At 67.7% G+C, this 111,263-nt stretch carries 118 protein-coding genes and 8 pseudogenes (1 of these 126 running past the window's edge); 73 read left to right on the top strand and 53 right to left on the bottom strand.

The features are described from left to right. On the top strand, nt 1-396 hold the 3' portion of the coding sequence (locus tag DTA22_RS00625) for an SAM-dependent methyltransferase (protein ID WP_174233725.1). It extends 231 nt beyond the left edge of the window; 396 of the gene's 627 nt are visible here — the last part of the coding sequence; the start codon falls outside the window, past its left edge; it ends in the stop codon at nt 394-396. Nucleotides 397-409: 13 nt separating this feature from the next. On the opposite strand, the gene phoU is transcribed toward DTA22_RS00625, so the two are convergent. Continuing rightward, complete coding sequence (gene phoU, locus DTA22_RS00620) at nt 410-1,057, bottom strand: phosphate signaling complex protein PhoU (RefSeq protein WP_037232212.1); 648 nt, start codon at nt 1,055-1,057, stop codon at nt 410-412. A gap of 39 nt (nt 1,058-1,096) precedes the next feature. Next, nucleotides 1,097-1,366, bottom strand: a complete 270-nt coding sequence (locus tag DTA22_RS00615; RefSeq protein WP_037232213.1) for a DUF4235 domain-containing protein — start codon at nt 1,364-1,366, stop codon at nt 1,097-1,099. A 131-nt stretch (nt 1,367-1,497) separates the two neighbouring features. Between DTA22_RS00615 and DTA22_RS00610 the strand changes: the two genes are divergently transcribed. After that, nucleotides 1,498-2,820 carry an NAD(P)/FAD-dependent oxidoreductase gene (locus DTA22_RS00610; RefSeq protein ID WP_112298192.1) on the top strand — a complete coding sequence of 441 codons (1,323 nt, stop codon included), beginning with the start codon at nt 1,498-1,500 and terminating at the stop codon, nt 2,818-2,820. A gap of 126 nt (nt 2,821-2,946) precedes the next feature. Here the strand turns inward: DTA22_RS00610 and DTA22_RS00605 are convergent. After that, a pseudogene (locus tag DTA22_RS00605) lies at nt 2,947-3,635 on the bottom strand (HAD family hydrolase). A 111-nt stretch (nt 3,636-3,746) separates the two neighbouring features. On the opposite strand from DTA22_RS00605, the gene DTA22_RS00600 reads away from it, so the two are divergent. Then, nucleotides 3,747-4,190, top strand: a complete 444-nt coding sequence (locus DTA22_RS00600; protein ID WP_037232215.1) for an SRPBCC family protein — start codon at nt 3,747-3,749, stop codon at nt 4,188-4,190. Between the two features lie 4 nt (nt 4,191-4,194). Beyond that, a complete protein-coding gene (locus DTA22_RS00595) occupies nt 4,195-5,817 on the top strand; it encodes a phytoene desaturase family protein (protein WP_112298191.1) in 1,623 nt (540 codons plus the stop codon). Here DTA22_RS00595 and DTA22_RS00590 read toward each other — a convergent pair. Continuing rightward, nucleotides 5,814-6,224 carry an NYN domain-containing protein gene (locus tag DTA22_RS00590; protein ID WP_112298190.1) on the bottom strand — a complete coding sequence of 137 codons (411 nt, stop codon included), beginning with the start codon at nt 6,222-6,224 and terminating at the stop codon, nt 5,814-5,816. The genes DTA22_RS00595 and DTA22_RS00590 overlap by 4 nt on opposite strands. A 78-nt stretch (nt 6,225-6,302) precedes the next feature. Between DTA22_RS00590 and DTA22_RS00585 the strand changes: the two genes are divergently transcribed. Both DTA22_RS00585 and DTA22_RS00580 read left to right on the top strand, forming a co-directional pair. Continuing rightward, the gene (locus DTA22_RS00585) at nt 6,303-7,286 is read left to right on the top strand and encodes a magnesium transporter CorA family protein (protein WP_112298189.1); all 984 of its coding nucleotides are present in this window, start codon (nt 6,303-6,305) and stop codon (nt 7,284-7,286) included. Between the two features lie 817 nt (nt 7,287-8,103). Continuing rightward, nucleotides 8,104-8,325, top strand: a complete 222-nt coding sequence (locus DTA22_RS00580) for a hypothetical protein (RefSeq protein ID WP_037232219.1) — start codon at nt 8,104-8,106, stop codon at nt 8,323-8,325. A 506-nt stretch (nt 8,326-8,831) separates the two neighbouring features. Here the strand turns inward: DTA22_RS00580 and DTA22_RS00570 are convergent. Both DTA22_RS00570 and DTA22_RS00565 read right to left on the bottom strand, forming a co-directional pair. Further along, a complete protein-coding gene (locus DTA22_RS00570; RefSeq protein WP_245973263.1) occupies nt 8,832-9,275 on the bottom strand; it encodes an STAS domain-containing protein in 444 nt (147 codons plus the stop codon). Between the two features lie 256 nt (nt 9,276-9,531). Further along, nucleotides 9,532-10,257: a GAF and ANTAR domain-containing protein gene (locus DTA22_RS00565; protein WP_112298827.1), complete on the bottom strand. Its 726-nt coding sequence runs from the start codon at nt 10,255-10,257 to the stop codon at nt 9,532-9,534. A 189-nt stretch (nt 10,258-10,446) separates the two neighbouring features. Between DTA22_RS00565 and DTA22_RS00560 the strand changes: the two are divergent. Together DTA22_RS00560 and DTA22_RS00555 are read left to right on the top strand one after the other, a co-directional pair. After that, a pseudogene (locus DTA22_RS00560) lies at nt 10,447-11,491 on the top strand (HNH endonuclease). Nucleotides 11,492-11,605: 114 nt separating this feature from the next. Continuing rightward, nucleotides 11,606-13,321 carry a cutinase family protein gene (locus DTA22_RS00555; protein ID WP_112298186.1) on the top strand — a complete coding sequence of 572 codons (1,716 nt, stop codon included), beginning with the start codon at nt 11,606-11,608 and terminating at the stop codon, nt 13,319-13,321. Nucleotides 13,322-13,328: 7 nt separating this feature from the next. Here DTA22_RS00555 and DTA22_RS00550 read toward each other — a convergent pair whose 3' ends face one another. From DTA22_RS00550 to DTA22_RS00515, 9 genes are all read right to left on the bottom strand, one after another. Then, complete coding sequence (locus DTA22_RS00550; protein WP_112298185.1) at nt 13,329-13,910, bottom strand: DinB family protein; 582 nt, start codon at nt 13,908-13,910, stop codon at nt 13,329-13,331. Beyond that, on the bottom strand, nt 13,907-14,230 hold the full coding sequence (locus DTA22_RS00545) for a hypothetical protein (protein WP_037232223.1): 324 nt from the start codon (nt 14,228-14,230) through the stop codon (nt 13,907-13,909). Before DTA22_RS00545 ends, DTA22_RS00550 begins: the two co-directional genes overlap by 4 nt. 34 nt (nt 14,231-14,264) lie before the next feature. Next, complete coding sequence (locus tag DTA22_RS36160) at nt 14,265-14,417, bottom strand: hypothetical protein (RefSeq protein WP_174233724.1); 153 nt, start codon at nt 14,415-14,417, stop codon at nt 14,265-14,267. Nucleotides 14,418-14,431: 14 nt separating this feature from the next. Continuing rightward, nucleotides 14,432-14,674, bottom strand: coding sequence for a DUF3618 domain-containing protein (locus tag DTA22_RS00540; RefSeq protein ID WP_037232224.1), 243 nt, complete (start codon nt 14,672-14,674; stop codon nt 14,432-14,434). After that, the gene (locus DTA22_RS00535; RefSeq protein WP_037232225.1) at nt 14,671-15,114 is read right to left on the bottom strand and encodes a phage holin family protein; all 444 of its coding nucleotides are present in this window, start codon (nt 15,112-15,114) and stop codon (nt 14,671-14,673) included. Before DTA22_RS00535 ends, DTA22_RS00540 begins: the two co-directional genes overlap by 4 nt. A 76-nt stretch (nt 15,115-15,190) precedes the next feature. Beyond that, the gene (locus DTA22_RS00530; protein ID WP_112298184.1) at nt 15,191-15,736 is read right to left on the bottom strand and encodes a DUF6328 family protein; all 546 of its coding nucleotides are present in this window, start codon (nt 15,734-15,736) and stop codon (nt 15,191-15,193) included. Between the two features lie 118 nt (nt 15,737-15,854). Then, a complete protein-coding gene (locus tag DTA22_RS00525; protein WP_037232227.1) occupies nt 15,855-16,133 on the bottom strand; it encodes a GlsB/YeaQ/YmgE family stress response membrane protein in 279 nt (92 codons plus the stop codon). Nucleotides 16,134-16,233: 100 nt separating this feature from the next. Beyond that, a complete protein-coding gene (gene mbp1 / locus DTA22_RS00520; protein WP_005570747.1) occupies nt 16,234-16,470 on the bottom strand; it encodes a microaggregate-binding protein 1 in 237 nt (78 codons plus the stop codon). A gap of 41 nt (nt 16,471-16,511) precedes the next feature. After that, nucleotides 16,512-17,051, bottom strand: coding sequence for a Dps family protein (locus tag DTA22_RS00515; RefSeq protein WP_037232228.1), 540 nt, complete (start codon nt 17,049-17,051; stop codon nt 16,512-16,514). A gap of 481 nt (nt 17,052-17,532) precedes the next feature. Here DTA22_RS00515 and DTA22_RS00510 point away from each other — a divergent pair, with 481 nt between their 5' ends. The 3 genes from DTA22_RS00510 (at nt 17,533) to DTA22_RS00500 (ending at nt 19,159) form a co-directional block, all read left to right on the top strand. Beyond that, entirely contained in the window at nt 17,533-17,784 is a 252-nt protein-coding gene (locus DTA22_RS00510) for a cold-shock protein (RefSeq protein WP_112298183.1), read from the top strand. A 146-nt stretch (nt 17,785-17,930) separates the two neighbouring features. Further along, a complete protein-coding gene (locus DTA22_RS00505) occupies nt 17,931-18,362 on the top strand; it encodes an ATP-binding protein (protein ID WP_112298182.1) in 432 nt (143 codons plus the stop codon). Continuing rightward, nucleotides 18,362-19,159, top strand: coding sequence for a SigB/SigF/SigG family RNA polymerase sigma factor (locus tag DTA22_RS00500; protein ID WP_112298181.1), 798 nt, complete (start codon nt 18,362-18,364; stop codon nt 19,157-19,159). Before DTA22_RS00505 ends, DTA22_RS00500 begins: the two co-directional genes overlap by 1 nt. A gap of 9 nt (nt 19,160-19,168) precedes the next feature. Here the strand turns inward: DTA22_RS00500 and DTA22_RS00495 are convergent, their stop codons facing one another. Further along, nucleotides 19,169-19,423: a hypothetical protein gene (locus DTA22_RS00495; RefSeq protein WP_005246238.1), complete on the bottom strand. Its 255-nt coding sequence runs from the start codon at nt 19,421-19,423 to the stop codon at nt 19,169-19,171. Between the two features lie 103 nt (nt 19,424-19,526). Between DTA22_RS00495 and DTA22_RS00490 the strand changes: the two genes are divergently transcribed. After that, on the top strand, nt 19,527-20,669 hold the full coding sequence (locus DTA22_RS00490) for an FUSC family protein (protein WP_112298180.1): 1,143 nt from the start codon (nt 19,527-19,529) through the stop codon (nt 20,667-20,669). A gap of 85 nt (nt 20,670-20,754) precedes the next feature. Next, nucleotides 20,755-21,525: a GAF and ANTAR domain-containing protein gene (locus DTA22_RS00485; RefSeq protein ID WP_112298179.1), complete on the top strand. Its 771-nt coding sequence runs from the start codon at nt 20,755-20,757 to the stop codon at nt 21,523-21,525. A 22-nt stretch (nt 21,526-21,547) separates the two neighbouring features. Here the strand turns inward: DTA22_RS00485 and DTA22_RS00480 are convergent, their stop codons facing one another. The 3 genes from DTA22_RS00480 to DTA22_RS00470 all read right to left on the bottom strand — a co-directional run bounded on the left by DTA22_RS00480 (nt 21,548) and on the right by DTA22_RS00470 (nt 24,023). Next, on the bottom strand, nt 21,548-22,987 hold the full coding sequence (locus DTA22_RS00480) for an alpha,alpha-trehalose-phosphate synthase (UDP-forming) (RefSeq protein ID WP_112298178.1): 1,440 nt from the start codon (nt 22,985-22,987) through the stop codon (nt 21,548-21,550). Beyond that, nucleotides 22,984-23,439 (bottom strand): STAS domain-containing protein, encoded by a 456-nt coding sequence (locus DTA22_RS00475; protein WP_112298177.1) that lies wholly within the window; start codon nt 23,437-23,439, stop codon nt 22,984-22,986. The genes DTA22_RS00480 and DTA22_RS00475 overlap by 4 nt, the downstream gene beginning before the upstream one ends. Before the next feature lie 368 nt (nt 23,440-23,807). Beyond that, nucleotides 23,808-24,023 carry a CDGSH iron-sulfur domain-containing protein gene (locus DTA22_RS00470; protein ID WP_112298176.1) on the bottom strand — a complete coding sequence of 72 codons (216 nt, stop codon included), beginning with the start codon at nt 24,021-24,023 and terminating at the stop codon, nt 23,808-23,810. 24 nt (nt 24,024-24,047) lie between these two features. Here DTA22_RS00470 and DTA22_RS00465 point away from each other — a divergent pair, with 24 nt between their 5' ends. After that, nucleotides 24,048-25,094: an iron-containing redox enzyme family protein gene (locus DTA22_RS00465; RefSeq protein ID WP_112298175.1), complete on the top strand. Its 1,047-nt coding sequence runs from the start codon at nt 24,048-24,050 to the stop codon at nt 25,092-25,094. Between the two features lie 3 nt (nt 25,095-25,097). Here the strand turns inward: DTA22_RS00465 and DTA22_RS00460 are convergent, their stop codons facing one another. From DTA22_RS00460 to DTA22_RS00450, 3 genes are all read right to left on the bottom strand, one after another. Then, nucleotides 25,098-26,483 carry a WS/DGAT/MGAT family O-acyltransferase gene (locus DTA22_RS00460; RefSeq protein WP_037232238.1) on the bottom strand — a complete coding sequence of 462 codons (1,386 nt, stop codon included), beginning with the start codon at nt 26,481-26,483 and terminating at the stop codon, nt 25,098-25,100. Nucleotides 26,484-26,603: 120 nt separating this feature from the next. Continuing rightward, nucleotides 26,604-27,770, bottom strand: coding sequence for an AI-2E family transporter (locus tag DTA22_RS00455; RefSeq protein WP_112298174.1), 1,167 nt, complete (start codon nt 27,768-27,770; stop codon nt 26,604-26,606). Beyond that, nucleotides 27,767-28,207, bottom strand: coding sequence for a DUF6292 family protein (locus tag DTA22_RS00450; RefSeq protein ID WP_112298826.1), 441 nt, complete (start codon nt 28,205-28,207; stop codon nt 27,767-27,769). Before DTA22_RS00450 ends, DTA22_RS00455 begins: the two co-directional genes overlap by 4 nt. A 121-nt stretch (nt 28,208-28,328) precedes the next feature. Between DTA22_RS00450 and DTA22_RS00445 the strand changes: the two genes are divergently transcribed. Together DTA22_RS00445 and DTA22_RS00440 are read left to right on the top strand one after the other, a co-directional pair. Continuing rightward, nucleotides 28,329-29,039, top strand: coding sequence for an enoyl-CoA hydratase/isomerase family protein (locus DTA22_RS00445; protein WP_112298173.1), 711 nt, complete (start codon nt 28,329-28,331; stop codon nt 29,037-29,039). Between the two features lie 107 nt (nt 29,040-29,146). After that, nucleotides 29,147-29,563 carry a cupredoxin domain-containing protein gene (locus tag DTA22_RS00440; protein WP_112298172.1) on the top strand — a complete coding sequence of 139 codons (417 nt, stop codon included), beginning with the start codon at nt 29,147-29,149 and terminating at the stop codon, nt 29,561-29,563. 5 nt (nt 29,564-29,568) lie between these two features. Here the strand turns inward: DTA22_RS00440 and DTA22_RS00435 are convergent, their stop codons facing one another. Genes DTA22_RS00435 through DTA22_RS00415 form a run of 5 tightly spaced genes read right to left on the bottom strand, consistent with a single transcriptional unit; the run spans nt 29,569 to nt 33,591 of the window. Then, nucleotides 29,569-30,021, bottom strand: coding sequence for a nitroreductase/quinone reductase family protein (locus tag DTA22_RS00435; RefSeq protein WP_037232241.1), 453 nt, complete (start codon nt 30,019-30,021; stop codon nt 29,569-29,571). An 8-nt stretch (nt 30,022-30,029) separates the two neighbouring features. After that, on the bottom strand, nt 30,030-30,434 hold the full coding sequence (locus DTA22_RS00430) for a Rid family detoxifying hydrolase (RefSeq protein ID WP_112298171.1): 405 nt from the start codon (nt 30,432-30,434) through the stop codon (nt 30,030-30,032). Nucleotides 30,435-30,441: 7 nt separating this feature from the next. Next, a complete protein-coding gene (locus DTA22_RS00425) occupies nt 30,442-31,686 on the bottom strand; it encodes a MalY/PatB family protein (RefSeq protein ID WP_112298170.1) in 1,245 nt (414 codons plus the stop codon). Then, the gene (locus DTA22_RS00420) at nt 31,683-32,156 is read right to left on the bottom strand and encodes a DinB family protein (RefSeq protein ID WP_112298169.1); all 474 of its coding nucleotides are present in this window, start codon (nt 32,154-32,156) and stop codon (nt 31,683-31,685) included. The genes DTA22_RS00425 and DTA22_RS00420 overlap by 4 nt, the downstream gene beginning before the upstream one ends. A 37-nt stretch (nt 32,157-32,193) precedes the next feature. Next, nucleotides 32,194-33,591 carry an MFS transporter gene (locus DTA22_RS00415; RefSeq protein WP_112298168.1) on the bottom strand — a complete coding sequence of 466 codons (1,398 nt, stop codon included), beginning with the start codon at nt 33,589-33,591 and terminating at the stop codon, nt 32,194-32,196. Between the two features lie 152 nt (nt 33,592-33,743). On the opposite strand from DTA22_RS00415, the gene DTA22_RS00410 reads away from it, so the two are divergent. Beyond that, entirely contained in the window at nt 33,744-34,304 is a 561-nt protein-coding gene (locus DTA22_RS00410; RefSeq protein ID WP_037232245.1) for a CGNR zinc finger domain-containing protein, read from the top strand. 6 nt (nt 34,305-34,310) lie between these two features. Here the strand turns inward: DTA22_RS00410 and DTA22_RS00405 are convergent, their stop codons facing one another. Then, nucleotides 34,311-35,183 (bottom strand): DUF4436 family protein, encoded by an 873-nt coding sequence (locus DTA22_RS00405; protein ID WP_112298167.1) that lies wholly within the window; start codon nt 35,181-35,183, stop codon nt 34,311-34,313. A gap of 13 nt (nt 35,184-35,196) precedes the next feature. Further along, on the bottom strand, nt 35,197-36,357 hold the full coding sequence (locus DTA22_RS00400) for a zinc-binding dehydrogenase (protein WP_112298166.1): 1,161 nt from the start codon (nt 36,355-36,357) through the stop codon (nt 35,197-35,199). Nucleotides 36,358-36,479: 122 nt separating this feature from the next. Here DTA22_RS00400 and DTA22_RS00395 point away from each other — a divergent pair, with 122 nt between their 5' ends. Beyond that, nucleotides 36,480-37,016 (top strand): carboxymuconolactone decarboxylase family protein, encoded by a 537-nt coding sequence (locus DTA22_RS00395; protein WP_037232248.1) that lies wholly within the window; start codon nt 36,480-36,482, stop codon nt 37,014-37,016. A 116-nt stretch (nt 37,017-37,132) separates the two neighbouring features. After that, nucleotides 37,133-37,420, top strand: a complete 288-nt coding sequence (locus DTA22_RS00390; RefSeq protein ID WP_255309417.1) for an SDR family oxidoreductase — start codon at nt 37,133-37,135, stop codon at nt 37,418-37,420. Here the strand turns inward: DTA22_RS00390 and DTA22_RS00385 are convergent, their stop codons facing one another. After that, entirely contained in the window at nt 37,421-37,852 is a 432-nt protein-coding gene (locus tag DTA22_RS00385) for a hypothetical protein (RefSeq protein WP_112298165.1), read from the bottom strand. A gap of 115 nt (nt 37,853-37,967) precedes the next feature. On the opposite strand from DTA22_RS00385, the gene DTA22_RS35995 reads away from it, so the two are divergent. Beyond that, nucleotides 37,968-38,105, top strand: coding sequence for a hypothetical protein (locus tag DTA22_RS35995; protein ID WP_160118481.1), 138 nt, complete (start codon nt 37,968-37,970; stop codon nt 38,103-38,105). Nucleotides 38,106-38,113: 8 nt separating this feature from the next. On the opposite strand, the gene DTA22_RS00380 is transcribed toward DTA22_RS35995, so the two are convergent. Continuing rightward, nucleotides 38,114-39,625 (bottom strand): MFS transporter, encoded by a 1,512-nt coding sequence (locus DTA22_RS00380; RefSeq protein WP_112298825.1) that lies wholly within the window; start codon nt 39,623-39,625, stop codon nt 38,114-38,116. A 252-nt stretch (nt 39,626-39,877) separates the two neighbouring features. Here DTA22_RS00380 and DTA22_RS00375 point away from each other — a divergent pair, with 252 nt between their 5' ends. Further along, nucleotides 39,878-40,585: a hypothetical protein gene (locus tag DTA22_RS00375; protein ID WP_112298164.1), complete on the top strand. Its 708-nt coding sequence runs from the start codon at nt 39,878-39,880 to the stop codon at nt 40,583-40,585. On the opposite strand, the gene DTA22_RS00370 is transcribed toward DTA22_RS00375, so the two are convergent. Beyond that, nucleotides 40,545-41,393: an alpha/beta fold hydrolase gene (locus tag DTA22_RS00370; protein WP_112298163.1), complete on the bottom strand. Its 849-nt coding sequence runs from the start codon at nt 41,391-41,393 to the stop codon at nt 40,545-40,547. The genes DTA22_RS00375 and DTA22_RS00370 overlap by 41 nt on opposite strands. Nucleotides 41,394-41,551: 158 nt before the next feature. On the opposite strand from DTA22_RS00370, the gene DTA22_RS00365 reads away from it, so the two are divergent. Further along, nucleotides 41,552-42,298, top strand: coding sequence for a response regulator transcription factor (locus tag DTA22_RS00365; RefSeq protein ID WP_112298162.1), 747 nt, complete (start codon nt 41,552-41,554; stop codon nt 42,296-42,298). Here DTA22_RS00365 and DTA22_RS00360 read toward each other — a convergent pair. Beyond that, entirely contained in the window at nt 42,274-43,239 is a 966-nt protein-coding gene (locus tag DTA22_RS00360) for an alpha/beta fold hydrolase (protein WP_112298161.1), read from the bottom strand. The genes DTA22_RS00365 and DTA22_RS00360 overlap by 25 nt on opposite strands. A gap of 53 nt (nt 43,240-43,292) precedes the next feature. Here DTA22_RS00360 and DTA22_RS00355 point away from each other — a divergent pair, with 53 nt between their 5' ends. From DTA22_RS00355 to DTA22_RS00335, 4 genes are all read left to right on the top strand, one after another. Next, nucleotides 43,293-43,832, top strand: a complete 540-nt coding sequence (locus DTA22_RS00355; RefSeq protein WP_112298160.1) for a TetR/AcrR family transcriptional regulator — start codon at nt 43,293-43,295, stop codon at nt 43,830-43,832. A 253-nt stretch (nt 43,833-44,085) separates the two neighbouring features. After that, nucleotides 44,086-45,582: a DUF4389 domain-containing protein gene (locus DTA22_RS00345; protein WP_037232268.1), complete on the top strand. Its 1,497-nt coding sequence runs from the start codon at nt 44,086-44,088 to the stop codon at nt 45,580-45,582. Beyond that, on the top strand, nt 45,579-46,121 hold the full coding sequence (locus tag DTA22_RS00340) for a flavodoxin domain-containing protein (RefSeq protein WP_112298158.1): 543 nt from the start codon (nt 45,579-45,581) through the stop codon (nt 46,119-46,121). Before DTA22_RS00345 ends, DTA22_RS00340 begins: the two co-directional genes overlap by 4 nt. Nucleotides 46,122-46,195: 74 nt before the next feature. After that, nucleotides 46,196-46,438 (top strand): PLDc N-terminal domain-containing protein, encoded by a 243-nt coding sequence (locus tag DTA22_RS00335; RefSeq protein WP_112298824.1) that lies wholly within the window; start codon nt 46,196-46,198, stop codon nt 46,436-46,438. Between the two features lie 15 nt (nt 46,439-46,453). Here the strand turns inward: DTA22_RS00335 and DTA22_RS00330 are convergent, their stop codons facing one another. Then, nucleotides 46,454-47,461 (bottom strand): potassium channel family protein, encoded by a 1,008-nt coding sequence (locus tag DTA22_RS00330; RefSeq protein ID WP_037232292.1) that lies wholly within the window; start codon nt 47,459-47,461, stop codon nt 46,454-46,456. A gap of 149 nt (nt 47,462-47,610) precedes the next feature. After that, a pseudogene (locus DTA22_RS36540) lies at nt 47,611-47,691 on the bottom strand (CBS domain-containing protein); the annotation flags it as partial. A 177-nt stretch (nt 47,692-47,868) separates the two neighbouring features. Between DTA22_RS36540 and DTA22_RS00320 the strand changes: the two are divergent. Then, nucleotides 47,869-48,972, top strand: a complete 1,104-nt coding sequence (locus DTA22_RS00320; RefSeq protein WP_112298823.1) for a 3-oxoacyl-ACP synthase III family protein — start codon at nt 47,869-47,871, stop codon at nt 48,970-48,972. Next, nucleotides 48,956-49,831: a 3-oxoacyl-ACP synthase III family protein gene (locus DTA22_RS00315; protein WP_112298157.1), complete on the top strand. Its 876-nt coding sequence runs from the start codon at nt 48,956-48,958 to the stop codon at nt 49,829-49,831. The genes DTA22_RS00320 and DTA22_RS00315 overlap by 17 nt, the downstream gene beginning before the upstream one ends. A gap of 508 nt (nt 49,832-50,339) precedes the next feature. Here the strand turns inward: DTA22_RS00315 and DTA22_RS00305 are convergent. The 5 genes from DTA22_RS00305 to DTA22_RS00285 form a co-directional block, all read right to left on the bottom strand. Next, on the bottom strand, nt 50,340-50,507 hold the full coding sequence (locus DTA22_RS00305) for a hypothetical protein (protein ID WP_245973265.1): 168 nt from the start codon (nt 50,505-50,507) through the stop codon (nt 50,340-50,342). Nucleotides 50,508-50,582: 75 nt separating this feature from the next. Beyond that, on the bottom strand, nt 50,583-51,464 hold the full coding sequence (locus DTA22_RS00300; RefSeq protein WP_037232294.1) for a universal stress protein: 882 nt from the start codon (nt 51,462-51,464) through the stop codon (nt 50,583-50,585). Nucleotides 51,465-51,586: 122 nt separating this feature from the next. Further along, complete coding sequence (locus DTA22_RS00295) at nt 51,587-53,317, bottom strand: GAF domain-containing sensor histidine kinase (RefSeq protein WP_037232271.1); 1,731 nt, start codon at nt 53,315-53,317, stop codon at nt 51,587-51,589. Nucleotides 53,318-53,377: 60 nt separating this feature from the next. Beyond that, nucleotides 53,378-54,025 carry a response regulator transcription factor gene (locus tag DTA22_RS00290; RefSeq protein WP_112298156.1) on the bottom strand — a complete coding sequence of 216 codons (648 nt, stop codon included), beginning with the start codon at nt 54,023-54,025 and terminating at the stop codon, nt 53,378-53,380. 96 nt (nt 54,026-54,121) lie between these two features. Beyond that, the gene (locus tag DTA22_RS00285; protein ID WP_112298155.1) at nt 54,122-54,412 is read right to left on the bottom strand and encodes a hypothetical protein; all 291 of its coding nucleotides are present in this window, start codon (nt 54,410-54,412) and stop codon (nt 54,122-54,124) included. A gap of 334 nt (nt 54,413-54,746) precedes the next feature. On the opposite strand from DTA22_RS00285, the gene DTA22_RS00280 reads away from it, so the two are divergent. After that, on the top strand, nt 54,747-55,349 hold the full coding sequence (locus tag DTA22_RS00280; RefSeq protein WP_112298154.1) for an Rv1733c family protein: 603 nt from the start codon (nt 54,747-54,749) through the stop codon (nt 55,347-55,349). A 60-nt stretch (nt 55,350-55,409) separates the two neighbouring features. Here DTA22_RS00280 and otsB read toward each other — a convergent pair whose 3' ends face one another. Together otsB and DTA22_RS00270 are read right to left on the bottom strand one after the other, a co-directional pair. Then, nucleotides 55,410-59,051: a trehalose-phosphatase gene (otsB, locus tag DTA22_RS00275; protein WP_112298153.1), complete on the bottom strand. Its 3,642-nt coding sequence runs from the start codon at nt 59,049-59,051 to the stop codon at nt 55,410-55,412. A gap of 72 nt (nt 59,052-59,123) precedes the next feature. Further along, nucleotides 59,124-59,657, bottom strand: a complete 534-nt coding sequence (locus DTA22_RS00270; RefSeq protein WP_037232275.1) for a flavodoxin family protein — start codon at nt 59,655-59,657, stop codon at nt 59,124-59,126. Nucleotides 59,658-60,144: 487 nt separating this feature from the next. On the opposite strand from DTA22_RS00270, the gene DTA22_RS00265 reads away from it, so the two are divergent. The 7 genes and pseudogenes from DTA22_RS00265 to DTA22_RS00240 all read left to right on the top strand — a co-directional run. Continuing rightward, nucleotides 60,145-60,810, top strand: coding sequence for a universal stress protein (locus DTA22_RS00265; RefSeq protein WP_245973266.1), 666 nt, complete (start codon nt 60,145-60,147; stop codon nt 60,808-60,810). After that, complete coding sequence (locus DTA22_RS36530; protein WP_322789939.1) at nt 60,807-61,055, top strand: universal stress protein; 249 nt, start codon at nt 60,807-60,809, stop codon at nt 61,053-61,055. Before DTA22_RS00265 ends, DTA22_RS36530 begins: the two co-directional genes overlap by 4 nt. A gap of 129 nt (nt 61,056-61,184) precedes the next feature. Beyond that, nucleotides 61,185-61,439, top strand: coding sequence for an SHOCT domain-containing protein (locus DTA22_RS00260; protein WP_037232277.1), 255 nt, complete (start codon nt 61,185-61,187; stop codon nt 61,437-61,439). A gap of 209 nt (nt 61,440-61,648) precedes the next feature. Further along, nucleotides 61,649-63,070, top strand: coding sequence for a wax ester/triacylglycerol synthase domain-containing protein (locus DTA22_RS00255; RefSeq protein ID WP_112298152.1), 1,422 nt, complete (start codon nt 61,649-61,651; stop codon nt 63,068-63,070). Nucleotides 63,071-63,140: 70 nt separating this feature from the next. After that, complete coding sequence (locus DTA22_RS00250; protein ID WP_037232278.1) at nt 63,141-63,428, top strand: DUF1876 domain-containing protein; 288 nt, start codon at nt 63,141-63,143, stop codon at nt 63,426-63,428. Between the two features lie 143 nt (nt 63,429-63,571). Then, nucleotides 63,572-63,919, top strand: a pseudogene (locus DTA22_RS00245) (Ni/Fe hydrogenase subunit alpha); the annotation flags it as partial. Nucleotides 63,920-63,968: 49 nt separating this feature from the next. After that, nucleotides 63,969-64,235: pseudogene (locus tag DTA22_RS00240) on the top strand (hypothetical protein); the annotation flags it as partial. Here the strand turns inward: DTA22_RS00240 and DTA22_RS00235 are convergent. Beyond that, the gene (locus tag DTA22_RS00235) at nt 64,172-65,185 is read right to left on the bottom strand and encodes an Acg family FMN-binding oxidoreductase (protein ID WP_037232281.1); all 1,014 of its coding nucleotides are present in this window, start codon (nt 65,183-65,185) and stop codon (nt 64,172-64,174) included. The pseudogene DTA22_RS00240 and the gene DTA22_RS00235 overlap by 64 nt on opposite strands. 146 nt (nt 65,186-65,331) lie before the next feature. Between DTA22_RS00235 and DTA22_RS00230 the strand changes: the two genes are divergently transcribed. The 11 genes and pseudogenes from DTA22_RS00230 (at nt 65,332) to nrdH (ending at nt 74,123) form a co-directional block, all read left to right on the top strand. Next, nucleotides 65,332-65,829, top strand: a complete 498-nt coding sequence (locus DTA22_RS00230; RefSeq protein WP_245973267.1) for an ATP-binding cassette domain-containing protein — start codon at nt 65,332-65,334, stop codon at nt 65,827-65,829. A gap of 115 nt (nt 65,830-65,944) precedes the next feature. Continuing rightward, nucleotides 65,945-66,883 carry a universal stress protein gene (locus DTA22_RS00225; RefSeq protein WP_112298151.1) on the top strand — a complete coding sequence of 313 codons (939 nt, stop codon included), beginning with the start codon at nt 65,945-65,947 and terminating at the stop codon, nt 66,881-66,883. Further along, nucleotides 66,870-67,022 carry a hypothetical protein gene (locus tag DTA22_RS36525; RefSeq protein WP_245973268.1) on the top strand — a complete coding sequence of 51 codons (153 nt, stop codon included), beginning with the start codon at nt 66,870-66,872 and terminating at the stop codon, nt 67,020-67,022. Before DTA22_RS00225 ends, DTA22_RS36525 begins: the two co-directional genes overlap by 14 nt. Before the next feature lie 35 nt (nt 67,023-67,057). Then, a pseudogene (locus DTA22_RS36520) lies at nt 67,058-67,222 on the top strand (MgtC/SapB family protein); the annotation flags it as partial. A 402-nt stretch (nt 67,223-67,624) separates the two neighbouring features. Continuing rightward, a complete protein-coding gene (locus DTA22_RS00215) occupies nt 67,625-68,647 on the top strand; it encodes an Acg family FMN-binding oxidoreductase (RefSeq protein ID WP_181910937.1) in 1,023 nt (340 codons plus the stop codon). Between the two features lie 110 nt (nt 68,648-68,757). Beyond that, nucleotides 68,758-68,877, top strand: a pseudogene (locus tag DTA22_RS36515) (universal stress protein); the annotation flags it as partial. Between the two features lie 19 nt (nt 68,878-68,896). After that, on the top strand, nt 68,897-69,262 hold the full coding sequence (locus DTA22_RS00210; RefSeq protein WP_255309357.1) for a universal stress protein: 366 nt from the start codon (nt 68,897-68,899) through the stop codon (nt 69,260-69,262). Between the two features lie 65 nt (nt 69,263-69,327). Next, nucleotides 69,328-69,927: an Rv1733c family protein gene (locus DTA22_RS00205; RefSeq protein WP_037232285.1), complete on the top strand. Its 600-nt coding sequence runs from the start codon at nt 69,328-69,330 to the stop codon at nt 69,925-69,927. 61 nt (nt 69,928-69,988) lie between these two features. Continuing rightward, nucleotides 69,989-71,416 (top strand): wax ester/triacylglycerol synthase family O-acyltransferase, encoded by a 1,428-nt coding sequence (locus DTA22_RS00200; protein ID WP_112298149.1) that lies wholly within the window; start codon nt 69,989-69,991, stop codon nt 71,414-71,416. Next, the gene (locus DTA22_RS00195) at nt 71,413-72,717 is read left to right on the top strand and encodes a wax ester/triacylglycerol synthase domain-containing protein (RefSeq protein ID WP_112298148.1); all 1,305 of its coding nucleotides are present in this window, start codon (nt 71,413-71,415) and stop codon (nt 72,715-72,717) included. The genes DTA22_RS00200 and DTA22_RS00195 overlap by 4 nt, the downstream gene beginning before the upstream one ends. A gap of 1,178 nt (nt 72,718-73,895) precedes the next feature. Next, a complete protein-coding gene (nrdH, locus tag DTA22_RS00190) occupies nt 73,896-74,123 on the top strand; it encodes a glutaredoxin-like protein NrdH (protein ID WP_112298822.1) in 228 nt (75 codons plus the stop codon). Nucleotides 74,124-74,150: 27 nt separating this feature from the next. On the opposite strand, the gene DTA22_RS00185 is transcribed toward nrdH, so the two are convergent. Continuing rightward, nucleotides 74,151-74,696, bottom strand: coding sequence for an Lrp/AsnC family transcriptional regulator (locus DTA22_RS00185; RefSeq protein WP_112298147.1), 546 nt, complete (start codon nt 74,694-74,696; stop codon nt 74,151-74,153). Between the two features lie 158 nt (nt 74,697-74,854). On the opposite strand from DTA22_RS00185, the gene DTA22_RS00180 reads away from it, so the two are divergent. Then, nucleotides 74,855-76,246 (top strand): NAD(P)/FAD-dependent oxidoreductase, encoded by a 1,392-nt coding sequence (locus DTA22_RS00180; protein ID WP_112298146.1) that lies wholly within the window; start codon nt 74,855-74,857, stop codon nt 76,244-76,246. A gap of 106 nt (nt 76,247-76,352) precedes the next feature. Further along, on the top strand, nt 76,353-77,084 hold the full coding sequence (locus tag DTA22_RS00175) for a hypothetical protein (RefSeq protein WP_245973508.1): 732 nt from the start codon (nt 76,353-76,355) through the stop codon (nt 77,082-77,084). Here DTA22_RS00175 and DTA22_RS00170 read toward each other — a convergent pair. The 3 genes from DTA22_RS00170 to DTA22_RS00160 all read right to left on the bottom strand — a co-directional run bounded on the left by DTA22_RS00170 (nt 76,979) and on the right by DTA22_RS00160 (nt 79,357). Beyond that, complete coding sequence (locus DTA22_RS00170) at nt 76,979-77,713, bottom strand: DUF899 family protein (protein ID WP_218027688.1); 735 nt, start codon at nt 77,711-77,713, stop codon at nt 76,979-76,981. The genes DTA22_RS00175 and DTA22_RS00170 overlap by 106 nt on opposite strands. A gap of 94 nt (nt 77,714-77,807) precedes the next feature. Continuing rightward, nucleotides 77,808-79,025 carry an RNA polymerase sigma factor gene (locus tag DTA22_RS00165; protein ID WP_112298145.1) on the bottom strand — a complete coding sequence of 406 codons (1,218 nt, stop codon included), beginning with the start codon at nt 79,023-79,025 and terminating at the stop codon, nt 77,808-77,810. Beyond that, complete coding sequence (locus tag DTA22_RS00160) at nt 79,022-79,357, bottom strand: YciI family protein (protein ID WP_112298820.1); 336 nt, start codon at nt 79,355-79,357, stop codon at nt 79,022-79,024. The genes DTA22_RS00165 and DTA22_RS00160 overlap by 4 nt, the downstream gene beginning before the upstream one ends. Nucleotides 79,358-79,514: 157 nt before the next feature. Between DTA22_RS00160 and DTA22_RS00155 the strand changes: the two genes are divergently transcribed. The 5 genes and pseudogenes from DTA22_RS00155 to DTA22_RS00135 all read left to right on the top strand — a co-directional run bounded on the left by DTA22_RS00155 (nt 79,515) and on the right by DTA22_RS00135 (nt 83,966). Continuing rightward, nucleotides 79,515-80,435 (top strand): metal ABC transporter substrate-binding protein, encoded by a 921-nt coding sequence (locus DTA22_RS00155; RefSeq protein ID WP_174233747.1) that lies wholly within the window; start codon nt 79,515-79,517, stop codon nt 80,433-80,435. Then, on the top strand, nt 80,432-81,169 hold the full coding sequence (locus DTA22_RS00150; protein WP_112298144.1) for a metal ABC transporter ATP-binding protein: 738 nt from the start codon (nt 80,432-80,434) through the stop codon (nt 81,167-81,169). Before DTA22_RS00155 ends, DTA22_RS00150 begins: the two co-directional genes overlap by 4 nt. Nucleotides 81,170-81,175: 6 nt before the next feature. Then, nucleotides 81,176-82,102 (top strand): metal ABC transporter permease, encoded by a 927-nt coding sequence (locus DTA22_RS00145; protein ID WP_112298143.1) that lies wholly within the window; start codon nt 81,176-81,178, stop codon nt 82,100-82,102. Between the two features lie 86 nt (nt 82,103-82,188). After that, nucleotides 82,189-83,398: pseudogene (locus DTA22_RS00140) on the top strand (Fic family protein). A 91-nt stretch (nt 83,399-83,489) separates the two neighbouring features. Next, nucleotides 83,490-83,966, top strand: coding sequence for a hypothetical protein (locus DTA22_RS00135; protein WP_112298142.1), 477 nt, complete (start codon nt 83,490-83,492; stop codon nt 83,964-83,966). 13 nt (nt 83,967-83,979) lie between these two features. Here DTA22_RS00135 and DTA22_RS00130 read toward each other — a convergent pair whose 3' ends face one another. From DTA22_RS00130 to DTA22_RS00120, 3 genes are all read right to left on the bottom strand, one after another. Further along, nucleotides 83,980-85,191: an RNA polymerase sigma factor gene (locus tag DTA22_RS00130; protein WP_037238950.1), complete on the bottom strand. Its 1,212-nt coding sequence runs from the start codon at nt 85,189-85,191 to the stop codon at nt 83,980-83,982. Between the two features lies 1 nt (nt 85,192). Then, nucleotides 85,193-85,552 carry a YciI family protein gene (locus DTA22_RS00125; RefSeq protein ID WP_037238947.1) on the bottom strand — a complete coding sequence of 120 codons (360 nt, stop codon included), beginning with the start codon at nt 85,550-85,552 and terminating at the stop codon, nt 85,193-85,195. A 119-nt stretch (nt 85,553-85,671) separates the two neighbouring features. Next, complete coding sequence (locus DTA22_RS00120; protein WP_037238945.1) at nt 85,672-86,226, bottom strand: helix-turn-helix domain-containing protein; 555 nt, start codon at nt 86,224-86,226, stop codon at nt 85,672-85,674. A gap of 86 nt (nt 86,227-86,312) precedes the next feature. Between DTA22_RS00120 and DTA22_RS00115 the strand changes: the two genes are divergently transcribed. From DTA22_RS00115 to DTA22_RS00090, 6 genes are all read left to right on the top strand, one after another. After that, a complete protein-coding gene (locus DTA22_RS00115; protein WP_112298141.1) occupies nt 86,313-86,987 on the top strand; it encodes an AzlC family ABC transporter permease in 675 nt (224 codons plus the stop codon). Continuing rightward, the gene (locus DTA22_RS00110) at nt 86,984-87,307 is read left to right on the top strand and encodes an AzlD domain-containing protein (protein WP_112298140.1); all 324 of its coding nucleotides are present in this window, start codon (nt 86,984-86,986) and stop codon (nt 87,305-87,307) included. The genes DTA22_RS00115 and DTA22_RS00110 overlap by 4 nt, the downstream gene beginning before the upstream one ends. Before the next feature lie 17 nt (nt 87,308-87,324). Beyond that, a complete protein-coding gene (locus DTA22_RS00105; protein ID WP_112298139.1) occupies nt 87,325-88,149 on the top strand; it encodes an MBL fold metallo-hydrolase in 825 nt (274 codons plus the stop codon). Nucleotides 88,150-88,209: 60 nt separating this feature from the next. Beyond that, nucleotides 88,210-89,010 (top strand): helix-turn-helix domain-containing protein, encoded by an 801-nt coding sequence (locus DTA22_RS00100; protein ID WP_112298138.1) that lies wholly within the window; start codon nt 88,210-88,212, stop codon nt 89,008-89,010. 13 nt (nt 89,011-89,023) lie between these two features. Beyond that, nucleotides 89,024-89,197: a hypothetical protein gene (locus DTA22_RS00095; protein WP_009480519.1), complete on the top strand. Its 174-nt coding sequence runs from the start codon at nt 89,024-89,026 to the stop codon at nt 89,195-89,197. A gap of 182 nt (nt 89,198-89,379) precedes the next feature. After that, a complete protein-coding gene (locus tag DTA22_RS00090) occupies nt 89,380-90,774 on the top strand; it encodes an NAD(P)/FAD-dependent oxidoreductase (RefSeq protein ID WP_037238933.1) in 1,395 nt (464 codons plus the stop codon). Nucleotides 90,775-90,854: 80 nt separating this feature from the next. On the opposite strand, the gene DTA22_RS00085 is transcribed toward DTA22_RS00090, so the two are convergent. Beyond that, the gene (locus tag DTA22_RS00085; RefSeq protein WP_112298819.1) at nt 90,855-91,316 is read right to left on the bottom strand and encodes a PaaI family thioesterase; all 462 of its coding nucleotides are present in this window, start codon (nt 91,314-91,316) and stop codon (nt 90,855-90,857) included. A gap of 250 nt (nt 91,317-91,566) precedes the next feature. After that, nucleotides 91,567-92,340, bottom strand: a complete 774-nt coding sequence (locus DTA22_RS00080) for a hypothetical protein (protein WP_037238930.1) — start codon at nt 92,338-92,340, stop codon at nt 91,567-91,569. Nucleotides 92,341-92,525: 185 nt separating this feature from the next. Between DTA22_RS00080 and DTA22_RS00075 the strand changes: the two genes are divergently transcribed. The 3 genes from DTA22_RS00075 to DTA22_RS00065 are packed head-to-tail and all read left to right on the top strand — an operon-like array spanning nt 92,526 to nt 95,928. After that, nucleotides 92,526-93,995, top strand: a complete 1,470-nt coding sequence (locus tag DTA22_RS00075) for a FecCD family ABC transporter permease (protein ID WP_112298137.1) — start codon at nt 92,526-92,528, stop codon at nt 93,993-93,995. Further along, complete coding sequence (locus tag DTA22_RS00070; RefSeq protein ID WP_037238928.1) at nt 93,992-95,098, top strand: FecCD family ABC transporter permease; 1,107 nt, start codon at nt 93,992-93,994, stop codon at nt 95,096-95,098. The genes DTA22_RS00075 and DTA22_RS00070 overlap by 4 nt, the downstream gene beginning before the upstream one ends. After that, nucleotides 95,095-95,928: an ABC transporter ATP-binding protein gene (locus tag DTA22_RS00065; protein ID WP_037238925.1), complete on the top strand. Its 834-nt coding sequence runs from the start codon at nt 95,095-95,097 to the stop codon at nt 95,926-95,928. The genes DTA22_RS00070 and DTA22_RS00065 overlap by 4 nt, the downstream gene beginning before the upstream one ends. Nucleotides 95,929-95,934: 6 nt before the next feature. Here DTA22_RS00065 and DTA22_RS00060 read toward each other — a convergent pair whose 3' ends face one another. Further along, nucleotides 95,935-98,523: a bifunctional lysylphosphatidylglycerol flippase/synthetase MprF gene (locus tag DTA22_RS00060; protein ID WP_112298136.1), complete on the bottom strand. Its 2,589-nt coding sequence runs from the start codon at nt 98,521-98,523 to the stop codon at nt 95,935-95,937. A 175-nt stretch (nt 98,524-98,698) separates the two neighbouring features. On the opposite strand from DTA22_RS00060, the gene DTA22_RS00055 reads away from it, so the two are divergent. The 10 genes from DTA22_RS00055 to DTA22_RS00005 all read left to right on the top strand — a co-directional run bounded on the left by DTA22_RS00055 (nt 98,699) and on the right by DTA22_RS00005 (nt 111,254). Then, nucleotides 98,699-99,112 (top strand): BlaI/MecI/CopY family transcriptional regulator, encoded by a 414-nt coding sequence (locus DTA22_RS00055; protein WP_005246077.1) that lies wholly within the window; start codon nt 98,699-98,701, stop codon nt 99,110-99,112. Between the two features lie 26 nt (nt 99,113-99,138). Then, nucleotides 99,139-100,092 (top strand): M56 family metallopeptidase, encoded by a 954-nt coding sequence (locus DTA22_RS00050; RefSeq protein WP_073366721.1) that lies wholly within the window; start codon nt 99,139-99,141, stop codon nt 100,090-100,092. Between the two features lie 225 nt (nt 100,093-100,317). Then, nucleotides 100,318-102,210 (top strand): DEAD/DEAH box helicase, encoded by a 1,893-nt coding sequence (locus tag DTA22_RS00045; RefSeq protein WP_112298135.1) that lies wholly within the window; start codon nt 100,318-100,320, stop codon nt 102,208-102,210. Between the two features lie 152 nt (nt 102,211-102,362). Then, nucleotides 102,363-103,814, top strand: coding sequence for an NADP-dependent phosphogluconate dehydrogenase (gndA, locus tag DTA22_RS00040; RefSeq protein WP_112298134.1), 1,452 nt, complete (start codon nt 102,363-102,365; stop codon nt 103,812-103,814). A gap of 95 nt (nt 103,815-103,909) precedes the next feature. After that, nucleotides 103,910-105,307, top strand: coding sequence for a DEAD/DEAH box helicase (locus tag DTA22_RS00035; protein ID WP_112298133.1), 1,398 nt, complete (start codon nt 103,910-103,912; stop codon nt 105,305-105,307). A gap of 5 nt (nt 105,308-105,312) precedes the next feature. Continuing rightward, nucleotides 105,313-106,191, top strand: a complete 879-nt coding sequence (locus DTA22_RS00030; protein ID WP_112298132.1) for a DMT family transporter — start codon at nt 105,313-105,315, stop codon at nt 106,189-106,191. A gap of 3 nt (nt 106,192-106,194) precedes the next feature. Continuing rightward, nucleotides 106,195-107,631, top strand: a complete 1,437-nt coding sequence (gene guaB1 / locus DTA22_RS00025) for a GMP reductase (RefSeq protein WP_112298131.1) — start codon at nt 106,195-106,197, stop codon at nt 107,629-107,631. A gap of 306 nt (nt 107,632-107,937) precedes the next feature. Further along, nucleotides 107,938-109,308 (top strand): hemolysin family protein, encoded by a 1,371-nt coding sequence (locus DTA22_RS00015; RefSeq protein ID WP_112298130.1) that lies wholly within the window; start codon nt 107,938-107,940, stop codon nt 109,306-109,308. Continuing rightward, nucleotides 109,301-110,389, top strand: coding sequence for a hemolysin family protein (locus DTA22_RS00010; RefSeq protein ID WP_037237718.1), 1,089 nt, complete (start codon nt 109,301-109,303; stop codon nt 110,387-110,389). Before DTA22_RS00015 ends, DTA22_RS00010 begins: the two co-directional genes overlap by 8 nt. A 4-nt stretch (nt 110,390-110,393) precedes the next feature. Then, nucleotides 110,394-111,254: a 3-methyladenine DNA glycosylase gene (locus DTA22_RS00005; RefSeq protein ID WP_112298129.1), complete on the top strand. Its 861-nt coding sequence runs from the start codon at nt 110,394-110,396 to the stop codon at nt 111,252-111,254. The last annotated feature ends 9 nt before the right edge of the window (nt 111,255-111,263 follow it).

Below are 111,263 nucleotides of genomic sequence, written 5' to 3'. Positions count from 1 at the left end.
GTTCCCCGTGCGCTGGAGACCGCACGGGATCGTCTGCGCCGCGAAGGAGTGGCCGACCGGGTGGAACTCGGCCGGGCATCGCTGCTCGATCCGTGGCCACCCGGCACCTTCGACCTCGTCGTGCTCAGTGAGGTGCTGTACTACCTGACGCCCACCGACCTCACCACGACGCTGGGACGTGCCGTCGACGCACTTGAAGAGGGCGGCACTCTCGTGGTGGTTCACTGGCAGCATCCGGTGCCGGAATATCCGCAGACCGGCCGCGCGGTGCACGACACGGTCGCCGCGACCGTCGGCCTCCACCGTGCCGGGTCGTATCAGGACGCGGACTTCCACCTCGACGTCTACACCCGGGGTCCGGTGCCCTCGGTGGCCGCGGCGGAAGGGTTGAGCTGACCGAGCGTCGCCCTCACTGTTCGGGCAGGCTGCCCGTCTCGAGGAAGATGACGCGCCTGCCGATCTCCACCGTGTGGTCGCAGAACCGCTCGTAGAAGCGGCCGAGCAGGGTGATGTCGACTGCCGACTGGACACCGTGCGGCCAGTCCTCGGCCTGGGTGATCGTGAACAGGCTCCGATGGAGATCGTCCATGGCCTCGTCCGCCGTCAGCAATCCGCGCGCACGCTCGGGATCGCGGTGTTGGAGCACCTGCTCGGTTTCCTTCGCCTGCGCCACGGCGACGGCGCCCATCTCGGTGAACACGTCCAGGACCTCGTCGGGGACGACGTGGTCGGGATGCCGCCGGCGGGCGATCTTCGCGATGTGCACCGCGAGACCGCCCATGCGGTGCAGATCCGCGGAGATGTGGAGGCCGCCGACCATGAATCGGAGATCGTGCGCGACCGGCGCCTGCAGCGCCAGCAGGGCGAAGGCACGCTTCTCCCAGTGCGCCGCGGCGTCGTCGAGCTCGCCGCTCACGTCCATGACGTGCTCGGCGAGCTCGAGGTCTGCCTGCAGCAGTGCGGCGCTCGCCTCCGACATCGCGGTAACGGACAGCCGGCACATCGAGGCGAGGTCGCCGGACAGGCTGTCGAGATTTTCTGCGAATCGAGTACGCATCGGCTCAGCCTAGGGGTGTTCTGTGACAACTGCCTCGATCTACCGGGGGTCGGCGTGGGCCAGCTTCCGGTACCCCTGCGCGCCCGCGCGATCCACCGCCGCCTTGACCAGGCCGAATACGGTGCCCTGCACGGCCGCCGCGATCAGCACCTCGCGGGTGCTGCGTGAGAGATCCTTGGGGTCGGGAGCCTCGGATTCGCCCGCGACACGCTTCCACACCTGACCGAAAACCGCACTGGCCGCGATTCCGCCGCCGACACTCGCGGCCAGCGCCAACGGTTTGTACATTGCCTTCGATACGGCACTCATGTTCCCGCCCTTCGCATTCGATCCCGTCGATCGCTCTCGGTACGGCGAGTACCCGTATTCTCCACCCTCACACGGCGATGCCGCGATGCCGGATTGTTTCGTTCGAGGCCGGGGTGGGGACAGTGTTCTGTATGACCAACGAATCAGCTGGAGAGCCAACTCGCATCGTCGTGGTGGGAAGCGGCTTCGCCGGATTCGAATGCGCGCGTGCTCTGGTGCGGCGCCTCCGGGGGTCCGATGCCCGCATCACCATGATCTCGCCGCACGACTACATGCTGTACACACCGCTCCTGCCCGAGGTGGCGGGCGGAATCCTGGACGCACGGTTCGTCACCGTTCCTCTGTCCGAGGCCCTGCCGAACGTCGAACTGGTGAAGGGCAGCGTCGATTCCGTCGACTTCGGAGCCCGCACCGTGCACGTGACCGACTGCGAGCAGGGCGTCGAGGACGTGGCCTGGGATCGGGTGGTGCTCACCCCCGGATCGGTGACCCGTCTGTTCGACATTCCCGGTCTCGCCGAGCACGCCCGAGGGCTCAAGACACCGGCCGAAGCGCTGTACTTTCGCGACCAGCTCCTCACCCAGATCGAACTCTCCGAGCGCGACACCGATCCCCGGGTCGCCGACGCCCGCCGGACGGTCGTCGTGGTGGGTGCGTCGTACGCGGGCACGGAACTCACCGCCCAACTGCGCGCCCTCGCCGACGAAGCGGCCGCGCGGCGAAACCTCGACCCTTCCGAGATCCGGTTCCTGCTGCTCGACGCGGCCGACAAGGTGATGCCGGAGGTGGGGGAGAAGCTGGGCAGCAAGGTGCTGGACGTACTGCGCGCCCGCGGCGTCGACGTGCGACTGGAAACCACCCTCACAGAACTCGGACCCGAACACGTCACGCTCGACGACGGCACCGTCGTCCCCACCCGGACCGTCGCCTGGGTGACGGGAGTGACCGCCAGCCCCCTCATCGACACGCTCGGGTTACCCACCGAGAAGGGACGGTTGACGGTGCGCCCCGACCTCTCGGTGGACGGGCATCCCGACGTCTTCGCGGGTGGCGACGCCGCGGCTGTTCCGGATCCGAAGAACAGGGGATCGATCACCCCGCCCACCGCCCAGCATGCCGTCCGGCAAGGGCAGGCGCTGGCCCGCAACGTGGCGGCAAGCCTGGGCGTCGGCGACCCGAAACCGTACAGCCATCGCGACAGGGGACTCGTCGTCGATCTCGGCCCGGGATTCGCCGTCGCGAACCCCCTCGGTATCCAGCTGTCGGGTTTCCTCGCGAAGGTGGTCACGCGCGCCTACCACCTGTATGCCATGCCGAACGCGGCCAATCGCTGGGCGGTCGCTCTCGCCTACCTCACCGATCTGCTGTTCCCCCGGCCCCTCGTGTCGATCGGGCTGGTCACCGATTCTGAGTCGCGATTCGCGGCAAGCGAGGGCGTACGAGCACAGCACTGAAACCATTCGTCTCGGTCTGCGACCGCAACGAAAGGAACCGATGAGGGCTGAGAGCAAAGAGGAATTCGTCGCACTTCGCCTCGACGAAGTGATCCACGAATGCGAGGCGGACGCGCCTGCCGGCGCCTAGGAGTCCAGCAGCCTCGCGAGCGGACTGGACTCGAGGTGGTCCAGTAGGTCCTGTGCGTCCTCGAATACCGCTCCGCGCCGGCCTCTGTCAATTCGGCGCGGGAAATTCCGCCGCTGAGGAGACCGACAAAGGTGACCCCGGCCCGGGACGCCGCTTTGCCGTCCCACACCGCGTCGCCCACCATCACCGCAGTGTCCGAGGACGTGGACGAGCGGTCCATCGCTGCGCGAACCACTCCGGGATCCGGCTTGGCGTGATCGACGTCCTCGGACGACGTGGTGTGCGCGATGTACGAGTCGACCGACAGGACCTCCCGCAGCACGTCCAGCTCTTCCTCGGGGGCGGAGGTGGCGAGGACGACCTGCACACCGCGCCCGTGCAGTTCCCGGATCAGCTCGCGTGCCCCGGCGAGCGGCCGCATGCTGTCGCGCACACCGAGGTAATAGGTCTTGTGGAGATCCTTGGCGCGGTCCCCGAGCGTGTCCGCGTCGTCGCCGAGGAGCGACTGCAGGAGAAGCGACGAATCCATTCCGATCGCGCGGTGCACCCGCCAGGCATCCACGTCGTGCCCGACCTCCCGGAACGCTCGCTGCCACGCCCGCACGTGCAGGTAGTTGGAATCGACGAGTGTGCCGTCGACGTCGAACAGTGCCGCTCGTACGGCGGACGGAGATTCCGAAGGCATACGCTCGAGCAAACCACAGGGCCCGGTCCGCGGCGACCATTGCGCGGCTCACGTTTTCGATGTGGTGAACGTGGGTAAGCGCGGAGAGTCCGCAGGTACTCGTTCGAGGGAGTGGTCGTCATCGAGGCACATCACGACACGTCGGCTTCAGCTTCGGACGTGTGGTCCGTTCTCGCCAACGGGTGGCTGTACCCGTCGTGGGTGGTCGGGGCGTCACGCATGCGTGCCGTCTCCGCCGACTGGCCCGCCGTCGGGAGCCGTCTGCACCATTCGGTCGGTGCCTGGCCCGCGTTGATCGACGACTCCACCGAGGTCCTCTTGGCCGAGGAGAACCGCGAACTGCGGCTGCTGGCCCAGGTGACGCCTACGAAGGCAGTTGTTCGTCTGCGACTGGAGCCGCGTGAATCCGGCTGCCACCTCCGAATGTCCGAGGCCGCGGCGTCCGTCCCGTTGAAGTGGGTTCCGCGGACGGCGCAAGACCTCGCGGTCCTCCCACGAAATTTGGAGTGCCTACGCCGGCTCTCATTCCTCGCCGAGCGAAGAACGAAACCCTGACGCCGTGACAGTGCGCACAGTCGACGCCGTCGTCATCGGGGCCGGGCCCAACGGTCTCGCCGCGACGGCCACCCTGGCGGCGGCCGGGTGGGACGTCGTCCTCCTCGAGCAGCAACCGGAACCGGGTGGTGCCGTCAGGTCGGCCGAACTCTTCCCGGGTTTCCGCACCGACCTGTTCAGTGCGTTCTATCCTCTGGCGGCGGTGTCGCCGGCGATCCGGCACCTCGACCTGGAGGGTGTGGGTCTGCGATGGAGTCAGGCGCCCGCAGCGGTCGGGCATCCCAGGCACCCGGACGACGACGATGCCCCGCTGATCCACCGGGATCCGGCCGACACCGCCGCCGACCTCGAGCGCAGGCAACCGGGGGACGGACAGGCGTGGCTCCGGCTCTTCGAGCAGTGGAAGGACGTCAAGGAACCGTTCCTCGACACCCTGTTCAGCCCGTTTCCCCCGGTCCGCGGACCGCGGCGACTGTTGTCGCAGCTCGGCACCGCGGAAGCCCTCCGGCTCGTGCGTTTCCTCATGCTGCCCGCACGCCGGATGACGCACGAGCTGTTCGACGGGGAATCCGCCCGGGTGCTGTTGCTGGGCAACGCAATGCACGCCGACACACCCGTCGATGCACCGGGCAGTGGAGTCATGGGATATCTCCTGACCATGCTCGCGCAGGACGACGGGTACGTCGTCCCGGTCGGCGGGGCCGGCGCCCTCTCCGCCGCGATGGCGGAACGAGGGAGACGGAACGGCGCAGAAATTCGTTGCGGCGAGGAGGTGACGTCGATCGAGGTAACCGGGGGAGTGGCGACAGAGGTGCGGACCGCGGGCGGCGACCGCTATCTCACAAGACGCGCGGTGCTGGCGGATGTCTCCGCGCCCGCACTGTACGGACGGTTGCTGGATGCCTCCGCGGTCCCGGCGGGCGTTCGAGCGGACTTGGAGAAGTTCGAATGGGATACCCCTGTCGTCAAGGTGAACTACGCGCTCGACCGCAAGATTCCATGGCGGTCGCGAAGCCTCGCATCCGCCGGAACCGTGCATCTGGGCGCCGACGACAATGGACTCGTCCGGTGGATGGCCGACCTGACGACAGGCGTGATCCTGACGCACCCGTTCCTGCTGTTCGGTCAGATGACGACGTCGGACCCCAGCCGTTCGCCCGAGGGAACCGAAAGCGCTTGGGCCTACACGCATCTTCCGCGGGGAATCACGGACGACGAGTCGGCGGAATTGCTGGCGCACCGCGTGGACGCGATGCTCGAATCGCACGCGCCGGGGTTCACCGAGCGGGTGGTGGGACGCAACGTGCAGCGTCCGGGCGACCTCGAGGCGAGCAACGCGAACCTGCACGGCGGCGCCGTCAACGGCGGCACCGCCCAGCTGTACCAACAGCTCGTCTTCCGCCCGACCCCGGGTTCGTCCGGGCCCGACACGTCGATCGACCGGCTGTACCTGGCTAGCTCGGCCACCCATCCGGGCGGCGGTGTCCACGGTATGTGTGGATACAACGCGGCCCGTGCCGCCTTGGCCGACCACGGGCGGTGGGGGTTGGTACGGAGGAAGGTCCGTGGCCGCATTCTCGACCTCGTGGTCACCCCCGACGGTAAGCGGTCTTCGCACCACCGCTAGGAGTCGATGCCGTCAAGGAGCCGGCGCGGACCTATGGTGTGCGCCCCGAGTGCCTCGACTCGGTCGCGCAGTCCCCGGTCCGCGGTGACGACGGTGATCGGCCGGTCGCCGTCCTCCTCGGCGGCTGCGGCCACCACCTCGACGATCGCGTCGTCGCCCGAACCCTTCGCCGATACGACGTGCAGGCCTCGGAATTCAGGGTTCGCCTCACCGGTGACCGCGGCTTTCGCCGCGCCCTCGAGTACGACCACCACCTCGGCGGCCTCGTCCGGTTGCTGTGCGAGGGCGCTGAGTTCGGCGAGCAATCGTCGCGCCGCGCCGGCGCGATCACGCCACCAACCGTCGGGTCGCGACCCCACGACGTTCGCAGCATCCACCACAACCAGCGCAGTCCTGTCGTCAGCCACGCACTCAGTCTCCTCTCCTCGCATCCGGGTGTGGGTGCTATGACAGAGGTGACGGTCCGTCGTGGCGAGGAGGCCGATATGGACGTCCGCTTCATCTCCGGTGACGGTGTGCGTTCGTGCGCGGTGACGGAACTGAGGGAGTTGCTGGACCGGCCCGACGGATTGGTCTGGGTGGATGTACCGACCTGGGACGACGAGGCGAACGACGCATTGACCACGGTTTTCGGATTTCATCCTCTCGCCGTGCGGGATTCGATGAACCGCAATCAGGTGCCGAAGGTGCACAGATATGTGGACCACTTCTTCGTGGTTCTGCACGCGCCGCAGTCGGGAGCACACGGGCACGTGCACTACGTCGAACTCGACCAGTTCATCGGCGCTCGGTACCTGGTGACGGTGCACGGCCCGGTGAATCCGGCGATCGATCCCTCGACTGCAATGGTCGAGGTGAATGCGGTGCTGGGCCGGCTGGAGTCGGGGAGGTTGCATCCTGCCACCGCGTTCGAGTTGTCGTTTGCGGTTCTCGCCGCGTTGACGGCGCGGATGCGGGCGTACACCGCCGAACTGACCAAGGACGTGTGGAAGCTCGAACAACAGGTCACCGGCGGGCATCTCGGTAACCCGGAAACCTTTCTCGACGAGATGTTCCGGGTCCGACACGGTCTGCTCACGGTCGGCACGATGGCCGCGTTGAGCCGAGAGGTCTACGGCCGGATGGTCACCATTGAGGCGTTCGGCACCGGGAAGGGGCAGGATCTCCTGCTCGACGCGGTCGATCAGTTCCAGCATCTGAACGTGATGGCCAAGGGCCAGAAGGACTACCTCCAGGGCACGATCGAGTTCTACCAGGCACGGACGAACACCAAGATGACCATCGCTGCCGAGCGACTCGCCGTGATCGCGGCCGTCACGTTGCCGATCACGGCCTTGTCTTCGATTATCGGCATGAATGTGATCGTGAACGAACGGACACAATGGCTCTCGGTCGCCGCGATCGTGCTCGTGATGCTCGCCATGTCCGGGGCACTGCTCGTCTGGGCTAAGCGCAAAGGCTGGTTCTGAAGCGGCGTGTAGTTGCGTTCCTCGGGGGAGTGGTGGGTTCGGAGGCAGGGCGCGCTTGTCGGGGGAGGACGCGGTGAGCAGTTCGTGGTGTCCCCACCGTGTGCACTTTCCACATGCTGATGCGGCAACGCCGCATCAGCATGTGGATGCCCGACCTCATGAAGTGACTCGGACCCGGACGGAACGCCATGATTATCCGGATCCGCGGTGGGTCACCGCGCCGGCCCGGGGGAGTGGGGCCACTCGGCAGCACCTCTCGACCGCATTCCACACGGTCCGAGTAGCCCGGACGCCGAGCCTCAGTCAGGCGTCGGGGTGGTGGGGGAGAGGGCGCCGCTGGGCCGGCCAAGCGGTCGAAGGGGAGTGGAGCATTCGCCCGAGATTCAACCGAGTAGGTGGCCGACCGCGAACGATCAAGAATCGCCCCAGCAGCCGATCACGCGCCCCGGATTCGTCGCGCTCGGCGATTTGAATCGGCCCGTGACGGAACCACACTATTTACCGAATATTGGTCCTTACGTATGCACCCGCCAATGAACATCACCTCCACACGACGTTCACCATCAGGACTACTCACCTCGAAATTCCGCATATAGACACCGGTCGGGGAGCCGATGATGTCTGGCGCTCGCCTCTCGACTGCGCAACGGAGTGTCGAGCCGTGCTGCGGTCACGGTATGGCGAACGGACGACCGTCGCAGAGAGCGCCTGCACGTGGGGGATGGCACCAACTGGCGCGAGGGCGCGTTGTGATGTACAACATACTCGTAAGTTTGTGACTCAGGTCACTCGGCTTCGACCCGGGGAACGCCAACACATGACCCGCACCACGGTGCACCAGGACGATCAGTGCACGATGTCGCCGCCCTCCGCCGAGGAGCCGCGTCGCCACACTTTGCGTCCGACCGTGTACATCGCCTCTGTCTCGGCTGCAACCGCGACCGCACCTGCCGTTGTCGTGACGGGATCCGTCCTCGTCGCGGTGGCCACATCCGTGTCAGTGCTCGCCGCCGTAGCACTCGCCGCGCTCCTGATCTGACCGTCCGCATCGCGGACGCACCCTTCGACCACCACGCGGCACAAGCCGGCGAAGAAGACAGAAAGCACTCCAATGAACACCTTCACCACGTCCACCTCTGCTCGCACTCGCGGCTTCGCCCCTTCCCGTGGCGCAATGAGCACGGTCGAGATCAAGAATCGCATCGAAGCAATGTTCCGCGAGGACGACGAGCGCGAGTCGAAGGCAGTCCGAGCGGAGTAGTTTCCGGCGAAAGATGTCGGCGCCCACCGGGCCGATCCCGTCGAACTCGCAGGCGGGCAAGTCGGCGCAGGTCACCGCCGTACTCGTCGTGGACTCGATCCGCGCGCTCAGCAGCAGTGACATCATCAGCAGTTGGAAAAGGCGCGTCGGGGGTGTCCTTCAAGGTCACGTGCGACTCGGCCGCGTATGTTGGACCGGCCTTGGCGAGAAGCGCACGCGCGGTGTCCCCGACGTCTGCTTCGGATGCCCCCGATTCGGCCGCTTCCCGGTCATGCCGATGCCGATCAGCTGTGCGCGATTTTCCCCACCCTGTCGAAGGCGTCGCGAACCGTGAGGCACGTGGGGATCACCGCGTCGAGTCCGATAGCCTCGACAGGCCGGAGCACCGCTCGATTACCCGCCAGAACCCATGTAATGTGTTGCCGCCTAGCAGATTCCGCAAACTCGGACAGTATCGACAATCCAGAGGTTCCCACGAAGTCGACAGCAGTCATGTCGACGATGATGCGTGAGGAGGAGCCCCCGTCGGTCAGGTGCGCGAGGGCCAGCGCGAAGGAAGGGGCGGCGAGCACATCGATGTCTCCGGAGATTCGTCCCACAGTGGCGTCGGCGTCCGGCGCGAATTCGACGGCCACCCGCAGTCCACGGTCGAGCGTGTCCTGCGTGCGGTGCCCGGTCGGCCGTGCGGTGAGGGGAGTGACGTGGAACGACGTGCGTGATGGTTTCATGACCCTCCGATCGCGTGCAATCTGTGAGTGTCCGCGCGCTGCGGGTGGAAAGGAACGCAGCGGCACCAAGGCCGCAGTGGGAGTGCACACAATATTTGCCCACCGCGCACTGCTGCGGCCTTCGGACAATCTGCGGCTGTGTTCTCAACCACGCGCGATCAACATTACGTCTACACCAGATGGGCATCAACCGATTGCCACCGCCGATCGAACGTAGTCAGGCGCGGATGAGGTCCTGCCCGTGCGCCGTGTCGCGTCAGTCGAATTTCGAATTGTGATGCGCGATGACTTCGCGTGCGACACCAGTGAGTTTGATGTTCATGTCCTGCGACGTCTTGCGCAGCAGATCGAAGGCCCTACCTTCGGAGATGTCGTGGAACGCCATCAACAGTCCGATCGCTTTTCCGATCTCGCGGTTGCTGGCCAAGCCCTCGCGCAGCGTCTGGGCTTCCTGATGTTCGTGGAGCGCTGTCAGCGTCACCGCCGCGAACGCCGTGATCAGAATTGCCTGATCGATCGATTTGTCGGTGAATTCTCCGGGGTTGTCCGAGAACAGATTGAGTGCGCCGACCTTGCGTCCGCGGATCATGAGCCGGAAGCCGGCAGCGCCCCGGACCGGGGTTTCGGCAATAGCCCGACGGGCAAGGCGTGGCCACTGTGTCGAATGGGCGAGCTCGGTCTCGACCTGCGGTGCGTCGTTCTCGATCGCATCGAGGCAGGGCCCTTCCTGCTCGGCTCGTTCGAGCGAGTCGACCTGGGCTGCGATGTCGTCGCTCGCGGCCACGGTGACGTGCCGATCGTTTTCCTTGAGCATGAGGCTGGCGTGGGCACACCCGGGGACCAGGGTGGCGGCAGCATCACAGATGGCCTGGTAGACCTGAGCGAAGTCGTCGCCGTTGTAGACCATCTCGGCCAGCTTCGCGAAGACGGCACTGGGTCCGTCGCCTCCGGTACGCGTCGTCTCCGAAGGATCATTCGGCATCATTCGCCTCCCGAGGTGCACCAACGCGGCGTGAACCGGCGTCGCAAATCTCGCGACGTCCGATCAATTCTGCCAGAACGGTAACGACCGCTGGTGAGCCGAGGGTCGCCGGCATCGAATGTGGGTCTTCTGTTCGGGTATTGCCACGGTTGCGGCAATGGCTACACTCGAACTTATATTCGAATGACCTTGGGGGAGGTTGTTGCGGCGGATCTGGCCGAGTTGCGTGTGTTCGCGGCACGGCTGCGAGAGGTTTCCGCCGACGGGAATGCGGCGAGTATCGTGCGGATCGGAGGGCTCGGGGTTGCCGCGATCCGAGTGAGGCCGCGGGATTGCGTCGCAGATTGCGTTGGCGCGCAGGGAATCCCCGAACCGCGGCGGGCGGCATCTCGGTCTCGCGCAGGCGACAGCGTTGGCGGTGGAACTCGACGCCGCGTCCGTGATGCGGCGGCATCGTAGGGCGGTGTCGGAGCGTGGGGTGACGACGCGCCCGGCGCCGGATTCGATGGCGTATCTGAGTGTGCTGATGCCGGTCGAGCAGGCGGTGTGCCTGCAGGACACGCTCGGCCGGGATGCGGACAGCCTGATCGCCACCGGCAACAGTGGTGGCCGCACCCGCAATCAGTTGATGGTGGACCTGTTGTTCGAGCGCGGCACCGGAGTATCAGTGGCGTCGGGTGTGCCCGTGGCGATGAACCTCGTGCTCTCGGACGAGACACTCCTGGCCGGTGGGCACGAGGCCGCGCAGCTGCAGGGGTTCGGACCGGTGCCGGCGGGGATCGTGCGGCGACTGGTAGCGGACGCGGTGGGGTCGGATGCCGAGGCCACCCTACGAAGGGTTTACGCCTGCCCTCGGTCGGGAGCCCTGACTGCGATGGAATCGCAGTCGCGCACATTCCCGAAAAGTCTCGCGACACTGATCGATCTGCGGGATCAGACGTGTAGATCTCCGTGGTGCGATGCGCCGATCCGCCATCATGACCACATCCGCTCACGCCGGAAGCGGGGGACAACCAGTGTGCACAACGGGTCCGGGCTGTGCGAGGCCTGCAACTACGCGAAGGAAGGCGACGGCTGGACCGCCCGCCCGGTACACAACCACGGCGGCACCCATCTCCTCGATCTCGGCACCCCGACGGGCCACCATTACCGATCGGCGACGCCACCGCTACCGGCCCCGGCACGGGAGTCGGAGGTCGAGAGCGTTCTGATCGCACAATTGCGTGCCTCCTGACGGTGTCTGCCGAGGCGGAGGTGTAACACCGTTGCTGCAATGTGCGACTTGTCTGTTAACGCGTTGACACCTACTCGGGTGTTCGACACGGGCTACGAGCGGATGGGGTAGACCATGGAACGTCGCGTTTCAGCACGCAAGGTCGCGCATCGACGAAGGGTTGTAGGCAGTCTGGTCGCGCCCGGCGCGCTGGGACTGGCGGCGCTACTGGTTACACCGTGGTCTAACCCGGGTTCACCGGCCACGACGGCGACAGCGTTGACGGCGGCCGCATCGGATGCGTGCTACGACATGGTCAGCATCGCCGTCGCAGGCCGCGGTGACACCCCACGCGAGGGAACCCGGATGCTCGTGGCGCCCGACGGCACGCGGCTTCCCGCGTCGTACTCCAGCGACTACAGCAGTCCCTGGATCGACGAGGTGGTGAATGCGCCGCAGCAATCCGTCGGCGGAGGGTCCTATGCCGCGGTCTACATCGAGTATCCGGCCAACATGAATTCGTACGAGGACGCCGTGAATGCCGGAGTCGACAACACCGAAACCGTCATGCGTTCGATTCACGCGTCGTGCCCGGACACGAAGTTCTCGATCGTCGGCTACAGCGAGGGCGCCGACGTGGCGCGGCGGGTTGCGATGGAGGTCGGAAACCAGGACGGCCAGGACGGCGCGTACGAGATTCTCGATCCCGCGTCCGTGGTCGGCGTCGTCATCCTGGCGGATGCCGGCCGCAACCTCGGGGGAGGACCATTTCCGGGCGCCGAGAACGAATTCCGCAATCCCGACGGCTTCGACCTTGCCTACCAGTCGGCGCAGTCGGGCACGTCCGGGCGGGGAGCATTGCCCGGCACGTCGGGCAGCTTCGGCGCACTGGACGGGAAGGTGGCCTCGTTCTGCTCGGAAGGCGACCTGACCTGCTCCGCACCCGAGAACATTGCGCTACTGCAGCTCGCGATCAACGTGGGACGGCAGTTGAACGTCGACTCGCTGCAGAAGGATGGACTGACCCCTGCGACGGGACAGGATCTCGCGGTGGTGCTCGGGCAGATCGCCCTCGCCGCATTCGCGGACATCCAGTCGCAAGACAATTGGATGCAGTCCGATGAGACGTTCCTCGACGTTCTGGTCAAGGTGTCGGATCCGGCGTACAAGCCCGATGCCGTTGCGGCGCAGTCTGACACGTCAGCTGGTCCGATCTCGTCGAATCAGGCGGTCGACCTGGTCTATCTGCCCGCGAAGGTGCGGAACGAGATCATCGGGTTCATCGCGGACAACCAGAACACGATCCAGGTGGCGATGAGCGACCCGTATCAGCAGACGCTGGGGGAGGGGACCGGCAATCACTTCGACTACTGGCGTGATGCGAACGCCGGCAGCGGAAAACCGCTGACCTCCGCCCAGTACGCTGCGGCCTGGTTGACGCACCTGGCGCAGGAAGCGGAGAAGGGCGAGGCGCGCGCGGCCGCAGCGGAACCGTCGACCGCGAAGCTCGCCGCCGCCTCGACGACGGAAACGGAAGCGACTCAGGTCGCTCCCACCACCACGGACAGCGCGAAGAAGGCTCAACTGGCGGGCAACACGGTCAGTGCGACCACGACAAGTTCGCCGGCACCCACGACGACGGTCGCGACGACTACCTCTTCACCGGAGCCCACGACAGCTGTGGAGGTGGCGGCGGAACCCACGACCCTGCCGTCGGCGCCGCAGGCCGTCTCGGAAGCATCGGTGGTGACCACCACCGCGGCGGAACCCTCTGCAACCACGGAATCGGAGTCGCCGACGACCACCACGCCGGTCGTCACCACGACGACGCCTCAGCCCGCGGCCGGGTGACGCCCGATCAGCCCTGGTCGGCTTCGCGTGCCGCACGCTCGAGGCGGGTCCGGTAGCTCTCCCACCACGTCCGGTCTTCTGCGGGCAAGTTGGTGTTGTCGGCCCGCAGTCCGACGGCCCCGTCCACGAGTTCGCGGACGATGTCCGCGTGCCCCGCGTGCCGATGGGTTTCGGCGAGCACGTGCACGAGAATCCGGTGCAGGGTGACGTCGCGGCGGTCACCGGGCCAGTGCGGTACCCGGCCGGGCGCGTCGAGCGGCAGCGCCCGGATGGTGTCGTCCGCGTGCGCCCACGCTGTGCGGTACTGCCCGACGATGTACTCGCGTGACTCGTCGGCGGTCGCCCACATGTCCACGTTGTCTTCGGCGTCGTCGGTCACCCACGGCGGGAATTCGACGGATCGGCCGAAGGTCGCTCCGAAGTAGCCGATCTCGACGCCCGTCAGATGTTTGACCAGCCCCAGCAGGTTCGTCCCCGTCGGAGTCATCGGTCGACGGATGTCGTATTCGGACAGCCCGTCAAGCTTCCACAGCAGAGCGTCGCGGGCGGCTTGGAGGTAGTGGTGGAGGTCCACCTTCGGATCCGTCAATGCCCTTCCTGATCGGTCAGTTCCTTGCCTTCGAGGGCCTTGACGCGCCGCCGTTCGAGGAGCACGAGAGCTGTGCCGAGGGCGAGGCACAGGACGCAGGCGATACCACCGATCAGCGCCCAGCCTTCGAATCCGTAGCCGGCCGCGACCAGCGTCAATCCAAGCACGGCGATTCCGGCGGCGATCAGGATGTATCCCGGCCAGTTCCGGCTGTCGGTGATCGCCTCACCGGCGTGATTGCGCATGGTGTGGGCGTCGTCCTGCGGGTGGTGCTCGGAGTCCAACTCGCGGCTGGGGCCATTGTCCGGCTGATACGTCACTGCATACTCCTGTGCTCGAGCGGTGATCCGAGTGTCATCTCTCGGTCTCGGTCTCGGTCTCGGCGGAGTCCTCCGCCAACTCGGGTGCGTTCTCTCTCGTGGCCATGCCGCCGTCCTTGCCGTGATCGGTGGGACCGGGACGGCCACCTTTGGGCTCGTCGGCGTCTCCGTGAGTGTCTTTGGTCATGATCGGTCTCTCCTTCAGTGGCTGCGCCGACGACGTTGTCGCACGACGAAGTAGGCGGCGACGAATGCGGAGACGAGTCCGGCGGCCACGGCACCGCGGGGTTGCTGCCGGACCTTGTCGAGTTCGTGGCGCGCGCCGGCTTTAGCGCGTGCGGGTACGTCGACTTTGCGCTGCAGCGCATCCACCGTGGATGCGAGTGCGGCACGCTGTTCGGCGACGGAAGGTTCCGGCTGTGGCTGTGGCTGTGGCTCGGTCATCGAAGCCCTTCCTTGACGGTGTCGACGTCGGCGCGAACACTGTTCGCCGTCCGCTCGGGTACGGGGGGCAGCGCGTTCTTGGCGCGGCGGGCTCCGGCCGCCGCCACGACACTGCCCACGGCGATCAGCACGGCGGCCACGATCAGTGCGGCCAGCCACGGATCCAGTGCCGTCGCCAGTCCCAGAATTGCAGTGGCGACGAGGGCCCCGAATCCGTACAGCATGAGCAGCACGCCCGCTCCGGAGACGCCTGCTCCGATCCCGAAGCGCGTTCCCCTGTCTTTCACTTCGGTGAGGGCGTGGGTCACCTCGGTCCGTACGAGTCCCGATACCTGATCGGTGAGTCGTTCGACGAGTTGGACAGTCGACAGCTCGTCGAGATCGTGTGCTGCGCCGGGCCGTTGGGCCGGCGGGGCATCGGCGCGATGGATATCGGTCATGTCCGTGCTCCTTCCTCGTCTGCGCTCCGCCTACCCGGGAGCGTTCCGGGCGAAACAGGATGCTCTGCCGTCCGGCTCATCGATCGGCGGATTTGCCGGCGGCGTCCCCTTTGTTGTGGGTCGAGCGATGTCGCGATTGCAGGATCGCAGCGAAGCCCCAGAGTCCACAGAACATCGCCAGGGCCACCGCGGCGGCGACAGCTCCGGCAGTGGGCGAGATGACGAAGCTGAAGATCAACGCCACCACACCGATCAGCGCCAGCGCGAGGGTGGCGATGCCGCATATCGCGAGTCGATGCGACGCGGAGACGAGATCCGGCAGCGCGTGCCGGCGGAAGAGCATGCGGTGCAGGCCGGCGGGGGCCACCAGGAGCATGGTCGACGTCACCGACAGCGCGACGGTCGCCAGGTAGATGGCAACCTCGCTGTCCGTGAGGTCCTCGAATCGTTGTTGGAACGGCAATGTCAACAGGAAGCCGGTGAGTAACTGCACGCCCGTCTGTACGACACGCAGTTCCTGGAGAAGGCCGTTCCAGTTCCGGTCGAGCCGTTGAGTCTCGGTCTCGTGCCGGGCGCGGAAGTTCCAGTTCGCATCGTCCCGAGCCGGTCCTCGAGTGTCCATCCCTCACGAGTACCCCATTGCCGGCCCGAGGGCACCATTTCGCGTGGAATACGGGGAGAGCGACGGAACCGGGCCTGCCCATCGTGGGATGGACAGGCCCGGCTCCGTGGTGCAGGGGTTAGCGTCGACCGGCCGTGCTTCGCCCGGTCACGAGCTTGACCAGGAACAGGAGTATCACCGCGCCGAGGAGGCAGGTGAAGAAGCTGAACCAGAGACCGCCGCCTTCGACGTCGGTGCCGAAGAGGCTGAGGATGAAGCCGCCCAGGAGGCCGCCGACGATTCCGACGACGATGTTGAGAATGATTCCCATCTGAGCGTCGGTCTTCATGATCTTGCTGCCGATCCATCCGGCGAGGCCGCCGATGATGATCCAGCCCAGAATTCCCAGTCCTAGCACGTATCAGTCCTTTCGAGGGAGAGTGGTTGCCGGCGATGGCCGATTCCACTCGGAGAAGAGACGCTCGGTGCGGGCCGGTCGTGATCCGGCCCGCACCGTCTCACTGTTCGGCGCGCTGGCGGGCTTCCTGCGCTTCGGCCTTGCCTCGGGCCTTCTCCGCTTCGGCTTCCTTTGCGGCGGCCTCGCGTTGAGCGGCGGCTTTGTCCTGCTGCGCCTTGCCCTCGCGGGTGAGATCGTCCTGACCGGACACCGCACCCGCGGCTTCCTTCGCTTTACCCTTGACGTCTTCGACGACGCCCTTGACGGCCTCTGCCGGACCGCTGTTGTTCTCAGCCATGTTCGTCACCTTTCGGTTGTGGACGGGAGATCGGACAGTGCTCACCGCGCTTGCGCGGCGGCCTGCTTCTCGGAGTGCGCGCCGTCGTTGGAGAGGCTGCCGCCGGAGTTCTCGAGGTGGGCGCGGACGAACCACTGGAACTTCTCGAGTTCGCCGGTCTGGCCGATGAGAAGGTCCTCGGTGATCGGGTCCAGGTCGCCCGTCTCGGAGATCGCCTTGCGGTTGTCCTCGACGACACCGCTGTAGACGAGGTCGAGGGCGCCGAGGTGCGCCTGCGCCGTGTCGCGCTTCACCGAGTAGTCGTCCCAGGTGCGGTCGCGGGCGATCGCGGCCGGGGTGCCGTCGGGCGACTTCCCCAGCGCGGCGATGCGTTCGGCGACGGCGTCCGCGTAGCCACGCACCAGCTCGACCTGCGGGTCGATCATCTCGTGCACGCCGATGAAATTCGGACCCACCACATTCCAGTGAATGTGCTTGAGCGTCAGATGCAGGTCGTTGTATGCGCTGAGCCGCTTCTGAAGTATGTCGGCGACTCGCGCTCCCTGATCGTCGGAAAGACCTGGCACGGTGAACTTCGACATTCTGGTCCTCTCTTTCGCTACTACCTGCCGACGGAACTTCGAGGCGGTAGGTGCCCGCCTCGGTTGCCGGGCGGAGACTGGGCGCCGGATGAACTCACCGCGTACCCGTGGTGAGAAGTCCCGAATCACCGGACCCTGCCTCGCCGCAACCTGCGTTCGTGTCGACCAACGTTCTTGACTTGATCGCTGAAGTTCCGACAACTCGACCGTACTACAAAATCTATGGCGAGCAAATCAGATCTTCTGCAAGCTCTGACGCGGATGCGCTGGGGTGGGCAGATCTCGATTGTGCAAACGCTCCGCCCGAATCGCCCCGCGCGCGAACGAGAGGCACTAGTTTCGGTCTGATTCGACCAGGGGGTCGACCGTGCGCACGCGGAGGAGGAGCAATGCTCAACGTGGCTCTACTTGTGATTCTGCTCGTCGCGAGCCTGTGGGGCGGCGCAGCCCTCCACAGCCTGGCCGATCGAAGGGCGGCACGATGAGCGCCGGGCACACGCTGCCGGCCCGGCAGTCGACGGCACTGCGCACGGGCACGGGCACGGTGCGATGGTTCAACGCCGAGCAGGGTTTCGGTTTCCTCGCCCCGGCGGACGGATCCGACGACATCTTCGTGCACGTCTCCGAAATCGCCGGAGACGGTCACCGCATTCTCGAGGAAGGGCAGTGCGTCAGCTTCGCCGTCTGCCGCACCGAGACCGGCAACCAGGCGCGCGACGTCCGGGTCGTCTGAGCCCACCGAATCGAGATCGTCGAACCCGCAAGTCGGGACGCATTCGGGCGCACGCACGCCTTTCGTTCGCCGCCGGGTTGAGGGTCGCGGCAGCTGGGTACGCTGCCGAGAGTCGCAGAAACCGACGACACAGACGTGGAGTGCAGATGGCCGAGGTCGACGAGGTTAGACGAATGAAAACGAGATCCGGTGTGCCCGTGGAGCTTCGTGTGGCGGCGGAGTTCGAACAGTTGCCTGTGGTGCGCGCCGTCGCGGAAACTCTCGCCGTTCTGGGAGACTTCACGCTCGACGACGTGGCCGATATCAAACTTGCCGTGGACGAGGTGTGTTCGGAACTGATCGCGGCGACGCCGGGAAGTGCCGAACTGACGTGTTCGTTCGCCGTCACGGAGACGGGGTTGCACGTGACGATCAGTGCCCCCCTCACCCGAGGCGGAGTGCCCAGCCGGGAGAGCTTCGGCTGGCACGTGCTCGAGACGTTGATGAATGGGGTTTCGGTATCGGAGGGACCCGTCGGCAACGGGTCCGTCGAACGGACCGTGGCGGTGGAACTGGTCAAATACCGGGGCACCATCTAGTGTCACCGGTTTCGGAACGCAGCGAACGGCACCGTCCCGGCAGAGACGACTACAAGGACGTAGCGCCCACGGTTGCGCGCCTGCGAGCCTTGGACGAGTCGTCGGGGGAGGCGTCCGCGCTGCGCGACGAAGTCATCACGCGTTGCCTTCCGCTCGCCGACCACATCGCCCGCCGATTCGGTGGGCGCGGCGAGGCGCACGAGGATCTGCTGCAGGTCGCCCGGCTCGGGCTGGTCAAGGCCGTCGACCGCTTCGATCCGGACCGCGGCTTCGACTTCGTGTCGTACGCGGTGCCCACGATCATGGGGGAGGTTCGTCGGTATTTCCGCGACACCGGCTGGTCGATGCGGGTGCCGCGGCGCATGCAGGAACTCCACGCATTGATCACCAAGGCCGTCGACGAGCTGTCGCAGGAACTGGGACGGTCGCCCTCGGCCAGTGAGATCGCCGCCGAACTCGAACTCGACGTCCGGGAAGTGTCCGAGGGCCTGCTCGCGAAGAACGCCTACCAAACCTTGTCGATGGATGCGGCCATGGGTGATGATCCCGACGACCTGCCACTCGCCGAGACTCTCGGCGAGGAGGATCCGGAGCTTGCGAACGTGGAAAGTCACGCCGCCGTGCGGCCGGCGCTGGAGAAACTTCCGCCGCTCGAACGCCGCGTGCTGATGTTGCGGTTCTTCGGATCGATGACCCAGACGGAAATCGCCCAGCGCGTGGGCGTCTCGCAGATGCAGGTCTCGCGGATTCTGGCGCGCACCCTCTCCGGACTGCGGGAGCAGCTGGGCGGCGGCTGATCCCCCGGTTCAGCCACCCAAACCGGAGACGGTCGATTCGAGCGACGCGGCGTGGAACTCGAGATCGCTCTGCGAGCAGTCGCGGTCTTTCGGGAGCTGCTCGCGCAATTCGTCCCGGGTCACGATGACCAGGGACTGATGCTCGTCGCCCAGTTCACCCGAATCGACGATGGTGGGGGCGCCGCTCTGCAGGATCAAGGCGGGGTCCGGCAGTGGCGAATCGAGGAGTGTCTGCAGGTGGGTTGCGGTCACGTGGGTGTTCATAGTGCCCGGCATACCCGGACGTGCCGGGTTCGAACCGCACCGGTTGACGGTGCGGTGAGCCGGGCACACGGCACTCGTCGCCGCACGAAGGGAGAGAGGACTGTTGCACGTCACCGCGCTCCGACGCCTGTGCTCGTGGGCGGGGGACGGTCAGCGAAACACGGTGGTGGTGCAGTCGGCGAAGGCTGCGACAGCTGCCGTACTCGCGTGGATTCTGGCCGAGCGCCTTCTCGGACTGCCGCAACCGTTCCTCGCGCCCTACGCGGCGGTGTTCATGATCGAGGTCACGGTGTCGCGAACACTGCGGGTGGCCGGCGAGCAACTCGCGGCGGTCTCGCTCGGGGTGATGCTGGCCGCGGTGGTCGGAATCCTGTTCGATTCGGTCACCGTCGGTGTCGGTGTGACGGTGCCGACAGGTCTCCTGCTCGGCCGTTGGCACCGATTCGGTTCCAGCGGGGTGTGGGTGGCGGTCACCGCGCTGCTGATGGTGACGTACGGCGATTCCGATCAGCCGGCGATGCTCGGCGACCGCATCCTGGCGATCGCCCTCGGTGCCGGAACCGGGGTGGCCGTGAACGCGTTGCTGTTGCCTCCGCTGTACCTGCGGCGGTCGGAGCGCGCGCTGACCGGGCTGGGGTCGACCGCCACTGCGCTGTTGTGCGACGTCGCCCGGGAATTGCGAGAACCGGGAACCGGTGGACAGCCCGGTCGTTGGGTCGAACGGTCGGCGGACGTGCGGGTACAACTGGACGACGCCGTGGACGCCGTGGCCTGGACGGAAGAGAGCGCGCGCGCCAACGTGCGACGTGCCGCCGGTCCGGTCGCTGCCGGAACGACATGGGGACGCGCGGTCGTGGCGCTGTCCGAGGGCTGGCCCCAGTGCACGGAGATCGTCCGCGCCACCTCGCTGGCGCTGGCACCGCAACCTCCGTTCGGCCCTCTCGAACCGGAGATCCGTGAGAGTGCGGCCGCATTCGTGGAGGCACTGGCAGACGTGGTCCGGGCCGAATTCGCCTTCGCCGACAGTCGCGACGCTCATGTCGCCGCCTGCCGGAGGGCGGAGGAACGGCTCCGCAACCTCGAGGATGCTGTGTCCTCCCACAGCGGTCTGACCCGGGGTTCGTCGATGAGCGCCGGAAGCATCCTCCGGCCGTCCGCGGCGGCGCTGAGTTTGCTGACCGGGGAATCTCCCGCCTCGCCGTCCGGGACGGGATCGGTGGACGAAGACGGTTCCGGGGTCGAGTAAAGTCTTCTCGACGGTAGAGACAACTGCTGCGTTCGTTCAGTGGGTGTCCTGTCGGTTACACCCGGAATTTGAGGTGTATCCGAGAATGGCCGAGACTGTGGGTGAGCGCCCTGGGTCGATGTCCCCCGATCTCGACAGCGCGACGATCGCGGCCCAATTGGGCTCCTTGGCAACCGCGTTGGACGAGTTCAATCGCAATTCCGGTTCGCAGGTGGAGATGAGCCTGCTGCTCCAGCGGGTCTGCGATCAGGTGGTGGACGCGATCGCCGACGCCGACATGGCCGGGATATCGCTGCTGCGCGACGGGCAGGTTGAGACCGTCGCGTACACGGACGAGGCGGTCCGTGAGATCGACATTCAGAACTTCCAGGCCATCGACGGCGACTACTTCGGTGTCGCCGGAACGCGGAAGGTCGTCAAGGCCCGGCTCGGGGAGGCCGCGGCCCGCTGGCCGTCGGTCGCGGACAATCTCGACCAGGCCGGTATGCGCAGCTTCCTGTCCGCGCCGCTCGCCGTCGACGAGGCCCTCGCCGGCACCCTCAACATCTACGGGCAGGGAGATCACGGTTTCAGCGAACTCGACGCCGTGGTGCTGCTCGTCTACACCACCGCGATCGAGGGTCTGCTGAGAAGCGCCCGTAGCGTGGAGTTGGCCAGGAACGAGGTCTCGGGTCTCACGCGGGCCATGAAGTCCCGTGCGGTCATCGAACAGGCCAAGGGGATCGTGATGGCACTGCGGGGCGTGCCCGCGGACCAGGCGTTCGAGATCCTCGTCGCGCAGTCGCAGCAGGAGCACATCAAGTTGGCGGAGGTGGCGCGCCGCATCGTCGAATCGGTGACGACGAATCCCGAGTGAACCCAGGTCCGGGACCGTGTGATCAGTCCACGACCGGAGACAGCGCGCCGAGGAAGGACTGCGCCCAGCGGTGCACGTCGTGGTCGAGCACCTGACGGTGCAGCCGCGACATGCGTCGCCGTCCCTGCTCCCGCTCCGGGTCGAGCGCGGCCATGATCGTGTTCTTCACTCCGTCGAGGTCGTGCGGGTTCACCAGGTAGGCGCCCCGGAGTTCGGCGGCGGCACCGGCGAACTCGCTGAGCACCAGCGCACCACCCAGATCCGCTCGGCAGGCGACGTATTCCTTCGCGACGAGGTTCATCCCGTCCCGCATCGGGGTGACCAGCATGACGTCGGCGGCCAGGAACAGCGCGATCAGCTCGCTGCGATCGACCGGCTGATAGAGGTAGTGCACGACCGGCCGGCCGATCTGACCGTGATCACCGTTGATGTGGCTGACCTGCTCCTCGATGGAACTGCGCATCTTCATGTAGTGCTCGACGCGTTCCCGGCTCGGGGTGGCGAGCTGCACCATCACGGTGTCGGACGGGTCCAGGCGGCCCTCGTCGAGGAGTTCGCCGAGCGCCGAGAGCCGCAGGTCGATGCCCTTCGTGTAGTCGAGTCGGTCGACTCCGAGGAGGATCTTCCGGGGGTTCCCGAGCTCGCGGCGGATCTCGGCGGCCCGTTCGACGATGGCGGGATCGGTGGCCTGTTCGACCAGTTGCCGCGAGTCGACGGAAATCGGAAACGCACCGACCCGCACGACCCGGTCGTCGAGTGTCACCCTGCCGAGCGCGCTGCGTACGCCGACGCCTGCGGTGGTGGTGTCGAGTCCCAGCAGCCTGCGCGCCAGGAACAGGAAATTGTTGGCGCCGCCGGGCAGGTGGAAGCCGATGAGGTCGGCGCCGAGCAGCCCCTCCACGATCTCCTTGCGCCACGGCAACTGCATGAACAGTTCCACGGGCGGGAAGGGGATGTGGAGGAAGAACCCGATGGTCAGGTCGGGGCGCATCTCCCGCAGCAGACGGGGCACCAGCTGCAGCTGATAGTCCTGCACCCACACGGTTGCGCCCTCGGCCGCGGTGCGCGCCGTCTCCTCGGCGAAGTGGCGATTCACGTCCAGGTACGAGTGCCACCAGTCCCGGTCGAAGACCGGTGCCACCAGCACGTCGTGGTACAGCGGCCACAGCGTCGCGTTCGAGAATCCTTCGTAGTACCGCGACACCTCGTCCGAGCTCAGCTCCACCGGGTACAGGTCGATGCCGCCGGAGACGATCGGTTCGACCTTCGCGTCGGGCACACCGGGCCAACCCACCCAGGAACCGCGCTCCCGGTCGTGAAGGATCGGCTCCAGGGCTGTGACGAGGCCCCCGGGGCTGCGCTTCCAGCGTGTCGTCCCGTCGTCGAGTGTCTCCATGTCCACGGGCAGCCGGTTGGCGACCACCACGAAGTCGGACGTGCCGTGCGGAACAATGTCCTTCACGCCGAGCGCCCACCCTGGTGAATTCCTTCGGCGACCAGCCGGAAGGCGTCCTCGAGGTCGGCACGGAAGGGGATCTGTGCAGCCATGTTCATTGCCGTCAACGGTCTGCGGAGAGCGTTGTTGCCGGTCACCGCCCACGGCACGGTGAGCCTGCGTGCGCGGGCGGCCATGGTGTCGAGTACCGGCAGGGCAGCCGCGCAGAAGAACTGCACGTCCGTCAGGTCGAGCACGAACGGAAGCCGCTCGTTGATCGCCTCGTCGAGGTGATTCCCGAAGGTGTGAAGTGTGGTGACGTCGATGTCACCGGAGATCCGGACGACGAGGATCCCGCCGACTCCGGGCGCACTGACGACGGAGAGCCGCCCGTGCTCGGGCTCGACGGCCCAGCTGAACAGCGTCGAATTGTCGGCTGGGTCGTAGCGTGTCGGCAGCGCACTGAGAACAGATTTCATGTCGTTTCCTCACGGTCGAGCGACGTAGGAGACAGGCACGAAAGAAGGCGCGTGAACCGTGCCCGTCCATTGCGGCTGGGGGCTCAACCGTGCAGGACTCTGACGTTACCCCATCGTGTCAACGGCGGTGGCGCGGTTTCTCGCCGCAAACCGCGGCCGAGACCATACTGTCGGCGTTTCCGGTTGCCCCACTGCGCTTCTCGCCGTCGCAACCGGCGGCACAGCGGGGGTCCGGCGTAGCTTCTCCGCGGATTGGGTAATCGGTAGGCATGGAAATCATTGCCATCGTGATCCTTGTCGGCGTCGTGACGTTCGTGATCGCGCGCCGCCGTGCGCAGAATCGGAAGTGGAACTGATGGGGGACGGTCCTACGGGCGCCGCCGCTTCTTGTGCGAAGAGTCGCAGAAGGGGGCGATGCTCGTCCGACCGCACCGGCACAGCGCCACGGTGGCCCGATCGTTGCCGATCGAGTTACCTTCGGAGTCGAGGATCCGCGCGGCACCACGCACCAGGAGTGGACCATCGGGGCAGACCGTGATCGTGACGTCGGATTCGTCGGCCCCGGCAATGGGAATGGAGTTCATATGACTACCTTGCACTCTCGGTCGATGTCGGACACGGTGGCGCAATCGGGAACGTCCATGCCCTTTCCGCAGCCGCGCGGTCCCGTCAGCGATCTCCTGTTCTCCATTCTGCGCGCAGAGGGCGCCGATGCCGAACCGTTCGTGGCGGCGGCATGCTCGCTCGCCTCGTCGGCGCGCGACAGTCCGCGGGCGTTCCTCTTCGACGAGGACGCGCAGATCTGCCTGACCGCTCTCTACGAACTGCACCTGCAGGGGATCAGCGGTGTCGGCGACGAGTGGGAGTGGAACAGTGACCTGATCGCCGCCCGGTCGGCGCTCGAGGTTCCGTTCGACGCCGCGATCCGTGACGTGGCGGACGCGCCGACCGGCGCCGACGACGTGGTGGCGGCGCTGTGGGCGATGACCGCCCCCAGCACGGCGCCGGGGTTGTCCGGTCACATGGCTCACGATGCGGATCTCATCCAGTTCCGTGAACTGCTGATCCACCGTTCCCTGAACCAGTTGCGTGAGGCCGACGTGCACACACTCGGCATTCCGCGGCTCGCGGGCGCTCCGAAAGCGGCGCTGGTGGAGGTGCAGTCCGACGAGTACGGCGGCGGCAGGCCCGAGCGGATGCATTCGGCGCTGTTCGCCACCACGATGCGCGAACTCGGGCTGTCCGACGACTACGCGCACTACATCGACGCGGTGCCCGCCGTGACGCTGGCGTCCCTGAACGCGCTGTCCCTGTTCGGTCTGCACCGCAGCCGCCTCGGCGCGCTGGTGGGGCACCTGTGCGCGGTGGAGACCACGTCCGCGTTGCCGAGCAAGAAATACGCCGCCGGATTGCGCCGACTCGGATTCGGGAAGGCGGCCACCCTGTTCTTCGACGAGCACGTGGAGGCCGACTCCGTGCACGAACAGATCGTCTGCCGCGACCTCGCCGGCGGACTGGTCGCGGCACGGCCCGCGGTGGCTGACGACATCCTGCTCGGGGCCGCGGCCTGCCTCGCGTTCGACGACCTCGTCGGCGACCACGTCGCACAATGCTGGGAGGAGAATCGCACGTCGCTGCGGCAGCCGGCCGGGTAGGGGTCAGGTGCCGGACGCGGCGACCGCGTTCTCGAGATCGCTGAGCGACGTCTCCAGATGCGTGATGATCCGCTGAAGATGCGGGACGGCCTGCCGATCGCCCACCACGCCGACGTCGAGCTGACCGGACCGGCTGGTGAGGGTGATGCTGAGCGCCTGCCCGCCGAGGACCGTCGGCGCCGGATACACGGCGTCGAGGCGGGCGCCGTTCCAGTACCGCGGCCTCGACGGGCCCGGCATGTACGAGATCATCACGTTGAACGGCGGGGGAGTGTCGTCGACGAACCGGCGGACCGGCTCGAGCAGGATCGGGCTGATCGCCAGCGCGCTCATCAGCTGGAACTGGGTGTGGCTCAACGCGCCGAACACACGGTTGGTGTGCTCGACCGATTCGCTGATGCGGGCGAGGCGTGCCGCCGGATCCGCTTCGTCGGTGGCCAGGCCGACGACCATCGCGCCGACGCCGTGATCGCGGCCACGCGGTCCGATCATCGTGCCGCCGAGGTCGAGGGGCACGGGCAGCATCGCCGTCAACGGCGCCTCGGGCAGCGCGTACTGCTCCAGGAGATACCGGCGCAGCGCCCCCGAACACATCGCGAGCACCACCGCGTTGATCGTGGTGCGGGCCGCGGTGGCCACCGACACCAGGCGCCGGATCGGCCACGACCGTGCCGCCAGCTTCCGGGCCCGGCCGACCGGAACGTTGAGCATCGTGGGCGGTGACTGCAGGGGAAGCGTCAGGTGCTGCTCGCGGACGCCGTCGTAGGCGACCTTCGCGAGCGCGGGCAACACCCCGACGATGCTGGTGGCGGCCCGCACCCCGGCCCGGACCACGGCGACGGGCAACACGGACTCCCGCCGCGACGTGCCGGTGACCCCGGGCGTCCACGGTGCGGGGCAGTCGCGGGCGTCGGGGTCGGTGGACAGGGCGTGGTGGAGGAGCCGCAGCCCGGCCGGTCCGTCCATCAGCGAGAGGTGAATCTTCGAGAACACCGCCGTCCGTCCGTCGGCGAGCCCCTCGATGACGTGCATCTCCCACATCGGATGCTGCGGATCGAGCGGCATGCCGTGCATCTGGGACACCAGCGACAGCAGGTCCTCCATGCGGCCCCGGCCCGGGACCGCCGTGTGCCGGACGTGGTAGCCGAGATCGATGCGGTCGTCGAACGACCACCAGGGGTAACTGGCGCCGCGAAGCGGGCGTACGGCGCGCCGGCGGAACGTGTCCGACGCACCCTCGTGCGAGATCAGCGCCTCGAACATGGCCCGGGCATGATCGGGCCCCGACTCGCGCGGCGGTTCGAACAGTTCGAGCGCACCCACGTGCATGGGATGCGACGGCGTCTCGAACAGCACGAACATCGCCTCGGTGGGACTCATCACCGACATCCAGCGCCTCTTTCTCATGCTCGGGACACGGCCCCGAGCATGCCCCGGCGCATCCCACGTCTCCAGGGTAAGCAGAACACGGAAACTTCTTCCGCAAGGCCGTTTTCGTGCCCCGTCTGCTCAGCCGCGGTCGAGCTGCGGAAACACCGTCTCGCGGGCGAGGAGCAGAACGGCGGCCGCGACGGGTATCGCGAGCAGCGCCCCGACGATCCCCAGCAGTGCGCCGCCGATGAGGACGGCGACGACGGTGACCATCGGGGGCACCTTGACGGTTCGGCCGATGATGCGGGGAACGAGCAGATAGTCCTCGACCAGGCGGAGGGCGATGAAGAAGACGATGGTCGCCAGTGACACGGGCAGGGACACGGTGAGGGCGACCAGTGCCACCACGACACCGGCGAGGGTGGATCCGACCACCGGAATCAGATCCAGCACGGCGACCAGGACGGCCAGCAGCAGCGGGTAGGGGACGTCGAAGGCCACCAGCCACACGAACGTGAGGACGGCGGTGATCAGCGAGATCAGGAGGTTCCCGAGCACGTATCCGCCGACCTTCGCGAAGATTTCGTCGCCGATCAGAATCGTGCGTGGTCGCCGCGAGTTCGGGGCCAGGCGATACAGGGACGACCGGATGTGCGCGAAGTCGGCCAGGAAGTACGCGGTGAGCACGACCACGATCACCGTGCCGCTGATGGCGCTGAACACGATCTTGCCCGCACCCACGAGCCCGCCGACGACCATCGGCGCGTTGCCCGCATCGAGTGCCCGGCGCAGTTCGTCCTGCAGATGGAAGCGGGTGCTGAGTTCCCCGAGAACCGGGTAGCGCTGCTCGAGGTGTCCCAGGTAGTCCGGGGCGTTGTGCACGAGTGCGCCGCCCTGCGTCACCATCGGTGGGATCGCCGCGGCCAGGAACCCGGCCAGCACGGCGAACGCGAGAACGAAAACCGTTGCGACGGCTGCCCATCGGGGGAATCCGTGCCGTACCAACCAGGACACGGCCGGTTCGAGGCCGATCGCGAGGAATGCGGCGACGACGATGAGGACCAGCACCCCGCGGGCCGCGAGAACGACCTCGATCAGGGCGTACGTGACGGCGACACCGGCGGCCCCGGCCATCCCGATGAAGAACGGGGACCGGCGATCGAACCGCGGTCCGGGCTTCCCGAGCGGATGCGCCGCCGTGCTGATCCGCGCCGCGCCCTCCTCCGCGGCGATGATCGGCTGCTCCTCCGCGGGGGAATGCGGTTGGGCCACGTTGTCGTCGTGACCCCCGGCGCCACTGGTCACGGCCGCCTGACGACTCTGTCCCGGCGCCCGCTGCCGGCGGTGTCCCGACCGATGCGGGGGCACCGATCCGCGGTGGTCGACGCGGCGACCGGCGCGCCCGGCAACGCCGGTGTCGAACGGCAATAGTCGTCGATCAGCTCCACCGCACGTTCCGCGCACACGGCGTGCGACGGCATCCGCCCGACACCGAGGCCGTCGATGACGATGACACTGCGGCGGCCCAGCCCTTCGACGCCGAGCGACCAGCCGAAGGTCCGGTTCCACGCCAGCACCGCGTTGCGCCCCGGCAGATAGTGCAACCGGAGCGGCAGGACGAGGACGGCTTCGATGCCGTCGGTGTCCCACCAGTCGATGGAATCGGCGTGAACGCTCCTGGCCACCGTGTGGATGTAGTCCCGAACGGTGCGGGTGTCGGCAATGCCTGTCCCACTCTTCATCGTCCACCGCCTCAGCTGTTTGACGATCGACATACCCGGCCCCACGACAGTTGAAACTTCACCCACCGACGTGGGTGTGCTCGAGGGGCGCGAGGTGCCCGTCTCCGGGTAGCCTCGCCGCATGCCTTACGTGGAACGCTCGGGAGATGTGTTCGTCCTGTACTTCGGCGAGGAGGGGGAACCCGACAGCGAGAACGCCTTCCACCCGGATTGGATCGACAACGTCGACGGCCTCCTCGATCAGATCGAGCGGCACGACGGACCCGCCGCACTGGTGACGACGGGACCGGGAAAGTTCTACTCCACCGGCCTCGACACCGCCTGGGTGGTCGCCAACACCGACAAGCTGAACTCCTACATCGACAGTGTGCAGGCCCTGTTCGCACGGATCCTCACCTTTCCCCTGCCCACCGTGGCCGCGCTGACCGGGCACACCTTCGGCGGCGGCGCCATCCTCGCGGCGGCCCACGATCACCGGGTGATGCGCGAGGACCGCGGCTACTTCTGCCTGCCGGGCATCACCATCGGGGCGAGTTACGCTCCGGGCAGCATCGCGCTGCTCGCGGCCCGCCTGCCCGCGCGGGCCGTGCACACCGCCCTGGTGACCGGCCGCCGGTACGGTGGCGTCGCGGCGAGCGAACTCGGGTTCGTCGACGAGGTCGCTCCCGAGCAGCAGGTGCTCGCCAGGGCCGTCGCACACGCGCAGGGACTCGTCGCGACGCGCGGACGCACGCTCGGTGAGATCAAGTCCTCCCTCTACGCGGACGCCGTCGCCTCTCTCCGCACCCCGGTGGCGAACCTCGAGTCGCAGGAAGCGCTGAACGGCGGCTGACGACTCGCCGGGCGCGGCGAGGGGTGTCTGCCGCGAAAACGGGTACTACTCCCGCGAGGAGCGGGGCGTCGGGCATCCGTTCCCACCGTCATCCGGAGGCGACCACCATGAAACGCGTTCTGACACTTGTCCTGCCGATCCTGCTGGCCGTCTTCGCGCTGGCCGCATGCGGAAGCGACGGTGACGACTCGTCCGGTTCGGCGGAATCGGAGCACGGCGACCATCCCATGTCCGGCATGCCGTCGATGTCCATGCCTGCGGGAGCGGGTCAACCGGGCGGGCAGGAGATCGTGATCTCCGATTTCAAGTACACCCTGCCCGGCACGTTCGCGCCGGGCGAAGAGGTCACCGTCCGCAACGACGACACCGCCGAACACACCGTGACCGCAGACACCGGCGACCTGTTCGACGTGGAGATCGAACCGGGTGCGACCGCGACGTTCACCGTCCCCGGCCAACCGGGCACCTTCGCGTTCCACTGCACCTATCACCCGAACATGGTGGGCACCCTCGAGGTTCGGTGACCCCGTCACTCGAGCGGTTCGATGCGGAAGACCTCGCACCGGTCCGCGGCGGCCGCGAACGCCTCCGGGGAGGAGTTCGCGACCGTCCCGGCCTTGAGGAACATGGTGACCCCGTGCGGCACCCGGGCCGGGAACTCGCGGAGGATCCGGCCCCGCTCCGACACCGGCAGGGCGACCAGTCGGACGCGCTCGCGACGACGCCCCCGAGCCAGCTCACCACGCCCGGCTGCCCGGGCGTTCTTCGCCCAATCCGATTCGGCGTATCCCGCGACGACGTATCGCCGGCCGTCCACCTCGTACGGTGAGACGGGGGTCGACCGGAGCGCACCCGTCTTCCGGCCAGGGACGGTGAGCGCCGGCATCGGCATCGGAACGCCCAGGCGATGCAGGCCCACGATCACCTTGTTGACGTGGGCGAGATACCAGGGCGGCAGCACTCGTCCGGTCCGGCGCACCATGTTCTCGACTATTTCGAACTCGGCGCTCTCGTGGCAACCACCTCGATCTCCACGAGGGCATCCGGGTGCGGGAGTGCGCGCACGGCGATGCAGGAGCGGGCGGGTTTGGTGCCGGTGAAGGTGTCGGCGTAGACGGCATTGACGGCGGCGACATCCTCCATCGACGTGAGGAAGATCGTCGCTTTGACGACGTGCTCGAGGGAACTGCCTGCCGCCGCGAGCACCGCGGCCACGTTCGCGAAGACCTGCCGTGTCTGGGCTCCGGGATCGTTCGGTCCGACGAGCACACCCGATTCGGCGATCAGGGGCAGCTGTCCGCTGCAGAACACCAGGTCGCCGATCTGGATGCCCTGGTTGTAGAGATGCGCCGCGGACGGCGCGTGGGTGGTGGCGATGGCGGTGGTCACGTGCATCGGTCCTTTACGTCAGAGTGCAGGGGTCGAGTTCGGTCAACGGCGCGGCGGGGTCCGTGTGCCCGCCGGTGAGCGCGACGGTGATGCCGGAGAGGACCCGGTCGAGCAGGGTCTCCGAGGTGGCGAAGTTGATTCGGATGAATCGGCCACCGGTCTTCCCGAAGGGTGTGCCGCCGTCGACGAGCACGCGGCCGGCGCGGCGGATGCGGTCGATCGGATCGTCCACCGGCAGGGCCGAGACGTTCACCCAGCTGAGGTACGTGGCCTCGGGCCGGTGGTGCCGGGCCTCGGGCAGCGCCCGGGTCAGGACGTCGTGGACCCGTGTGCGATTGCGGTCGAGGACGCGGATGAGGCTGTCCTGCCACGCCTGCCCGTGCTGCCATGCGGCGAGGGAGCCGACGACCCCGAGAACCGACACCGCGCCGTAGAGGTCGGGGGGTTCGTTGTCCCGGACCGCCAACAGGTCCGTGGGGCCGTAGTGCAGCACCGCGCAGCGCAGACCGGCAAGGTTGAAGGCCTTCCCGGCGGACGTGACCGTCACGGTCCGGGATGCGGCGTCGTCGCTGATCGACGCGAACGGGATGTGCCGGTGCGGTTCGTAGATCAATTCGGCGTGGATCTCGTCGCTGATCACCAGCAGGCCGTACCGTTCGGCGAGTTCGGCGATGCGCTCGAGTTCGCCGCGCGTGTGCACTCGGCCCGTCGGGTTGTGCGGATTGACGAGGACGAGCACCTTGGGACGATTCTGCGCGAGGGTCCGCTCGAACTCGTCGAAGTCGAGTACCCACCCGTTCTCGGTGTCGACGAAGGGGAATTCGACGGTGCGCCGCCCCATCGTTTCGATCGTCGCCAGGAACGGTGGGTAGTTCGGGGTCTGAATGACCACCGCATCCCCGGGGCGGGTGCCGAGGCGAAGGATCAGCTGCAGCGCCTGGATCAGATCGGTCTGCTCCCGCACGTCGGCGGGGTCGACCTGCCAGCCGTAGCGGTCGGACATCCGCCGGGCGAACTCGGCACGCAGGGGAGTGCCGCCCAACCAGTTCGGGTAGCCGAGGTCGCCGCGGTCGATGACGTCCTTCAGCGCGTCGCGGATCTCCGGGGCGACGGGAAAGTCCATGTCGGCGACCCACGACGGGAGTACCCCGGCCTCGACGGCGCGCGCCCATTTCACCCCGGTGCGCCGGGACAGCGCACCGAGGTCGAGGTCGTCGAATCCCGGGTACCGGGGGTGGGGTGTCGTCGAGGTGGTCACAGTGCTGCTTCCATCGGGATGGTCGACAGGGCGTCGCGGGAAACCTCGACCTGTCCGTGATGTTGGGCGAGCTCCTCGAGAACGTGGAGGAGAACCCCGTTCGGGGTCAGTTGGCGGCTCGGCCCCTCGTAGTCGGCCGGTGGGGTATTCGTCAGCGGCGCACCGGGGTCGAATCCGTCGAGGTCCTTCTGCAGCCTCGACCGCAGTGCGGCGACCGTGCGGGTGAGATCGGCGATGGTTCCCCGGGCGGTGAACTCCGACTCACGGTCACGGTTGCTCTCGCGGCCCCCGATCAGGTGTCCGATCCAGTAGTCGGCGACCTCGGTGCAGTGGTAGGTGATGGCCCAGGGGGAGTTCGCGCCGTCGAAGGGTGGTGCCTGATTGGCGCGCTCGTCGCCGAGTTCGCCGAGCACGGCGAGCATGCCGTCGAAGGCGCGGTCGAGGAAGTACAGGTATTCGTCGGTGTTCACGGGATTCGCTTTCGTCGTGGTGTACGTGCGGTGCGGGTCAGTGGATCTGTTCGAGGACAGCGTCTTTCGTCTCGGGAAGGCGGGTGAGCACGATCAGCGCACCGATCGCGAACAGGACCGCGCTGGTGGAGAAGACCAGTCCGGTGCCGCCGAACCCGAGCAGGAAGGGGACCGCGATGGGGCCGAAGACCGAACCCAGCCGGCCCAGGGCGGTGGCGGAGCCGACCCCCGCGCCGCGACTGCGGGTGGGGAACAGTTCCGGGGTGTAGGCGAAGATCGAGGAGAACATGCCGAAGAAGAAGAACTGCAGGAACGATCCGGCGAGGATCAGCTCGAACGTGCCCGAACTCTGGCCGTAGAAGAAGGCGGCGATGCCGGAGCCGATGGTGTAGCCGGCCAGGCAGTAGCGTCGTCCGAGCCGCTCGATCAGGTATGCGGCCGAGAGGAATCCGGGGATTCCCCACAGGGCCATGACCAGGACGAACCCGATGCTCTTGGCGACGTCGAGGCCGTTGTCGGTCAGGAGCTTGCCGATCCAGGTCGTCAGCCCGTAGTAGCCGGTCATCAGGCAAAACCACACCGCCCATACCGTCAGGGTGCGCGCTTTGTGCGCGGGAAGGAAGAGTGCGCGGAAGCCGCCCCGTTCGGTGTCCTCACCGTGCGTGCCGCGCACGGGCTCGGGTTCGGGCAGCGGCCGGCCGGTCGCCTCGCGGACGGCGCTTTCGATGGACGACAGGGTGCGTTCCGCTGCGGCCGTGTGCCCCCGGGAGACCTGCCACCGGGGTGACTCCGGCAGGTTGCGGCGAATGATCAGTGCGACCACGGCCAGGGCCGCCTGCATGAGAAAGAATCCGCGCCAACCGAAGGTGGACGCGACCAGGAGGTAAGAGACGGCGCCGGCCGTGATGAATCCGATCGGCCAGGCGCCTTCGAGCAGGGCGGCGTAGCGCCCGCGCTTCGACGAGGGCATGAATTCGGCGAGGATTGCCGCGGCCACCGGGAACTCCGCTCCCATACCGACGCCGAGCAGGAATCGGAAGGTGAGCAGGGCCTCGAAGTTCCACGACAGGGCGAGTCCGATGCTCGCCAGGCCCCAGGCGACGATGCTGTATTTGAAGACCCGTTGACGGCCGAATCGGTCGGCGATGGCCCCGGCTCCGATGGCGCCGAAGAACATTCCGGCGAAGCTTGCGCTGCCGAGTACTCCTGTCTGTGCTGCGGTGAGCGCGAAGTGGTGGCTGATCGGCGACAGTAGGAATGTCATGGCGCCCAGGTCGATCGAGTCGAAGAACCAGGCGGTGGCAATCACCAGGAAGAGGTTTCGCTGGACACGACACCAGGGCAGTCGTTCCATCCGGCCGGCGATGGTGGCGGTGGTCAGGGGCGGCGAGGCGGGCCCTCGTGTCGGCGCTGGGACGCGCGCGTCGTCGTACATGGAATCCGGGCTCCTTTGGTGAGAACGCTGTGTGAATGAGTCCCGTCGCTGCCACCGAGACGGACTGACGGTGGTGTCGTCACCACCCTAGGGGGTGACGGGAATCATGGAAGAAGTTTGAACTCGTTCGCGTCACCTGTCAAGATGGTGACGTGACCGAGTTCGTGTATGTGAGTGGACGGCATTGCCTGGACTTCGCCGGCACCATCCTGTGGCGCCGCACCCTGCGCACCGAGCTACTCGAGAATCCGGACGACCTGCGCCGGTGGGTGGCGGGGGCGAACCTCTGCGACGAGATGGACCCGCCGTCCGCCGACAGCGTCCACGACGCACGGCACCTCCGGGAGGCGATCTACAGCGCCGTCGGTGCCGCGCTGACCGGCAGCAGCCACCTCGCGACGGAAGCGGAGGTCAGCCTCCTCAACACCACCGCCGCGGGCCCGCTGCCCACCCTCACTCTCACCCGCGACGGCGACACCACCAGCACCGGCTCACCCGGCAACGCCCTGAGCCTCCTCGCCCGGGACACCATCGATCTGATCGGCTCCCCGGAGATGGCGAAGGTGAAGGAGTGCTCGAACCCGGACTGCACCCGGCTGTTCGTCGATCTCTCCCGCGGCTTCTCGCGCCGCTGGTGCGGAATGGCGGAGTGCGGCAACCGGATCAAAGCCGCAGACTACCGCCGCCGCAAGAAACTGCAGAGCATCGACTGATAGCAATCAGGGCCGGGTGGGCGCTGCGCTGTCCCGCCACCAGCAGAACACGAACAATGCCAGCGACGCGACGAGTGTGGAAACCACCCACACCGTGAGCGCGATGTCGACCCACGACCCGATCGGCGGGCTTCCCGGCAGGATTCCGCGCAACGGCACCACGGCGAAGAGCATCGCGGCCATCCAGCCCAGCATGTCGGTGTTGACGGCACGCTTGCGCCGGAACGTCTGCAGCGCGACGAACGCGGCGAGCCCCGCCAGGATCGTCATCATCAGCAGCAGGATTCCGGCGTAGATCAGGTTCCCGCCCGTGCGCGCGAACATCAGCGCGGCGCCGGTGCCGTTCCGGGAGAGGTCCGTGTCGACCGCCACCTCTTCGGCACGCGCCTTCCACCCGTCGACCCGGCCGTCCAGCAGCAGGGCAGTGGGCACCAGTTCACGGTCGGCGCCGAGGCCCTGATACGCCTCCACCACCATCGGGTTCACCTCGAACCGGTCGAACGGCCAGTACGCCGCGTTGCCGGTGGCGATGAACTCGGTGTCGAACGTCGTGGCCGCGGCGCCCGCACGGAACACGATCTCCTCGTGACTGGTGCTGGGGATGAGCAGCAGAGTGATGTCCCGGTTCAGCGTGTCACCGTTGGCGTGGAGCAAATCCTCACCGGCGGTGATCGTCACCTCGGCCTGCACCCGGTCGGTCGTCGGCTGCAGCGATTTCGCCGTCACGAGGACCACCACCTCGTCGCGGCCGATCTCGAACGGTGCGCCGTCGTCGCCGGTGCGACTGCTCAACCCGTACACGGTGAGCGACGCGGCGTAGATCAGCGCGAGGAGAAGCGCCGGCACTGCCCACTGGAGGCGCGGATGGTGGGATGTCATGGTCGTCGGCGAATCACAGCGAGGCGGTGGTGTTCTCGGGGTCGATCAGGATCTTCGCGTGCAGCTCGGGGCTACCGAGCGCGGCGAACGCCGATTCGACACCGGCCAGCCCGACCGTGCCGGTGATCAGCGGCGACGGATCGACCCTTCCGTCGGCGAGCATGTGGAGCGTGTCGCGGAACTCGCGGGGGTCGTAGGCGACGGCGAAGCGCAGGTCGATCTCCTTGTTGATCGCCAGTGCGGGCCGGAAGGCGTCGGTCTCCATGCAGACCCCGACCACGACGACACGTGACCGCAGCGGCGCCCCGGCCAGTATGCCGTCGATGACTCCGGGCATGCCGACACACTCGAAGACGACCGGCCCGGACGGTGTCGCCCCCACCGTGTCGGCGAGGGCGAAGGCATGCCACCACGGGAGCCTCGGGATGCGACGCAGCTTCTCCATGGTGTCCAGCCCGAGGGCGAGTACCTCCGTGATCGAGGTCGTCTCCCGTCGTCGCGGATACGACGTCCAGGGCGACGCCGCGGCAGGGTCGACCACGACGTCGGCACCGCAATGCCGGGCGAGCTCCCGCCGGCGGGTGGAGAAGTCGGCGGCCACCACGGTGCGGACACCGGACGCCTTCAGCATGCTGATCACCGCGAGACCGATCGGGCCGCATCCGATGACGATCGCGGTCCGGCGCTTGCCGACGTCCCCCTTCCGCACCGCGTGCCACGCCACCGCCATCGGCTCGGTCAGCGCGGCCCTCTCCGCCGACAGCCCGTTGGGCACCGGCAGGGTCATCGACTCCTGCACCACCACCTGCTCCGCGTAGCCGCCCGGCGCCGAGGCCGACAGCCCGGTCAGATGGATGTCCGACCCGGTGCGGACAATGGGTAACGCAACCACAGCGGTACCCACCGGCCACCGCTTCCGGCAGCCGGGCCCGTAGTCGGCAACGGTGCCACTGAACTCGTGCCCGAGCACGACTCGCTGGCGGGAACGCATGAAGCCGCGATAGCCGGTCTCGGCCGCCAGTTCCGCCATCTCGTCGGCGTGCACGCGGGCGTGCAGGTCCGAACCGCAGATCCCGCACCGGGACACATCGATCAGCACCTGACCCCTCGCCGGGATCGGAGCCGGGATGTCATCCACCTCCAGGCGAGTCTCGGTGCAGATGACAGCCTTCATGCCGGCTCCTCGGGGTGCGGTGGGCCTCTGCTCCGAACGTAGAACACTCCCGCCGCCGAGATACCACGATTGCGAATGGCCGCAGGGTTGTCCCGGCTCGGCGATGGGTGTAGACCGACAGCATGAGCGTCCTCGGTCAGATGGACTCGTTTCGTCGCGTCTTTCCCACCGCCCGCCGCAACCGGGCAGACCTGTTGCGCTGGTTGCGCCGCCGACCGCAGCTCCTCGCCGCCGTCGGGTTCCACGAGTTCGCGCTCGCGACCAGCGCCAGGGTCGACCCCCGCCTCAAAGCGCTCGGCGAGATCAAGGCGGCCGCTCTGACCAATTGCGAGTACTGCCTCGACATCGGGTCGGCGTTCAGCCGCGCCCTCGGTGTGAGTGACGCGCAGTTGCGCGCCCTCCCGACATTCCGTGAGAGCCCAGAATTCGACGACACCGAGAAGCTGGTGCTGGAGTTCGCCGAGGCCATCACCCGAACACCCGCCCACATCGACGAGGAACTGCGGCGCTCGCTGCTCGCCGAGTTCTCCGAGGCACAACTGACCGAACTCGCCGCGGCCATCGCCTGGGAGAACCACCGCGGACGTCTCAATCAGGCGCTCGGCGTCCGGCCGTCGGGGTTCTCCGACAGCGACTTCTGCGTCGTGCCCGAGCAGTAGCCCGCGATGAGTTCTCGGACGCGCGTGAGTCGATATCTGTGAGACGCCCTGGCGTCGGCCGTATCACCGACTGAGAGGTCCGCGCTCATGACAGCTCCGCTCGAAGGCAAGGTCGCATTCGTCACCGGCGCCGCACGTGGGCGCACTGGCTGGCGCCCTACGACATCCGGGTCAATTCGGTGCACCCTGCGGGTGCGAACACGCCGATGGTGATGAACGACGCCGTGGCCGCACTGTTCGCCGACGCCCCCGCGTCCAGTGGCGCGGACGTGGGCAACCTCCTGAACGTGGGTCTGATCGAGGCGGAAGACGTCAGCAACGCCATCGCCTGGCTGGTATCCGACCAGGCACGGTACGTCACCGGCATCGCGCTTCCCGTCGACGCCGGATTCACCGCCAGATAGTCAGCGGCAGCGGGAACGGGAACGGGACAACCCGTCGAGCACGAAACCCAGCCCGATGCCGAGCATCCACACGTCCTTCGCGACGGCGATGCCGTTCTCGCTCGGCCAGATGCTGCCGGGGTTACGCAGAGCGGGCGTCCGCGCGTACATGGCCACGAGGCCCCCGGAGAACCCGGTGAGCGCCGCCCCGGCCACGGCGGACGGCACGAACGGTGCGAGTAGCGCTGCGCCCGTGCCTATCTCGGCGACCGAGAGCAACTTGATGAATCGCTCCGGCGGAATCGCGTTCAGGAACGGGAACGCTCCCGCCGCCATACCGTGAACGCCCTGGGCGGTCTGCTCGTCCGCCGACCATTTCTGAATCCCCGTATGGAGGATGAACCCCCCGGTCGCGATGCGCGCGGGAAGGTCGCCGAGTGTGGTCAGTCGCATGGTGGTCTCCTGTTGTCCGGGTCGAACCAGAGAACTGTTCCCCCTCCTCAGCCTCCCACTCGGCCGACGGCCGGGAGTGGTTTCGATCGAGCGGGGGCGCCGAGCGAGCGGAGCGGTGGCCGACGACCCACGACGTCACGGCCCGCTGGTCGTCACCAAGCAGGAGATCCTGCAGTCGGTGTGGGGCCCCCTACGAGGGCGACGACCGTCGTCGCCGCGACCCACGGGCAGTCGCGGCGACGACGGTGCGTGACCGGCGGCTCAGTGGGCGAGGACGGCGGCCCCGTCCGTGTCGGCCGCGACCGCCGAACCGGGTGCGCTGAGCTGCGACATCCTGCGGGGCAACGCGAAGGCCACGACCGCGCCCAGCAGTGCCGAGACCGCGCCGATCACGAACGCGATCGTGATGCCGGTGTCCGTGTAGAAGACCGCACCCTGCATGACGGTAGCGATGTGCGAGTTCAACACGGAGAAGGCGATCACCGGGAGGATGGCGGGCAGGATGCTCTGGAACACCGCCACCATGCTCGCCGTCGTCGCCTGCAATTGCGGCGGCACCGCGGCGATGAGGAGGTTGGGGATGGAGGCGTACCCCATGCCCATTCCTACGCCGAGAAGTGCGGCGAAGCCGATCAGGAGCGCCTTGTCGTCGTGGATCATCGCCGTGAGCAGGCAGGCGGCGGCCATCACGAGCATGCCCACGACCATCAGGACCCGCGGGCGGACGTTCCGGGACACCAGTGTTCCGACGATCAGCCCGCCGATCACCACGGCGCCACCCAACGGTGCCTGGAAGATCGCGAATCCCTCTGCGCTGATACCGAATCCGTAGCCGAGCCCCAGTATCGCCGGGGTCATGCACATCATCGGGAGCATGATCGTGAACACCGAGGACGTGCCGTAGCAGAATCCTGCGCCGAGCGCCGTCAGGAACACCGGCCGCTTACCGAAGAACCGGATGTCGATCAGCGGGTCCGCGAGCAGCCGGGCGGACACGATCCACGCCACCAGCAGGGTCACACCGCCGGCGATGAATCCGATCGTCGACCCCGACGTCCAGCCCCACGAGGGCCCGAAGCTCACCCCGACGAGGATTCCCGCGAGTCCGGCGCCGAGGAGCGCCGCGCCGATCAGGTCGATGCGGGAACGCAGCCGCACGGTCGATTCGCCGGTGGTCGCCCGGATCAGGACACTGAGGATCACCAGACCGGCGAGGAAGAACCAGAAGATGCTCCGGAAGCCGAAATTGTCGATCAGCCAGCCGGTGAAGAAGGGTGCGGGGATCGCGATGAGTCCCATGCCGCTCGTGGCGATACTGACCGCCAGCGCCACCGTCCGGGCGGGAAAGACGTCGCGGATGAGCGAGTAGCTCAGGAACAGGCAGGGCACGAGCAGTCCGGTGAGTGCGCGGCCGGCGATCAGCACCGCGTACGTCGGTGCGATCGCCGAGATCAGCGACCCGAGCGCCGACAGGCCAACGGCCGTCAGCAGGAGCTTGCGTTTGCCGTGCGTGTCCGCGAGCTTGCCGATCAGCGGGCAGGTGATCGCTCCCACCAGCAGGAACGACGTCAGCAACCATGCACCCTGCGTCGTCTGGTAGTGGGTGACGATCTGCGGCAACGCGATCGAGATCATCATGTAGCTGACCGCGAGCATCTCCAGCAGCAACACGATCGAGGCGAGCGAGAAGATCAGGCGGGGTGTCCATCGCTCGGTAGTCGCGTCCTGCTGTCGCGAATGAGCCGATCCGCCGTGTGGCGCATGGGTGACCATCATCGGGTCCTTTCGAATACCTGCACGGGAACTCGTGGCGGTGCCGCGGCGCTGCGGCGGGCCCGAGCCGGGCGGTAGGGGTGGGTGGTCACATTCGGTGGTCGAAGTCTCGTGAATGTGTAATTGACATCACAGTTCTCGAGGATGCGGCACGCCATGCGGCGTTCCGCCCAGCGGGAAACCGACCGGCGGGTGTTCGCCGGTTGACGCGAATCGGTGATTCCCGATCGCTACTCGAGCGAGGATCGACACATGGCCGAAACGCAGCGCACGAGGGAGTTCCGCCGGCTGAGAACGCCCCGCTCGGCGGCCGTCGCAGGGATCGTCTTCGCGGTACTGTTCGCAACGAGCCTCGTTCTCCTGCGGACCGCGCTGCCGGCGGACCCGTTCGACGAAACTCCCTGGGTGGGGAGCGGAGAGACGCGAATCAAGACGGCCCTGCTGCTTGCTCCGTTCGCGGGGATTGCTTTCCTCTGGTTCATCGGCGTCATCCGCGACCGTCTCGGCGAACTCGAGGACCGATTCTTCGCGACAGTGTTCCTCGGCAGCGGATTGCTGTTTCTCGCTATGGGTTTCGTCTCGATGGGGGTGGCGGGCGGCGTACTCGCCATCGCCCGCCACTCGGGCAGCTCGGCGGACGAGATCGTCTACTTCGGCCGCGAGATCATGCTGCAGATCAACCACGTGTACGCGCTGCGCATGGCCGCGGTGTTCATGATCTCGCTGGGGACGATCTGGCTGCGGACCGGCCTGATGCCGCGATGGCTCGTCGTGACCACGTATCTGCTGGCCCTGGCTCTGCTGGTGATCGTCGACTTCAGCCTGTGGTCGACGTTGGCGTTCCCGGCCTGGGTGCTGCTGATCAGCGTCTACATCCTCGTCACCGGACGCCGCGCGAGCGCCGACGGGAACCGATCGCTCAGGTTCGCGCCGGCGTCGTGGAGACGAAGTCGTCGATGATGTCGACCACCGCGGCGGGATCCTCGAGGTGGGGATAGTGCCCGACACCGTCGAGGACGGCGAGTCGGCTCCCGGGAATCGCCTCGTGCGCCGCATATCCGTGCGCAACCGGGATGATGCCGTCGGAATCGCCCCAGATCAGTTGCGTCGGGAGACCCTCGTTCAGGTACAGCCGGCTCAGCGCGCTCACCGCCTGCCCCCGATGGTCGACGACCGCGCGGAGGGTCCGCAGAAACGCCTGCCGGGTGTCCGAATCCGACAGTGACGCGTAGGCGTTCCACATCTCGTCGCCACGTACCGACTGGATCCCGACCGCCGCGAGCCAGCCGCGGACCTTGTTGCCGGCGTCACGAACCGCGGCGGGCGCCACCAATGGCAGGAGGAACTCGGATCCGGGCGCCGCCAGCAACCGCAGGGTCCAGTTCACGTCCGGTCCGAGTCCGCCACTGCCGATGAGCACCAGTCGGTCACACAATTCGGGATGCTGATAGCTGAACTGCATCGCCACCCCGCCGCCGAGGGACTGACCGATCACGGTCACGCGTTCGATTCCCAGTTCGTGCAGTAGGTCGCGCAGCCACGCGGCGAACGCGCCCAGCGAGTAGTCGCCCCGAGGCTTGGCGGAATCACCGTGGCCGGGCAGATCCGGTGCCAGGACCCGGTACCGCTGCGCCAATTGCGGGAGAACCGCACGCCACGTCGCGGAACTTCCCGCCATCCCATGGACGAGCAGCAGAGTCTCTCCCTCACCGCTCATCCGGTATGCGACTGCGTCGCCGTGCAGTGCGAGGTGCTGGAGTTGGGACATACAACGACCTCCCGATCGGGTGATGCTGTGGTCTCCTCGGTAACGATAGGGGAGTTTCACTCGATATCGTCATCAACTGCGGCGTGGGAACTTGATCTCAGCCCCCGGTTGATCTAGCTGGCACACCAACGCGAGGCTCGAAAACAGGAGGAACCCGCATGAACTCTGTGTCGAGCCCGGCTATCGCTCGCCCGCGTGTCCTGCTGATCGACGCCGACGTGGAGAGATCCCTCGTCGATCGCCTCCGGGATGCGGGATTCTTCGTCACGAGGACGTACGCGGAACCGGTGCGGTCGCGGATCGAACCCCCCGACGTGGTGATCGTCGACGCGCGATCACCACACCTCGACGCCGGCACCACGGTGCGGGCGTTGAAAGCGATGCGATTCGCGCTCGCCGTCGTGGTGATCGGCACCTTCCGTTCCGGCAACCGTCGCAGCGACCTCCTCGAGGCCGGCGCCGACGACGTGATGGAGATGCCGGTCGGGGCGGACGAGCTCGTCGCCCGGCTCCGCGCGATCCTCCGTCGGGTGAAACCCGAGAGGCCCGCACAGGCACCCGCCGGCGCACCGGACGTCTGCCTGTGCGAGGTGCCCCACGAACCCGACCACGACGGGCTGCGCACCACGCTGACCCGGACGGAATACGTTCTCTTCACCGTGCTCGCGCAAAATGTCGGCAGAGTCGTCACCCGCCGCGACCTCATGCTCATGGTGTGGGGTGTGACGGTCGAATCGAAGACGAACGTCCTCAATGCCTATGTCTGCTCGCTGCGGCGGAAGCTGGTGGCCGTCGGATCGCCGTACGTCGTCCACACCGTGCGCGGCGTGGGATTCGCCCTCGGCGAGGTCGAACGTCCGGGAAGCATCGATCCGGTGCGTCAGGTGCCTGTCGCCGCGTCGTGACACGGACCCGGCGGCGCGAAGAATTCGAGGGCGCGTCTGAGCACTACATCCGGCGTCTCATCGACGAGGAAGTGTGCGGCGCCGTCGATGAACTCGACACCGAAGTCGTCGGTGTGCTCCTCGAATCCGCCGAGGAACTCCGGGCGCACGATGGGGTCTTCGGCGCCGATGAGCGCCCGGGTGGGGGTGCTGAGCCGGCTGTGCCTGTACGTGCCGGTCATGATCCGCGCGGCCTCACGCATGATGAAGCAGCGGTAGAGGGCGGATGCCGCGTCGGCGCGGGCCGGTTCGCGCATCCGTCCGGCGAACAGTTCGATGTCCTGCTCCGACCAGGCGTTCCGGTTCGTGGTGAAACCCCGCAGCAGGTGGTAGGTCAGCCGTTGACGTCCCCGGCCGAGCAGGCGTGGACCGACGAACGGTGCGGCGATCACGGGCTCGAACCAGCCGTGCCGGGCGATCGTCAGCAGCAGCCGTGGGTCGAACCGCACGAACGGGTGGGGGACACCGAGGCTCACGTACTTCCGGACACGGTGGGGCGCGCTCAGGCACAGCTCGTATCCGAGCAGTGCGCTCCAGTCGTGCGCGATCAGGCAGACCCGGTGGAGTTCGAGCGTGTCCAGCAGGGCCACGACGTCGGCGAGCAACTGCTCGCGGTCGTATCCCGTGGGTGGGGCGTCGGTCCAGCCGGCACCGCGCAGATCCGGGCAGATCACCCGGTAGTGCGCGGCCAGCCCCGGGAGTACCCCGCGCCACTCCCACCAGTGCTGGGGGAAGCCGTGGAGCAGCACCACCGGTTCGCCGTGACCGGCCTCGGCCACGTGCATGCGCAGGCCGGGGAGTCGGAGGTAGCGGTGCCGGACACCGTCCAACGCAGGAAAGGTGTTGTCCGGCTCGCCGTTCGGGCCGGAAAGTCCGTGGCTTTCGCGGGCCTCGTGTCTCATCACCTCACGCTACTACGATCATAGTGCAAAGTCACTATGTTTATAGTATCCGTGTGACGCCAACGAGAACGAGAGCGCTCGACGCAGCGATCGACCTGGTCGGAACTGAGGGTCTGCGATCGCTCACCCACGCCCGGGTCGACGAACGCGCCGACCTCCCGAAGGGAACCACGTCCAACTACTTCCGTACCCGGGCGGCGCTGCTCACCGGCACCCTCGACGCGATCGTGGAACGCGAGATGTCCGAAGTCGGCGTGCTGGCACCGACATCCGCAGACGACCTCGTCGACGCGCTCTGCCGTCTGATCGACTACACGACCGTCGCCAACCGAACCGTCACCGCCGCACGGCTGGTCCTGTTCCTGGAGGCCAGCCACGACCCCGCTCTCCGGGAGGCGCTGGCACGCGGACGCACAGCCATGGAGGCGTCGACCGTCTCGGCATTCCACCGGCTGGGAGCACGGGATCCGCAGACCGCCGCCACCGCAGTCATGGCCTGCGCAGAGGGGGTCATCCTGCATCGCATCGCCCGGCGGGACACCACGGATCCGCGGCCGACGTTCGACCTGGTGGTGCGGGCGGCGCTGAGCTGACGTCCCGCTCCCGCCACCGGTGATTCGTCTTCTCGGGGTCGGGTCGGCGGAAGCCGGTCGATCCCGCTGTGAGCCGTGCGACCGCGATGACCGACTCCTGCACGATCGGAGCCGGATCGAAAGCTCCACCAGTTAGTTTCGTTGCCACACCATCACGACGGGTCGAGGGAATGGTGACCAATGACTCTGACGCGCGCCTGGAGGGACGCCTCACACTGAGTCTTCGGGGACACCGGACCGGGAGGACGTGCCTGTGCGAACCGGCAGAGTAGCTGTTCTGGTCCTGGGATGTCTCAGTGCCCTGGCCGGGTTCGCTCTGCTCACTGCCTCGGCGTTTCTCGGGTGGGCCTACTTCATGCAACGCGACGGTGGGCACTTCACCTCGCCGCCTGAGCATTTCGAGACGAGTGAGAGTGCCCTGGTATCGGAGAAGGTCGATCTCTTCGAGGGCGCGGACTTGCCGAAAGGGTTCAGCACCGAGGACCTCGGCCGGGTGCTGCTGCGAGTCACCTCGACCGTTCCCGGCCAAGAGATCTTCATTGGGATAGGCCCTCGTGACGAGGTCGACAAGTACTTCACCGGCGTTGCTCGCACCGAGGTGACAGAGGTGCAGTTCGATCCGTTCCGACCGACCTATCGGCAGATTCCCGGCACACGACAGGCAGCATTGCCTGGGGCACAGTCGTTCTGGTCCGTCTCCTCCTCGGGTCCCGGCACGCAGGAGGTGCGCTGGGAACTGCAGCAGGGTGCGTGGACGGCTGTCGTGATGAATGCGGACGCGGCCCCCGGGGTGTCCGCCGACATTCAGGCCGGGGCGCGCCTCACTTTCGTCGGACCGCTCGCTCTGAGTGTCCTGATCGGCGCAGTCGTCTTTCTGATCATCGGAATCCCGTTGATCGTGGCAGGAGCAATCGGTCTGGGTCGGCACGGTCCGCCGCAACCGCATCCCGTCGCACGGGACGCAGCCGACGACACATTCGCCGGCGGCGTCACCCCGCCACAGGTTCCATGGACCGTCTATCCCACTCGTCTCGTGGGTGAACTCGACGAGCCACTGTCGCGATGGCTGTGGCTGGTGAAGTGGTTACTGGCGATCCCGCACTACTTAGTGCTCTTCTTCCTCGGGGTCGCGTTCGTCGTCACCACCCTGGTGTCCGGATTCGCGATCCTGTTCACGGCGCGGTATCCGCGGGCCCTCTTCGACTTCGGCGTCGGCGTTCTCCGGTGGGTGTGGCGAGTGCAGTTCTATACCTACTCGGCCCTGGCGACGGACCGCTACCCACCCTTCACCCTGAAACGTACCGACTATCCGGCGGACTTCGACGTCGACTACCCCGTGCGGCTGTCCCGCGGACTGGTCCTCGTGAAGTGGTGGCTGTTGGCGATCCCGCACTACCTGATCCTGGCGCTACTCGCGGGAGGGTGGTTCGGGAGCTGGCGTGCCGGAGCGTTCGCAACCGACGGTGCGCACTACGGGCGGCCGTGGCTCCTCGGTTCTCTGCTCGCTCTCGCGGTGACCTTCTCGGCAATTGCGCTTCTCGTCACCGGACGGTACCCACACGGTTTGTTCGACTTCGTGATGGGCATCAACCGTTGGGCGTTTCGCGTCGCGGCCTACGCGACCCTGATGCGAGACGAGTACCCACCGTTCCGCCTCGATCAGGGACCATTCGAGCCAGTTGAGCCCAGGCCTCACTCGGGCGGAGACGATTCCGGTGCCGACACCTCCTCGGAAAGGCCCCGCCCATGAAAGTACTGGTGGCGTTCGCGACAGCGAAGGGCTCGACCCGCGGGATAGCCGAGCGACTCGGGTCGTGTATCGAAGGTTTAGGGCAGGAAGTCGATGTGCGGGCGGCCACGGACGTGTCATACGTGCACTCCTACGACGTGATCGTTCTCGGTAGCGCGATCCATGACGGGCAGTGGCTCGCCGACGCCTCCGACGCGGTCGAGCGCCTGCGGTCCCAGTTCGAGGGGAAGCGAGTATGGGCGTTTTCGGTGTCGTCGGTGGGCGTCACCAGCACGACCCTGTCCAGGCGGCTGGCGCGTCTTCTGCGTCGCGTGACACCGGAGCCTCGAGCAGTGCAGTTGCTGCGGGATGCGGCCGATGTGCGCGACCACCGATTCTTCGCCGGGGCGATCGCCCCGGGTGATTGGCCAGGATTCGGGCTTGTCGTCTTCACGCTCATGGGTGGGCACTACGGCGACGCCCGGGACTGGTCGGACGTGTGCACGTGGGCAGGCACCATCGCCGCCGAATCGACTCGGGACACGGAAAGACGGACCTAGATCCAGTGGTCGGCGCCGCAGAGGCATTGCTCTCGCGGTGCCGGGCCGGTGGAGGTGAGATCGGAGGAGCATCGATGAGTCCGTGGAAGAGGCGTGTGAAGTGGTCGAGTCCGACAACGCCGCAGCGCGCCGCGCTGGTCGTGGCGGCGGCGGTGCAATTGGGGCTGGCCGCGGCGGCCTGGGCAGATCTGGCGAAGCGTGATCCCCGCGAGATCAGGGGGAGCAAAACGACATGGGCTGCCCTGATCGCGGTGAACTTCATCGGACCGATCGCGTATTTCCGGTGGGCTCGCCGTACCCCGGCGGAGGCACGATGAAGGGCCGGAAACCGTTCAGGGTGAGCCGATTCCCTCACTCTGCTTGACCTCGCGGCGAAGCGCATCGAGCTGCGGCGCGGTTCCGAGGGCAATGACAATGGTGCCCGGGTCCAGACGTCGCTCCGGCGGGGGATTGGCGACGAACTGCCCCGTCGGTGACCGCAACGCCATCAACAGCGAGCCGGTGGCCGCAGCGAGGTCCGCTTCCGCCAGCGTCCGCCCGGCCAGCGGCGAACCAGCCGGGACCTCGACCTCCTCGATCCGGTAGTCCAGTGTCTCGTCGTGCATCACGACGTCCAGGAACTCGGCGACGTGTGGCTGGAGCGCGAAGGCACCCATCCGGCGCCCCCCGATGAGCTGAGGGTTGACGACGCGGTTTGCTCCCGCCCGAATCAGCTTGGATGTCGAGCCGTCGTTGCGGGCGCGGGCGATGATGATCAGATCCGGCCGCAACGCGCGGCTCGAGAGGGTGACATAGACATTGTCCGCGTCGGTGTCGAGCGCCGTGATCAGAGCGTGGGCGCGGCCGATTCCCGCCGCTTCGAGAACCTGGTCGTCGGTGACATCCCCGACCACTGTCGGGACGTCGAGGCCGGCGAGACGCTGCGGATCCCGATCGACGACGACGACCGGCATCCCGAGCGTGGCCAGGTACTGCACTCCGGCCCGTCCGACCCGGCCGACACCACAGATGATCGCGTGCCCGGTCATCCGGCTGATGTGTCTGTCCATTCGCCGACGCTCCATGTGCTGACGTAGATGTCCCTCGATGAGTGCCTCGAGGATGACCCCGAAGGTATACAGCGCCGTACCGGCACCCGCCAAGATGAGAAGGATCGTGAACCATTGACCGACCGCATCGAATGGGTGAACCTCACGGAAACCTACCGTGCTGATCGTCGTCACGGTTTGGTACAGCGCATCCAGAATGCCGAAGCCCAGGACGACATACCCGAGCGTGCCTGCAACGACGACGAACCCGAAGGCCCCCAGTGCGCGGCCGATCCTCAGGAGGGGACTCATCACGGTCCGCACGGCCGGTTCGCCGTCCGGTGCCACCCGCAACCGGGGACCGTGCCGCACGGAGTCTGCACCGCACGGCGCCCCGGTCCCGGGCCCGGGACCGCCGAGGCGCCTCGTCTCGTCACCGGCGCACGATCAGCAGCGGGCAAGACCAACCGAAGGCATTCGTCCACCGAGGTGGATCGGTCCACCGTGGTGACCGGGCTGCTCATGACGTGTCGCGCCTGCATGACGACTCCTCTCCTCGTCCCTCAGCGTCGGCGTGCCACTGTCACAGGACAAGGGTCCTAGGACCTCACCTCGCCGCATTCCTCGGTGCTGGTCGAACGATCCCCCGGAAGGGCCCAAATGCTCTGGTGACGAGATCGCCGGTGCGCGATTGTGGAGTGAGCACGGAGGTGGAAGGAATGGTCAAACGTTGGCTGGTCATGGAGACCGAGAACGGCGACCTGCGAATGCCGTTCGCTACGCGTCTCGCCGGGGCCGGCCGGCATCTACCCGCGACACATCTCACGACCACGGACCTGATGTCGACCACCCGTCACTCGACTCACATCGACCTCGAGCGGCTCACCGGGATCCGCGAGCGCCGCGTGTCGGTGGGGGACGAGGACTCCTACACACTGGCGATCTCGGCGGCACTGGATTGCCTGGGACGGTCGAACCGGGACGCCGGTTCGATCGATGTGGTGGTCAGTTGCAGCATCACCAAGTTTCACGGCGGTCTCACCCAATGGCTGGAACCGACGATGAGTAGTGCGGTCGCCCAGGCGATCGGCGCGCAGGGGGCGATGACCTTCGATCTCTCGAACGCGTGCGCCGGCATGTTGACCGGTGTGACGGTGATGAACAACTGGGTCCGTCAGGGAATCGTCGAACGGGCACTTGTCGTCAGTGGTGAGTACATTTCGCAGCTCGGACAGAATGCCGCCCAGCACATCCGGAACATCATGAGCAAGGAGCTTGCGTGCCTCACGCTCGGCGACGCCGGGGCCGCGCTGCTCCTCGAACGTGCCCCTGCCGGATCGGCCGGGATCGGTTTGGCCGGATTCACCACCGTCGCCGACTACAGTCGGCTCTGTCTCGCGTACCCGAAGGGCGGCGACCCCGGCGCCCGGATGTTCACCAATTCGCGGGGGATCCAGCGGGCGGCGATCGCGGACACCCCGCTGTTGCTGCACGAGGTGCTCGACGCCGCCGGGATCTCCCTCCACGACATCGATCACGTGATCACACACCAAACCTCGGCGCGGGCGATCCGCAAAGGGATGGCCGAGGTGACCGCCACGCTGGGCGATTCTCCACGGCACGACGCGGTCATCACCGTCGACCGCTACGGAAATACGGCCTCGACGACCCACACCGTCGCGCTCGTCGAGGAACTCGAAGCAGGCCGCATCCGAGCGGGTGAGACCGTAGCGTTGATCGCCCTCGCATCGGGTTTGGAGATCGGCGTCGTTCTGTTGACTCTGGACGAGGAATTGGTGGCACGCTATGGGCACCATCATTGATCGGCTCGACGTCACACGAGGCGGCTGGCGTACCCGCCACAGTGCATTGCATCTCGCGGTGTCGGCCGCCCAGACCTGCCTCGAACGGGCCGGTCGGAACGCCGACGACCTGGACCTGCTCGTCAACGTCGGATTGTACCGCGACCGGAATCTGGGCGAGCCCGCCCTCGCGGCGCTCATCCAGGAAGATATCGGTGCCCACCCGGAGGACCCCCACGACGACACGCACGGGACCTTTTCCTTCGATGTCGCAAACGGATCCTGTGGGGCTCTCAACGGTCTGCAGATCGTCGACGGATTCCTGCGGTCGCACACGATCGACTGGGCGCTGGTGGTTGCCAGTGATGCCGATCCCGGACGTGGGATGAGCGAGCACTTTCCGTTTGCGCCGACGGGTGGAGCCATCCTCTGCCGCTGGACCGACGACGAATTCGGCCTGGGGCCCGTCCATTGGGTGAATCGCTCCGATTCCGGTGAAAGCTTCTGTGCCACAGTCGGGCTCGAGGATTCCCGGAACGTACTGCGGTTCCGGGAGTCGGATTCGATGGACGAGCGATTCGCGACCGCCGGAGCGCAGGCGGCACGGGAATGCCTGGAGGCATCCTCCCTCGACCTCGCCGATGTCGATTTGATCGTGGCCGCTCCCGCCCGGCGGAAGTTCCGCGCGACGCTCGCCGAGCACCTGGGCGTCCCCGTGCCGCGGATCGTGGTCGCGGATGACGAACGGATGCACACCGCGTCCCTCGTGGCGGCCCTTGACCGCCGGACGGGTGGTATCCCGGCCGGGAACCGAGTCCTGATCATCGCCGTGGGTGCAGGGGTCACCGCCGGTGCCGCCCTGTACACCGAACACCCCTGAGCCCGGGCAAAGGCATCGTCGGGTCAGCCGGCCGCGCCGTGCCGTGCCCGACACCCCGCATCGCCGCGTGGCTCGTGCAACGCGAGTTCGGCCTCGTGGACGGTCCGGTGAACCGGGTGCGGGCCCTGTCCTCGTAATCGCGGTCGACGACCCAGCCGTTGTCGCGGCCCACGTCCATGCCCGCGTACGAACTGAAGGCCACCGGCACCGTCCGGGGCATGTCACCTTCCCCGATCAGTTCGTCGTTCGCCCACAAGGACCCGTGACCACCGCTGTCCGGTTCGGGCTCGTCGGTCTCGAACAGCATTTTCCCGGTGACGTCACCGGTCGGAATCTTCTGCTCGGACGCCTGCCTGTACGTCTACACAGCGAGGAAGGAATACGTGTGGTGGAGTACGCCGGTGCCGTCTCCGAGTTCTCTCGGTCGTCGACATGAGAGTGCGTCACATCAGGACGGGCCGGGTCCGCGCCGAAGGTCCGTGCGCCCGCGCTGCGTCGTCGAGCCACGTCAGCAGCATCGTTCCGATTCCGTCTGGTCGGCCGGCCTCACGTAGTTCGCGACGCCGACCAGGATGCCGCCGATGAAGGCGCCCAGCACGTAACGCCCGGGGTCTTGCCGGCACAGCGACTCGGCCAGATCCTCGAGATGCTTCGGACGGGCCCCGGAGAACCTCATGGAGGCGTCGTGCGTGTCCATCCGCTGCCGGACGCGAACGTGATCGGCCGCCGTGTCCCTCCGGACAGTGGCGCCCTACCGAACGATGAGGAGCGGGCAGCGCACCGAGTGCATCAAGGCCCGGCTCGTGGATCCCAACAGCATGCTGGTGAATCCGCCGCGTCCGCGGCTACCCACGACGAGAAGTCGCGCGTTGTCGGCTTGTTCGCGCAGGTTGCGTACAGGTCGGTCCATCACGACCATCGTCCGAACCTTGACGTCGGGGAAATCCTCGGCCCGGCCGGCGAGACTCTCCGACAGGAGGGCTGTTTCCTGGGTGACGACCTGCTTCCAACCGGAGACGCTACCGCCCTCGTAGTGCACGGGGAGGTCGACGTCGGACCAGGCGTGAACGGCCACCAGTTCGCACTGCCGCAGGTCGGACTCCTCGAACGCCATCGAAATGGCGGGCTCGCTGTGCGCCGACCCGTCCACGCCGACGACGACGGGCCCCTCGAGCCGGGTGACCTCGGAATCGGGAAGCCCGTGGATGACCGCGACCGGGCACGGTGCGTGGGTGGCGACCGCGGCGCTGACCGATCCCAGGAAGCCGCGCTCGATGATTCCCTGCCGATTCGAGCCGACGACGACCATCGCTGCGGATTTCGACCTTTCGAGGAGTTCACCGGCCGGCGTTCCGGTACAGAGGGTGGTGTGGATGTCGAGGGAATGTCCAGGTACCGCTCGGGCAGCGATCTCCGCGGCGGCAGCCAGCCGGTTCTTGCCGTTGCGTTCCTCGTCGTCGAAGAAACTCTCCGGCATGCCGATCGGGACACCGTAGGCGCCGGGAACGAACGTGGTCGCGATCACCGACAGTGGGGAATTGCGCAACGCCGCCTCCTGCGCGGCCCACGCGACGGCCTGGAGGGACGACGGTGAACCGTCTGTTCCGACAACGATTGGGCGGCGGGCGGTCATGGTGTTCTCCTCCAAGAAGCGCGCGGCAGAAATTGCAGCTACCTCTCATCGTTATGGTGCGCCCGTCACCGGCGTAGGGGAGAAGGTCCCCACCTTCTGTGAGCGGGGGAGCCGATCCCGGTTCAGGGCAACGGCGCCGACCACCGGAGCGTGGTTCCGCCACCGGGGGTCGTGTCGATGGTGAAGTGCCCGTTGAATTCCCGAGCACGGACAGCCAGATTGTCCAGGCCACTCCGGGAGACGTCGTCCGGAATGCCGGTGCCGTTGTCCGCGACCTCGATGGTGAGATCGTCGTAGACGGAGATGCTGACCGTGACCGTGTCGGCTCGCGCGTGTCGGACGGCGTTGCTCAGCGCCTCACGCAGGACTGCCTCGGCGTGTTCGGCGAGCGCGGCGTCGATGACGGACAGTGGGCCAGACATGTGCACCGTCGTGCGTAACCCGGAATCCGCGGTGGTCTCGGCGACGATTTCGTGCAGCCGCCGTCGGAACTGGGTCATACCACCCGAACCGCCGTGAAGGTCGAAAATGGCGGTACGGATATCACGCACGATGTCGTGAAGGTCGTCGATCGATTGTTCGAGTCGTTCCTTGACGATCGGAGCCTTCGCCCTCTGCAAGGTGCTCTGCATTGACAGGCCGACCGCGAAGAGCCGCTGGATGACGTGGTCGTGGAGGTCCCGCGCGATCCGATCGCGATCGGACAGGACATCGAGCTCACGCATTCGGCGTTGACTGTTGGCGAGCTGCAGCGCGACGGCCGCCTGATCTGCGAACCCCGACATCAACGCCAATTGGTCGTCCGTGAACGGCGACGCTTCGACGTGACGGAGCGTCACCAGAACCCCTGCCACCGATTGCGCGGCGCGCAGGGGCAGCGCCAGCGCCGGGCCGAACCGGGTTCCGGTCTCGAACCCAGGATCGAAGGCCAGCGCGGTGACCCGAAGCGGTGTCCGCTCGCGGAATGCCTCACCGGAAGTGGATTTCTCGATCGGGATCGTCCGGCCGATGATGCGATCCGACACCGTGCCGGCCGACGCCGTGACGACGAGTTCGGTGACCTCGTCCGACGGGATGTCGGGATCGTCCGGCACCGCAAGGAAAGCACTGTCGGCGCCGGTGAGGGCAAGCGCGTCGTCGGCGATCACTTGCAGCACCTCTGCCGTCTCGCTGCCCGCGAGTAGTTCGGTCGCTATCTCACGTGTCGCCTCGAGCCAGGCTTGCCTCGCCCGGGACTCCTCGTACAGGCGGGCGTTCTCGATGGCGATCCCGGCGGCGGCCGCGAGTGCGCGGAGAAGAACCTCGTCGTCCTCGGTGAAGTGTGCACCGTTCGCTTTCTCGGTGAGATACAGATTCCCGAACACCTCGTCTCGGATCTGAATGGGCACTCCCAGAAAGGTTTTCATCGGCGGATGATTGGCCGGGAATCCCACCGAGGCTGAGTGATGTGACAGGTCCTCCAACCGGACCGGCTTTGGATTGGTGATGAGGAACCCGAGGACCCCGCGACCGCGGGGCAGGTCGCCGATACGCTCGCGTGCCTCCTCGTCGATGCCCTCGAAGACGAACTCACTCAAGCCCTCACCCTGGGCGAGCACCCCCAGCGCGCCGTAGCGGGCATCCACGAGATTGATCGCGGCATGGACGATGGTGCGAAGCGTGTCGTCGAGGTCGAGTCCCGACGTGACCGCGAGCATCGCCTCGAGCAGCCCGTCGACGTGATCTCGGGCATCGACGATCTGCGCGATGCGTTCCTGCACCTCGGTAAGGAGCTCACGGAGCCGCAGCTCGGACAGGCTACCGAGTAACGGACCCCGGTCGCGCTCATCCGGTTGACGGGTCACAAGACGCATTCTCCCACGTAGCGGCGTTGCTACATGACGGAACCGCTACTGGACTCAGGGCTTCGCCCGTCAGGTGTCGGACGGTCTCGACTGCATCTTCGTGGCGAGTACCGCCGCCTGGGTCCTGCGCTCCACCCCCAGTTTGGTCAGCAGCCTGGACACGTAATTCTTGACGGTTTTCTCGGCAAGGAACATCCGCGCAGCGATCTGACGGTTCGTCAACCCCTCCCCGAGCAGGGCGAGGAGTGTCCGTTCCTGATTGGTCAGATGCCCGAAGATTCCGTCCTTCTCACTGGCGTTCGCGCGGACCTTCACCATCAGAGCAGCGGCGGCGCGACTGTCGAGGAGCGACTTGCCGGCCCCGACGTCGTGGACCGCCTGGGTCAGTTCCATACCCCGGATATCCTTCACGACGTATCCACTGGCCCCGGCGAGAATCGCGTCGAGCATCGCCTGGTCGTCCGTGAACGAGGTCAGGATGAGGCAATGCAGTTCCGGCATCAGTGAGTGCAGTTCGCGGCACAGTTCGATTCCGTTGCCGTCGGGAAGTCGTACGTCGAGGACCGCGACGTCGGGTTTCAGGGCCGGCACTCGCGCCATCGCCTGCGAGTAGGAGGCGGCTTCACCGACGACGGTCAGATCGGGGTCGGCGGTGAGGAGATCGGCGATTCCGCGCCGGACGACCTCGTGGTCGTCCACGAGAAAGACGTTGATCATGCCGCAACCTCCAGTCGTGCTGTGTGATCGCTCCGGAGAATCACACTACGCCGGGAGCAGTAGTCGTCAGAAGCGTCGCCCGAGGAGCCCCAGTGGTCATCGAGCAGCTGGACGGACCGGGCGCGCCCCGTGCCGGCGTGGTCGGTGGGGCATCAACATCGCCACGGCCAGGCCGACGGTGGCGACGAGGGTCGCGGCCGCGCCGACTCCGACGAGTGGGGTTGCGAGCCAGGCGCCGAGCAGGACGACCAGGCCTGCGGTCACTGCTCCCGACAACAACGCCAGCACCAGCCCGACAGGGTGGAGGTACAGGAACTCACCGGGTTCGTCGTCGCGCCGGTGACGGTCGTCGCGCGGCCGCGACGCGGTGGAGTGACGTTCGAACATGAGGTCCTCGTTCCTTCGCCGACGGGTGGTTCCGATGATGTGCGTCGGCCTCTTCCACAACGGTGCGATAACGGCGCGCACGATTCCAGGGCCGAAAGTCACTCTTGTCGGGTTTTCCCGGGAGGACGCGAAGCATGTGCGACGTCCGGCGTGCAGCGAAGCTGCGCCTCGATTCAGGGCAGAGCGCGGAATGATACTGCAGGACAGGGTAACCCGACCTCCGATACGAAGCGGGCAGACGCTCCGGTCACCCCTGCCAATGACCTTGTGCCCTAGGCCGCCCACCTCGTGCGCGGAAGACTTGGAAACAGGAGTATGGTTCGAGGAGGCTGCGATGCCCACTGATCAGGCACTGCGCTGGTGGCGTCTGGCGCCCTGGAGCCGAAATCCGCTCATGCGGGCCACGGACCGTTGCGACTCCGTCGTCGCGGCCGTCCTGATCACAATCATCCTGATCGTGGTCCCATTCGCGGCGGCGTTCGGCACCGTGACGTACACCGGCCTGAACGAACGGTCGCGCGCCGAACTCCAGACCAGGCATGCACAGTCTGCCGTTCTCATCGATGATCCGCGACAAGTGGTGGTCGCCGACGCGCACACCCGCTCCCCGGAAACGCAGGGCCGTGCGACGGCTCAGTGGACTGCACCGGACGGCGCCCTGCGCTCGACCGCCGCGAAAACCGCACCCGGCACTCGCCGCGGCGACACCGTCACTGTGTGGGTGGACACGAACGGCAACGTGGTCGCCGAGCCCCGGTCGGGAGTGCAGAACGCGGTGATCGCCGTGAGTGCGGCACTGTCGGTCTGGGCGGGCGCGGCGGTCTGCTCCCTCCTGCTGTATGCGGGGGTGCGGTCGATGAACGGACGAAGCCGGATGCGCCAGTGGGATAAAGAATGGAACGATCTCGGCCGCACACCGGGATGGCCGGTCGGCTGACAGCACCGATGCGCTGGTCGTGGGACGGCGGCGCCGACGGTGTCCAGCACAGCCTGACTTCTAGCCCAGACTGACCGTGCACCCCGGCTCCAGTCGGACGACCTGGTCACGACACGAGATCTCGATCGCGCGTTGATTCCCGGCGCCGGCGCTGACCTGAACGCGTCGACCGCTGATCGTCAGCCACAACTGGTGCCCGCGATAGACGATCGGAAATTCGAGCGCACCGAGCGTTTTCGGCCATTCCGGGCCGAAAACGAGTCGATCACCGCGAGTTTCGAGTCCGGTGAAACAGCGCTGGAGTAAGTCGATACTTCCCGCCATGGCCGCCAAGTGGATCCCCTCGGAGGTCGTGCCCCCCTGGATGTCCGTGATGTCGGACGCAAGCACCTTTTCGAAGAATTCCATGGCCTTGTCACGATTGGCGCGGGCCAGCACCCAGGAATGCACGACCGCGCTGAGCGTCGAACCGTGAGAGGTCCGGGCGATGTAGTAGTCGATGGTGCGCGGTATCGCCTCCGGTTCGAGCTGATATCCGAGTCGCTCGAACAGATCTCGCAGTTCGTCGGCGGACAGCAGATAGAACAGCATCAGCACGTCGGCCTGTTTCGAGGCCCGGTACCGGTTGACGTCGTCTCCCTCCGCCTCGAGGATGCGGTCGAGCCGTTGAATGTCGACGTACCGCTCCCGGTAACCGGCCCAGTCCAGTTCCGCCAGCGCCTCGTAGCCCTCGAACTGACTGATGACCCGATCGTGGAACGGCACGAACATGCGGCGGCTCACGTCCGCCCACCGGGCCATCTCGTGGGCATCCAAGCTCAGAGAGTCGACGAGATCGGACCGGTCGGGGGCCGGTATCGCCTCGAGCGCCTCTCTCGCCCGGAGGATCACCCACACGGCCATGACGTTGGTATACGCGTTGTTGTCGACTCCCTCGTGCGGAGCCTCGGGGTAGCCGGAATGAAACTCGTCCGGTCCCATGACACCGCGGATCGTGTAGCGACCCCGGGGCCCTTCGTAGGAGGCGAGGCCGGCGAAGAAGCGGGCTATCTCCACCAGCATCTCGGCGCCGAAATCACTGAGAAACTCCAGGTCCCCGGTGACCTGGTAGTAGTGCCACACGTTGTAGGCGATCGCGATGCCGATGTGGTGTTGGCGCCAACTCGGGTCCGGGAGCCAGCGACCGGACCGCGGGTTGAGATGCACTTGCTGGCTTTCCTCCCGGCCGTCGCTGCCCGACTGCCACGGGAACATCGCGCCACGATAACCGGCCGCCCGCGCGGCCCGGCGGGCCTCCGGCAAGCGACGGTACCGGTAGCGCAGCAACGACCGGGTCAGAGTCGGCACCCGCAGGTTCAGGACCGGGAAGACGAACAACTCGTCCCAGAAGACGTGGCCCCGATAGGCCTCGCCGTGCAGACCCCGGGCCGGCACCCCGACGTCGAGGTCGGCGGTGTTCGGCGACACCGTCTGCAGGAGTTGCATCTGATGAAGCCGGGCGATGCGCAGGGCGTCCTGGTAATCGCCGAGGGTGATGCCGATACGGTCCCAGAGGTGCCCCCAGGCCAGCACGTGACCGTCCAGCACTTCCTCGAACCCGCCGATCGACGGCACCCAGCGTGCCGCTTCCGCGGCCGGCTCGGACAGCGCGTGATCGCGCCCCGTGAATACTGTCACCATCTTCTCGAACGTCACGGACTCACCCTCGGTGAGGTCGACCGTGATGTCATGGCCGATGCGGCCGTCGCGGTCGAGCAGACGGTAGGTGGACGTGCGGTGTCGGTCGCGGGGCGACAGCGTGGTTCGTGCCGCCATGGCCACTGGTATGCGCGATTGATTGGTCTGCATCGCCAGCAGGACAGAGTCTGCCGACAGCGCGCCTGAATGGAGTAGCACAAGATGATCGGCGGCGAGATCACGGTACCGCTCGACGAGGGTATTGCGGACCGAACCATCCAGGGCCGAACGCAATTCGAACGATCCCGACCAGTTCTCCGCGATGATCGTCGTCTGCAGCGCGCAGACGTGGGGGAGGTGCATGGCGACGAATCTCCGCTGGATGACCGACGTCGCTCGCCCGGCGTCGTCGCGGTACCGAAACCGGCGGGTGAGCACGGCGCGACGCAGATCGAGGTATTGGCGGTACTCGAGAAGGTCGACGGCGTCGACGTCGAACCACGGCCCACCCTCGATACGAAAGGTCGTCGTCAGCCAGTTCGGCGCATTCACCATGCTTTCGTTCACGATCTCCCTCCCGGCACGCTCATCGCGCAGGCGGTTGTACACGCCCGCGAGATACGTGCCCGGGTAGTGGACGGGGCCGGCGGTTGCTTCGGGTGCGCACCCGCGAGTCGCGAAGTAGCCGTTCCCCAGAGTGCAGATGGCCTCCCGTAACTTCTCGGTCGCGGGTTCGTAGCCGTCGAAGAACAGCATCCATGCATCGGCCGCGGATGCGGTTTCGGGGTCGCGGCCGAGAAGATCCGCCAGACGCTGCAGCAGTTCGCGGACCTGAACCGGACCGTTCACGGCGAAGCGTGCTGCCGACCGTCGATCCCCGACCTCACTGCTGCGGACGACGATCCCCACCCCGTTCGCCGTCACGGCGTCGAATGCGTCCTCATCGGTGAGGTCGTCGCCGACGTAGATCGGAAGTAGGGACTTCGCGTCGTGGATGTGCTCGAGGACCCAGTTCAGTGCGCGTCCCTTGTCCCAATCGACGTCGGGACGGAGTTCGACGACCTTGCGACCCCCGGTGACTCGCAGGCGGACCTCCCCGGAGGTGGCAACATCACGGACCGTGGCAACGACCTCGTCTATCCGGTCGACTGCAACGTTGCGATAGTGCACGGCGACGGTGTACTTCTTGGGCTCGATCAACACGCCCAGCACGTCACGGAGGCGGTCGGTGAGGGCGCGGGTGGCGTAATGCAGCGTTGGTACCGCGGCGAGAGCGTCAGGATTCTGGTAGTACTGCCCCTGCGGTCCGGCCAGTTCGAACCCGTGGCTGCCCGCATACCAGAGCTCCGCCATGCCGACCCGTGCCTGCACGTCCGCGAGGTCGCGTCCGCTGATCACCGCCACTGGGCACTCGCGTGTCAACCTCGCCAACTTGTCGGCCACACCGTCGACAAGGACGGCCGCCGACGGATCGGACACGATGTTCGCGAGTGTGCCGTCGAAGTCGAGAAACACTGCGGGCCTGCGGACCCGGAGGAGGGCGGTAACTTCGTGCCGAGACGTCAAAGCGTCCGGAATCTCGGACAGCCGGAGATCGCCTGCACGGAACTGGATCTCGGAGGGGTCGGCGACGACGATATCTGCTCCGCATCTTTCCAAGTCGGCCGCGCGGCGGTCGTGACCGACCCCGATGACGAGTGCGAAGCCGCCCCGCCTGGCCGCGGCTGCCGCTTCTGCGGAGGCCGTGACGACCACCGCACCGCCCGGACGTGCCCCGAGTCGGTCGGCGGCCTCGACCGGCGACGCGCCGTCGACGCGAACGGGAAACACGTCGGCGATTCTTGCGGCGTCGAGCACCGGTCGAACGTCGCGATCGGTCGAGAAGACCGCCGTCGCCACCCCGCGACTCTGCAACTGACGGACGAGTGCTCTCGTGGTGTCGGTCCGCGCGGACTCGGCCATCACGACGTCGAGGTCGAAGATCACCGCATCGTGCCGTCGCAGATCGATCGCAGATCGTGACATGGGCTCAGCTTCCGGGTGGCGAACGCGGTCGCAGTCACGAGCCGATAACGAGCCCGGGCGACGTGGGATGTGTTACGCGCGAGGGGAAGTGACCTGCTGGGCGAGTGCCCGACCCCACTGCTCGGCGCGGATCTCCTCACCTTCCTCGAGCCGCGATTCCTTGTCGACGAGGAAACTTTCCGACTCGGCTACGAGATCGAACCCGCGCCGGCGCAGCTTTCGGCAGATACCTTTCGATGCTCGGCCGGTCAGGAGGGCTGGGCCGTTGGCGCGAGTGTCGAACGCCACCGCCTTCCCGTGAGTCGGGGGGAGCCCGTCGAGCCACTCGCGGAGGCCTTCGCTTTCCGCGTCAGGTTCCAGTGCCACAGTGCTGTCCGGTTTGTGGGCTGTCACGGCTGCCCCGTGACGGGTCGACTCGCGACTCATCCCGTGGACATGCGTCGGACCGCCGACCATCACGAGATCGTAGCCGGACAGGTCTTCGTCACCGGCTCGGGCGACCGGGACCGCTGTGACGGTTCCCGCGGACTCGAGACCTCGGGCGATCGCCTCGGCCACGTGCCGGGTGTTTCCGAACATCGATTCGTAGACCACGAGTGTTCGCATGTCGACTCCTTCTATGGTTGGTGGGCTCGGCGCCGCGATCTGTGCCCGAGCATGTTCCGGCCGACGGTTCACGTCGATGGGTGTGCACCGAACATCACACGCGCCCACCAGTCGGCCAGCGGGCTCGGATCGGGCCAATCGACTCGGTCTTCCTCCGTGTCCGGCACGGGCGGCTGCGCCTGTCTCATCGCCGACCGATTTCCCTGTCGACGATGGTGGGGTGGGGGATTCATGGCGAACTCCGAGGTGTCGTGTCACTTCGGATTCAACCAACGATGTCGTCCACCGAGTAGGGTCTACCGTCACTTTCTGGGACTATGCCCCGTGCATAGGCGTCGGGCCCCGCCGCGTTGCAGCCAGATGACCTATGCCCCTACCGACGCCGTTGCCGTATCTGCGACCGTGACGGTGACCGGAGGTTGAGGCGTGTGAGCGTTCTCGCGCAGCATCGGTCCATCGTCGTCGGTGTCGGCGGTCGGAAAGAGCGATGCGAGCCGCGGTGTGGGCGCGGTCGCTCGGCGGAAGTCTGTGCCACTGCGACTGGCTCACGTCCTGCCGAGTCCGGGATACCACTACAGCGAAGCCGCTCTCCTCTTCCAGAACGAGTTCGCCGAGGAAGATCCTGGATCGGGCCGAACGACGCGTGAAGAGCGCCTTCCCCGACATCACCGTGTCGTGCAGCACCCATCCCGGCCCTGCGGGGCCGGCACTCGCAGGCTCGAGCGCGCACGCGGAGATAGTGGTGGTGGGATCCACCGGTGCGGGTGCACTGGAATCGCTCCTCACCGGCTCCACGGTCCTGCAGGTGGTCAACCGTGCGCACTGCCCGGTCACCGTGTTCCGATCGGAGGCCACGCCCTCGGTGCCCGACCACCGTCCTGTCGTCGTCGGCGTCGACGGGAGTGACCTGAGCTCACTCGCCATTCGCCACGGCTGTCGAGTTCGCAACGTTCTTCGAGGTCCCGCTCCTCGCGGTGCACGGCTGGGGTGCCGGGGACATTTCCGAGCGCCCTGCCGTCCGGACGATGGTGAACTGGGCCGTCGTCGAGGAAGAACACTCCGTTCTGATGGCGGAAAATCTCGTTGGCTGGCGCGAGAAGTGCCCGGATCTACACCTGACGACCGTCATCGAACAGGCCGGTCCGGCAGCTGATCCTCGAATACGCTTGCGACGCAGAACTCGTCGTCGTCGGCAGCCACGGCCACCACCGCCTGGCCGGAGCGTTTCTGGGATCGACCAGTCAGAATTTGCTCCATCACGTCGCCTGCCCGATCACGATCTGCCGCCGGGCGAGCGATTCCGCCTGCGCGCCCAGCTTGGTGCAGGTCTTCTATCTCTCGGCGGTCGCCCGATGCCACCACCATCGCTTGTATACAACACTGGATACGGTGCACTGATTCCTTCGGGGTAAACCACCGGAAACGGCCGAAAGACCCTGTGAACGACCCCTCGCACGGTTGGACACTGGTAATACGGCGGACCCACCGGGACACACCGCCGAAAGCACAGTAGGAGGCCGCCCCGTGATGTACGACGACGATTTCGGCGGTTGGGGGTATGCACTGATGTTCGCCGGTATGGCGCTGTTCTGGGGGCTGCTGATCGTGGGAATCATCCTGCTGGTCCGTTATATGAGTCACCCGTTCCCGGCACCGCCCGGTGGGGCGCCGCCGCTTCGCAGTGCCGAGGCGGTCCTTGCCGAGCGGTTCGCACGCGGAGAGATCGACGAGCAGGAATACCGGAGTCGCCTGACCATTCTGCGCGCCGGGACGACACCCTGACACGAGCGCACGGCGAAGGAGGTGACCGTGATGGATGTGATGCAGATGTTCCACATGTTCATGATGTGGCTGCACAGCATGGGTGTTCTGCCACCCATGCCCATGATGCCGATGTGAACCGTGGCCACCGGGAACCCCAGGGGACTGGGCCCCGGCGCACACCGAAGACCACCGACACAGACCGACCGCAGACCCGATCGACGAGCGAGTTGACCGACGTGAGCACGACGAATCAGCGCTACATGACCCAGACGGACTTCATGTCGTGGCGGATGGAGGAGGACCCGATCCTCCGGTCGACCATCGTGGCGGTTGCGCTGCTCGATCGTAGTCCGGATCAGAGCCGATTCGTCGACATGATGCGCAGGGCGGTCGACCTGGTTCCCCTCTTCCGGCGGACGGCGATCGAGGCTCCGGTGGGCTTGGCGCCGCCGAGGTGGGCGGACGATCCGGATTTCGATCTCAGTTGGCACCTGCGCCGCTACACCCTCCCCGAACCACGAACATGGGACGGGGTTCTCGACTTCGCCCGGACCGCCGAGATGACCGCCTTCGACAAGCGCCGTCCGCTCTGGGAGTTCACCGTTCTCGACGGACTCCCCGACGGCAAGTCGGCCCTCGTGATGAAGGTGCATCACTCTCTCACCGACGGTGTCAGTGGAATGCAGATTGCCCGGGAGATCGTGGATTTCACCCGCGATGACGGGCCTCGGCCGGACCGGACCGACCATCGGACGGCCGCGCCGGACGGTGAATCGCCCACTCCGCCGGGCCGCCTCTCCTGGTACCGGAACACGGCCACCGATGTGGCCCGCCGGGCATCGAACGCGCTGGGCCGCAACAGTGTTCGACTGGTCCGGACTCCGAGGGCCACCTGGCGCGAAGCAGCCGAACTAGCCGGCTCCACACTGCGCCTCACGCGTCCCGTGGTCTCCACACTGTCCCCGGTGATGACGAAACGCAGCACTCGGCGTCACTGTGCGGTGCTCGACGTGCCGGTGGACGCGCTCGCTCAAGCGGCCGCGGCGGGTGCCGGTTCGATCAACGACGCGTTTCTGGCTGCTGTCCTGCTGGGAATGGCGAAGTACCACCGACTGCACGGCGCCGAGATCAGCGAACTGCGGATGACGCTGCCGATCAGCCTGCGTGCCGAGACGGACCCGGTGGGAGGCAACCGCATCACCCTGGCACGTTTTGCACTACCCACCGACATCGACGATCCTGCCGCGTTGATGCGCCGGGTGCACGCCACAGTTCATGCCTGGCGCCACGAGCCCGCGATTCCGCTGTCACCGACGATCGCCGGCGCCTTGAACCTGCTTCCGGCGTCGACACTCGGAAACATGCTCAAACACGTCGACTTCGTCGCCTCGAACGTCGTCGGATCTCCGGTACCACTGTTCATCGCCGGGGCGGAGATTCTGCACTACTACGCGTTCAGTCCCACACTCGGATCGGCGTTCAACGTGACCTTGATGTCCTACACCACGCGATGCTGTGTCGGGCTCAACGCCGACACCGACGCCGTCCCGGATCTCGCGACCCTGACCGATTCGATAGCGGACGGGTTTCGCGTCGTCCTCGCGCTGTGCACGAAGACAACCGATACGAGGGTGGTCGTGGCCTCGTGATCGCGGCACACGCACGTACCCGACAACCACATCGTGGACACGACACCGTGTCCACACCGAACGGAGGCCGATGAACATGACCGAGAAGAACTGGTCCGTGGAGATCGTCATCGACGAACACGACGCCGACGAAGGCGGGTCCAGGACCCGGGCACAGGCCCGACTCCGAACCCGCGACACCCACACCCTCGTCGGGGTCGGGCTCGCCCGCCGGAATCCCGCCGACACCGAGATCCCCGAGATCGGGGACGAATTGGCCACCGCACGTGCGTTGGCCGACCTGGCCCACCAGTTGATCGAGCTCACCGCGGCCGATGTGGAAGCGGCCACGCACAGCCGCGTTCACCTCACCGAATAGCCTGACCGCCGGGTCGGCAAAGGAGTGAGCGCATGGATCGGCAACCGACCGTGCACACCGATGCGAGCGTCCTGGATCGCCGCGGCCTCGACCAACTGATCGAGGCCCTCCGCGCCCGCAGCTATTGCGTTGTCGGTCCCACCGTCGAGGAAGCGTCGCGGATCATCGACCGATACCTGCGGCCTGCGGAGCCGTTCACCGCCGGGCCACCGATACACACGGTCGGGCACGGGGTCAGCGAGGCACCCCGTGGACTGCTGTATCACCGATACGAGTTCGATCCCACCGGATCGATCCGCGCCGCCATCATCATTCCTCCGACCTCGCAGAATCAGGCTGCCATCGACCACGATCTACGGCGCGCGGTGGACGGGAATCTCATGCTGACCGATGATGATCTGACAACGCTGTGCGAACGAACCATCCGCAACTACTATCCGTACATCTCCTGCGCCACCCACTTTCTGACCCTCACGGTCGACCGCCGATGACCGTCGTGGTGATCGGGCTGGGAAACGATCTCCGCCTCGACCCGGCACCGTCTATCGGCTCACTCCGGGCGAACTCGGCGACGTTCGGGCGGGGACGTTCAGCACGCACGGAATCGCGCTCGACCACACCATTCGGCTCGGCGCCGCGCTCGATCGGCTGCCCCACAGAATGATCGTCCTGGCGGTGGAGGTCGCTGATCTGGGCGGTGGCCGCCGGCTTTCACCCGAGGTGCGCAGGTGTCGCCGGAAGCGTCAACGAGCGGAGTGGCGGCGGCCGATCGAGAAAACCGACTCGACAGGGCGTCGCGGAGTCTGACGTGGCGGAGACTTCTTCTCAGCAGTGCCCACCCGAATCAGAGCCTGCGGGAAGCCACCGTCGGGAAGCAGTTCCCGAATCATCTCCCGGCTCTGACGTAGTTCGGTCGTGTGCGTCAGCGGGCATGTCGCGAGACCGCTGACGGTCGCCTCCAACAGCACCGCGGACAAGGCCTCGCCGGCCCGGAGCCACGCATCACGGCCGTCGCTGTCGGTGCTCAGCACGAGAACCGTCGAGCGGTCGATCTCCGCGCTCGCGTTGTTGTCGCGGCCCGCGGGGAACCGGCGCCCGATGTCGACGCGGTCACGGTTCTCCGCGGTTGCGAGGGAATCCGCCGGTATTCCACCCTGAGGAATGGAATGACCGGCCCACCAGTGGAGCTCGGCCTGGTAGGCGGAGTCGTATTTCCGTGCGGCCGCGGTCAGCTCCGTCGCCTTCGCAAGAGTCGGACGAGCGTCCCTCCCCAGCAACGTCAGGTGGACATCCGTGCGGTGCGCCACGTCGGTCAATGCCGTGGGCAACGGGGTCTTCACGCTAATCGGGCCGAAGGGCCTGCGGTCGGAATATCGGTGACGGATCGCCGCAAGCAGATCGAAGTCGTGCGACTGGGGCCGCGCGTCGTGGCGGAACCGAATCGTCGCCAGATGCCCCGAGTGAGGACCCTCCGGGACGCGCCGGATGTCCACGGACCATTTGAGCCCGGTCAATGCCGTCTGGAGATGATTCAGCGCCGCACCACAACTGACGACCAACTGCCGGCCCGACGGGTCCGTCGAGGCCAGAAGCCTGCCGCGTTCCGTGTAGAGGTCGAGCTGCCCGTCGGCGTACGTCCACTGCCACGGCTGACTGTTGTGTACCGACGGTGCCCGGCAGGCGAGGTCCACGGCAATGCGGACGACGTTCTCGTCGGGAATGGTGGTGTCCACGATCGCCTCCTTGATGAATCGCACTCCACCCTGACCCGGGTCGGACAGTCGGTGCGTCCACCTCAGTGTTCGCCTTCCAGTGGCCTGAGGTAAGGGCCGATGGTCACTGCCGGATGATTCGGGCCGGAAGACCCTACTGACGGCAACTGCGCCGCTGTAAGCCTGAGAAGATGTCCAGCGACATCGCCATTCGCACGGTCGGCCTCACCACGCGGTTCGGCTTCATGCTCGCCCTGGGCACGGTGGACGTGAATATTGTCGAGGGTGAGGTCTTCGGTTATCTCGGCCCCAATGGCGCCGGAAAGTCGACCACGCTGCGTCTGCTCGTGGGCTTGCTGCGTCCGACTGCGGGATCGGCCCACGTGTTCGGCCTCGACGCATGGTCATCGGCGCCCGCGGTTCATCGTCTGATCGGCTATGTCCCCGGCGAATTGGCACTGTACGACCGCATGACCGGCCGCCAGCACATCACGTACTTCGGACACCTGCGTGGCAAGCCGGGCGACAAAGCGGCGACAGTTTTCGCCGATCGGCTCGACCTCGACCTCGACCGAACCGTCCGGACGATGTCGAATACTGACATATGTGCTCAACGGCCTCGGGCCTGTGGTGTCGTGGTTGGCGCCGTGGCAACGATATTCACCGTTCTATCAGTACGCCGAGCATGATCCGTTGCGCCATGGGTTCTCGTTCGCGGCAGCAGCCGTCTCCTCGCTCACAATTGCAGCGTTGCTCGGAGTCGCGCTCATCGGGGTTCGCTCAGCGCGACGTGGTGAGATAACCGTGACCGACGCGAGGACACCTTCTCTCGAGCCGGTTGTCGTCGGAGTCGACAGCTCGACGGCAGCGAGAGCTGCGGCGCGCCGGGCCGCCGCGGTCGCGGAGAAGCAGGGAACAACGTTGCACCTGGTTCACGCGCTCCCTCCACCCCCTGTCTCGTACGCAGAACCGCGTCCCCTGCCGTCGGAAGACGAGGACCGCATCGCCGCGGAAACGTTCCTGGCCGGTGCGTTGCGCGGCATCAGGGCCGACCGGCGTGCCCTCGCCGTGGAGTGTTCCTCACCGACCGGGTCGACGGCGGCCGACATCCTGTTGCCGTTGGCGGACTCAGCGTCGATGGTGGTGATCGGGTCGACGGCACGAGGCCCGGTGGAGGGGTATCTGAATGCGACGGCGCTGCGACTCGCCCATCACTCGCCGTGCCCGGTCGTGGTGTGGCGGGGAGCCGAACAACAAGCGATTCCCGACCGACGCGCGGTCGTCGTCGGTGTGGACGGCAGCCGGTGCAGTGTCGCCGCCGTGGCCGACGCCGTCCAATTCGCGGGGCGATTCGATGCGCCGCTGATCGCGGTGCATTCGTGGAGGTCGGATTTTCCACGTGATACCGAGAACGAAGCGGTCGAGGTCGGGGCCTGCCAACGGGAAGGGGCAGTGCTGGCGGAAAGTCTCGTCGGCTGGGTCGAGAGATATCCCGATGTGGTCGTGCGAAAGATTGTCGAGTCCGGTGGGGCAGGTGAGGTATTGCTCCGCTGGTGTGAGGACGCGCAACTTCTCGTCGTCGGAAGCCATGGGCACGGCGCGCTCGGCCGTGCGATCCTCGGGTCGACGAGCCAGCACATGCTTCACCGGGCCCGATGTCCGGTCATGATCAGCAAGGTTTACCGGGACACCGGTACGGTTCATGATCGCGCCACGGAGTTCGGCGACCGTGGACATCGCTGACTTCCACGCCTACGGCTACGCCGCCGCCCTGCTGATCGGGCTCGGGCTGGGAATCGAGCGGGAACACGCGGCTCGGAACCCCGACGGTGCGGACCCGGGTCGTGGGAGTTACCCCGCGCACGTACCTTTCCGCTCATAGCCCTCGCCGGCACCGCTGTAGTCACGGCGGCTTCCGTGGGGATCATCGTGCTCCAGTGCTCGCACGACCGATCGTCGGGCAGCCGCGTCCAGGGGACACAGCCGGCCCTGGGTTTACTCGACCGCCCGATCTCGGTTCCGGCAACACTCTCACTGGCAGGAATCCTGCTCGTCCTCCTCGTCATGACGAAGGGCGCCGCGGACAGCTTCGGAGGTGACGGTGTGGTCGCTGCATCGGCTGTCGGCGGATTGGGGGACGCCATTCCTCGTCGCTCGCCGCGGCGTCCGCGGCAGGTGCCGAGATCACCGTCGACACCGCGACTGTGGCGGCGGTTGTCGCCGTCGGAACGAACCTGCTCACCACACTGGTCCTCGCCGCCGTTGCCGGTTCGTTCCGGTTCGCTGCGACAGCCGCGACCGTGTGGGTCGTGCTCATCCAGTGATCAGCCGCAGATGCGCTGGTCGGACCATGCAGTCTCCGCCGGACGGTGTCGATGACCTACGGCCCTAGAGCGACCGAGCCACGAGCACAACACTGGAAGCCAGGACAAGCAGGAGACACACGATGACCGGCGGAGTACCCACCACACACACGGACACACTGTGAACACGCGCGAGCTGCCCGTGGTACCCGACCGACGTACCGTCGAATCAGCTGTGGCGCTGGCGTGCCGCGCGCCGTCGCTGCACAATAGCCAACCGTGGCGTTGGGTGATGGGCACTTCCCTCCGGTTGTACAGCGATCCCGACCGGCTGTTGCCCGCGACCGATGCCTTCGGTCGTCAGATGGTGATCTCCTGCGGTGCGGCCTTGAATCACCTCGAGCACGCATTCGCGGCGAATCGCTGGCGTCCTGTGATCGAGCGGCTGCCGCGTTCTTCCGACCGGCAACTTCTGTCGACGATCGGATTTGTCGCGGCACCGACACCGGCACCGACAGATTTCGTCGCCCGAATGGCGGCGGCGATCGAACGCAGGCGAACCGAACGACTGCCACTGGACGCACCGTCCGCGTGGAGGGACACACTCGAAGAGCTGGTGCGAATCACGGCGGGAACAGGCGTCGAACTCGAAGACCTCGGCGAGCGAAGCCGTCCCGCACTCGAGGGAGCATCACGCCGGATGACCGGATTACGGCACGACAACCCCACCTACCAAGCCGAACTGCGGTGGTGGTCGGGGCGCGGACTGTTCCCTGACGGAGTGCCGGAACAGGCGCGCCCGTCCGACTCGCAGCAGCACTCGGTGCACCTCTCACGTGAGTTTCCGCCCGGCCGCGCGAGCACACCCGACGGCAGCCCGTCGGAAGACCGCGCCGCGATCCTCCTGCTCTCCACATCCACGGATTCGAGACTTGATTGGCTACGGAGCGGCGAAGCACTCTCCGCGGTTCTGCTCGCCTGCACGGACCGCGGACTCGCCACCTGCCCCGTCACACATCTGACCGAACGCGCCGCGACACGGACAATGCTCCGAGAGCTGTCTTCCGGGGACGGGATGCCGCAGGTTCTGATCAGGGTGGGAGCGGGCACCGGGGTGGGGGAACCGTCGCCCACACCGAGACGCCCGTTGTCGGAAGTCCTGGTTCGAGAACGGCCGGCGCCGGGAAACCTGTCCGGTGAGTAGGGGAGGGCTGCCACCCCTGGCGATACGACGAGCGTCAACCCACCGCTGCGACGCAGATCGATGGCACGATTGCGGCTCGAGCAGCGAGCGGAATCGATGAGGAGGTCACCATGGTCGATCCGGGGATCGTTGTGGGAGTGGACGGATCCCGGTCGTCGCTGGATGCGGTGCGGTGGGCCGCACGTGAGGCTACAGTGCGCAGGGTGCCGCTACTGTTGTTGTCCTGCATCACGTACCGCGGTGCACAAGATGGGCCGCGACTCGCTGAAATCCTCCACGCCCGAGCCGAGCGGGACCTTCCCGAAGCTGTGGTCCGACCAGGACCTGTCGAAACTCCCCGTGGGTGTGGAGCAGACCATGGAGCGGTCGGTGCTCGAGGCCGGCGTCGCCGAATGGTGTGAACGGTTCCCCGACGTCCCCATGCGACAGACCCTCTTTCGGGACCGACCCGTTCGCCACCTCCTCGACATGGCCGACGAAGCCCAGATGATCGTCATCGGCAGCCGCGGCCGGGGCGGCTTCTCCTGGATGACGCTCGGCTCGACCAGCGCAGCCTTGGTGCACATAACTCCATGTCCCCTCCTGATCGCCGGACCGATCCGACCAGAGCGATGACCTTGGGCCCTACATCGGCACCTGTTCCCGCGCGACACTCGAAGGAGCAATCGCAGGAGGTCGCCATGATCGGGGAACAGCCACTGGTAGCGCGGATGTGGCGATTGGGGCCGTGGAGCGGGAACCGACTGATGCGGGGAAGCTGTCGCCTCGAATCCTCGGTCTTCCTCGTCGTCGTCGCGCTGGTGCTGATCTTGGTTCCGCTCGCCGCAGCCTTCGGAACTGCCACTCACACACGCCTCGACGACCGATCCCGCGCCGACCGCGAAAACCTGCATCAGATCGCGGCAGTGCTCCTCGAGGACGCAACTGTGAACCTGGCGGATACCACCCCCGCAACGGGTGCCACAGGGCAGGCACCGGCCCGGTGGGCAGTGGATGGGACCACACGCACCGGTCAGGTACTGACCACGCCGGAAGCGAAGGCGGGACAAACGATCAGCATTTGGATCGACCCGGCCGGCAAGATCGTCGATCCGCCGAAGACAGGCACCGAGAACGCATTCGAGGCCGTGGGCGCCGCACTCGCATTGTGGACAACGGGTGCGACGGTCTGTCTCACGATGTTGATCGGAATTCGCTGGGCAGGAACGAGATACCGGATGTCACAGTGGGACCGCGAGTGGAGGAACCTCGGAAAGGCCCCCGGGTGGCCGGTCAGCTGACGCCCATTGAAGTCGAACACAGGAAGACGACGCCGATTTCCGAATGGTGAGGCCAGAGCCAGTGGACGACAACTTGAGCTTCCTGGACGCGGGTTTTCTCGAGACGGAGGACTCCGACCCCCACGCAAGCCTGACGATCGGTGCTCTCGCCATCATGGAGGGCCCCGTTCCCGGGCAAGACGAATTTCGTGACACAGTCGCCGCACGTTTCGCGAAGCTCCCGCACGCCCGAGACAGGGTTCACACGGTCCCTTTCGACTTCAGCGCACCCTCATGGTCACCGGATCCGCATTTCGACCTCGGCCATCATCTGCGGAGGGTCGCCGTCCCGGAACCAGGGGAGGAGGAGTCCCTGTTCGGTTTCGTCGCCCGGGTCATGGCGCACCGACTCGACCGTGACCGCCCCCTGTGGGAATGCTGGGTCGTCGAAGGCCTCACCGACGACCGCTGGGCCATACTGACCAAGATTCATCACTGCATGGCGGACGGGATCACCGGAACCAAACTGTTCGAGGCCATGTGCGACGAAGTCGTGGCCGAAACGTCGAGGACCGCGGAGCCCGACACCGACGCCGAGCCGGTACCGACCGTCGGTACACGCCTCGAGAGCGTCGAGAGCCTGGTCCGCTCGACGATCGAGTTCCTGTCTCCGGTGCGGCAACTCCGGCTCGTCTCGGCGGCACTGGCAATTCCACGTCGGCTGACGGCCGCCGGTATCGGCGTCGCAACCGGCCTGACCCACCTGCTGTCCGAGATGCTGACCTCATCTACGGACACTTCGCTGATCGGACCGATCGGTCGCCAGCGCCGCTACTGCACCGCGCGAGTCAGGATGCATGACGTTCGCGAAATCTGCGCCACGTACCGGGTGACCGTGAACGACGTCGCACTCGCCGCGATCACCACCGGACTACGGCAGCTGCTCCTGAAACGGGGCGAGCGCCCCGAACCGCACACGGTCCGCACGCTCGTTCCCGTGTCCGTCCGCTCCGCAACCGAGGAACATGCAATCCACAATCAGGTCTCGCTCATGCTGCCCTTTCTGCCAGTCGACATCGAAGATCCGGTCGAGCAGTTGGTCGCCGTCCACGAACGGCTCACGACGCACAAGGAGAGCAAGGAAGCAGAAGGGGGCAAGGCGTTCACCGCGGTGGCCCAGTACGGGCCGTTCATGCCCATGGCCTGGGCTGTTCGACTCGCCACCCGGTTTCCTCAGCACAGTGTCGTCGCCGTCGCAACCAACGTCCCCGGACCGAAGGCCACACGACACGTGATGGGCCGCACGATTCTGGAGATCTTTCCGTACGTGCCGATCGCACTGCGGCTGCGGATCGGGATCGCGATCCTCAGCTACAGCGACCATCTCGCCTTCGGTCTCACCGGGGACTACGACACCACACCGGACCTCACCGACCTCTCCGACTCCATAGAACGTGGTGTCCTGACTCTCCTCGTCTCGTCGCGCGCGGCTGGCGCAGCCTCCGAATGATGGCCGACGACCGTCGCGAGCAACTCGGCTCGGGCGACCTGATCACGCTCGTCTCGGACGTCGGACCGGTACCCATGAACGTCGGCGCGATACTTTTCGTTGCCGGCGACGTGGATGCGGCGACCGTCGAGGCCACGTTCACACGACGGCTGACCAGCGTTCGGCGCCTGCAACAGCGCCTGGCCACGCCACGGCGGGACCTGGGACGGCCGTACTGGGTCGACGACTCCGATTTCGACGTCCGCGCCCATGTGGCCCGAGTACGGTGCCCGAGCCCGGGGGACCGTGACGCTGCGCTGGCAATCGCGGTGGACGCGGTGATCCGGCCGCTGCCCCGGTCACGACCATTGTGGCGGGCGGTCGTCGTCACCGGTCTCATCGACGATCACACCGGTCTGGTGCTGGTGCTGCATCACGTCGTGGCCGACGGGATCGGTGGCCTCGCCGTGCTCGCGCGCCTGGTCGACGGCGCGGACCCGGCTGGGCCGGCCGACGATACCGCGGCACCGCCTCGGGGCCGGTTCGTCGACCGCGTTTCCGAACGGTTCCGCACCCTGCGCCGACTTCCGCACAGGGTTGCTCGTATACGAGGCGGCTGGGCGGAACTCGGTCGTGGTCGCGGCGGGTGGGCACCGCGGTGTTCCCTGAACGCTGCCACCGGCCCCCGTCGCAAGGTAATGATCGTCGACGTCGGTCTCGACGGTGTCCGGGCGGCGGGGCGGAGGTCGGGTGCCACCGTCAACGATGTTCTGTTGGTCGCCGTCACTGGGGCATTGGCCGAACTCCTACGTGAGCGGAAGGAGTTTCCGCAGGAGCTGGTCGTGTCGGTGCCCGTCTCGGCCCGGAGTTCGGCAACGAGTGGGCACCTGGGGAACCAGGTCGGTGTAATGCCGGTACGTGTACCGCTGGTAGGAAGTTTCCAGGAACGGCTGACCACTGTTTCGGGCGTCACCCGCGTTCAGAAGATGCGAACCCGAGGTACGTCCTCGGCACTGATCGGACCACTTTTCCGGATCCTGGCCGCGCTACGGCTGTTTCGGTGGTTCGTCGACCGTCAGCGACTCGTCAACTCGTTCCTGACGAACCTCCCGGGTCCCCCTGGACAACTCGTCATCGCCGGGGCACCGATCACAGGCATCACCCCGATTACCGTCACCGCGGGGAACGTCGGCGTCGCGTTCGCCGCACTATCCTATGCGGGCACGCTGACAGTAACGATCATCGTCGACCCCGACGTCGTACCCGAGGTCCGCGAGCTCGCCGCGGCTCTGCACGAACAATTCCGGGCCGCCATCGAGTGAGTCCGCGACTCAGAGAGACTCGGCCTCGTCATGGATCAGGCGCAGTACCGGCCCGCCCATCGCCTTGACGAACGGGCCCACCACCGTCCAACACCCGCGGAGGCTCCGCCGTGCCTTGTCGTCCGTGCCGTGTACGCGTACCTCGGTGACCAGGACTGACGTGTGAGCGTCGTACGTGAGAACTTCCGAACGTGTTGTGAACGCCCTTCGATCGTGGCACGGGGCGCGTTATGCCGACCCAGCCACATTCAGAATGGAACCAAGCTGCCCCCATTACGTCACAGTGACGAAATAGCGTGGGGTGGACGGGAGGAGGGGACTCCCGCAACCGAACATTCATTCGGAAAGCCGGGCCACTCGGCGCCGTCGCCGAATTGGCCTTAGCGGCCCGGCACCGCACATCCGGCAGCGTGAATATTATTCAGCACGCCGACGAACGTACCGCGCCGCGACGGTTCGACGCCGACGCACCGAATCGGATATGCAGGCAATGGCGATGGACGGGCCGAGTAACCAGATCACCGCAGACTGTGGCCGTGGGTATAGAGGCAGGCCAAATCCGGGCCTCTGACCTGCGGCGATAAAACGCCACTTTTTGCCGATAATCGACATTATGTCAACTAGTGGTGTGCAGGGCGTGCCCCCGCTGCACCACCTGCCCCCTCCGCGCCCGACGACCCCGACCGGGCCGGCTGGGTCAGCGCGCCGAGTGCTAGGCGGGTCCGGACGCAGGGCACCTTTTCCGTGGACGCACGAGTTCTCGGCCTCTGGAACGCGTGCGGGAATCGGGAACGTGCGCGTCTGCCCCTGACGCTGGAATTGGGTACGAAGTCATGGATGCGTCCCGGCGTCCTGGCCGCGGCAGCCCGGAACGACCCAGCGCCCGCTCGCCGAGGTTGACGTTCGGACCGTTTCCCGACGCTTCTCCCCCGTGCCGACCGCCGAAATCGAGTCGACAATCCTTGAGTATCAACGGTACTCACCATTTACGGCAGCGTCGACGGCGCCAGTGACGGAGTCTTCCCTACACCGTCACTGGCGCCGAATGGCCACCATAACAGATAATCGAATGTATGTTCGATACGATTGGGAGACCGACCGCCGGCGCGCGAACCCAGGCGGGAGCGCATATGATTCCGGTCCCCCGCCGGCACATCACACACGGAGCGGAGCGCACCATGACCATCACGATCTACAGCAGGCCGGCCTGCGTGCAATGCACCGCCACCTACCGCGCCCTGGACAACGAGGGGCTCGACTACACGATCGTCGACATCACCCAGGACCCTGGTGCCCATGACTACGTGAGGGCTCTCGGCTACCTGCAGGCCCCGGTCGTCGTAGCCGGTGACGACCACTGGGCGGGTTTCCGACCCGACCGTATCAAGGCGCTCACTGCAGCCTGACAGGCGCCGGCCTCGGCGTGGAGGCCCTCAGCGGCCCGAAGATTGCTCGGTCCGGGGCGCTCGGTGTCGCGGGCGCACGTGCTCGAAGATCAGGATGGTCTCCGTCGAGGCGACCGCGGGATGCGCGCTGAGGTGGTCGAGGACGAAGCGCCTCAGCTCTTCGCTGCTGGCGGTGGCGACGTGGATGAGGTAGTCGTCGGCGCCGGCGATGAAGTACACGTTCAGCACCTCGTCGAGGGTGGCGAGTTGCTCGGCGAGCTGCCCGAGATGCTGTCGTGCATTGGCTTGCACTCGAACCGCGATCATTGCCTGCAGGTCCCTGCCGAGGGTGGCGGGATCGATGTCGGCATGGAAGCCGCGGATCACTCCGCGATCGATCAGGGAACGTACGCGGCCCAGGCAGGTCGAGGGGGCGATGCCCGCGAGGGCGGCGAGGGCGTTGTTCGGGGTACGTGCGTCCCGCGAGAGTTGGTCGAGGAGGATCCGGTCGATGTCATCGATCGGCGCCCCCGCCCGAACATCATTCGATCCAGAGCCTTCGGTGTACGGCGCGCCTGAAGCATTCTTCTTCACGGGCTCAGTCTAGAGAATTTTCTTTTCTTTCCTTGGCTTCCGTGCGCCGCTTGTTCACTATTGATGCCTGTCAGTCGAATTGCTGGTCGTGACCGCCGGACATCCATCTCCCCCGACACCGAGATCGTCGCCCCTGGGCGTGATCGGAAAGGCTCATCATGAGCAACCCCCAGTCCCCGCCCGCGCGTCACCGCGTCGTCGTCATCGGATCCGGCTTCGGTGGGCTGTTCGCGACCAAGGCCCTCCGACGCGCGGACGTGGACGTCACGGTGGTCGACCGCACCACCCATCACCTGTTCCAACCCCTCCTGTATCAGGTTGCCACCGGCATCCTCTCCGAAGGCGAGATCGCCCCGTCGACGCGGATGATCCTCAAGGACCAAGCCAACGCCGCCGTCCGGCTCGGCGACGTCACCACCATCGACCTGACCGAACGTACGGTGACGTCCGAACACCTCGGGCAGACCACCGTCACCGGGTACGACAGCCTCATCGTCTCCGCCGGGGCTCAGCAGTCCTACTTCGGCAACGACCATTTCGCCGAACACGCACCCGGCATGAAGACGATCGACGATGCCCTCGAACTCCGCGGCCGGATACTCGGCGCGTTCGAGCAGGCAGAGGTCACCACCGACGCGCGGGAGCGGGCACGCCTACTTACGTTCGTCGTGGTCGGTGCCGGCCCCACCGGCGTCGAGATGGCCGGCCAGATCGCCGAACTCGCGCACCGCACGCTCGTCGGGGCGTACTCCAACGTCGATCCCCGCGATGCACGGATCATCCTGCTCGACGCCGCCTCGGCGGTACTGCCACCGTTCGGAGACAACCTCGGTTCCGAGGCGGCGGAAACCCTCGAAAAGCTGGGCGTCGAGGTGCGGCTGGGTGCGTCGGTGACCGACGTCGACGCCGACGGACTGACCGTTCGTGATGCCGATGGCACCGAGCACCGCATCGAGTCCGTCTGCAAGGTCTGGTCCGCGGGAGTGGCAGCGAGTCCCCTCGGTCGCCAGCTCGCCGAACAGTCCGGTGCCGATATCGACCGCGCCGGCCGCGTCACCGTCGACGACGACCTCACCCTGCCGGGCAATCCGAATGTGTTCGTTGTCGGCGACATGATGTCGCGCGACCGTCTCCCCGGCGTCGCCCAGGTCGCGATCCAAGGGGGCCGCTACGCCGCGAAACAGATCGCCGCCGACGTCACCGCTGCAGCCACGGGACGCCCGGTTCCGGAACGGACCGCTTTCCGGTACCGCGACAAGGGCTCGATGGCAACCATTTGCCGATTCAACGCGGTCGCCAAGATCGGCGGCCTCGAGCTGACCGGGTTCCTCGCGTGGATCATGTGGCTGGCCGTGCACGTCGTCTATGTCGTCGGCTTCCGCAGCCGCCTCGCCACGCTGCTGTCGTGGGCCTGGACCTTCCTCGGTACCTGGCGCGGTCAACTGACGAACACCCACCAGCAGATCACCGCCCGTAACGCGATCGCGCAACTGCACTACCTCGAACGCCGCATCGAGGACACGGAAGCCGACGTCGCGCGGGCGAGCTGACGCAACACGGTCTGCTCGGTGAGCGACCGCTCCGACCGCGATTGCGGCCGGAGGACCTCTTTGGAAGCCTCGAAGCATGGGCGTCGACGGACCCGACCTGCCGTGCATGGTGCTGGCGAACGCCTGCGAGCTGTATCGAGACTCAGGCTTCATCGGGCAGCCGGCGGCCGCTGTCACCAGCCTGGCCTTCGTGATCGCCGGCCTCGCGGTCGTCGCACGTCGTCCGCACGGCGCGCCGACCGTGACCTACGGCCTGCTCGTCGTCGCGGTCGGCGCCGGGTCGCTCGTTGCGCACGGACCCAACCCGTCGGGGCAGGCCTACGCACACGACCTTCCGATCGCGACGCTGCTCGCCTACATCGCCGTCGACGCCGCTTCCGACCGGTTCGGCCGTCGGCTGTCGCCGGGCTGGTGGCTGGTCGTCCCGGTCGTGATGATTCCCGCTGTGGCGGCGGGCCCGACGACGTCCACGATCGCGCAGGCAATACTCGCCGCGGTCGCCGTGGGACTCGGTCTGGAACGCGCACGTGTCCGCCCGCAGCTGCGGCGCACGACCATCGTCGCGGTACTGCTTCTCGCGTCCGGCGCCCTGCTCGGCACCATCGGCGACCGGACGTCGATCTGCCGGCCGAGCAGTGTCCTGCAGGGCCACGCGCTGTGGCACGTTCTCGCCGCAGCTGGGTTGTGGCGGCTCGCGTCCACGCTTTCGGCGCCGGGGTGCCTCTCCGGGAATCACCCGAGGAGGTCGTCGGGGCGTCCGTCGGCCAGGCGGGACCACTGCGCGGTGGGCCGTCCATCGGTGCGCATGATGTCTCGCGTGCGGCGCTCCCAACGCTGAGGCCAACCGCGGGGCGAGTCCTCCCACGTCTCCTGACGGCCGTACGCGGTCATGTCGAGTAATCCGTACGTCGGAGCCATCGGTTCCAGGCCACGGCCACTGGTCCAGAATGTCTCGAACACCCTGTCCTCCTGTCGCAGATAGCAGACCAGCGGTGCCGGGGATCGTGGGCGATCGCCGAGCAGAGCATCCGCCGCATCCTGTGCGGAGTACCAGGGCACGTCCCAGCCCATGAAGTCGCGGTAGCGAAGGCTCACGTCGTACGGGCCCTGGCACAGCGTGGCGTACGTGACGTCGCGAGAGTGCAGGTACGACAGTTCACGCACCTGGCCGTTGAAGAACGTGCAGCCCTCACATTGTTCGGCCGCGGAGTGGCCGGTGTGCCACATGTGGAAGTACGCGATCAACTGACTGCGGCCCTCGAACACGTCGAGCAGCGAGACCGGCCCGTGCGGGCCGACGACGGTGATGGTGGGGTCTACCCCGACCATCGGCAGTCGTCGGCGGGCGGCAGCGATCGCGTCGCCTTCATGGGTGTGCGCCTTCTCCCGGACCCGTAGCGCATCCAGGTCGGCCTGGTATGTCGCGCGGTCGACGACGGACGGTGTCATTCCGGTATCGGTATTCACGAGACTCTCCATTTCATCGAGGTGGGCTTTCAACCAACCGACGAAGGACACCGTCCGGGATCGACAGCGACCGCGATACAGTCTCGCGATTTCCTCAGAGCTCACGCAGCCGGCCGGTCAGGTAGCGGCGCTCGGCCTCGGTCGGCGCCAGCCGCAGGGCTTGCTCGTACGCCGCCTTCGCCTCGGCGCCACGGCCGTCCCGGCGGAGCAGATCGGCCCGGGTCGCGGGCAGCAGGTGGTAGCGGTCGAGCCGGCCGGATGCCGCGATCTCGTCGACCAGCGCAAGTCCGGCCGGTATACCGTCGGCCATCGCGACCGCTACGGCGCGGTTGAGATCGACGACCGGGGACGGCGCAAGCCGCGTCAACTCGGTGTACAGGGCCGCAATCTGCGGCCAGTCCGTGCTCGCCGCGTCGGGCGCGGTGACATGGCATGCGGCGATTGCAGCCTGCACCTGGTAGCCACCGGTGCGCCCCAGAGCCAGCGCCTGGTCGAGCGTTGCCACTCCCTCGGCGATCAACGCCTGGTCCCACCGGGATCGGTCCTGGTTCTCCAGGGTGACGAACGCTCCGTCGTCGGTGCGCGTCGCGCGCCGGGATTCGTGCAGCAGCATCAGCGCGAGTAGGCCGCGTGGCTCGGGTTCCTGGGGCATCAGCCGGACCAGGAGCCGGGCCAGGCGGATGGCCTCGGCCGTCAGCGCCCGGCGGTCCTCCTCGTCGTAGCCCTGGTTGAAGATCAGGTAGAGCACCGCCAGGACGGCGGCCAGTCGCGGCGAGAGCAGCTCGACGGGCGGGACCCGGTACGGGATACCGGCCTCATGGATCTTGCGTTTGGCGCGGACCAGGCGCTGCGCCATCGTGGACTCGGCGGTCAGGAAGGCCCGGGCGATCTCCGCGGTGCTCAGACCGGCCAACGTACGCAGGGTGAGCGCAACCCGGGCCGGGAACGGCAGCGCCGGATGGCAGCAGGTGAAGATCAGCCGCAGCCGCTCGTCGGGGATCTCCTCGTGCGGTAGCTCGTCCGGGTCGCGGGCCAGCACGGCGAGCTGGCGCACCTTGCCCGCACCCGCAGCATCGCGGCGCAGCCGGTCGATCGCACGGTTGCGAGCGGTCGTGGTGAGCCAGGCACCGGGGCGGCGCGGAACACCATCGCGCGGCCAGCGCGTCAGCGCGTTGGCGAACGCGTCCTGCGCGCAGTCCTCGGCCAGATCCCAATCCCCCGTCATCCCGATCAGGGTCGCAACGACCTGCCCCCACTCGTCCCGGAACGCCGTGTCGACCGCCGCACGGACTCGGTCGTCGGACGCCGTCATTCCCAGACAGGGCGGACCTCGACGCCGCCCCACCGCGCGTAGGGATGGCCGGCCGCGATCTCGATCGCCTCATCCAGGTTCGCGCACTCGACCATCACGAATCCGCCGACGAAGTCCTTGGTCTCGGCGAACGGCCCATCCGAGACCAAAGTCTCACCGCCACGGACCCGGACCGTCGTGGCATCCACCACCGGCCGCAACCGCTGTCCGACGAGCAGACCGCCACGCCGTTGCACATCCTCCCACCACGCCTGATGTACCGGATCGGCCGCGAGCTCCTCGTTCGTCGGCGATACGGACTCGTCGTCGCAGATCAGCAGCACGTACTTCATACATGCGATTCTGCCCGAGTGCGTGGGGGTGTAGACGGAGTCCATCCGGATCGGTGGATCACAGTACGGGTCGTTGCGCGGAGCGCCACCGCACTTGTGGTTTCGGTAAGCCGAACATTATGATTCGACCGTGAAAACAACGGGCTTCAAGGTGGGTATGCTGCGACGGCCGACGACGGCCGCCGCAGCACTGACGGCGCTTGCCACGGCGCTGATGCTGTCCGGGTGCGCCGCGGGCGACGGGCCGGCGGACGACAAACCGGTGGTGTTGACGACGTTCACCGTTCTCGCCGATATTGCCGCGAACGTGGGAGGTGAGCACGTGACCGTCGAGTCGATCACCAAGGCGGGCGCGGAAATTCACGGATACGAGCCCACCCCGGGCGATATCAAGAAGGCGGCCCAGGCCGACCTGATCCTCGACAACGGGATGAACCTGGAGGCGTGGTTCGCCCAGTTCGTCGACGGCGTGGACGTCGAGCACGTGGTCGTCAGCGACGGCGTCGAACCGATCGCCATCGGCGAGGACGCCTACGCGGGCAAACCGAATCCGCACGCCTGGATGTCACCGCTGAACGTGCAGATCTACGTCGACAACATGGTCGCCGCGTTCAGTGAACTCGATTCCGCGCACGCGGCCGACTATCGCATCAACGGCGACGCGTACAAGGCGCAGCTGCAGAAGGTGCAGGACGAGCTGGTCGCCGAGCTCGGTGCACTGCCGGTCAACGAACGGGCGCTGGTCACGTGCGAGGGCGCGTTCTCGTATCTGGCCCGGGATGCCGGTCTGACCGAGAAGTACATCTGGCCGGTCAACGCCGAACAGCAGGCCACGCCCCAGCAGATCGCCTCGACGATCGAGTTCGTCGAGGACAACCGGGTTCCGGCGGTGTTCTGCGAATCCACGGTGTCGGATGCGCCGATGCAACGCGTCGTCGAAGCCACCGGCGCCGCGTTCGGTGGCACCCTCTACGTCGACTCCCTGTCCGAGGCGGACGGACCCGTGCCGACGTACCTGGATCTGATCCGGCACGACGCCGACACCCTCACCTCCGCACTGAACGGGCAGCAATCATGACCACCCAGCCGGCCGTCGAGGTGCGGGACGTCACCGTCCACTACGGCGATGTCCTTGCGCTCGACCAGGTTTCGCTCGCCCTGCAGCCCGGACGTGTCTGTGGCCTCGTCGGCATGAACGGTTCCGGAAAGTCCACCCTGTTCAAGTCGATCATGGGCACGGTCAAACCCGACTCCGGCACGGTCCGCATCAACGGCACGGCACCGGCCGCGGCGCGCAAGACCGGCGTGCTGGGATACGTTCCGCAGAGCGAGGACGTGGACTGGACGTTCCCGCTCTCGGTGCGTGACGTGGTGATGACCGGCCGCTACGGGCACATGGGGTTGACCCGGCGGCCCGGCAGAGCTGACCGCGAGGCCGTCGACCACGCCCTCGAACGCGTCGAACTCACCGAACTGGCGGACCGGCAGATCGGACAACTGTCCGGCGGCCAGAAGAAACGCACCTTCGTCGCCCGCGGAATCGCGCAGGGCGCCACCATCCTCCTCCTCGACGAACCGTTCGCCGGGGTCGACAAACGCTCCGAGGCCACCATCACCGCACTGCTGCGTGAACTCGCCGCCGCGGGTGCGGCGATCCTGGTCTCCACCCACGACCTGCACGCGCTGCCCACGCTGGCCGACGAGGCGATCCTGCTGATGCGTACCGTCCTCATGCACGGCGACCCGACGGTCGTGCTGCAACCGGAGAACCTGGCGGCCGCCTTCGGCCTCGACGTGATGACAAGGACCTGAGAATCAATGGACGTCATCGACTTCTTCGTCGACCCGCTGCGCTACGACTTCATGGTCCGCGCGCTGATCACCACCCTGATTGCCGCCGTGGTGTGCGCGGTGCTGTCGTGCTGGCTGGTTCTGATCGGCTGGTCACTGATGGGTGATGCGGTCTCGCACGCCGTCCTGCCCGGCGTCGTCCTGGCCTACATCGTCGGCGCCCCGTTCGCGATCGGCGCGGTGATCTTCGGATTCCTGGCCGTGGCACTGATCGGGGTGGTCCGCGACACCAGCCGCGTCAAGGAGGACGCCGCGATCGGCATCGTGTTCTCCACCCTGTTCGCGCTCGGGCTGGTGCTGGTCTCGGTCACCCCGAGCCAGACCGACCTCAACCACATCATCTTCGGCAACCTGCTGGGTGTGAGCCGGTCCGATCTCGTCCAGATCGCCATACTCGGGGCCGTCGTCTTCGTCGTCCTGATCGTCAAGCGCCGCGACTTCACCCTGTACGCCTTCGACCCCACCCACGCCCACGCGATCGGCCTGAATCCGCGCCTGCTCGGGGCGGCGCTCCTGGGGCTTTTGGCTCTGACGGCGGTGGTGGCCCTGCAGGCCGTCGGCGTCATCCTGGTCGTCGCGATGCTGATCATTCCCGGGGCCACCGCGTACCTGCTGACCGACAGCTTCCACCGGATGCTGGTCATCGCCCCGGCGGTCTCGGCGGCGTGCGCCGTCATCGGCCTGTACCTGAGCTATCACCTCGACACCGCGAGCGGTGGCATGGTGGTGCTGTCCCAGGGCGCGGCATTCGCACTGGTCTATCTGTTCGCACCCCAGCACGGAATCATCGGTCGCCGAATCACCGCCTCCCGGCGACGCCGGACACCACGTGACGACCGTGGGAACACCGAGAATCACGCCGAACGCGATTGGGCGCCGGAACCGAAGTCGTAGAACTGGCGCTCGATCGCGTGTGCACACCACGACTACCGGCGGTCCATACCATTGGATAACTTACTAACCAATGGTATGTTCGCTGGGTGGCATCGGTTGATGGCGGACTGTCGTGGCCTCCTGTCGCCTACGAGCAGCATCCCTGGATCGGCACGGCCGGCGACTACGGCTCTCGGCGCGAGCGGCGCCTCACTGCCGGCCCCTACCGCGCGGCAGTACCGGCGTTCATCGCAGACCAGTCCATCTCCCTGAGCAGCGAGTTGCAGTCACTGACGGAGGAAGCGGCGACCGAACTCACCCGTTTCGACGTCGAGGTCGGCCACATCACCGCCCCGTTCGCATCCATCCTGCTCCGCACCGAGAGTGCGTCGAGCTCGGAGATCGAGAACCTCAGCAGCGGGACACGGCAAATCGCGCTGGCCGAACTCGGCCGAACTCGGCGAGCACGCCTCCCGCAACGCCCGCCTGATCGTCGGGAACGTCCGCGCCATGCACGCCGCGTTGGAGTTGTCCGCCTCCATCGACGCCGACGCGATCCTGCAGATGCATCGCGCGCTGCTCGAACACGGCGATCCGAACATCGCCGGTCGATGGCGGCAGCAGCAGGTCTGGATCGGCGGCGGCAGCCTCGGACCCCACACCGCGCAATTCGTCCCCCCACACCATGACCGGGTTCCCGCACTGATCGACGACTTGATCGTCTTCGCCAACCGCGTCGATGTGCCCGTCATCGCGCAGATAGCGGTCGCGCACGCGCAGTTCGAAACCATCCACCCGTTCCCGGACGGCAACGGGCGCGTCGGACGCGCCCTGATCCAGGCGATGCTGCGTGGCGGACAGCTCACCCGCAGCGTTGCCGTTCCGGTGTCCGCGGGCCTCCTGCACGACACCGCAGAGTATTTCGACGCGCTCGGCGAGTACCGGTCCGGGAACGTCGAGCCGATCGTCCGGTCGATCGCGGAGGCGTCGTTCGGCGCGGTCGCCAACGGCCGCACCCTCGTTCACGACCTGGAAGCGGTTCGAGCCGACTGGCGCACCCGTGTGACGGCGCGGCGCGGCGCGGCAGTACACCGGCTGGTGGACCTGCTCCTTCGACGACCGGTCGTCGACAACAAGCTCGTCACATCCACTCTCGGGGTGACCGGCGCCAACGCGCAGATCGCGATCGACCGCCTGGTCGATGCCGGGATACTCACCCAGATCACCGACGGGCGACGGAACCGGATCTGGCAGGCCAAGGACGTGGTCCGGGTGCTGGACGAGTTCGCCGCCCGCGCCAAACGCCGCCGACACTGAATGCTCCGGTCCCCGCCGTTTATCTGCCCGCGCGGCGGGTATCAATACCGTGACGTCCGGAGTGAGACCGCCGAGAACGAAGGTTCCGCTGATGACACTCGTGCCCCGGGCCGCGGTCACGCTGATCGCCGCAGGCCCCCTCGCCCTGCTCCTGGTCGCACCCGCCGCCGCGGACCCACCCGACGTGACACTGACCGCCGCCGTGGCCGGGAGCGTCGTCACGACGACGATCACGAACGACACCGGTGCGGACATCGTGTGCGGACTCGGCGGACTGCACGCGGCCGACGACATCGTGAACCCCGAGTCGGTGGCGGTGTTCCACGAATCGAATGTGGTGATCGGGCCGGGACCGCGGGACTTCGTGTTCGACGCGGTGCCCGACGGCGACTATCTGATCCACTGGATCTGCAGTGAGAACGCGGGACCCGGTGACGAGGTGTGGGGTTCGGCGCCGCTCCCGGAGACCGCGTACGCGAAGCCCGCGACGGCGGAGCCCCTCCCCGTCACCGTGCGCACGGAAACGTGTTTCGGGTCGGTGTGCCTGCCGCCGGGGCTCGGTCTCTGACCGGCAGCCCGCGTCACCGGAGCGAATCGCGTTGCGCCCGAAGAAATTCCCGCTCGGCCGCGTTGCCGGTGCGGTCCCGTGCCGCGTCGTACGCGTGCGCCGCCTCGCCGGGACGTCCGAGGCGGCGGAGCAGATCGGCCCGCACCGCGTGGAACAGGTGGTACTTGTCGAGGTCGAGTCGGTCGACGAGTGCCAGCCCCTCCTCCGGTCCCCTGATCTCGGCGACGGCGACCGCCCGGTTCAACGCCACCACCGGACTCGGCGCCACCGACATCAACTGGTCGTACAGCTGCAGTATCTGCCACCAGTCGGTGTCGGCGGCCGTGTCCGCGTCGCTGTGGACGGCGTTGATCGCGGCCTGAATCTGATACTGCCCGGGCGTGTTCCGTCGCAGGCACTCCCGCACCAGCATGTGCCCCTCGGCGACGAGGTCCCGATCCCACCGCGTGCGGTCCTGATCGGGCAGGAGCACGAGCCGTCCGTCGCCGTCGGTGCGGGCACCTCTCCGCGACTCGATCAGCACCATCAACGCGAGCAGCCCGGTGACCTCCGGTTCGTCGGGCATGAGCGCGGCCAGGACCCGGCCGAGGCGAATGGCCTCGGCGCACAGGTCCGCCCGCGTCAGCCGATCCCCCGAACTGGCCGTATATCCCTCGTTGAAGATCAGATAGACCACGGCCAGGACGGCGCGGAGGCGGTCCGGCAGATCCGCCTCGTTCGGTACCCGGTACGGGATCCGGGCGTCCCGGATCTTCCCCTTGGCCCGGACGAGGCGCTGCGCCATGGTCGGCTCGGGCACCAGGAATGCGCGCGCGATCTCCGCGGTACCGAGCCCGCCCAGGAGGCGGAGGGTCAGCGCGACCTGGGCGGTCGGTGCCAGCGCCGGGTGGCAGCACGTGAAGATCAGGCGTAACCGGTCGTCGTGCACGACGCCCTCCTCCAGCGGTTCGTCGGGGGCGAGCACCAGGGCGGCCTGCGCGTGCCGGTCGTGGCGGGAGGCCTCGCGCCGGAGCCGATCGATCGTGCGGCGCCGGGCGGTGGTGATGATCCATCCGGCCGGGCTCGGCGGCAGCCCGGCCGAGGGCCACCGCCGCACCGCCTCGGTGAACGCGTCCTGGACGGCGTCCTCGGCGATGTCGATGTCGCCGAACACGCCGACCAGGACGGACACCGCGCGACCGTGTTCTTCACGGAACACGTGTTCGATGTCGGCGGACGAGATCACGTCAGTCGCCGGCTCCGCCGTGGTGGGCGAACGGCCGGACCTCGATCGGGAGGGTCGTCGCCCGGGTGAGCTTGCGACCCCAGACGAGGGCGGCGTCCAGATCGGGCGCCTCGACGATGGTGAATCCGCCGAGATGTTCCTTGCCTTCGGTGTACGGGCCGTCGGTGACCAGCACGTCACCGCCCTGGGCCCGCAGCACGGTCGCCGTGGTGGGGGCGCACAGTCCCCCGCTGAACACCCACGCGCCTGCCGACACCATCTCCTGGTTGAGGGTGTCGAGATCGTCGCCGATCTTCGCGAGGACGTCGGGTTCGGGAGCGGGGCCGTCGGGCTGGTACACGCTCAACAGGTATTGGGTCATCTCGGGTTCCTCCTCGGATCGGACAGCCGGCGCCTTCGGATGTGGCGGGCTCTCACCTCCTATACGAACGTCGCCCTTCCGAATCGACACTCTGCACGGAGAAAGTTCGCCGAATGTCCTCAGTTGTGCTCGGACACCAGGACGGCGCGGGTGCCCGACTCCAGCGCCTCGAACACATGTGCGACATCACCGGGGTAGGCGATGTAGTCGCCGGGTCCGAGTTCGATCGGGTCGCCTGCCACGCCGACGAGTGCGCGGCCGGCGCTGAGGATGACGTGTTCGACCACGCCGGGCATGTGCGGTTCGGACTCCCGGGCCGGGCCGGGTTCGACGGCGAGGCGATACAGGTCCCGGCGCGCGGACGGTGGGCAGGACGCGACGAGGGTGGCGCGGTAGTCGGATCGGTCGGAGATCAGTTCCGGTCCTTCGTCGGCCCGGATGACCTGGACGCGGGGCCGGGGCGGGTCCAGGAGTTGCGACATCTGCACGTCGAGTGCGACGCAGAGGGCCCACAGGGTTTCGACGCTCGGGTTGCCGCCCCCCGATTCCAGTTGGGACAGTGTGGATTTCGCGACCCCGGCGCGGCGGGCGACCTCGGTCAGGGACATGCCCGACCGTTCGCGTTCGCGCCGCAGCGAGGGTCCGATGTATCCGAGTGGGGACTGCCCTGCCATGGTGTGCCTTCCCGACGTCCCTGTTCATTATTTTGGGTGCTACGTTCGCCTTGACGAACACACGCCCTCTGTTCAGTATAGAAGTCATGCGTTCGATGAAGCGAACACTCGATTCGCGGGTCCTCCGGAACATCGCCCTGGTGTGCCTGGCCGACGGACTGGTCGGCATGTCGTACGGCGCCATCGCGGTCGGTTCCGGCCTGGACGCATGGTTGCCCGTCGCGCTGTCGGTGCTGGTCCTCGCCGGTTCGGCGGAGTTCCTGTTCGTCGGCATCGTCGCGGCAGGCGGCAGCCCGGTCGCGGCGACGATCGCCGGACTGCTGGTGAACGCACGTCACCTGCCGTTCGGTCTGGCGGTCGGTGACGCGCTGGGGCGTGGGCTGCGCCGCGTCGTCGGCAGTCACCTGATGAACGACGAGTCGGTGGTGTTCGCGCTCGGGGAGACGGACCCCGACCGCAGGCGCGCCGCGTACTGGGCGTGCGGTGTGGGGATCGCGGTGTGCTGGCCGCTCGGGGCCCTGCTCGGCGCGGTCGCGGGCACGGCGATCGGCGACCCCGCCGTGCTGGGGCTGGACGCCATGTTCCCCGCGGTGCTCCTGGCCCTGGTGCTGCCGGCGCTGCGCGATCGGGACGTGCGGGTGCCGACGCTGGTCGGCGGTGTGGTCGCCCTGGCCGCCACGCCCGTCCTGCCCGCCGGGCTTCCGGTGCTGGCGGCGCTGGTGGGGTTGCTCGCGGGTGTGCGGCGGAAGGTGCTGCGGTGACCGGGAACCTCGTGCTGATCGGGTCGGTCGGGGTTCTCGCGGCGGGGACGTTCGCGTTCCGATTCGCGGGCCCGGTGCTGCGACCGCGGATCGCCACCCGACCGTGGCTGGAGCGGGCCATGGCCACGGCCGCCGTGGTTCTGCTCACCGCGCTGGTGGGCACGACGGCGCTCACCGAAGGCCACGAACTCGCCGGAGTGGCGCGTCCCACCGGCGTCGTCGTCGCCGGCCTACTCGCCTGGCGGAAGGCGCCTTTCGTCGCCATCGTCCTGTCGGCGGCCGCCACGACTGCCGGATTGCGGCTCCTCGGCGTGCCGTGAGGATGCATGATCGAGGGGTGTTATTTCATCTCTGCGCCACGTGCGGCGTCGAACAGGACCCGAACACCCCACTCCCCGACGAGTGCGCGATCTGCGCGGACGAACGCCAGTACATTCCGCTGGGCGGTCAGGAGTGGACCACCGTGGAGAAGCTGGCCGGTGCGGGGTACCGCGCGGTCGAACACGAGGTCGAGCCGGGGTTGCACGGCCTGTACGTGGATCCGAAGACCGCGATCGGCCAGCAGTCCCTGGTGATCCGCACCCCCGCCGGGTCGCTGCTGTGGGATCCGATCGGGTTCGTCGACGACGCCGCCGTCGACGCCGTCGCCGCGCACGGCCCGGTCATCGCCGTCGCGGGCAGCCACCCGCACATGTTCGGCGTCCAGACGCAGTGGTCGAAGGCGTTCGGCGACGTGCCCATCCTGGTGGCCGACGCGGACCGCTCCTGGTTGGCGCGGTCCGACGGCCCGATCGTGTTCTGGTCCGGAACCCACGAGGTGACGCCGGGCCTGACCCTGCACCAGATCGGCGGGCACTTTCCGGGCAGCGCCGTCGCGCACTGGCGGGACGGCGCCGACGGCCGGGGTGTCCTCCTCACCGGGGACGGCGTCTTCCCCAACCCGGACCGGCGCACGGTGTCGTTCCTCCGGTCGTACCCCAACCGGCTGCCGCTGTCCGCGGCGGTGGTGCGGCGCATCGCGGACCAGCTGTCGCATCTCGAGTTCGACCGCATCATCGGCAACTTCGACAACGTGATCGACGGCGACGGCCGGGAGGCGCTCGAGTATTCGGCGACTCGGCACTGCGCGTGGGTGACCGGGGAGTTCGATCACCTCACGTGACGGCTGCGCCATGACGTCGGAGGTAATGGGGCGGCGATCCGCCCGACCTAGGCTGGCCGGATGACCACCCTCGACGATCGGCGCGCGTCGCATGTCGGCACCCACCTGCGGGCGTGGCGGGAACGCCGGCGGCTCAGTCAGCTGGAACTGGCGCACCGGGCGGACATCTCGGCGCGGCACGTCAGTTTCCTGGAGACCGGGCGGTCGAATCCCACGCGGGCGATGCTGCTGCGCCTCAGCGAGCATCTCGACATTCCCCTGCGCGAACGCAACGCACTGCTCCTCGCGGGTGGTTTCGCGCCCGCCTTCCCGGAGCATCACCTCTCGGATGTGCCGATGGCGTCGATCGCCGACGCCATCGGGAAGATCCTCACCGCGCATTCCCCGTCGCCGGCGGTGGTCGTCGACCGGCACTGGAACTTGGTGGACGCCAACGACGCGGTCGCGGTACTGACCGAGGGGTGCGCCGCGGAGCTGCTCGAGCCGCCCGTGAACGTCCTGCGGTTGAGCCTGCACCCGGATGGGATGGCGCCGCGCATCCTCGACCTGCCGCAGTGGCGGGGGCACCTCCTGCACCGCCTGCGCCATCAGATCGCGGTCACCGGCGACGAGGTACTGCGTGACCTGCTGGGCGAATTGGAGGGCTACCCCGGTGGCGCCGTCGACGCCGCCGAACTGCCGGGGTCGCTCGTCGTGCCGTTGCGGATCCGGCACCACGACACGGTGCTGGCGTTCGTCAGCACGACGACGATGTTCGGCACTCCCCTCGACGTGACGGTCGCGGAGCTGGCCATCGAATCGTTCTTCCCCGCCGACGCGGTGACAGCGGCTACCCTCCGCAGTAGCGTGAGCAGCGACTGAGGAGGTAGGTCTGATGGACTTGACAGCAATTGGTGTCGGTTTCGGCTACGTGGTCGTAGTCCTCACCATTCTTGTCGTCGTGGTCGGGGTGTCGGCACTGTTCGTGTTCTCGATCAAATCGGATTTCATTCCGCCGGAATCGCCGGGAACTCCCACCGGGCGGAAGCGAATCGGCAGGGCGGAATAGCCGCGTACGCACCGGAAGGCGGGCAGTTCCTCACGGAGGGACTGCCCGCCTTCGTGTATGGACGGGGCCTCCGGTTTCTGGATCGATTCCGCTGTGGAGCCGGGCGAAGCAACGCTTACTGAGACGCTCGGGGACAAGGCGACTACCGTGACAGGAGTCGTCTATTTTTCGAGGAGCACGGAATGAGTATCAAGTCGGTAGAGTCACGCCGCCATCGCGTCGTGGTCATTGGATCCGGCTTCGGTGGGTTGTTCGGCACACAGGCGCTGAAGAATGCCGATGTCGACATCACCATGATCGCCCGCACCACTCACCACCTGTTCCAGCCGTTGCTGTATCAGGTGGCGACCGGCATTCTCTCCGTCGGCGACATCGCGCCCGCCACCCGGCTGGTGCTGCGCAAGCAGAAGAACACCCAGGTGCTGCTCGGCGATGTCGACAAGATCGATCTCGAGGCGAAGACGATCACCTCCCGGTTCCTGGACCGGACCACCGTCACCCCCTACGACAGCCTGATCGTCGCGGCCGGCGCAGGCCAGTCGTACTTCGGCAACGATCATTTCTCCGAGTTCGCGCCGGGCATGAAGACCATCGACGACGCCCTCGAACTGCGCGGCCGCATCCTGGGCGCCTTCGAGCAGGCCGAATTGTCGAGCGATCCCGCCGAACGCGCGCGGCTGCTGACGTTCGTCGTCGTCGGTGCCGGTCCGACCGGTGTCGAGCTCGCCGGCCAGATCGCGGAACTGTCGCGGCGCACCCTGTCGGGGGCGTTCCGCAACATCGATCCCCGTGAGGCGCGCGTGATCCTGCTGGACGGTGCGGACGACGTGCTGCCCGTCTACGGCGGCAAGCTGAGCCGCAAGGCCCGCCAGCAGCTGGAGAAGCTCGGCATCGAGATCCAGTTGGGGGCGATGGTCGTCGACGTCGACGTGGACGGCCTCGTCGTCAAGGACAAGGACGGCACGCAGCGCCGGATCGAGTCGCAGTGCAAGGTGTGGTCGGCCGGTGTGCAGGCGAGCCCGTTGGGCAAGCAGATCGCCGACCAGTCGGATGCCGAGATCGACCGGGCGGGGCGCGTCCTGGTGAAGCCGGACCTGTCGGTGCCCGGCCACCCCGAGGTGTTCGTGATCGGCGACATGATGGCGCTCGACAAGCTGCCGGGTCTGGCGCAGGTCGCGATGCAGGGCGGCAAGTACGCGGCCAAGCAGATCAAGGCCGGCCTGAGCGGGCAGAAGCCGGAGGACCGGCCGCCGTTCAAGTACTTCGACAAGGGCAGCATGGCCACCATCTCGCGGTTCAGTGCGGTGGCGAAGGTCGGGAAGCTCGAGATCAGCGGGTTCATCGGCTGGGTGGCCTGGCTGGGGATTCACCTGATGTATCTGGTCGGGTTCCGCAGCCGGCTGTCGACGCTGCTGTCGTGGACGGTGACGTTCCTCGGTCGTGGGCGCGCGCAGATGGCGTCCACCGAGCAGTGGGTGTTCGCCCGCAACGCGATGGAGCAGCTGGAGCGACACGAGCGGGAGAAAGAGGCCGCCGAGAAGTCGTCCGGCGGCGCGCAGCGCAAGGCCGCGGGCTGACGCCGGCTCACACCTGACGTGAACAGAGCGGAGGGGACGGACCTGCCGGGTCCGTCCCCTCCGCCGTGCGCGGGGTGCGGTCAGTTGCCGAGGCGTCCGGTGTCGGTGATGTTCGCGAGCCGGACCTGCCCCTTGGAGACGAGCCGATCCTGTTCGTCGGTGATCCGGACCTCCCACAGCTGCTGGGTGCGTCCGCGGTGGACGGGGCTGGCTTCGGCGGTCAGCGTGCCCTCTCGCGTCGCGCGGAGGAAGTCGGTGTTGTTGTTGACGCCGACGACGTGTCCGCGCCCGCCGAGCCAGACCGTGCCCGCGGCGCTGGCCACCGATTCGATGACGGAGCAGTAGACGCCGCCGTGCTGGATTCCGGCCGGCTGCTGCAGGTCGGGGGTGACCGTCCACTGCGCGCGCACGCGGTCGGGTGCCAGTTCGGTGTATTCGAGTCCGATGAGGGCGTCGAAGCCCTTGCCCAACTGATCGGCCAAAGCGGCGGTGTCGATCCGCCCGTCACCGTTCGATGCCTGCTGTTCCCCGGAATCCACCATCACACTCTCCATCGGATCGCTGTGCGCTCTTGCGGCGCACCCGATCTCCTGCCTACACGACGGGGCGGGCGGCGGGCCATGCAGGTGGGGGAAACGGATCGGCGGGCCTCACACTGTGTCAGCGTGAGGCCCGCCGGGGGATGGACCTGGGAGTCACTGCAGCCCTCAGGACTCCGGCGCGGTCCGGTAGTTCGGTTCTCGGCGTTGGCATTTCTGCCTGGCGCCTGGGACGAGTATAGGCAAGGCTGCCCTAATTAAGCAAGCGCTTCCTCGCCTGCCCCGGTCGGCCGCAGTGCGGGCGCGTGATCCGGCTCTTCGAGCGGACCGGCACCCCGGCCGCCACGAACGCGTCCAGGATCCCCTGCCCGCGGCGCTGCGCGGCCGCCTCGCCGCCACCGGCGAGAATCGGGATGTACGTCGCGGCCCCGAGCACGGCCTCCCCCACGAGCCCCCAGAATCGGTTTGCGTCGATCGGCGTCAACCGGGCGATCGCGTCGAACACCGCATGCAGTGAGGTGAGGCTGCGGTGCACCGTCCAGAGCAGCAGCGCCCGCTCGCACGGCACGGTGACCGTCCGGGGCGCACCGGCGTAGGGGTCGTCCGGCAGCACGCGCATGGTGTCGTCGGCGACACCCGCCCAGTCGATCCCCTCGTCGCTGTCCATGTGGATCCACAGGTTTTCGAGCCCGGGGTCCCATGCGCGCCCCTCCAGGACGACGAGGGCGGTGACGCGCCCGACCACGGCGTGAATGAGCGCGGTGGCCACCTGCATTGCGGCGACGTCCGGGTCGGGAACGTCCTCGAGCGAGCGAGCCCACATCCGGGGCACCCGGTCGCCGTCGAGGTCGTCGGCGAGCGACCACCACCGGCGTTTACCCTCGTCTGCCATCGTCGCGACCGCATACATGCGCGGATATTCGGCGTTCAGCGCGCGAAGTCGTGTGCAGGACACGTCCAGTGCGGTCGCGGGGGCGGACAGGGTCGAAGTCACCGTGCACTCCAATCGGTCGGGATGGAACATCACCAAACATAGGTGAGCCTAACCAAATATCAAGACTTGACATCATGTGATGTGAGGCACCCCCGCCGATCGCGGCGCACGGGACGCCCCGCCGGATGTGGCATCAGAGATAGGGTTCCGTAACCTAAGTAGTTGAATTCAGTGCAGATCCGGTGCACAGGCACACACGTCAGGAGCTTCCCCCGCCAGTGACGACGACGCGACAGTTCGGCAGCGACATCCCGCACCTGCCGACCGACGAGCCCTACGGGAAGCGCGACGTCCCGCGCGGACCCGCCCCGCTGTACCTCCGGGCACTCGCGGGACTGCTCGACATCGGGATAGTGGCCATCCCCCTAATCCTCGGGTGGTACATCGTCGACTCCCTCCGCGACGACAACGGCGGCGGGCAGGCCGACCGGGTCGTCTTCGGCGGCGCCGCCGTCGCGATCGCCCTCGGACTCGCACTGTGGAACCGCGGATTCCGCGAGGGCAACACGGGGCAGAGTTCGGGCAAGGGCTGGGTCGGCCTCGTCACCCGCGACACCCACACCCACGACGCGATCGGCCCGAAACGGTCGCTGCGGCGGGTGTTCCGGCGTTCCGGAACCGAAGTCGTGCGGGAGAGCACCGCGTCCGACGAGGGGTTCACCGTCCGTGAGAAGGACGTGTCGGTCGCGGCGATCCGGCGTCGTCGGCTCGTCGGGCTGGGCGTCCTCGTGGTCCTCCTCGGGTTGGTGCTGCTCGCCAGCGTCGCGGTCGGGGCGCGGCCACTGTCGTTCGCGGAGATCTTCCACGCCCTGTTCGATGCGGACGGTTCGCAGACCGACATCATCGTGCGCACCCTCCGCGGCCCGCGCACCGCGCTCGGGCTCGTCGTCGGCATGGCGCTCGGTGTCGCGGGCGCCCTCATCCAGGGGCACACCCGCAACCCGCTCGCCGACGCCGGCCTCCTCGGTCTCAACGCGGGCGCCGCGTTCCTCGTGGTGCTGTCGATGTACCTGTTCGGGTTCAGCGCGCCCAGCGAATACCTGTGGTTCGCGTTCGCCGGGTCGTTCGCCGCGAGCGTGATCGTGTTCGGGCTGTCGTCCATCGGGAACGGGGCGGCGAGCCCGCTGAGCCTGGCCCTGGCCGGCGCCGCCGTCGCGTTCTTCCTGCAGGCGATGACCAACGCGATCATCATCGTCGACCAGTCCAGCCTCGACTCCTACCGGTTCTGGGTGGTCGGGTCGGTGGCCGGCCGCGGCTTCGACGTGCTGTGGCAGGTGCTGCCGTTCCTCATCATCGGTTTGATCCTCGCCCTCGTCAGCACACCGGGCCTGAACGTCCTCAGCCTCGGCGAGGACGTGGCGCGGTCGCTGGGCACCAACATCGCGGCCAGCCGCGCACTCGGCATCGTCGCCATCACCCTCCTCACCGGTGCGGCCACCGCGGCGTGCGGTCCGATCGCGTTCATCGGTCTCGTGGTCCCCCACGTCGCGCGGGCGATCACCGGCCCCGACTACCGGTGGCTCGTCCCCTACGCCGGCCTCCTCGGCGGCGTCATGCTCGTGACCGCCGACGTCATCGGACGCGTCGTGGTCCGGCCGGGTGAGTTGCAGGTGGGCATCGTGCTGGCCGTGTTCGGCGCACCGTTCTTCATCGCGTTGGTTCGGCGCAGAAAGTTGGCAAGCCTGTGAGCACTCGAGACGAAGTGCGCCCCGACCTCGGGGCGGCCCCGGCGTCCCGGGTCCCGGCACGCCCCGCGTTCCGGCTCGGACCGATCTCCCTGGTCCTGCGCCCCCTCGGCATCGCCGTCAACGTCGCGCTGCTCGTGGCGCTGTTCCTGGTGCTGTGCCTCAACATCGGTCGCGGCGACTACCCGCTGTCGATCCCCGAGGTCACGCGGGTGCTGTTCGGCGGCGGCACGAAGGCCCAGAACTTCATCGTCATGGATCTCCGCCTGCCGCGGTCGCTGACCGGTGTGTTCATCGGCATGGCCCTCGGCCTGGCCGGGGCCATCACCCAGTCGATCGCCCGCAACGCCCTGGCCAGCCCGGACATCCTCGGCATCACGTCCGGTGCCAGCGCCGCCGCGGTCGCGCTGATCGTCCTCGGTGGCGGCGGCAGCTTCGTCGGCCTCCTCGCCACCCTGGGGATCCCGCTGGCCGCCCTGTTCGGCGGATTGCTCACCGCGCTGGTCATCTACGTGCTCGCGTGGCGCGGCGGGGTGGAGGGCTACCGGCTGATCCTGATCGGCATCGGTATCAACGCCATGCTGATCGCGGTCACCGGCTGGCTGCTGATCTCGGCGGACATCAACGACGCGTCGCGGGCCCAGGTGTGGCTCAACGGCTCCCTCAACGGCGCCGCGTGGAGTCAGGTGTGGCCCGTCACGATCGCCGTCGTCCTCGTCGGCGGCTACGCGGTGATCTCGTCGTTCACGATGGGGGCGCTCCGCCTCGGCGACGACAACGCGGTGTCGCTGGGTGTGCGGCTGCAGTGGTCGCAGGCCCGGCTCCTGCTCATGTCCGTCGCGCTCGCCGGCATCGCGACCGCGGCAGCGGGTCCGGTCGGGTTCGTCGCCCTCGCCGCACCGCAGGTGGCGCTGCGGCTGGTCCGGTCCGCCGGCCCGCCGCTCATCGCGTCGGCCCTGACCGGCGCCGTGCTCGTGGTGGGCAGCGACGTCGTCGCCCGCACGATCCTGCCCGTCGAGCTGCCGGTGGGTATCGTGACCTCGGCGCTCGGAGGCCCATTCCTGCTGTATCTGCTGGTTCGCAACAATCGGAAGGTCTCGGCATGACCGTGCAGACTGACTCTCGACTGATCGCCGAAAACCTGAGCCTCGGGTACGGCGACCGGGTCATCGTCGACAACCTCGACCTCGAGGTGAGGACCGGGGTGATCACCACCGTCATCGGACCGAACGGCTGCGGCAAGTCCACCCTGCTGCGCGCGCTGGGGCGGCTGCTGAAGCCGCGCAGCGGTTCGGTGCTGCTCGACGGCAAGGCCATCGGATCGATGCGCACCAAGGACGTCGCCCGCACGCTGGGCATGCTCCCCCAGGCGCCGCTGGCCCCCGAGGGGCTCACGGTGGCCGACCTGGTGGCCCGCGGCAGGCACCCGCACCAGTCGTGGCTGCGGCAGTGGTCGTCCGACGACGAGGGCGAGGTCGCCGAGGCGCTCGCGCTGACCGGGGTGTCCGACCTCGCGGACCGCCCCGTCGACCAGTTGTCGGGCGGTCAGCGGCAGCGGGCCTGGATCTCGATGGCACTGGCGCAGGGAACCGACATCCTCCTGCTCGACGAACCCACCACCTACCTGGACCTGGCGCACTCGATCGAGGTGCTCGACCTGGTGGACCGGATGCACGAGGAGCTGGGCCGCACCGTGGTGATGGTGCTCCACGACCTGAACCTCGCGATCCGCTACAGCGATCAGCTGATCGTCATGCGGGACGGCGCGATCGTCGCGGCCGGGGCGCCGAAGGACATCATCTCCGCCGAACTCCTGCTCGAGGTGTTCGGTCTCGAGGCCGCGGTCATCGGCGACCCGGTGTCCGATCGCCCGCTGGTGGTGCCGATCGGCACCCGCCACGTGTACGGCGCGGTCGGCGGGCCGGAGACGAAGTAGCGGCCGTCAGCGTCGGCCGCCGATCATCGTCCGCACCAACCGGTAGCTCTGCCCCAGCGACACCGTCGGCAGGTACGCCCTGCCGACGGCGTTGCCGATGCTCGGCAGGGCGGCCGGGTCGGCGAACGTCATGTGCATGGCCACGTACCGGGGCTGGAACTTCGACTTGAACGCCAGCAGCGAACGGAACCCGTACACCGGTTCCAGGGTCCGGCCGAGCAGATCGAGGACGCTGTCCATCACCGCCGACAGGCTCGACGACTCCGACCGTTCCCGCTCGTCGGCGTCGCCGTCCGGTTGCTCGACCTTCGCGAGCGGGGCGCCGGACAGGCTCAGGAACTGCGCGCCCTCCTCTTCCAGTTTCAGCGCCGCGGACGCGATGAGGAATTCCATCGCCGGCCGGAACCCGTCCGAGCGCCGCCGCATGAAGTCGAGGGTCCAGCCGACCACCCGCCCGTCCTGGTACACCGGCAGCCAGGACGTGACGCCGTGGACGGTGCGGTCCTCGTCGACGGCGATCAGGCAGCGCACCTCCGGGTCGTCGACCTCGTCGAGTCCGCCGAGCGTGAACCCCATTTCCGGCATCCCCTTGTCGGCCACCCATTCCTCGGAGATCGCCGTGATCTGGTCGGTGATCGACCGCGGGGCGCTGGGGAAGCTGACCCATTCCGCGGTGATCCCCGACTTCTTCGCCTTGTTCAGGGCGGTCCGGACGTCCTGGAATCGCTTGCCGGTGAACGCGATCTGCCCCAGATCCAGCACCGTCTCCTCCGCGACCTGGATGCCGCTCCAGCCGAGGGCGTCCGTGACGGCGCGGACCTCCCCGGTCACCGAGTAGAAGCACGGGATCCACCCGTTGGCGGCGGCGAATTCGGCGAAGTGTTCGACGTTGTCCCGCAACCGGTCCGGCGGGCCGACCGGGTCGCCGGTGGTGAGGGCGACGCCGGCGAGGACCCGGTACGCGACGTAGCCGGTGCCGTCGGCGGAGAACCAGTAGTTGTTGCCGCGCCACGTCGTCATCCAGGACAGTGGGCTTCCGCTCCCCGACTTCAGCAGGGCGCGTGCACGTTCGGCGGACTCCGAGTCCGATCCGATGGCGGGACTGAGGAACGTCGCGGCGACCAGCGCGCACGCCGCCACCCAGAACACCACCCCCGTCCACTCGTACAGCAGGGTCGCGGGAATGCTCACCGGCAGCAGCCGGGGGTCGAGCCATTGCAGGTAAACGGGCGGGATGAGCCGCTCCGGGAAGTCGGCCAGCAGCGTCGTCACGCCGGGCCGGGGGTCGAACCCGTTCCGGGCCCACAGTCCGCCGAGGACGTAGAGGACGGCGAGCCCGGCGAGGACGGACACCAGGACGACGGCCAGCCGGCGGTAGGTGCCTGCCGGGGCGGAGACGTCGAAGAACCGCCGGGTGGCGAGCAGCACGATCAGGATCGCCAGCGGTGTCAGGAACGGCACCAGCGTCCGGTACAGGTTCGGGTCGGCGAGTCCGTAGAACAGCGAATCCTCGTCGAGGGAGTCGACGAACCGGACCGCGAAGTTCAGCAGCGACAGCACCAGCAGGATCACCTGCGCGATCACGGACGCGACCCACGCGAAGCGACGGCCCCGTCGGAGGCCGTCGCTGAGGGTGAGGAGGAACAGGGACGGCATCAGACTGAGCAGGGTCGGCCCGACCCCGGACAGGCGCAGTTCGAGCAGCCCGCGCCGGCATTCGGGGTCCGCCGCCGACACCTCGCACAGGTCGCGGACTTCGCCGGCCGTGTAGGGGATGCCGCGGAACAGGTCGCGGAGCACGGCGAGCGGTCCGACCGCCTCCGCGGACAGCGCCGCGATCATCGGGCCGATCGCGCTGGCCGCCACGATGATCGCGACCAGCACCCGGCCCTCACGCTGGGTGCCCGCGATCCGCTCGCCGCGGGCGGAGCGGCCGACGATCCAGCGGCCGATCACCAGCCCCACCACGGCCGCGGCGAGCCGCACCACGTCCTGCAGCGACCCACTGAACAGTGCCAGGGTGATCGTGAACACGAGGACACCGACGCGGATCCGCCGCCGCCACAGGGTGCCCATGTTCGAACTGGCCACCATCGCGGCACCGACGATCCACGTGCTCGGACCGACGGCCATGCCCACGTGCAGCCGGAAACCCCAGTTCGCGTCGACGACCTTCGCGACGGCGGCCACCGACAGTGCGAGCAGCCCGCCGAGCACCTGGGTGGCGACCGCGGCCAGCGCGAACCGCGCCGATCCCATGCGGCGTTCGAGCGGTGCGGCCGCCACGAGGACGAGGACGGTCGTCGACAGATAGGCCAGGACGTCGTCGCCCCACAGCCCGGCCGTGAACAGGGTCCACACCCACCCGTTCTGGAACGCCCGGATCCCGATCGCGACGTGCTGGGACAGGTCGTGGGAGGGGCCGCTGATCACACTGGACGTGGCGATCGCGAGGATCCAGATCACGACCAGCAGCGCGATGCTGATCGGTGCACCCCGCACCCCGCCCCAGACCCGTTCCGCTGCCCGCCCGGTCTGACCCTTGACCCTGGCCGCCGCACCGTGCCCGGTCGCCGCGCTGTCGTCGGTCTTCATCCGCCAGGTCCCCACTCTCCGCGATGTCGAGAACGAACGCTTGCCCGGCGGGTCGGCCGCTGCCAACCCGCCCGTAAACCACCCCTTCGGAGTATGGCCAATACCACACGCCATCACGCAGTTTTACTACTACCAGTAGTACGTATCTGCGTCGTCGTATCCGTAGAATCGGTTTATGGCTGGACTCGGCGAACTCGAACGCGCAGTGATGGATCACCTGTGGTCCACTTCGGAACCGCAGACGGTACGGCAGGTACACGAGGCACTGGCGGCACGCCGTGAACTCGCGTACACGACTGTCATGACAGTGCTCCAGCGGCTGGCGAAGAAGCACCTCGTCATTCAGCAGCGCGACGACCGCGCCCACCGGTACCTGCCGGTGCACCAGCGCGAGGAGCTCGTCGCGAGCCTCATGGTGGACGCACTGCAGCAGGCCGACAAGTCCGGAAGCCGCGCCGCCGCACTCGTGCACTTCGTCGGCCAGGTCGGCGCCGACGAGGCCGACGCGCTCCGCGAGGCCCTCGCCGCGCTCGAGGCCAAGGAGCGGTCCACCGGAGACAATCAGTCGGGAACCGTTCGCGCCGGCTGACGTTCGTCATGCATGATGAGTAGGACATGGACGCCACCACCGCGCTGGTATTCGGAGTACTCGCACTTCTTCTCGCAGGGCCTGTCCCTGCGCTGTTGAGTCGTGCCCGATGGCCGCATCGCGCCCCCCGAGCAGCACTCGTGCTGTGGCAGGCAATCGCCCTCGCCGCAGTTCTGTCCGCATTCAGTTCGGGCCTCGCGATCGCCAGCCAGCTCCTGGTCCCCGGACCGGACGGACGCCCCACCACGGCGCCGGTCGCCGAGATCGACGCCCTGGGCCTTCCCCTGTGGCTGCTGTACGTGGTGGTCTTCGCGCTCACCCTCCTCGTCGGCGCCAAACTGATCTTCGCGATCGTGCAGGTCGGGGTCCGCACCCGGCGCCGGCGCGCCCGGCACCGCATGCTGGTCGACCTCCTCGACCGCTGCGACTCGTCGTCGCCGCTCGCCCGCACCCCGGACCTGCGGGTCCTCGACGTCACCGAGCCCATCGCCTACTGCCTGCCCGGTCTGCGCCAGCGGGTGGTGCTGAGCCAGGGCACGTTCACCAACCTCGACGACGCGGAGATCACCGCGATCCTCACCCACGAGCGGTCCCACCTGCGGGCCCGGCACGACCTCGTCCTCGAGGCGTTCACCGCCGTCAACGCCGCCTTCCCCACCGTGGTGCGCAGCAAATCCGCGCTCGGGTCGGTGCAATTGCTGGTCGAGATGCTGGCCGACGACTCCGCCGTCCGCGCCACCGGGCCGACCGCACTGGCCCGCGCCCTCGTCGCCTGCTCGGGGTCGATCGCCCCGAAGGGCGCCATGGCCGCGGGTGGCCCCAGCACCCTGCTGCGGGTGCAACGGCTGGCCTCCTCGGAGGCGGGAACCCCGGTGGCTCTCGCCGCCTACGCCGCGTCGGTGGCCATCCTCGTGGTGCCGACCATCGCCGTCGCCGTCCCCTGGCTCACCGAACTGAGCCGGTTGTTCAGCGCCGTATAGTCGCCCAGCTCACAACCCGCCGGGTTCGATATCCGGGCGCCCCGTCGCGTACACTGGTCGACGGTCGCCACTGCGGCCCATCAACACTGAAACGGCACACAGCCCAATTCCCCGCACTTCCGCGAATGGATTGACCAGGTGACATGTGCCCTGGCTCGTCCCTTTGTGCGTGCTGCATGACAGCCCCCGCTCCGCGACGCGCCCTATGCCCGGAGAGGTACCTGCGTGACCAACGCTGTCCAGACGACGTCTGCCCCACTAGAGCAGACCGAGACCGTAACCCCTGATCAGAGCGCCACCGAGGCCGACACGGCCACCGTGACGTTCGCCGAGATCGGCCTGCCCGCACCCCTGGTGCAGGCCCTCGCCCGCAACTCCATCACCGTCCCCTCGCCGATCCAGGCGCTGGCCGTCCCCGATGCGCTGGCCGGCACCAACGTCCTCGGCCGCGCACAGACCGGATCGGGCAAGACCCTCGCATTCGGCCTGCCGATGCTCACCCGCCTGTCCCGGCACGAGGACCGGCCCGCACCCAAGCGTCCCCGCGCCCTGGTGCTCGTTCCCACCCGTGAACTCGCATTCCAGGTGGTCGACTCCCTCAACTCGTACGCCGGGGCCATGGGACTGACCGTCCGCCCCGCCGTCGGCGGCACCCCGTTCACCAAGCAGGTCGACCAGCTGCGCCGCGGCGTCGACATCCTCGTCGCCACCCCCGGCCGGCTGAACGACCACTTGCGTCAGGGCACCTGCATCCTCGACTCCATCGAGATCACCGCGCTCGACGAAGCCGATCAGATGGCCGACATGGGCTTCCTGCCCGAGGTCCGGGCCATCCTCGGGGAGACCCCGGCCGACGGCCAGCGTCTCCTGTTCTCGGCCACCCTGGACCGTGAGGTGCAGTCGCTGGTCCGCCAGTTCCTGCCCGACCACGTCCAGCACTCCACCGAGGACGGTCGGGCCAGCGTCGACACGATGGAGCACTACGTGCTGCTCGTCGACCGCGGCCAGAAGGACAACGTCCTCGCGGAAATCGGTGCCCGCGACGGCCGCACGATCATGTTCGCCCGCACCAAGCTCGGCTGCGAGGGCATCACCGACCGCCTCCGCGCGGTGGGGATCGCCGCCGAGGCGCTGCACGGCGGCAAGGCGCAGAACCAGCGCACCCGTGTCCTCGAACGGTTCAAGAACGGCCGCACCCCCGTGCTCGTCGCGACGGACGTCGCCGCCCGCGGCATCCACGTCGACGGCATCGACCTGGTCGTCCACGTCGACCCGCCCGCCGACCACAAGGACTACCTGCACCGTGCAGGCCGGACCGCCCGTGCAGGCGAGAAGGGCACCGTCGTCGCGATCGTGCTCCCCAACCAGAAGCGCACATTCCGCCGCCTGACCGGGATGGCGGGTGTCGACGCCACCGCCGTGCCCGTCACCCCCGGCTCGGAGAAGCTGGCCAGCATCACCGGCGCCAAGGCGCCCAGCGGAGAACCGGTGCGCGACACCTACTCCCGCGGTGAGCGTGGCGGCGACCGCAAGTTCGGTGACCGCGGCCCCCGCCGTGAAGGCGGATACGCAGGCCGCGACGGCGGCGGCTACCGCGGCAATCGCAGTGACCGTGGCGAGCGCAGCTTCGGCGACCGTCCGTCGGGCGGTCGCAGCTTCGAGGGCCGTGGCCCGCGCCGCGACCAGACCGACAACCGGTCCGGCGGCTACCGGGGCGACCGCCCGCAGCGCGACGGCGACAACCGCGGCGGGTACCGCGGTGACCGCGACAACCGGACGTTCACCGATCGGGCCCCGCGCCGCGACTTCGGTGACAGCGCACCCCGCCGCGAGTACGGCGGCGGCAACAGCGCCCCGCGCCGCGACTTCGGCGACCGCGGCGACAGCCACCGCGGCACCGGCGAGCGCAGCTTCGACCGCAGCGCACCGCGCCGCGACTTCGGCGACAACCGCGGTGCGGCAGGCGGGTTCCGCCGCGACGACCGCCGTGACGATCGCCGCCCCGCGGCCACGTCGGAGCGTCGCCCCGCGGCGACGACCGGTGGCGGGTTCCGCAGCCGCACGGAACGTCGCTCGTACGACGGCTTCGACGGCCCGCGGCGTGAGCGCCGCAGCTGATCGATCGCTGATCGGACAACCGAACATCGAACTGTGAGAGAAGGCCGGCCGTCGCGTGTGCGACGGCCGGCCTTCGTATGTTTGGCTTAGGCGGTCGAGGTTTTCGTAGCCGCCGATTTCACTACCGCCGAGCGAGAGGGAATGCTGTATCCATGACTATCGACAACACTGAGGGTGCCCGCGCCCAGATCGGCGTCACGGGACTGGCCGTCATGGGCTCTAACATCGCCCGCAACTTCGCCCGGCACGGTCACACGGTCGCGCTGCACAACCGCAGCATCGCCAAGACCGACGCCCTCATCGAGGAGCACGGCAGCGAGGGCGATTTCGTCCGCACCGAGACGATCGAGGAGTTCGTGGGCGCGCTGCAGAAGCCGCGCCGCGTGCTGATCATGGTCAAGGCCGGCGACCCCACCGACGCCGTCATCGAGGAACTCGCCGCGGCGATGGAGCCCGGTGACATCATCATCGACGGCGGCAACGCCCTGTACACGGACACGATCCGCCGCGAGGCCTCGCTCCGGGAGCGTGGCCTGCACTTCGTCGGCGCCGGCATCTCCGGCGGCGAGGAGGGCGCGCTCAACGGTCCGTCGATCATGCCGGGCGGCCCGAAGGAGTCCTACGCGGCCCTCGGACCGCTGCTCGAGTCGATCGCCGCGCAGGTCGACGGCACCCCCTGCTGCACGCACATCGGCCCCGACGGGTCCGGCCACTTCGTGAAGATGGTGCACAACGGCATCGAGTACGCGGACATGCAGCTCATCGGCGAGGCGTACAACCTGCTCGGGTCCGCCCTCGGCTACGACGCCGGCAAGATCGCCGACGTGTTCACCGAATGGAACGGCGGCGACCTCGAGAGCTACCTCGTCGAGATCACCGCGGAGGTGCTGCGGCAGACGGACGCCAAGACCGGTAAGCCGCTCGTCGACGTGATCGTCGACGCCGCCGAGCAGAAGGGCACCGGCCGCTGGACCGTCAAGTCGGCGCTCGACCTCGGTGTCCCCGTCACCGGAATCGCCGAGGCCGTGTTCGCCCGCGCCCTGTCCGGGTCCCGCGAGCAGCGCAAGGCCGCGGTCGGGCTGGCGTCCGGCGTCCTCGCCGACAAGCCCACCGATGCCGCCCAGTTCACCGAGGACATCCGGCAGGCCCTGTATGCGTCGAAGGTCGTGGCCTACGCGCAGGGATTCGACCAGATCGCGGCCGGCAGCGCCGAATACGACTGGGACCTGCACCCCGCCGACCTCGCGACCATCTGGCGTGGCGGCTGCATCATCCGCGCCCGGTTCCTCAACCGGATCAAGGACGCGTACGACGAGAACCCGAAGCTGCCGAGCCTCATCCTGGCCCCGTACTTCCGGGACGCCATCGAGACGGCCATCGACAGCTGGCGACGGGTGGTCTCCACCGCCACGCTGCTCGGGATCCCGGTGCCGGCGTTCGCGTCGTCGCTGTCCTACTACGACGCCCTGCGCGCGGAGCGGCTGCCCGCCGCCCTGACGCAGGGGCAGCGCGACTTCTTCGGCGCCCACACCTACGAGCGGGTCGACGCGGAGGGCAAGTTCCACACCCTCTGGAGCGGTGACCGCAGCGAAGTGCAGGCCTGAGCGTCGCCGACTGCCCGCCTCGGCCGTGACGTACCGCGTGTACGGCACGGCCGAGGCGTCGAAGGCCCCACCTCGGAGGCGGTAGCCTTCTCGATATGCCCGACGACGAGTTCTCCTCGCCCGCACCGGTGGGTGAGACGTTCCTCGCGCTCGGTCTCCCCGCGGTGATGACCCACGCCCTCGACCGCAGCGGCATCGGGGCGCCGTTCCCGATCCAGGCGGCCACCATCCCCGACGTCCTCGCGGGCCGCGACGTTCTGGGCCGCGCGCCGACCGGGTCCGGGAAGACCTTCGCGTTCGGACTGCCGATGCTCGTGCGGCTCAAGGGCGCCGCGAGCAGGCGGGGCTTCCCGCGCGGCATCGTCCTGGTGCCCACCCGGGAACTGGCATTGCAGATCGAGCGCGCGCTGGACGAGCCGGCCCTGTCCGTGGGGTTGCGGGTGGCGAACGTCGTCGGCGGGATTCCCATCAAACGTCAGGTCGAGATCCTGTCGCGGGGCGTCGACCTGCTGATCGCGACGCCCGGACGCCTCGCCGACCACATGGCGCAGGGATCGGTGTCGCTGGACGACGTGACCGTGCTGACGCTCGACGAGGCCGACCACATGGCCGACCTGGGGTTCATGCCGCAGGTCACGACGATCCTCGACAAGACCCCGGCGGACGGTCAGCGGCTGCTGTTCTCGGCGACCCTCGACGGGGAGGTCGACACCCTCGTCCGGCGGTACCTGCGAGACCCGGTGACCCACTCGACGGCGCCGGTCACCGCGTCGGTGAGCACCATGCGCCACCACCTGCTGTTCGTCGACCGGGTCGACAAGAGATCCGTTGTGGCACATATCGGTTCACGTGCGGGACGCACCCTCATGTTCGTGCGCACCAAGTACGGGGTGGACCGGCTCGCGCAGCAACTCCACGAGGCCGGTATCTCCGCGGGCGCCCTGCACGGCGGCAAGGCGCAGAACAACCGCACCCGCACCCTCGAATCGTTCGCCGACGGCACCACCCCGGTCCTGGTGGCCACCGACGTGGCGGCGCGGGGCATCCACGTCGACGACATCTCGCTCGTCGTCCACGTCGATCCCCCGGCCGACCCCAAGGACTACCTGCACCGCGCCGGCCGCACCGCCCGCGCCGGTGAGCCCGGTGTCGTGGTCACCCTCGTCACCGAGGACGAACGCGCCGAGGTGGAGAAGCTGACCCGCAAGGCCGGGATCGAGGTGGACGGCGTGCGGGTGCGGCCCGGCGACCCGGTGCTGGCCGAGATCACCGGCGCCCGCCGCCCCACCGGGAAGGCGGTCCCCGCGCCCGACACCCGGGCACCGGCGCAGGACACCCCGAAGAAGGGCAGGCAGGCGCACGACACCGGGGGTCGGCCGGCCCGCCGCGGCCGGCCCGGGGACGGCGGCGCACCGCGGGCGGGTGCCCGGCGCGGTCGGAAACCCGGACCTGCGTCAACTCCGCACGGACACCGCAACCGCGGGGCACACTGAGAGGCATGTCCCTGCCGTTCGCGTCGATCGTGTGCGCACTGATCGCGGCGTTGCTGTTCGCGTGCGCATCGGTCGCCCAGCAGAGCGCGGCGTCCGCGGTCCCCGAGGACGCCGCGCTGATGACCACCCTGCTGCGCAGTCCCCGCTGGTGGGCCGGCTTCGTCGGCGACGGCGGCGGGTACGCGATGCAGGCGGTGGCGTTGGCGCTCGGATCGGTGCTCGTGGTGCAACCGCTGCTGGTGACGGCGTTGCTGTTCGCGTTGCCGTTGTCGGCGAAGTTCTCCGGGTACCGGCTCAGCCGCACCACCTGGGCCCTCGCCGTCGCGCTGGCCGTCGCGCTCGCGATCTTCCTGGTGATCGGCGACCCCACCGAGGGCAACATCGACGCCCCGTTCCGGGAATGGGTGGTGCCGCTCGGCATCCTCCTCGCCGTGGTGGCGGTCGCCGCCGCCGCGGGGATGTCGAAGATCGACCCCGGATGGCGGGCGCTGCTGCTCGGCGGGGCGGGCGGCATCCTGTACGGGGTGGCGGTCGCGTTCACCAAATACGTCGTCGAACTCGTGCCCCGCGGGCTGTGGGCGGTGCTGAGCAGCTGGCAGGCGTGGGCGCTCGTCGCCGCCGGCCTGGTCGGGGTGTATCTGCAGCAGCGCGGCTTCCAGGTGGGTCCGCTGTCCGCGTCACTGCCCGCGCTGACCATCGCCGAACCACTCGCCGCCGTCTTCCTCGGCATGACCGTCCTCGACGAGCGGCTGCGGGTGTCGGGCCCCGGACTCGTCGTCGTCGGCTGCGCGGTCGCGGTGATGCTGGTGGCCACGATCGGACTGTCCAGGTCGCAGGCCCAGCGGACATCCGACACCACCGCAACTTCCCCGGTATCGTCCTGACATGTGCAGTTCCTCGACGGGCATCGCCCTCCCTATGACCTGACGTACGACGACGTGTTCCTAGTGCCGAACCGCACCGAGGTCACCTCGCGATTCGACGTCGACCTGGCCACCTCGGACGGGTCGGGCACCACCATTCCGATCGTCGTCGCCAACATGACGGCGGTCTCGGGACGCCGCATGGCGGAAACGGTCGCCCGCCGCGGCGGTCTGGTGGTGCTCCCCCAGGACCTTCCGGCGCCCGCCGTCGCGGAGACCGTGTCGTTCGTCAAGAGCAGGCACCTGGTCGCCGACACCCCGGTCACGCTGGGCCCCGACGCCGCCGTGTCCGACGCCCTGGCGCTGCTGCCGAAGCGGTCGCACGGCGCCGTGGTCGTCGTCGAGAACGACCGCCCCGTCGGTGTCGTCACCGAGGGCTCCTGCACCGACGTCGACCGGTTCGCGCGACTGCGCTCGGTGGCGCTCACCGACTTCGTCACCGCCCCCGTCTCCGCGTCGCCGCGGGAGGTGTTCGAACTCCTCGAGGGCAAGCACGACTCCCTCGCCGTGATCGTCCACCCCGACGGCACCCTCGCCGGTGTCCTCACCCGCACCGGCGCCATCCGGGACGGCATCTACCAGCCCGCCGTCGACGGCAACGGGAAGTTGCGGATCGCCGCGGCCGTCGGCGTCAACGGCGACGTCGCCGCGAAGGCCCGCGCCCTCGTGGACGCGGGGGCCGACCTGCTGGTCGTCGACACCGCGCACGGCCACCAGCAGAAGATGATCGACGTCCTCGGCGCACTGAAGAAGGCCGACCTCGGTGTCCCGCTGGTCGCCGGCAACGTGGTGTCCGCCGCCGGCACCCGGGACCTGATCGACGCGGGCGCCGACATCGTGAAGGTCGGCGTCGGACCGGGCGCGATGTGCACCACCCGGATGATGACCGGGGTGGGCAGGCCGCAGTTCTCGGCCGTCGAGGAGTGCGCCACGCAGGCCCGCGCGATGGGTGCGCACGTGTGGGCCGACGGAGGCGTCCGTCACCCCCGCGACGTCGCTCTGGCCCTCGCCGCGGGCGCGTCGAACGTGATGATCGGGTCGTGGTTCGCGGGCACCTACGAGTCGCCCGGCGACCTGCGCGTCGACCAGTCCGGCAATGCGTACAAGGAAAGCTTCGGGATGGCCTCCAAGCGTGCGGTCGCGGCGCGCACCGCCACGGACACCGCGTTCGACCGGGCCAGGAAAGGCCTGTTCGAGGAGGGTATTTCGAGTTCCCGGATGCGCCTGGACCCGGAACGTCCCGGCGTCGAGGACCTGATCGACCACATCTGCTCGGGTGTGCGCAGCACCTGCACCTACGCGGGCGCGCGGACCCTCGCGGAACTGCACGAGCGGGCCGTTCTCGGTGTGCAGTCCGCCGCCGGGTTCGCCGAGGGCCGCCCGCTGCCGGCCGGCTGGTGACGACCGCATCCTGATGCGCCGGTGGGTGTCCTGTTCCACGGAACCGGACATCCACCGGTATCATGGGTCGCTCAACCACACCAGTTCTCGGCGCCGGACCCGTCCGGGCCGTCGAGGCCGAACGAGAGGACTCCGGTGCCCGCGGCACCCACACACGAAGCAAGCGCCCCACCCGCCGTCTCCGGGAGTGCCGTCGCCTCCTGCTCCGTGGAATCGGACTCCGATTCCGCCGGTTCGGAGGGCTCCTCTAGCGAGCCGGGTGACAAACCCGGCGACCCCCGTTCCTCAGCTCGGCGGCGATGACACATGGACATCGCGCTCAGCATTCTCGCTCTGCTCGGCTTTCTCGCCCTGACCGCGGGTACCGCGTTGTTCGTGGCGGCCGAGTTCTCCCTCACCGCCCTCGAACGCAGCACCGTCGACTCGCACGCCCGCGACGGTGACCGCCGGGCCCGGCAGGTGCAGCACGCCCACCGCACGCTGTCCTTCCAGTTGTCCGGGGCGCAGCTCGGCATCACCATCACCACGCTGATCACCGGCTACCTGTCCGAGCCGGTCCTCGCCCGCTTCATCACCCCGGTGCTGTCCGCGATCGGGTTCAGTGAATCCGCTGCCGCGGCAACATCATTGGTGATCGCCCTCGTTCTCGCGACCTCGTTTTCGATGGTGTTCGGCGAACTCGTGCCGAAGAACCTCGCCATCGCCCACCCCCTGCCCACGGCCCGTGCGACGGCCGGCATGCAGGCCGCGTTCTCACTCATCTTCAAGTGGGCCATCAACGGGCTCAACGGAACCGCGAACTGGCTGGTGCGGCGCCTCGGCATCGAACCGGCCGAGGAACTGCGGTCGGCGCGGTCCCCGCAGGAGCTCGGTTCGCTCGTGCGGACGTCCGCGCAGCGCGGCGCCATCGACAAGGGCACGGCACTGCTGGTGAACCGCTCGTTGCGGTTCGGGGAACGCACCGCGGAGGAACTGATGACCCCCCGTGTGAAAATCGAGACCCTGTCCACCACGGACACGGTCGCCGACCTCATCGACACCGCCTCCCGCACCGGGTTCTCCCGCTTCCCCGTCGTCGACGGCGACCTGGACGACGCCGTCGGCATCGTCCACATCAAGCACGCGTTCGCGGTGCCCGCCCACCGCCGGCGCACCGCCCGCCTCAACTCGCTCGCCCAGAAAGTCCCCGTGGTGCCCTCCAGCCTGGACGGTGACGCCCTGATGGAGCGGATCCGGTCCGACGGCATGCAGGTCGCGTTCGTCGTCGACGAATACGGTGGCACCGCCGGGATGGTCACGATGGAGGACCTGATCGAGGAGATCGTCGGCGACGTCCGCGACGAGCACGACGAATCGGAGATCGACGTCCAGCGGGTCGGTGACGGCTGGTCCTGCTCCGGGCTCCTCCGCGTCGACGAGGTCTCCGACACCACCGGTTACACGGCACCCGAGGGCGAGTACGAAACCCTCGGCGGACTCGTCCTCACCGAGCTCGGCCGGATACCCGACGAGGGCGACGAGGTGGAACTCCCACTGCCCGAGGGCGCGCACGATCCCGGTGGCCGGTGGGTCGCCACCGTGACCCACATGGACGGCAGGCGCATCGACCGGGTGCTGCTCACCCCCAAGCCCGACGAGACCGGCGACACCGACACCGAGGAGGGCGACGATGAGTGACCTCTTCGGTGTGCTGCTCACGTTCGTGCTGCTGGGAGGCAACGCCTTCTTCGTCGGCGCCGAGTTCGCGCTGATCTCGGCCCGCCGCGACCGGCTCGAGGCCCTGGAGTCGCAGGGCAAGAAACGCGCCCGCACCGTGATCACGGCGGGCGAGAACCTGTCGCTGATGCTGGCGGCCGCGCAGCTCGGCATCACCATCTGCTCGATCCTGCTCGGCAAGGTCGCCGAACCCGCGATCGCGCATCTCCTCGAGGTCCCGCTCCACGCGGTCGGCCTGCCCGCCGGGCTGCTGCACCCGGTGGCGTTCACGATCTCGCTGGCGCTGGTCGTGGTGCTGCACATCCTGCTCGGTGAAATGGTGCCGAAGAACATCGCACTCGCGGGCCCGGAGCGGACGGCGATGCTGCTGGTCCCGGTGCACCTGCTGTTCATCAAGCTGGCGCGCCCGCTGATCTCCTTCTACAACCTGTGCGCCAACCTGACGCTGCGGTTGCTGCGGGTGGAGCCGAAGGACGAACTCGACGTCACCGTGTCGGCGGTGGAACTGTCCGAGATGATCGGCGAATCCCGTTCCGAGGGACTGATCGACGCGGAGGAGCACCGTCGGCTCACCCAGGCGCTGGAGACCACCGACCGCACCGTCAGCGAGGTGATGATCCCCCTCGACGAGGCCCGGACCATCCCGCTGTCGGAGGGAGGAACGCGGCTCGGCGCCATCGAGCAGGCCGTCGTCGAGACCGGGTACTCCCGCTACCCGGTGCGCGCCGAGGACGGCTCGCTCGTCGGGTACCTGCACCTCAAGGACGTGCTCGACGACATCCTCGACGAGGAGGCCGGACCCGACACCCTGATTCCGCGGTCGGACATCCGTCCGTTGCCGCGCATGTCGACCACCACCCCGCTCGCGGAGGCCCTGGCGAGTCTGCGGCGCGCCAGCTCCCACCTGGGGGCGGCGGCGGACCCGTCCGGGCAGATCGTCGGCATCGTCGCCCTCGAGGACCTCGTCGAGGAATACGTGGGCACCGTCCGCGACGGCACCCACCGCGTCAACGGCGTCAATCCGGGACAGCGAACGAGCTGATCGGATGGACGTTCTGGATGCGTCGGAGTGGATCCCTCGCCGCGACCGGCACCGGGCGAGGGTGTCCGCACTGATCGGACCGCACCTGGAGCGCCGGGAACGCGGCGAGACGCACCCGGTGATCGACTTCCTGTTCACCTACTACAGTTACCGGCCGAATCAGCTGCTGCGCTGGCACCCCGGGTGGGGAACGGTCCTCGCCGACGGGCAGGAGTACGCCCAACTCCGCGGGTATCACCGCACCGCCGCCGGCGTCACCGTCGACCCGGAGTTCCTGCAGCGCCGCTCGGACACGGTCGCCTTCACCGCACGACTGATGGAGGCGACCGCCGGGCGTCCCACCCACCTGTCCTGCTTCGGCCTGCACGAGTGGGCGATGGTCTACCGGTCCGACGAGGTGCGGCACGGCAGCGTCCCGCTGCGCCTCGGGCCGGGCGGCACCGACTCCGTCGTCGAGTCGCTGCACCTGCGGTGCACCCACTACGACGCGTTTCGGTTCTTCACCCCCGCCGCCGAACCGCGGAACAGTGAGCCGTTGACCCGGGCCGATCAGCTGGGGCGGGAGCAGCCCGGGTGCCTGCACGCGTCCATGGACTTGTACAAGTACTGCTTCAAGCTGGCGCCGATGATCGACTCGGACCTGACCGTCGACTGCTTCGAGCTGGCGCTCGCCGCACGGGAACTCGACATGCGGGCCAGCCCGTACGACCTCACCGCCTACGGGTACACCCCGATCCCGATCGAGACCCCACACGGCCGCGCCGAGTACGTCCGGGAGCAGTCGGCGCTGGCCGCCCGCGCCGCACCGCTTCGTGCCGCATTGCGTGACCGGTGCCGCCGGTTGCTCGCTACCGTGAGCCCATGACTCTCACGG

The organism is Rhodococcus wratislaviensis (genome assembly GCF_900455735.1).
Classification (GTDB): Bacteria; Actinomycetota; Actinomycetes; order Mycobacteriales; family Mycobacteriaceae; genus Rhodococcus_F; species Rhodococcus_F wratislaviensis.
This window is presented reverse-complemented; position numbering and strand designations above follow the sequence as displayed.

Coding starts and splice junctions, on each gene's coding strand:
- DTA22_RS00365 (WP_112298162.1), top strand. CDS start 41,552: ATGAACTCTGTGTCGAGCCCGGCTATCGCTCGCCCGCGTGTCCTGCTG.
- mbp1 (WP_005570747.1), bottom strand. CDS start 16,470: ATGGCTGAGAACAACAGCGGTCCGGCAGAGGCCGTCAAGGGCGTCGTC.
- DTA22_RS00280 (WP_112298154.1), top strand. CDS start 54,747: ATGCCCACTGATCAGGCACTGCGCTGGTGGCGTCTGGCGCCCTGGAGC.
- DTA22_RS00555 (WP_112298186.1), top strand. CDS start 11,606: ATGGAACGTCGCGTTTCAGCACGCAAGGTCGCGCATCGACGAAGGGTT.
- DTA22_RS00135 (WP_112298142.1), top strand. CDS start 83,490: ATGACACTCGTGCCCCGGGCCGCGGTCACGCTGATCGCCGCAGGCCCC.
- DTA22_RS00010 (WP_037237718.1), top strand. CDS start 109,301: ATGAGTGACCTCTTCGGTGTGCTGCTCACGTTCGTGCTGCTGGGAGGC.
- DTA22_RS00440 (WP_112298172.1), top strand. CDS start 29,147: ATGAAACGCGTTCTGACACTTGTCCTGCCGATCCTGCTGGCCGTCTTC.
- DTA22_RS00055 (WP_005246077.1), top strand. CDS start 98,699: ATGGCTGGACTCGGCGAACTCGAACGCGCAGTGATGGATCACCTGTGG.
- DTA22_RS00005 (WP_112298129.1), top strand. CDS start 110,394: ATGGACGTTCTGGATGCGTCGGAGTGGATCCCTCGCCGCGACCGGCAC.
- DTA22_RS00535 (WP_037232225.1), bottom strand. CDS start 15,114: ATGACCGATATCCATCGCGCCGATGCCCCGCCGGCCCAACGGCCCGGC.
- DTA22_RS00445 (WP_112298173.1), top strand. CDS start 28,329: ATGCCTTACGTGGAACGCTCGGGAGATGTGTTCGTCCTGTACTTCGGC.
- DTA22_RS00090 (WP_037238933.1), top strand. CDS start 89,380: ATGAGTATCAAGTCGGTAGAGTCACGCCGCCATCGCGTCGTGGTCATT.
- DTA22_RS00085 (WP_112298819.1), bottom strand. CDS start 91,316: ATGGTGGATTCCGGGGAACAGCAGGCATCGAACGGTGACGGGCGGATC.
- DTA22_RS00230 (WP_245973267.1), top strand. CDS start 65,332: ATGTCCAGCGACATCGCCATTCGCACGGTCGGCCTCACCACGCGGTTC.
- DTA22_RS00475 (WP_112298177.1), bottom strand. CDS start 23,439: ATGAAATCTGTTCTCAGTGCGCTGCCGACACGCTACGACCCAGCCGAC.
- DTA22_RS00050 (WP_073366721.1), top strand. CDS start 99,139: ATGGACGCCACCACCGCGCTGGTATTCGGAGTACTCGCACTTCTTCTC.
- DTA22_RS00580 (WP_037232219.1), top strand. CDS start 8,104: ATGACCCGCACCACGGTGCACCAGGACGATCAGTGCACGATGTCGCCG.
- DTA22_RS00290 (WP_112298156.1), bottom strand. CDS start 54,025: ATGATCAACGTCTTTCTCGTGGACGACCACGAGGTCGTCCGGCGCGGA.
- DTA22_RS00210 (WP_255309357.1), top strand. CDS start 68,897: ATGGGCCGCGACTCGCTGAAATCCTCCACGCCCGAGCCGAGCGGGACC.
- phoU (WP_037232212.1), bottom strand. CDS start 1,057: ATGCGTACTCGATTCGCAGAAAATCTCGACAGCCTGTCCGGCGACCTC.
- DTA22_RS00515 (WP_037232228.1), bottom strand. CDS start 17,051: ATGTCGAAGTTCACCGTGCCAGGTCTTTCCGACGATCAGGGAGCGCGA.
- DTA22_RS00460 (WP_037232238.1), bottom strand. CDS start 26,483: ATGTCGGTGATGAGTCCCACCGAGGCGATGTTCGTGCTGTTCGAGACG.
- DTA22_RS00165 (WP_112298145.1), bottom strand. CDS start 79,025: ATGACGGCGTCCGACGACCGAGTCCGTGCGGCGGTCGACACGGCGTTC.
- DTA22_RS00120 (WP_037238945.1), bottom strand. CDS start 86,226: ATGGCAGGGCAGTCCCCACTCGGATACATCGGACCCTCGCTGCGGCGC.
- DTA22_RS00570 (WP_245973263.1), bottom strand. CDS start 9,275: ATGAAACCATCACGCACGTCGTTCCACGTCACTCCCCTCACCGCACGG.
- DTA22_RS00015 (WP_112298130.1), top strand. CDS start 107,938: ATGGACATCGCGCTCAGCATTCTCGCTCTGCTCGGCTTTCTCGCCCTG.
- DTA22_RS00100 (WP_112298138.1), top strand. CDS start 88,210: ATGACCACCCTCGACGATCGGCGCGCGTCGCATGTCGGCACCCACCTG.
- DTA22_RS00330 (WP_037232292.1), bottom strand. CDS start 47,461: ATGAGTCCCCTCCTGAGGATCGGCCGCGCACTGGGGGCCTTCGGGTTC.
- DTA22_RS36160 (WP_174233724.1), bottom strand. CDS start 14,417: ATGACCAAAGACACTCACGGAGACGCCGACGAGCCCAAAGGTGGCCGT.
- DTA22_RS00160 (WP_112298820.1), bottom strand. CDS start 79,357: ATGAAGTACGTGCTGCTGATCTGCGACGACGAGTCCGTATCGCCGACG.
- DTA22_RS00030 (WP_112298132.1), top strand. CDS start 105,313: ATGTCCCTGCCGTTCGCGTCGATCGTGTGCGCACTGATCGCGGCGTTG.
- DTA22_RS00495 (WP_005246238.1), bottom strand. CDS start 19,423: ATGAACACCCACGTGACCGCAACCCACCTGCAGACACTCCTCGATTCG.
- DTA22_RS00395 (WP_037232248.1), top strand. CDS start 36,480: ATGAGCGTCCTCGGTCAGATGGACTCGTTTCGTCGCGTCTTTCCCACC.
- DTA22_RS00060 (WP_112298136.1), bottom strand. CDS start 98,523: ATGAAGACCGACGACAGCGCGGCGACCGGGCACGGTGCGGCGGCCAGG.
- DTA22_RS00300 (WP_037232294.1), bottom strand. CDS start 51,464: ATGACCGCCCGCCGCCCAATCGTTGTCGGAACAGACGGTTCACCGTCG.
- DTA22_RS00415 (WP_112298168.1), bottom strand. CDS start 33,591: ATGTACGACGACGCGCGCGTCCCAGCGCCGACACGAGGGCCCGCCTCG.
- DTA22_RS00375 (WP_112298164.1), top strand. CDS start 39,878: ATGGCCGAAACGCAGCGCACGAGGGAGTTCCGCCGGCTGAGAACGCCC.
- DTA22_RS00435 (WP_037232241.1), bottom strand. CDS start 30,021: ATGGTGCGCCGGACCGGACGAGTGCTGCCGCCCTGGTATCTCGCCCAC.
- nrdH (WP_112298822.1), top strand. CDS start 73,896: ATGACCATCACGATCTACAGCAGGCCGGCCTGCGTGCAATGCACCGCC.
- DTA22_RS00470 (WP_112298176.1), bottom strand. CDS start 24,023: ATGAACTCCATTCCCATTGCCGGGGCCGACGAATCCGACGTCACGATC.
- DTA22_RS00370 (WP_112298163.1), bottom strand. CDS start 41,393: ATGTCCCAACTCCAGCACCTCGCACTGCACGGCGACGCAGTCGCATAC.
- DTA22_RS00180 (WP_112298146.1), top strand. CDS start 74,855: ATGAGCAACCCCCAGTCCCCGCCCGCGCGTCACCGCGTCGTCGTCATC.
- DTA22_RS00505 (WP_112298182.1), top strand. CDS start 17,931: ATGGCCGAGGTCGACGAGGTTAGACGAATGAAAACGAGATCCGGTGTG.
- DTA22_RS00450 (WP_112298826.1), bottom strand. CDS start 28,207: ATGAAGAGTGGGACAGGCATTGCCGACACCCGCACCGTTCGGGACTAC.
- gndA (WP_112298134.1), top strand. CDS start 102,363: ATGACTATCGACAACACTGAGGGTGCCCGCGCCCAGATCGGCGTCACG.
- DTA22_RS00430 (WP_112298171.1), bottom strand. CDS start 30,434: ATGCACGTGACCACCGCCATCGCCACCACCCACGCGCCGTCCGCGGCG.
- DTA22_RS00485 (WP_112298179.1), top strand. CDS start 20,755: ATGGCCGAGACTGTGGGTGAGCGCCCTGGGTCGATGTCCCCCGATCTC.
- DTA22_RS00260 (WP_037232277.1), top strand. CDS start 61,185: ATGTACGACGACGATTTCGGCGGTTGGGGGTATGCACTGATGTTCGCC.
- DTA22_RS00315 (WP_112298157.1), top strand. CDS start 48,956: ATGGGCACCATCATTGATCGGCTCGACGTCACACGAGGCGGCTGGCGT.
- DTA22_RS00125 (WP_037238947.1), bottom strand. CDS start 85,552: ATGACCCAATACCTGTTGAGCGTGTACCAGCCCGACGGCCCCGCTCCC.
- DTA22_RS00565 (WP_112298827.1), bottom strand. CDS start 10,257: ATGCCGAATGATCCTTCGGAGACGACGCGTACCGGAGGCGACGGACCC.
- DTA22_RS00035 (WP_112298133.1), top strand. CDS start 103,910: ATGCCCGACGACGAGTTCTCCTCGCCCGCACCGGTGGGTGAGACGTTC.
- DTA22_RS00175 (WP_245973508.1), top strand. CDS start 76,353: ATGGTGCTGGCGAACGCCTGCGAGCTGTATCGAGACTCAGGCTTCATC.
- DTA22_RS00615 (WP_037232213.1), bottom strand. CDS start 1,366: ATGAGTGCCGTATCGAAGGCAATGTACAAACCGTTGGCGCTGGCCGCG.
- DTA22_RS00540 (WP_037232224.1), bottom strand. CDS start 14,674: ATGACCGAGCCACAGCCACAGCCACAGCCGGAACCTTCCGTCGCCGAA.
- DTA22_RS00405 (WP_112298167.1), bottom strand. CDS start 35,183: ATGACATCCCACCATCCGCGCCTCCAGTGGGCAGTGCCGGCGCTTCTC.
- DTA22_RS00145 (WP_112298143.1), top strand. CDS start 81,176: ATGGACGTCATCGACTTCTTCGTCGACCCGCTGCGCTACGACTTCATG.
- DTA22_RS00380 (WP_112298825.1), bottom strand. CDS start 39,625: ATGGTCACCCATGCGCCACACGGCGGATCGGCTCATTCGCGACAGCAG.
- DTA22_RS00305 (WP_245973265.1), bottom strand. CDS start 50,507: ATGAGGTTCTCCGGGGCCCGTCCGAAGCATCTCGAGGATCTGGCCGAG.
- DTA22_RS00335 (WP_112298824.1), top strand. CDS start 46,196: ATGAGTCCGTGGAAGAGGCGTGTGAAGTGGTCGAGTCCGACAACGCCG.
- DTA22_RS00295 (WP_037232271.1), bottom strand. CDS start 53,317: ATGCGTCTTGTGACCCGTCAACCGGATGAGCGCGACCGGGGTCCGTTA.
- DTA22_RS00155 (WP_174233747.1), top strand. CDS start 79,515: ATGCTGCGACGGCCGACGACGGCCGCCGCAGCACTGACGGCGCTTGCC.
- DTA22_RS00465 (WP_112298175.1), top strand. CDS start 24,048: ATGTCGGACACGGTGGCGCAATCGGGAACGTCCATGCCCTTTCCGCAG.
- DTA22_RS00400 (WP_112298166.1), bottom strand. CDS start 36,357: ATGAAGGCTGTCATCTGCACCGAGACTCGCCTGGAGGTGGATGACATC.
- DTA22_RS00340 (WP_112298158.1), top strand. CDS start 45,579: ATGAAAGTACTGGTGGCGTTCGCGACAGCGAAGGGCTCGACCCGCGGG.
- DTA22_RS00195 (WP_112298148.1), top strand. CDS start 71,413: ATGATGGCCGACGACCGTCGCGAGCAACTCGGCTCGGGCGACCTGATC.
- otsB (WP_112298153.1), bottom strand. CDS start 59,051: ATGTCACGATCTGCGATCGATCTGCGACGGCACGATGCGGTGATCTTC.
- DTA22_RS00270 (WP_037232275.1), bottom strand. CDS start 59,657: ATGCGAACACTCGTGGTCTACGAATCGATGTTCGGAAACACCCGGCAC.
- DTA22_RS00150 (WP_112298144.1), top strand. CDS start 80,432: ATGACCACCCAGCCGGCCGTCGAGGTGCGGGACGTCACCGTCCACTAC.
- DTA22_RS00265 (WP_245973266.1), top strand. CDS start 60,145: ATGCGAGCCGCGGTGTGGGCGCGGTCGCTCGGCGGAAGTCTGTGCCAC.
- DTA22_RS00510 (WP_112298183.1), top strand. CDS start 17,533: ATGAGCGCCGGGCACACGCTGCCGGCCCGGCAGTCGACGGCACTGCGC.
- DTA22_RS00205 (WP_037232285.1), top strand. CDS start 69,328: ATGATCGGGGAACAGCCACTGGTAGCGCGGATGTGGCGATTGGGGCCG.
- DTA22_RS00530 (WP_112298184.1), bottom strand. CDS start 15,736: ATGGACACTCGAGGACCGGCTCGGGACGATGCGAACTGGAACTTCCGC.
- DTA22_RS00320 (WP_112298823.1), top strand. CDS start 47,869: ATGGTCAAACGTTGGCTGGTCATGGAGACCGAGAACGGCGACCTGCGA.
- DTA22_RS00585 (WP_112298189.1), top strand. CDS start 6,303: ATGGACGTCCGCTTCATCTCCGGTGACGGTGTGCGTTCGTGCGCGGTG.
- DTA22_RS00385 (WP_112298165.1), bottom strand. CDS start 37,852: ATGCGACTGACCACACTCGGCGACCTTCCCGCGCGCATCGCGACCGGG.
- DTA22_RS00360 (WP_112298161.1), bottom strand. CDS start 43,239: ATGAGACACGAGGCCCGCGAAAGCCACGGACTTTCCGGCCCGAACGGC.
- DTA22_RS00285 (WP_112298155.1), bottom strand. CDS start 54,412: ATGTTCGAACGTCACTCCACCGCGTCGCGGCCGCGCGACGACCGTCAC.
- DTA22_RS00065 (WP_037238925.1), top strand. CDS start 95,095: ATGACCGTGCAGACTGACTCTCGACTGATCGCCGAAAACCTGAGCCTC.
- DTA22_RS00610 (WP_112298192.1), top strand. CDS start 1,498: ATGACCAACGAATCAGCTGGAGAGCCAACTCGCATCGTCGTGGTGGGA.
- DTA22_RS00250 (WP_037232278.1), top strand. CDS start 63,141: ATGAACATGACCGAGAAGAACTGGTCCGTGGAGATCGTCATCGACGAA.
- DTA22_RS00115 (WP_112298141.1), top strand. CDS start 86,313: ATGCGTTCGATGAAGCGAACACTCGATTCGCGGGTCCTCCGGAACATC.
- DTA22_RS00095 (WP_009480519.1), top strand. CDS start 89,024: ATGGACTTGACAGCAATTGGTGTCGGTTTCGGCTACGTGGTCGTAGTC.